The sequence below is a fragment of the Mesorhizobium sp. M0960 genome, assembly GCF_040319055.1.
Lineage (GTDB): Bacteria > Pseudomonadota > Alphaproteobacteria > Rhizobiales > Rhizobiaceae > Mesorhizobium.
Map to the genome: position 1 here is coordinate 446674 of NZ_JAMYNN010000001.1, position 112081 is coordinate 558754.

Below are 112081 nucleotides of genomic sequence, written 5' to 3' on the forward strand. Positions count from 1 at the left end.
GTCTCCAACATTCCGAACGAGACGCAGACGCTGCCGTCGGCGATCTACACTTTCACGCAGGTTCCCGGCGGCGACGCCGGCGCGCTCAGGCTGACGCTGATCTCGATCGTCATCTCGATGGCGGCACTGGTCGCCTCGGAAGTGCTGGCGCGACGCGTCGGCCGGCGGATGGACATCGAATGACGGTTCAGGTCGACATCAGCCACCGGCTTGGCGATTTCGCCGTCAATGCCCGCTTCGAAAGCGCCGGGCGGCTGACTGCGCTGTTCGGGCCTTCCGGCTCCGGAAAGACGACGCTGATCAACCTGATTGCCGGGCTGATCCGCCCCGACAAAGGCCGTATCGCGGCCGACGGCCGTGTGCTGGTCGATAGCGATGCCGGCTTGTTCATGCCGAAGCACAAGCGGCGGATCGGCATGGTGTTCCAGGACGCGCGGCTGTTTCCGCATATGAGCGTGGCGAGCAATCTGCGCTATGGCCGCTGGTTCACACCGGCTGCTGAGCGCTACGCGGATATCAATGGCGTGGTCGAACTGCTCGGCATCGGTCATCTGCTCGACCGGCGGCCGGCAAAACTCTCCGGTGGCGAGAAGCAGCGCGTGGCAATCGGCCGGGCGCTGCTTGCCAGTCCGAAATTGCTGCTGATGGACGAGCCGCTGGCGTCGCTCGACGAGGCGCGCAAGGCCGAGATCTTGCCTTATATCGAGCGGCTGCGCGACGAGACGAAAATCCCGATCGTCTATGTCAGCCACTCGATCGCCGAAGTGGCGCGGTTGGCGAGCGACGTCGTGGTACTGATGCAGGGCAAGGTCGCTGCTTCCGGTCCAACCGGAGTGATCATGCAGCGTCTGGATCTATTGCCGGCCGAAGAGCGCGGCGAGGGCGGTGCCGTGCTGGATACCGCGGTTCTGCGCCACGACGAGGCGTTTGGCATGACCGTGCTTGGCTCGGCGGCGGGCGAGATCCGTGTGCCGCTTCTGGCAACGCCGGTCGGTGCGCCGGTGCGCGTCCGCATCCGCGCCCGCGACGTGATGATCGCCACCGAGCAGCCGGTTGGCCTCAGCGCGCTCAACATATTCCCGGGCGCGATCATGGCGATAAAGCCGGGCGAAGGGCCTACGGTCGAGATCGGCATCGACTGCAATGGCGCAACCGTGCTTGCCCGCATCACTGAACAGTCGCGGCAGACGCTAGGGCTCCAGCTTGGTCGAAAGGTCTTCGCGGTGGTCAAGACGGTGAGCTTCGACCGGGCAAATACCGGCGCCGGCCTCCCCGCCGAGGCGGATGGGTGAACGGCCGATGATTCGCTATATCGTTTTGGAATAGCGGTATCGCTGGAGAACTTGTAGAATGGCGTGACCGCGGAGGAGCAAATGCCGTCGCTGAGCTTGCGGATAAATCTCGATCCAGATGGCCGCATCGGGCCGGGCAAGATCGAGCTTCTGGAACAGATCGCTGCCTTCGGCTCGATTTCGGCCGCGGCGCGCGGCATGGAGATGTCCTACAAGCACGCTTGGGATCTGGTCGAGGACATGAACCGCGTGTTCGGCAAGCCGCTGGTTGCGGCACAGACGGGCGGCAAGAAAGGCGGTGGCGCCCAATTGACGTCGGTCGGGCTTGCGGTGGTCAGCCGCTTCCGCGCGATCGAGCGGGCTGCGTCTTCAGCAGCGGCGGCGCATATGGAGGCGCTGCAGGCCGAGATCGATGCTGCGTGAACTCGGCGGAATTCATGCCGCGCTCAATCCCTGTCACTCCTCAGGCTCGCCCGGCTTGCGCAGCAGATAGGTGTCCATGATCCAGCCCTTTTTCCGGCGGGCCTCCTCACGAGTGCCGACGATCTCGTCGCTGACGTCGCCAATCCGGCCCGAGATGATGATCTCGTCGGGTGTGCCGAGATAGGCGCCCCAGTGGACGCTAACGTCCTTGTCGGCCAGCGTGTTGAAGACGCATTTGCCGTCCAGCATGACGATGGTGCTGCCGGCGTTTTCGGGCAGACCTTCCTCGGCGAGCCGGCGGCCGGTGGTGATCAAAATGGCGTCGCCGATGCGGTTCAATGCCATTTTGTGACTGGCTGCGAGTGCCTGGATGGCGGTGATGCCAGGGATGACCTCCAGTTCGAACGCGACATTGCCTCTGAGGCGCACGCGCTCCAGGATACGCAGCGCGCTGTCATAGAGCGAAGGATCGCCCCAGATCAGGAAGGCGCCGCAGCCATCTTCGGGGAGTTCGCCGCGAATCAGGCCTTCATAGATCGCGGCGATCGCCTCGTGCCAGTCGTCGACGGTCGAGCGGTAAGAAGGCGCCGGCTCGGCGCGCACCGGCACATCGAATTCGACGCGGCGCGAGTTCGGATTGGTGACGAAGCGGTCGCAGATCTGGCGGCGCAATTCGGCGAGATCGTTCTTCTTGGCGCCCTTGTCGGGAATGAACAGCACGTCGGCCCGATTGAGGCCGTTGATGGCCTGGACCGTCATGTGCTCCGGATTGCCGGCGCCGATGCCGATGACAAGAAGCTTGCGCATGAGGGAACTCCTGCCCGATCGAGACCGGCGTGTCTAGACCGACACGACATGCCGGCAGGCGCCGGCGCATTTGCCGAAAGGCTTTGAAACGCCACATTGAACGGCTAGAGTCATGTTGGCATTCTCGCCGGGGGAGTTTTCATGTTCCGTTACGTCCTGACCGCGTTGGCGCTCTCGGCTACGCCTGCGCTCGCCAATGATTCGGTCGCCGAACTCGGCACCGGTGGGCTGATCCTGTCGCGCAGCGATGCGGTGGCGATGGAAAGCGAGGATCTCTACATCTCGCCGGAAAGGGTGACGGTCGATTACGTCTTCCGCAACAACACCGACAAGGATGTCGATGCGATCGTCGCCTTTCCGATGCCCGACATCGAAGGCGACCCCGAAGAAATACCGGCGATTCCCGAGGCGCAGAGCGACAATTTCCTCGGCTTCGAAGTGACGATCGACGGGGTGCCGGCAAAGCCGCAGCTCGAGCAGAAGGTGTTCGCGCTCGCCATCGACATCGGCGCCGACCTGGAGGCGCAGGGCGTGCCTTTCTATCCATTCGGCGATGCGGCCAAGGCAGCGCTGGCAAAGCTGCCGCAAGCGGTCACCGACGACTGGGTCAACCGCGGCATCATCATCGAAGACACTGCCGATGACGGTTCGGGCATGAAGACCGTCTATACGCCGTTCTGGCAATTGCGCTCGACCTATTGGTGGCGCTCGACCTTTCCGGCCAACAAGGCGGTGCATGTCTCGCATCGCTACAAGCCGAGCGTCGGCGGCACCTCCTCGGTCAGTTTCTTCTATGACGGCCAGTTCCAGGGCCAGTATGCCCCCTACAAGACCCGCTACTGCATGGATGACACGTTCGAGAACGCCGTGCGCAAGGCAGCCAAGGACGATCCCGACGGCTACCCCAAATATTTCGAGAACCGCATCGCCTATATCCTGACCACGGGCGGCAACTGGGCGTCGGGAAACATCGGCACGTTCAAGCTGACCGTCGACAAGGGCGATCCGAAGAACCTGGTCTCGTTTTGCGGCGAAAACGTCAGGAAGATCGGACCGACGACGTTCGAGATGAAGGCGCAGAACTTCTACCCCGAGCGCGACGTTGACATATTGCTGCTGGAGCCATCCGATGGCGGGAACGGCGGCTGATGGACCTCGCGATCTACGTCGCCATCGCCGAGAACGGCGTGATCGGGCGCGAGGGTGGGTTGCCGTGGCGGCTTTCCACCGATCTCAAGCGGTTCAAGGCCGATACGATGGGCAAGCCTATCATCATGGGCCGCAAGACCTATGAAGGCATCGGCCGGCCGTTGCCGGGCAGGCTCAACATCGTGGTGACGCGGGACAGGGCATGGCGCGCCGAGGGCGTAGAAGTCGCGCACTCGATCGAGGACGCAATCGCGCTGGCGACGGTGCGCGGGCGCTGCATGGCAGGCGCCGACGAGATCTGCGTCATCGGCGGCGGCGAGATCTATGCTCAGGCGCTGCCGCTGGCCGATCGGCTGCACGTCACCCATGTGCTGGCCGCGGTCGACGGCGACGCTCATTTCCCGCCGATCGACCCGGCACTGTGGCGGATAGTCTACTCACAGGAGGTTGAGGCCGGTGAGAAGGACAGCCATGCGACACGCTATTCGGTTTACGAGCGGCGCCGCGATGTGAATTGAAGACGACAAAGCGTCGCGACAGGTCTAAATGGACCCAAAGGCGGACTGTGACGGCAGCCGATCGCGTTGAAAGCGTGCCGTTGCATCCCTATAGAAGAATAATATTGGATTTTGCGCCGGTGAGCCGGCGCTTGAGGGAATTCCAAGCGAAAGGACATTCATGCCCTGGAACGACAAGAGCGGCGGCGGCGGCCCGTGGGGCGGCGGCAACAATCAGGGACCTTGGGGACAGGGACCCAAGGGACCCAGCGGCCCGCAGGGCTCGCCTCCTGATCTCGAGGATATCATCCGGCGTGGGCAGGATAGGTTGCGGCGCGCACTGCCGGGCGGCGGTGGCGCGAGCCCGGCGGTGTTCGGGCTGATTGCTGCGGCGCTGGTGGTGCTGTGGGCGTTCAAGGCGGTCTACACCGTGCAGCCCGACGAAGTTGCGGTGGAGCTCAGGTTCGGCAAGCCGAAGGCGGAACTCTCGCAGCCTGGCCTGCATTTCCATTGGTGGCCCATTGAAACGGTCGAGACCGCCAACATCGCCGAGCAGCTTGTCAGCATCGGTGGCGGCAGCACCAGCGGCAATGGTCTGATGCTTTCCGGCGATCAGAACATCGTCAACGTGCAATTCTCTGTGGCCTATCAGGTTTCCGACCCGAAGGCCTATCTGTTCGACGTGTCCGACCCAGGCGGCATGCTGCAGCAGGTCGCCGAAAGCGCGATGCGTGAAGCGGTCGGCCGGCGCCCGGCGCAGGACATTTTCCGCGACGACCGGCAAGGAATTGCGGCGTCGGTGCGTGAGATCATCCAGACGACGCTGGACGGCTACAAGGCCGGCCTCAACGTCAACGCCATTTCGATCGAGGATGCCGCGCCGCCGCGCGAGGTGGCGGACGCGTTCGACGAGGTGCAGCGGGCCGAACAGGACGAGGACAAGTTCGTCGAGCAGGCCAATCAGTATTCCAACCAGAAGCTCGGCCAGGCGCGCGGCGCTGCCGCGCAGATCCGCGAAGACGCGGCCGCCTACAAGAACCGGGTCGTGCAGGAGGCCGAAGGCGAGGCGCAGCGCTTCATCTCGGTCTATGACGAATATGCAAAGGCGCCGGAGGTGACGCGCAAGCGGCTTTACCTGGAAACAATGGAGAGGGTGCTGAAGGATTCGAGCAAGGTCATCGTCGAGCAAGGCAATGGGCAAGGGGTCGTTCCCTACCTGCCGCTGCCCGCATTGCAGCAGAAGGCGCCGGCACCGGCCGCCGGAGGAAACCAGTGATGGCCAACCGTCTTCCCGTCATTGCGGTCATCGCCGCGGTCATCCTGTTCCTGCTCTATTCGTCTGTCTTCGTCGTCAATGCGCGCCAGCAGGCGCTGGTGCTCAGGTTCGGCGAAATCGTCGACGTCAAGAACCAGCCAGGCATCTATTTCAAGGCGCCGTTCTCCTTCTTCGATGCCGACACCGTGCAGCTGATCGAAAACAGGGTCCTGCGCTTCGACCTCGACAACATCCGCGTCCAGGTTTCGGGCGGCAAGTTCTATGAGGTCGATGCCTTTATCGCCTATCGTATCTCGGATCCGCGCGTGTTTCGCGCCGCGGTCTCCGGCCAGATCGAACTGGCCGAGGCCCGGCTGAGGACGCGTCTCGACGCCGCCTTGCGCCGCGTCTACGGCCTGCGCGACTTCGAGGCGGCACTCTCGGAAGAGCGCGCCGTGATGATGCGCGAGGTACGCGATCAACTGAGGCCCGACGCCACCTCGCTTGGCCTGCAGATCGAGGATGTCCGCATCCGCCGCACCGATCTCACGGCTGAGGTCTCGCAGCAGACCTTCGACCGCATGAAGGCCGAACGTCTCGCCGAAGCCGAGCGGCTGAGGGCGCGAGGCAATGAGGCAGCGCAGCGGATCAGGGCCCGCGCCGACCGCGAAGTGGTGGAAATCGTCGCCGAAGCGCAAAAAGAGTCTGAAATCCTGCGTGGTGAAGGTGAAGCCCAGCGCAGCGCGACGTTTGCCGGGGCCTATCAGCGCGATCCGGCCTTCTTCGATTTCTATCGATCGATGAATGCCTATGGCACGGCGCTGAACAGCACCGGAACGACGATGGTGCTGTCGCCGAATTCCGAGTTCTTCCGCTTTTTCCGCGACCCGAACAGCAAGGAAACGCTCGCGGCACCGGCGGCACCACCGCCAGCGCCGCCCGCTCCCGCCGCGCCAGCGGCACAGCCAGGCACCGGCCAGTAGGGCCGGTGCAGGGGAAGCCGGCGTAACGGAGGATTTATCCTCTGGCGGTAGCCGTAGCCGCAAACGTGCCTTATTTCTTGCCAACATGACGCGACGCGGCGTTTTTGCCGAAGCGCTTTTTTAGAACACCCGGAGGCCTTTCGATGACATCCACCACCCTTCTGCGTGCAGCGAGGCGGACGTTCATCGCCGGGGCCGCTGCGCTTCTGGTCGGCGCAGTTGCCGTTCCGTCGTTCGTGACGCCGACAGTGGCAGCCGACGGGCCACCCTCGGTTGCCGATCTCGCCGCCGGCCTGCTCGGCGCGGTGGTCAACATCTCGACTTCGCAGACGGTGAAGGGCACGGAGGGTCCGGGCGCCGTGCCGATGCCGCAGCTCCCGGAAGGCTCACCCTTCCAGGACTTCTTCGACGATTTCTTCAAGAACCGTGGCGGCGACAAGGGCGGCGGCGGGCAAAAGGTGCAGTCGCTGGGCTCCGGCTTTGTGGTCGACGCCGAGCAGGGCATCGTGGTGACCAACAACCACGTCATTGCCGATGCCGACGACATCGAGGTGAATTTCTCCGACGGGGTGACGCTCAAGGCGACGCTGGTCGGCACCGACACCAAGACCGACGTCGCGGTGCTGAAGGTCGATCCGAAAGGGCACAAGCTGACAGCGGTGAAGTTCGGCGATTCCAACACGATGCGTGTCGGCGACTGGGTGATGGCGATCGGCAATCCGTTCGGTCTCGGCGGCACGGTGACGGTCGGCATCGTCTCGGCGCGCAATCGCGACATCAATTCCGGCCCGTATGACGACTTCATCCAGACCGATGCCGCGATCAACCGCGGCAATTCCGGTGGACCGCTGTTCAACAGCAGCGGCGAGGTCATCGGCATCAACACGGCAATCATCTCGCCGTCGGGAGGCTCGATCGGCATCGGCTTCTCCATTCCGTCGCAGCTCGCCTCGGGCGTCGTCGACCAGCTTCGCCAGTTCGGCGAGACGCGGCGCGGCTGGCTCGGTGTGCGCATCCAGCCGGTGACCGACGACATTGCCGAAAGCCTGGGCATGGCGACCGCCAAGGGCGCGCTGGTTGCCGGCGTCATCAAGGGCGGACCGGTCGACAACGGCACCATCCAGGCCGGCGACGTCATCATCAAGTTCGACGGCAAGGACATCCATGAAATGCGCGACCTGCCGCGCGTCGTGGCGGAAAGCCCGGTCGGCAAGGCGGTCGACGTGATCATCGTGCGCAAGGGGGTCGAGCAGACCGTGAAGGTGACGCTCGGCCGACTCGAGGACGGCGAAAAGCTTGCCAGCGGCGGTGAAAACGGCAACACCGACCAGGACGATGCCGACAAGGCGCCTGCCGTTTCGACGGCTGCCGTGCTTGGCATGACGATCGGCGAGCTCAACGACGAGACGCGCACGAAATTCGGCATCGCCGCCGACGTCTCCGGCGTCGTCGTGACCGACGTCACCAAGGATTCAGCCGCTGCCGAACGCGGCATCCAGCCGGGCGAGGTGATCACCGAGATCGCGCAGGAATCGGTCGCCACGCCCAAGGACGTCATGGACCGGATCGGCGCGCTGAAGGAGCAAGGGCGCAAGAACGCGCTTTTGATGCTGGCGTCGAAGACCGGCGAGCTGAGGTTTGTGACAATCCGGATGGATTGAGTCCGGAAGAGCCTGTAACACTCTGATCTTGAAAAGAAAAAGGGCGGCTAGCGGGCCGCCCTTTTTCTTGCTTGCCAGTCTGTGCGTGACAGCCTGTAGAAGACATGTCGCCTGAGTGCGGTGTGGCTGTCCGGAACACCGGGATGGTCGAAGTCGGAGGCCGGGTTGGCGATCATGTTCAGGCGCTCCATGACGGCAGTGGACCGGCTGTTATCCTTGCCGGCGAAGGACACGATTTCGTCGAGGCCAAGTCTTTCAAAGCCATAGGTGAGCCAGGCTTCGGCTGCTTCGGTGACATAGCCGCGGCCCCAGAATTCGGGTGCCAGCCGCCAGCCGATCTCGATCGTGCCGGGCGGCAGGAAGGGCAAATGATCGGTTCGGGTTATGCCGACGAAGCCGATGCATTCACCTGTGGCTGTGATCTCAGCGGCCGCGAAGCCGAAGCCGTTGCGATCGATAGCGGCGCGCAACTCCTCCATCTTGGCGTCAGCCTGGGCGCGGTCGCGGCGAAACGGAAAGAATTCCATGACGCGCTCGTCGGAATTGATGCGATGGAAGAGCTCGCGGTCACGATCTTCCCAGTTGCGCAGGATCAGGCGCTCGGTGCGGATCGGCGTCATTCGATAAATTCTTTCCGGCGATAACCCTGCAGATAAAGCAAGGCGGTGAGGTCGCCGTGGTCGATGCGGATCTTTGCCTCGGCTGCCACGGCCGGCTTGGCGTGCAAGGCGACGCCGATGCCGGCAAGACGGATCATGTCGAGATCGTTGGCGCCATCACCCACGGCAATGGCATCGGCAGGCGTCAGGCCGAGGCGGGCGGAAATCTCGATAAGGGCTTCGGCCTTGGCGGCGCGGCCGAGGATCGGCTCGGCGACCAAGCCGGTGAAGCGGCGATCCTGCTCGATCAGCCGGTTGGCGCGATTTTCGTGAAAACCGAGCAATGCTGCGATGCGGGTGGTGAAGATGTCGAAACCACCGGAGATCAGCGCCGTCCAGGCGCCGTTGGCCGCCATTGTCTGGACGAGCGTGCGACCGCCGGAGGCAAGCGTCAGGCGATTGTCGACGATGCGGTCGATGATTGCGGCATCGAGACCCTTGAGCAGCGCCACGCGCTCGCGCAAGGCCGGCTCGAACGCGATCTCACCGTTCATCGATCGCGCCGTGATGGCGGCGACGCGATCCTTGACGCCGATCTCGTCGGCAAGCTCGTCGATGCATTCCTGCTCGATCATCGTCGAATCCATGTCGGCGATCAGGACCTTCTTGCGCCTGTTCTCAGCCGGCTGGACGGCCACGTCGATGGGTTCGGAAGCAAGCGCGGCATGCAGGCGCGCCGCCATTTCGGAAGCTTCGGCGGTCTCCGGCAAATCGAGCTCGCAGGCGATGCCTTCGGCCAGCCAGCGAACAGCGCTTGCGCCGACCGACCGCGAGGCCATATTCGCTAGCGTCGGCGTCAATGCGCGGCCGGCGGGATGGGATAGAAGCGTGGCGATCAGCGGCATCGAAAATTCCAGCAGACAGGCGGGCGAAGGTCGCGCGAAGAACGCGATCCTGATAGCCGGGCCGACCGCCAGCGGCAAGTCGGCACTCGCACTCGACCTCGCCGAGCGCAATGGCGGTGTCATCGTCAACACCGATTCCATGCAAGGCTATTCGGTGCTGGACGTGCTGACGGCGCGGCCTGGTCCTGCCGAACTCGCCCGCGTCCCCCACTTTCTTTATGGACACGTCGATCCGTCCACCGCCTATTCCACCGGCGCCTGGTTGCGTGATGTCATGAAGCTGATCGACGACGGCACGCTTTCGGCGCGGCAAGTGATTTTCGTCGGCGGTACCGGGCTTTATTTCCGGGCGCTCACGGAAGGTATTTCGGAGATGCCCGACATTCCGCAGTCGATCCGCGAGCGCTGGCGCTACGAGCTGCAAGAACAGGGCGCTGTGAGATTGCACCGCATCCTGTTGCGCGAGGATTCTGCGGCCGGCATGATGCTGAGGCCGACGGATGGCCAGCGCATCGTGCGGGCACTGGAGGTGCTCGACGCGTCGGGCCGCTCCATCCTGGACTGGCAGGCCGCGCGTGGCCAGCCGTTGATCGACAGGAGCAGCGCGCGCTTTTTCGTCATCGAGCCGGAGCGGGCGGCGCTGGTGGAGCGGATCGATGCCCGCTTCGACCGCATGCTGGACAAAGGGGCATTGGACGAGGTGAAGCAGCTTTCGGCGCTCGGCCTCGATCCCGACCTGCCGGCGATGAAGGCGATCGGTGTTCGCGAGCTTCAGGCCGCGCTGGCCGGCGCCATCAGTTTTCCCGAGGCTATCGAGCGTGCGAAGATCGCGACGCGGCAATATGCAAAGCGGCAGGCGACCTGGTTCAGGCACCAATTGGGTCCGGAATGGCACAGGTTGCGTCCCGGTGAGGGGATCAACTGGGTGATCTCACCCCCTCCTTCGAGCGCAACCTGAAAAGTCGACATCGAAGGGACATTTCGCGTTGAAGTTGTCCAGGTTAACTGTCCGTAAGCTCCCGCATGCCATAAGATCGATAGGAACTTTTCAACGGGGAGCAGATGCATTTCCACAAGGCGGAATCAGCGTTTTTCGTCTTTATTTTTGTGATCCTGGCCGCCGGCCTGGTGACGCTTTACGCCTATGGACTCCTGCAAACCCTGGCGGCCGACATTAGCAATACGCCTTCGGAACTCGATGAAATCGTCTATCTCAACAAGCTGCTGTTTGCGATCGGCGTGCTGCTGGCGACTGCGCTGTTCTTCGGCATTTTCTTCATCTATCCGCTGATCCGAAAGCAGGCGACGGAAGAAGGCAAGCTGCGCGCGATGACAGTTTCACTCAGTGCGCGCTCGGAGACGCTGGAGCATGCGGCGCTGACCGACAGCCTCACCGGCATGCAGAATCGGCGCTATTTCGACGATGCGCTGAAAGAATATCTCGAGGAGTTTCGCCGCATCGAAAAACCAGTCGGGCTGATGATCCTCGATCTCGACCACTTCAAGCAGGTCAACGACAGCCACGGCCACGATGTCGGCGACGAGGTGTTGCGGGCCGTCGCCAACTGTCTCAAGGACATGACACGCTATCACGACGTGGTGGCGCGCCTGGGCGGCGAGGAGTTCGCGGTGGTCACGCCCAATATGGACGCCGAGCTGCTATCCAAATTCGCCGAGCGCATCCGCAAGGCGATCGCCAGCATGTCGGTGCTGACAGGCAATGTCCGACTGAAAATCACCACCAGCGTCGGGCTTGCCGTCTGGGACCGCAAGGAAACCGCCGAGGAGTTCTATCGCCGCGCCGACCGCCAGCTCTATGAGGCAAAGAGGCAAGGCCGCAACCGCGTCTGCGCCTGAATCCCGTCATTAAATTCGTGATGCTGGAAATTCGGGATGCTGGCCGTCTGGTGCCGTTTTCTGCGCTTCCGGCGCTCGCAGACCGACGTCGCCAAGTAGGCTGAGACGGCGCCTTGCAAGGCTTGTGGGAGATAGAGGTGTTGCCGTGATCAAATCCGACCTCTCCGATCTTTACCGAGGCTATATTGCATGTCTGAACAAGCAGGATTGGCCAATTCTGGGGCAGTTTGTTCATGATGAAGCGATCCACAACGGTCGGCCGCTCGGATTATCCGGGTACCTCGAAATGTTGGAGAGAGACTTCGATGAAATTCCGGACCTTTATTTCGACATTCGGCTATTGGTTGCCGATCCGCCTTATATAGCGAGCCGGCTAAGCTTCGACTGCGCGCCAAGGGGAACGTTCCTTGGGCTCGATGTAAGCGGGAAGAGAATTTCGTTTGCCGAGAACGTATTCTATGAGTTTCAGAGAGGGAAAATTCGCCAGGTGTGGTCAGTTATAGACAGGGCAGCCATCGAAGCTCAGCTTTGATGGTTGCCGACGCACCGATGAGGTCTGCCTAAAAGTCGCTCGGCTCAATCGTTCTGGGGACGCAGGCCGAAGGTCGCCGGCTTGAGGCCGTAGCGCAAGTCGAAATCGTCGCTCCGCTGGGTGCGTGCGGCCGGCGGTTTTCGATAGTCCGAGTCGCCGGCCTGCCGGCCCGGATCGACGACTTCCGCGAAAGGCATTGCCTGTTGTGATTTCGGCACGTTGCGCAGCCGTTCGACGATCGCCACGAGGTCGACCTCGTCGCCGGTTTCGGAGGGCAAGGCGTCCTCGCGCTTAGCCGTGCCGGGGATCAAATCCTCGGAGAGTTTTTCGAATTTCATCCGCATCGTCGTCGCCACGCCTTCTCCGAAGGCAATGGCCTCGCGCTGCCCCATGGAAGACAGGAACGCCAGCGTCGAAGCCGAGGAATCGGCGATCGCCGAGCGGATGATCGCCTGGTCCTGCTCATTGGCGAGCCGCATGGCGAAGAACGTCGAGCACTGCGACAGGATGGTCGGATCAAGCTCGCCCGGGCGCTGGGTGACGACGCCGAGATAACAGCCATATTTGCGGCCTTCCTTGGCGATGCGCGACAGCGCGTGCCGGGTCGGCGCGAAACCGAGGCGCGGATCGGCCGGCATATAGCGATGCGCTTCCTCGCACAGGAAGAGCAGCCGCAAGCGGCCTTCGCTCCACAACGCCAGGTCGAACGCCAGCCGCGCCAGCACCGAGCATACGGAATTGACCACCTCGGACGGCATACCGGCCATTTCGAAGCAGGTCACCGGGCGGCCGTGATGCGGCACGCGGAAAATGTTGCCGATCGTCTCGTGAATGGTGTCCTCGATCAGGCGCGAGTTGAACATGAAACGGTAGCGCGGATCGGATGCCGCCGATTCGATACGTGTCTTCAGTGACCTGAGGGTTGGACGATCGTTCTTGCTTTCCAGCAATCCCATGCGTTCGTCGACCAGCTTGATGAGGTCGGCAATGCGATAGGGTACCGGCGCGTCGGCGGTCAGCGCGTCGGTGCTGCGCCGCAGGTAGTTGCCGGTGTTCGGATTGCGATAGAGGTTCTTGGCCGCGGGAATGAGATCGCGCAAGGCGTCGACCTCTTCCGGCACCGTCTCGCGGCCGCGAAACAGCACCTCGGCGAATTCCTCGAGTTTGAACATCCAGAAAGGCAGGTCGAGCGTCGTCGAATCGACCCTAAAGCAATATTCGGGCAAGGACGCGGCGAACTCGTTGTGTGGATCCAGGATGAGCACGCGCAGGTCGGGCCGGGCGGCGATCGACTTGCGCAAGAGCAGCGAGACGGCGGTCGATTTGCCGACCCCGGTCGTGCCGACAATGGCGAAATGGCGCGCCAGCGTATCGTCGATGGCAATATTGGCGTCGATGGCCTCGTCCTGCGACAGCGTGCCGATGGTAATCGAATGACGCCCGGCGAGATCGTAGACGGCCTGCAGGTCGCGGCTGCGGATACGATGGGCAATGGCGCCGATATGCGGATAGGTCGTGATGCCGCGGTCGAATACCGGCTTGGCGCCGGGTTCGGCGCCGTCGCGCACCTCGCCAATCAATTCGATGCTGACCTCGATCGGATTCTGGCCCTCGCTGCTCCAGGCACGATCCGACTTGCCGATTTCGTAGACCAGTCCGACGGTTCGTGATGTACCGAGATTGATCGAGATCATCTTGCCGACGCTCCATAGGCCGGTGACCGTGCCTTCGATATCGTCGGCATAGGCGCTGATGGTGGCGCGCGCGCCATCGCATTGCACGACATTGCCCAGAATCCGCTTGTCGTTCTGCTCCGCCCTGCGGCGCTCCAGCAAAGTCGGTTCTCCAATGGAGGTTTCGCGTTCGACGAGCATGGACAGGCCGATCCCCTTTTCCCAAACAATGAGCCTAGGCGGACGGGGTTAAGGTGGGGTGAGGCCGGATGGTTTAGCGGACGTTAAGGGGTTTGCGAAAACTGGACGAAACGGCCGTTGCCCGAGCGCGGGATTTCGCTATAGTGGATGAATGGATAATATAGCGAACGATATCTCATCGACTATCGGCAGAAGGATACACGCCGAAAGGGTGGCTCGCAGCTGGTCCCTGGCGGATTTGGCGGAGCAGTCCGATGTCTCGAAAGCCATGCTGAGCACGATCGAGCGCGGCATGACGAGCCCGACGGCGGCACTCCTCGTGCGCATTGCGGCCGCGTTCGGCATGACGCTTTCCACTTTGATCGCAAGGGCGGAGTTGCAAGGCGGTGGCCTGCTTCGCGAACGTGACCAGCCGGTCTGGCGCGATCCGGCTACGGGTTATGTGCGGCGGCACCTTTCGCCGGTTTCGGACATGCCGCTCGAACTGATCCGGGTCCAACTGCCGGCGGGCGCCAAGGTGAGCTTCCCGGCGGCCTCCTATGCCTTCATCAGACAACAGATCTGGCTGATCTCCGGGCAGCTGGAATTCGTCGAGGGCGACGTCATTCACAGGCTCGAGCCCGGCGACTGCCTGGCGCTCGGCGCGCCATCCGATTGCGTCTTCCACGCTCCGGGGCCGGACGCCGCCGACTATCTGGTTGCATTGGCCAGGAGCTGAGACGATGGCGCGCCGTCCGAAACGTTCCGACAATGGCGGTCCGCCGCTCGACGACCACGACCGTCCGCCTTGGGGCAAGGGAGACCCCTATATCTTTCTTGCCTGGCGGACCGACCATGCCCAGGCATGGAAAGTGCCGAGCCGCGAGATCATGCTGATGCGGCTGGACAAGGCCGAGCGGCTGGGCCTGACTTATGAGGAGTACACGCTCGAACTGCTGGAACGCGGGCGGCATCTGCAAGAGGAAGACGCCGAGCGCATCGGGGAAATCCGCCGAGCCGGGAAGCGGAAGCGGACCAGTCATTTCGGCTGACGGTGCAGGCCAAGCTGCCGCTCGATGCACTGCCGTTCCCGTTGCACACAGAGGAGACCACATGGATTCAATAGAAATCAACCTGCTCAGCAATACTGCCGGAACGAAAAAAATGCTGGTCGATTTGCTGATCGGAACGGTTGCCGCGGGCGGCTCGGTCAGCTTCATGCATCCCTTGGCGCCGGAGATGGCTGCAGCCTTCTGGAACAAGTCGCTTCAGGCGGTCGCCAGAGGCGAAAGGGCGGTGCTCGGGGCCTGGAACGGCGAGGCTCTGATCGGCACCGTCACCGTGCTGCTCGACTGCCCTCCCAACCAGCCGCACCGGGCCGAGATCGCCAAGCTGATGACCCGCCTCAATTATCGCGGCAAGGGCGTCGCAACCCGCCTGATGGAGGCGGCGGAAGCCGTTGCCATGGAGAAAGGCCGCACGCTGTTGGTGCTGGACACGGCAAAAGAGGAGGGGGCTTCCGGCCTCTATGAAAAGCTCGGCTTCACGCTGGGCGGCGAAATACCGGATTATGCGCTGAAGCCGCATGGCGGGCTGACAGGCACCCTCATCTACTGGAAGCGCATTGGTACAGTCCCGGCCCGCGCACATTCGCCGTTGACAGCACCATCAAACCAATTCTATTGTCCGCGACCATGAAAACGGCACTCATTCTCGTAGGAAAGCGCGTGGGCAGGGCGGTGTAACCGCCAAGCGGTGACCTCCCATGCGCAAGACACAGGCTCCCTCGGGGGCCTTTTTTATTGCCCGAAACAGGACTAAACGACCAGCAATCGCCCGATGGCGAACAGTACGGGACCAGACCGATGAGCAGTGGACAGAATGAGCGGCGCGAAACGCCAAGAACCGAGATGACTGGCGCCGAAATGGTGGTGCAGGCGCTGAAGGACAATGGCGTCAAGCATGTTTTCGGCTATCCGGGCGGCGCGGTTCTGCCAATCTACGATGAAATCTTCCAGCAGGACGAGGTCGAGCACATCCTCGTTCGCCACGAGCAGGGCGCTGGCCACGCGGCGGAAGGCTATGCGCGCTCGACCGGCAAGGCCGGCGTCATGCTGGTGACCTCCGGGCCGGGCGCGACAAATGCGGTGACGCCATTGCAGGATGCGCTGATGGATTCGATCCCGCTGGTCTGCCTGACCGGCCAGGTGCCGACCTCTCTGATCGGCTCGGATGCGTTCCAGGAGTGCGACACGGTCGGCATCACGCGGCCCTGCACCAAGCACAACTGGCTGGTGAAGGACGTCAACCAGCTCGCGGCAACGATCCACGAGGCCTTCCATGTGGCAACGACAGGGCGCCCCGGTCCGGTCGTCGTCGACATCCCTAAGGACGTTCAGTTCGCCAAGGGCATCTATGTCCCGCCGCAGACGGCGCCGCGCACCAGCTACCAGCCGAAGGTCCAGGGCGACCTGGAGAGGATCAAGGCGGCGGTCGAGCTGATGGCCGGCGCCAGGAGGCCGATCATCTATTCGGGCGGCGGCGTCATCAATTCCGGCCCGGAGGCGAGCCACCTGCTGCGCGAGCTGGTCGACCTGACCGGCTTCCCGATCACCTCGACGCTGATGGGCCTTGGCGCCTATCCGGCGTCGGGCAAGAACTGGATGGGCATGCTCGGCATGCACGGCACCTACGAAGCGAACATGGCGATGCACGATTGCGACGTCATGCTCTGCATCGGCGCGCGCTTCGACGACCGCATCACCGGGCGGCTGACAGCGTTTTCGCCGAATTCGAAGAAGATCCACATCGACATCGACCCGTCTTCGATCAACAAGAACGTCCATACCGACGTGCCGATCATCGGCGATGTCGGCCGTGTGCTGGAGGATCTTGTGCGACTGTGGCGGGCAACCGCCAAGGCCGACAAGAAGGCGCTTCACCCGTGGTGGGAGCAGATCGCCAAATGGCGCGCGCGCGATTCACTCGCCTACAAGATGAACCATGAGGTGATCATGCCGCAATATGCCGTCCAGCGGCTTTATGCGCTGACCAAAGACCTCGACACCTACATCACCACCGAGGTCGGCCAGCACCAGATGTGGGCGGCGCAGCACTATCATTTCGAGAAGCCGAACCGCTGGATGACCTCCGGCGGGCTGGGCACGATGGGCTACGGCCTGCCGGCCGCGCTCGGCGTGCAGATCGCGCACCCGGATGCGCTGGTCATCGATATCGCCGGCGACGCCTCGGTGCAGATGACGATGCAGGAGATGAGCGCGGCGGTGCAGCACGAGGCGCCGATCAAGATCTTCATCCTCAACAACCAGTATATGGGCATGGTGCGGCAATGGCAGCAGCTGCTGCACGGCAACCGGCTGTCGCATTCCTATACCGAGGCGATGCCGGATTTCGTCAAGCTCGCCGAAGCCTATGGCGGCCACGGTATTCGCTGCGACAAGCCGGACGAGCTCGATGACGCCATCAAGGAGATGATCGCGGTCAAGAAGCCCGTCCTGTTCGATTGCCGCGTGGCGACGCTCGCCAACTGCTTCCCGATGATCCCGTCCGGCAAGGCGCATAACGAGATGCTGTTGCCTGACGAGGCGACCGACGAAGCTGTCGCCAACGCGATCGACGCCAAGGGCAGGGAACTGGTGTAGCCTGGTTCAAGGAAGCTGTGCGGAAACAGCAGATTAGCACAAAAGTTTGAAATCGAGATTCATGTCATGAACGCACAGTTGCAACCGACCGGCTCCGCCTATTTCATCGCCAAGGAGACGGAAAAACCAGAGAACCACACGCTTTCGGTCCTCGTCGACAACGAGCCGGGCGTGCTTGCCCGGGTCATCGGCCTGTTCTCCGGACGTGGCTACAACATCGAGAGCCTGACGGTCTCGGAAACCGAGCACGAAAAGCACCTGTCGCGCATCACCATCGTGACGCGCGGCACGCCGCACGTGCTGGAGCAGATCAAGCACCAGCTCGAGCGCATCGTGCCGGTGCATCGTGTCGTCGATCTCACTGTGCGATCGCAGGAATTCGGACAGGAGCGGCCACTGGAGCGGGAGCTCGCGCTGGTCAAGGTCGCCGGCACCGGCGAATCCCGCGTCGAGGCGCTCAGGCTCGCCGATGCATTCCGCGCCAGCGTCATCGACGCCAACACCGAGCATTTCATCTTCGAGATCACCGGTAAGGGTTCGAAGCTCGATCAGTTTATCGCCATCATGAAGCCGCTCGGGTTGGTCGAAATCTGCCGTACCGGAGTGGCGGCGATGAACCGCGGCCCGCAGGGGATGTAATCGTCCTGCTCGCATTGATTAGGGGAACGGCATGACCTTCGACGCATTCTTCGCCCTGCTGGTTTATGCCTTCGTGACCTCGATCACGCCGGGTCCGAACAATTTCATGCTTTTGGCCTCGGGTGTGAACTTCGGCTTGGTCAAGACCGTGCCACACATGCTCGGCATCGGCTTCGGCTTCCTCGTGCTGTTGCTTGCCGTAGGCTTCGGGCTTGGGGCCGTGTTGACGGCCTTTCCGGTGCTGCATACCGGGTTGAAGATCGCCGGCGGCCTCTACCTGCTTTATCTGGCCTGGAAGATCGCCATGTCGCGCTCGCTCGGCGGCGAAGGCGAGGCGAAGGGCCAGCCGATGCGCTTCATCGAGGCTGCGGCTTTCCAGTGGGTCAATCCTAAGGCCTGGGTGATGGCGATTACGGCCATGGCCGTCTATACCAATCCGGAACGCCCGTTTGTGTCCGTGGTGCTGATCGCGGCCGCTTTCGCCGTCGTCATGCTGCCGAGCATTTCGACTTGGGCCGGTTTCGGCATGGCGCTGCGCGGTTTTCTGGCTGATGCGGTGCGGCTCAAATGGTTCAACATCGCCATGGGCGTGATGCTTGCGGCGACGCTGTGGCCGATGCTGCGTTAGCTGCCGTTTTATTGTGCACTGCACATTAAATCTTCGTAATGACGGCTTTTGGCCCTTTTTCGCCTTCGGCATTCTCTATTATCTGGCAAAAGCGCGGCAAGAGGCTGCGAGTTGAGCTAGACTGCGGCCACCGGATAGCGGCGTGTCGGATCGAGAGGCCTTTTGTCGATGCGCGGAAAGATCGTATTTGCGGTGATTGCTGCAGCCTGCGTTGCCGCGGCGGCGTGGCTTTATCATTCGCCCACCGCAATGAGCGGTCTTCAGCAGATGCTGTCGGCGAAGCAGACGACGGCGGCGGCGGACAAGCCCGCTGCAGCGGCAAATGCCGCGCGTTCGACTTCGGTGGTTGCCGCCACCGCCTCGACGGCCGATTTCCCGGTCCGGCGCTATGCCATCGGCTTTGTGTCCTCTCCCGCCGTGGTCAGCATCAACGCACGGGTCTCAAGCCAGATCGTCGCAATCGCGGTCAAGGACGGACAGATGGTGAAGGCCGGCGACCTTCTGTTCTCGCTGGACGATCGCTCATTGAAGGCCCAATTGGCACGCGATCAGGCGACGCTCGCAAAAGACCAGGCGCTGCTTGCCAGCGCCACGGCCGATCTTCAGCGCGCCAAAAATCTCGTCGCCAGGCAGGCCGGAACACAGCAGACCTATGATCAGGCCGTCGCGGCGCAGAAATCCGCCGCGGCCACTGTCGACGCCGATAAGGCGACGATCGATGCGGACGAGGTCCAGCTTGGCTTTGCCACGATCAAAGCGCCGATTTCCGGCAGGCTTGGCGCGGTCAGCGTCGCGGTCGGCGACCTCGTCACCACCAGCAACGGCAGCAGCACGTCGACGCCGCTGGTGACGATCACGCAGGTCGACCCGCTGCAGGTGAACTTCAATCTTCCGGAAAGCGATCTTGCCTTACTGCACAAGGCGCTGGCGGCGCCGCAGCAAGGCGCGGTGACGCTGACCAAGGACGGCGACCCGAAGCCGATCGGCAAGGGAACGCTGGATTTCGTCGATTCCAGCGTGGACACGGCATCCGGCACCATCGCAACGCGGGCCAGCGTGCCCAACGCCGATCTTTCGCTGTGGCCGGGCCAATATGTAAATGTTGTGCTCGATGCCGGCATCATGCCGCAAATGACGTCCGTTCCGACGGTCGCCGTCCAGCCCAGCCAGAAGGGGCCGTTCGTCTATGTGATCAAGCCGGACAACACCGTTGAAATGCGGCCCGTGCAGGTCGCGCTGACAGAAGGCGCCAACACCGCGATCAGCCAAGGATTGGAAAGCGGCGAGCGTGTCGTCGTCGAAGGCCAGACCAAGCTGAAAAACGGCGCGGCGGTCCGCGAAGGCAAGGCCTCGACCGGTACCGACGACCAGGCGACTCCGAAGGTCGCGGAGGCCGACAGGACGGGCGGAACACAGCCATGATTTCCGAATTCTGCATCCGCAGGCCCGTCGCCACGCTGCTCATGTCGTTCGCCTTGGTTCTGGGCGGGCTATTTGCTTACAAATTCCTGCCGGTCGCGGCGCTGCCAAGCGCGGAATTTCCGGTTGTCAACGTCTCGGCCTCGCTGCCTGGGGCCTCGCCGGAAACCATGGCGACCTCGGTGGCAACGCCGCTGATCAAGCAGTTTGCCACTATCGCCGGCATCGATTCGATCTCGACGACCAATTCGCTCGGCACGACCTCGATCGCCATTCAGTTCGTGCTCAACCGCGACATCGATGCAGCCGCCGCCGATGTGCAGGCGGCGATCGCACGCACGCAACGACAATTGCCGCCGGAGATGACCAGCCCGCCGAGCTATCGCAAGGTCAATCCAGCCGACGCGCCGATCCTGCTGATGTCGCTGGTCAGCGACACCATTCCGCTGACCGATCTCGATGCCTTTGCCGAGAATGTGATTTCGCCGTCGCTGTCGACGATCGACGGCGTTGCGCAGGTTTCGATCTACGGCCAACAGAAATATGCCGTCCGCGTCCAGATCGATCCGACGGCGCTCGCCGCACGCGGCATCTCGATCGACCAGCTGCAGACGGCCATTGCCTCGGCCAACAGCAACACGCCGCTCGGTGTGCTCAAGAACAACAAACAGCAGCTGACCATCACGGCGAACACGCAGCTGACCAACGCGGCGGGATTCTCCAACATCATCATCGCCACCAAGAACGGCCATCCGGTGCGGCTCGGCGAGGTGACCCGCGTCATCGATTCGGTCGAGACCACGACGACGGCAAGCTGGTATGACGGCACCCGCGCCATCATCATGGCGGTGCAGCGTCAGCCGGATGCCAATACCGTCGATGTCGTCGACCGCGTCAAGGCGATGCTGCCTTCCTTCGAGGGTCAGATGCCGGCAGCTGCGAGCATCCAGTTGCTCAACGATCGCTCGACATCGATCCGCGAGGCGGTCGACGACGTGCAGTTCACGCTCCTGCTCACTATCGCGCTGGTGGTGATGGTGATCTTCCTGTTCCTGCGCCGGGTGACGGCGACGGTGATCCCGGCCGTGGCGGTGCCGATTTCGCTCATCGCCACTCTGGGCGTGATGTACCTGTTCGGCTTTTCCATCGACAACATCTCGCTGATGGGACTGACGCTGGCGGTCGGCCTTGTCGTCGACGACGCCATTGTCATGCTGGAAAATATCTTCCGGCATATGGAGGAGGATGGGCTCTCGGCAATGGAGGCGTCGCTCAAGGGCGCCCGCGAAATCGGCTTCACCATCATCTCGATCTCGATCTCGCTGGTCGCCGTGTTCATTCCCGTGCTTTTGATGGGCGGCGTGATCGGGCGCATCTTCAACGAGTTCGCGGTGGTGGTGACGGTCGCCATCCTGGCATCGATGTTCGTCTCGCTGACGCTGACGCCGATGCTGTGCTCGCGGCTATTGTCGTTATCGAAAGCCGAGCAGAAAGCAGCGCACGGTGAAGGCCATAGACAAAACGTCTTCATGCGGGGCTATGACCGGCTGCTGACATTCTGCCTGCGCCACAATTTCCTGGTTTTCCTTGTCTTCCTGGTAACCGCCGGGCTGTCGGTGTGGCTGATCCAGATATCGCCGAAGGGCTTCTTCCCGCAGGAGGATATCGGCCAGGTCTCGGTGACGACCATCGCGCGCCAGGACATTTCGTTCGACGCCATGGTGAAGCTGCAGGGGCAAGTGGCTGATGTCTTCACCCATTCGCCCTATGTCGCGCATGTCGGCTGGTCGGCGGGCAGCGGAAACAATGCGCTCAACCAGGGCCAGCTCTTTGTGCAGCTGAAGGACAAGGACCAGCGCCCCAACATCGACAAGGTGCTTTCGGATCTGCGGCGCCAGCTTGCCAATGTGCCCGGCATCGAAACCTACATGCAGCCGGTGCAGAACCTGCGGCTCGGCGCGCGTTCTTCGGCGAGTGCCTACCAGCTTGCCGTGCAGGGCCTCGATACCGGCCTGACGAACGTCTGGGCGCAAAGGCTGACGGACGCAATGGCCGCCGATCATGCCGCCTTCACCGACGTGACCAATGACCTGCAGAACAACGCGCTACAGGCGACGCTGGTGATCGACCGCGACAAGGCGGCGAACCTCGGCGTCGATACCGACACGCTGCGCTCCAGTCTCTATGGCGGTTTCGGCACCCAGCAGGTGTCGACCATCTTCGGCTCGGCCGACAGCTACGACGTGATCATGGAGCTCGACCCGAAGATCGAGTGGTCGCCCGAGCGGATGCTGGCCATCAAGGTGAGAACGGCGAGCGGCAGCCTGGTGCCGCTCGGTGCGTTCGCTCGCGTCGATCGGACCGCCGGTGCTTTGACCGTCAACCAGCTCGGCCAGCTTCCGGCTGTGACCATCTCCTACAATCTGCCGCAGGGCGTGGCCCTCGGCGACAGCGTGAGCCACATCAACGCGCTGAAGGACAAGATCGGCATGCCGCCGACGATCTCGACCGCCTTCTCGGGCACGGCGAAGACGTTCCAGGATTCGCTTTCCAACCAGGGGCTGCTGATCGGCGGCGCGATCCTGACCATCTATATCGTGCTCGGCATGCTCTATGAGAGCTTCATCCATCCGCTCACCATCCTGACCGGGCTTCCATCGGCGGTGCTCGGCGCGCTGGTGGCGTTGCGGCTGGCGGGGATGGATCTGTCGGTGATCGCGGTGATCGGCATCCTGATGCTGATCGGCATCGTCAAGAAGAACGGCATCATGATGATCGACGTGGCGCTGGAACTCAGGCGCGAGGGGATGTCGCCTGTCGAATCCATCCACAAGGCCTGCCTGATGCGCTTCCGGCCGATCATGATGACTACGCTTGCCGCGCTGATGGGTACCATCCCGATCGCGCTCGGCACCGGCGCCAGCGCGGAATTGCGCCAGCCTCTCGGCGTGGCGGTGGTCGGCGGCCTTGTCGCCTCGCAGGCACTGACGCTGTTCGTCACGCCCGTCATCTACGTCTACATGGAGCATTTTTCCGGCTGGCTCGTCAGCGTATGGGCGGGGCACCGGGGCGAGCCGAGCCCGGTCGAGGCGGTCGACCAGCCGTCACTGTTCGACGACGAGGAAGAACCGGTGCCGCAGAAGGCGGCAGCCGAATAGCACTGGCCCAAGCCGTGGTGCTTGCGGCCGGAGGTCCGCGATCGTAATTTGATGCCATGCTGCACAATCACGACCACGACAACGAGCTTGATGCTTTTGCGGCGCGTGTGCGCGCACTGGAGACGATTCTCACCCGCAAGGGGCTGATCGATCCAGCGGCGATCGACGTCATCGTCGATACCTACGAAACCAAGGTCGGGCCGCGCAACGGCGCAAAGGTGGTGGCGAAGGCCTGGGTTGATCCCGGGTTTGCCGCATGGCTGAAGCGTGATGCGACGGCGGCCATCGAATCGCTCGGCCACACCGGCCGGCAAGGCGAACACATGCAGGCGGTGTTCAACACGGCCGACACGCACAACCTCGTCGTCTGCACGCTATGCTCCTGCTATCCATGGTCGGTGCTCGGCCTGCCGCCGGTCTGGTACAAGGCGCCGCCCTACCGTTCGCGCGCGGTGATCGATCCGCGCGGCGTGCTCGACGAATTCGGGCTGACCTTGCCGGCGACGACGGCAATCCGGGTGTGGGATTCGACCGCCGAGCTGCGCTATCTGGTGGTGCCGATGCGGCCCAGGGACACAGAGGGCTGGGATGAGGCGCGGCTCGCCGATCTGGTGACGCGCGATGCCATGATCGGCACGGCGCTGGCGCGGGAACCGGCATGAACGGGCCGCAGGATCTCGGCGGCCAGATGGGTTTCGGGCCGGTCGCGCCTGAACAGGACGAACCCTATTTCCATGCCGATTGGGAGAGGCGGGCGCTGGGCGTGACGTTGTGCGCCGGCGCCATGGGCGCCTGGAACATCGACGAGAGCCGGCACGCGCGGGAATCGCTGCACCCGGCCGACTACTATGCGTCGAGTTATTACGAAATCTGGATCAAGGCGCTGGAGGTGTTACTCAAACGCCATGGTTTCGTCAGCGACCGCGATCTGGCCAGGGGCGATGCGGTCGACCCGGTAGCGACACCCAAGCGGGTCCTGAAGGCGCAAGACGTTTCGGCGGTGCTGGCCAAGGGCGGGCCTTGCGACCGGCCGGTCGCCGTCCCGCCGCGATTCAAGGCAGGCGACCTCGTGCGAACCAAGAACTTTCATCCGACCGGCCACACCAGGCTGCCGCGTTACGCGCGTGGCAAGCGAGGCGTCATCGAGGCCATGCGTGACGGCTTCGTTTTTCCCGACACCAATGCGCACGGCCAGGGCGAAAACCCGCAATGGGTCTATACGGTGGCCTTCACCGGCAGCGAAATCTGGGGCGAGGGCGCCGACCCGACACTTGTCGTGTCGATCGATGCCTGGGAGAGCTATCTTGAAGCGGCGTGAGACGGGCTCAGTCGCCATCGCGCTGCCCGCCGGTGTCGAGGCGCCAGTCTTCGCCCAGCCGTGGCAAGCAGAGGCCTTCGCCATGACGGTGGCGCTACACGACAACGGGCTGTTTTCGTGGAGCGAATGGGCGGACGCCTTGTCGGCCGAGGTGAAGCGGCCGGGCGCCGCGCGCGACGGTCATGACTATTACAAGCACTGGCTGGCCGCGCTAGAAAAGCTGCTTTCGGCCAAAGGCGTTGCCGGTAGGAGCGACGTCGACAGCCTTGCTGCTGCCTGGGAACGGGCCGCGCATGCTACGCCGCATGGCAAGCCGATCCTGCTGGAGAACGATCCACAGCGGGCTGGGTAAGCTGTCGTCGCCCGGCGTTGTTCTCTTTACGTTCCTCTTCGTCGCTGATAGCCTGGCCCTGTCGCAGCAGCGTAATTGCAGGCGATGAAGTTGATGGTGACGGCAGTCACCTTGTCTTTCCCTCGCGAATCCGGTCTGTCGCGCTGATGGAATTCTCCCCTCAACAAGACGAGGCGCTGAAGGCGGTGGCCGGCTGGTTGAAAGCCGGCAAGCCGCAGCTGTTCCGGCTGTTCGGCTATGCCGGCACCGGCAAGACGACGCTGGCGCGCTATTTCGCCGAGCATGTCGACGGCCAGGTGCAGTTCGCCGCCTTTACCGGCAAGGCGGCGCAGGTGCTGCGTTCCAAGGGCGCGGTCAATGCCCGCACAATCCATTCGCTGATCTACCGGCCGAAAGGCGAGGAATCGGTAGCGGACGAGGTGACCGGCAAAACCTCGATGTCGCCGACCTTTTCGCTCAACCGGCAGAGCCCGATCTCGCGGGCCAAGCTCGTCGTCATCGACGAATGCTCGATGGTCGACGAGCAGCTTGGCCGTGACCTGATGAGCTTCGGCACGCCGATCCTGGTGCTTGGCGATCCCGGCCAGTTGCCGCCGATCTCCGGCGGCGGCTTCTTCACCGACCATGAGCCGGACATTCTGCTCACCGAAATCCATCGCCAGGCGCGCGACAACCCGATCATCCGGCTTGCGCTCGATGTGCGCGAGGGCCGCGAGTTCATGCGCGGCGACTATGGCGCGGCGCAAGTGATCGGCAAGGAAGACGTCACCCAGGAATTGGTGCTGAAGGCGGACCAGGTGCTGGTCGGCACCAACCGCACGCGCCGTCGCTATAATCAGCGGCTGCGCGAGCTGAAGGGGTTCAACGCCGATTATCCGCAAGCCGGCGACAAGCTGGTCTGCCTGCGCAACGATCCAGCCAAGGGGTTGCTCAACGGCTCGCTGTGGAAGGTGATGACCTCGTCGCGCGAGACGGTCAAGCCCGGCATCAATCTGCTGGTCTCGCCGGAGGAAGACGATCCGGATCGCGGCGTCGCCAAGATCAAACTGCTCAAGGCGGCGTTCGAAGATCCGGACGCCGACATTCCCTGGCAGCAGAAGAAGCGCTTCGACGATTTCGATTATGGCTACGCGCTGACCGTGCACAAGGCGCAGGGGTCGCAGTGGAACGAGATCGTGCTTTTCGACGAAAGCTGGGCATTCAAGGAAACCCGGCAGCGTTGGCTCTACACCGCCATCACGCGCGCGGCCGAACGGCTGACGATCGTCCGATAGGGCGGCCGTATCAGCGCTGGGCGATCGGTCTGGCGCCAAGCCATTCCCAGGCGGCGGTTTCGTCCTTAGCCTCGAAATGCCGGAGTTCGATAGGCAAAGAGGCTGGCAAGAAGGCTCTTGCCTCCGCTATCCAGTTCGGCTCACCGACCGCCGCGCAGCGGCCGATATGCTCCACCGCGTGAGCTATGCCCTGTTCGATCGTCTCGTCCGATACGTCGGTCCAGTCGACACCCTCATGATCGATCAGGCGCACCAGCACGTCGATTTTCGTGTGCAGCGCGTAGGCTGCCTCCAGCAATCCGAACAGGTTTTCGGCATCAGCCGCTGCGACATGGCCGACGACATCGATGGCGAAGAGGTCTTCGCGATCGGTATCGATGCGGCGGATCGCCGGCACGGCATCGAGAAAATTCAACAGGAAACTCCTTGCGCTCGATTTTCTTCGTTCCCCTGGAACACCTGAAACCCTCTGTCTGTTCCCCTTAAAGGCGCTATAGATGCGCGCCGAGATCAGCCTGGAACCGTGCAAATGCCTGCAAAGCTTTCCGTCAACCTCAATGCCATCGCCATGCTGCGCAACCGGCGCGACCTGCCGTGGCCAAGCGTGACGGGGCTCGGACGCATCGCCCTTGCCGCCGGTGCGCATGGGCTGACGGTGCACCCGCGACCCGACGAGCGGCACACCAGGCATTCCGATCTGCCTGAGATCAGGGCGCTGATCGACGACGAGTTCCCGAGTGCGGAATTCAACATCGAGGGCTATCCGACCGAGGAGTTCCTGGCGCTTGTGGAAAAGCATCAGCCGGAACAGGTGACGCTGGTGCCCGACGACCCGGTGCAGGCGACTTCCGACCATGGCTGGAACTTCGCCGCCGGGGCTGCGTTCCTGACACCGGTCGTCAAGCGCCTTAAGAAGGGAGGCTTTCGCGTATCGCTCTTTTCCGATCCGGATCCCGATGGCGTGAAAGCCGCTCGCGACACCGGCGCCGACCGGATCGAACTCTACACGGGTCCATATGGCAGCTATCATTCCGATTCGGCAAAAGCGGCGAAGGAATTGGAGAAATTGGGAAAGACGGCGGATGCCGCACTTGCTGCAGGGCTCCAGGTCAATGCCGGGCACGACCTTGTGGTGAGCAATTTGCCGGCACTGGCCAGGCGCATCCCGGCATTGGCCGAAGTGTCGATCGGACATGGGTTGACAGCCGATGCGTTGGAGTATGGCATGGCCGCAACGGTCAGGCGGTTTCTGAAGGCTTGTGGCTGGTAGAGAGAGGCGAGCCGATAGGCCGTGCGTTCCCGGCATGGCAGCGCGTCCTTTCCACCCCGCAGCATAGAGCACCGCACGTCTATGGGAGTGTCGTCCATGGCCCTTGCTCACGCCGGTAGCGAGGCAGAACCCATCGAGCAATCCAGCCACTCCACCGTCGAGCAGCACAGCACCAAGGTGCTGATGCTGGGCGCGCTGGGCGTGGTTTACGGCGATATCGGCACCAGCCCAATCTATGCATTTCGGGAAGCGCTGCACGCATCGTCGGGACCGGTAGCCCGCAACGACGTCCTTGGCGTGCTGTCGCTTATCGTCTGGGCGCTGACGATCATCGTCACGATAAAGTACGTCGCTTTCGTTCTCAGAGCCGACAACAAGGGCGAGGGCGGCACGCTGTCGCTGATGTCGCTTGCGCGCAGCGCTTATCCCAATGGAGCCAAGCTCATCCTGGGGATCGGGCTGTGCGGCGCGGCGCTGTTTTTCGGCGACGCCATTATAACGCCGGCCATCTCCGTGCTTTCGGCGGTCGAAGGCCTGGAAGTGGTGACCCCGACGCTGGAAACCTATGTGGTTCCGATCACGCTGGTCATCCTGGCAATGCTTTTTGCCGTGCAACGCTTTGGCACCGGCAGGGTGGCGGCCGTGTTCGGACCGGTGACGGCAGTGTGGTTCCTGGCGATCGGCGCCGCCGGGGTGTACCATCTGCTGGACGACCCGTCGGTCCTGCTGGCGATCAATCCCTATTACGCGGTCGCTTATCTGGCCAATACGCCCACCGGTGCCTTCGTCACGGTCGGGGCGGTGTTCCTGGCGGTCACCGGGGCCGAAGCCCTCTATGTCGACCTCGGTCATTTCGGGCGCAGGCCGATCGTGCTGGCATGGTTTTCCGTGGTGTTCCCTTGTCTGCTCCTCAACTATTTCGGACAAGGCGCGTTCGTTCTGGCCAACGGCGGCAAACCCACCAATCCATTCTTCCAGATGCTGCCTGATTGGGCGCTGATGCCCATGGTTGGGCTGGCCACGGCAGCGACCGTGATCGCCAGTCAGGCGGTGATCTCCGGCGCTTTCTCGCTGACCCGCCAGGCGGTGCAGCTCAATCTGCTTCCGCGCATCGAGGTGCAGCATACGTCCGAAATGCAATCCGGCCAGATCTACATGCCGCGCGTCAATCTGGTGGTTGCGCTGGGCGTGATGTTGCTGGTGGTCGGCTTTGGCGGTTCGAGTTCGCTGGCTTCCGCCTATGGCATTTCGGTGACTGGCGAAATGCTGATGACAACCATCCTGCTGTTTGTCGTGATGCGGTTCCGGTGGAAATGGCAGCTTGCACTGGCGGCGGCGCTCACACTGCTGTTTGGCACGATCGATACCGGATTTTTCCTCGCAAACATCGTCAAGATCCTCGAAGGCGGGTGGGTCTCGATAACAGTCGCTTGCGCCATGGGGCTGATCATGTCCACGTGGATCCGCGGCACCCGCTATTTGTTCGAAAAGACCCGCCGGAACGAGATTCCGCTCGATTTCCTTGCCGGCAATCTGCTGAAGAAGAAGCCGCATCTGGTGTCGGGCACCGCAGTGTTCCTGACCAGCGATCCGCTGAGCGCGCCGACCGCGCTGATGCACAGCCTCAAGCACTACAAGGTGCTGCACGAGCAGAATGTCATCCTTTCGGTGGTGACGGCACCGCAGCCGGTTGTGCCCGACAGCGAGCGCGTCAAGATGGAGACGGTCAACGAACTGTTCATGCGGGTGACGCTGACCTTCGGCTATATGGAGCAGCCCAACATCCCGCGTGCGCTGGCGATCTGCCGCAAGCAGGGCTGGAAGTTCGACATCATGACGACATCCTTCTTCCTGTCGCGGCGCTCGCTCAAGGCCTCGCCCAATTCCGGCATGCCGGTCTGGCAGGACAAGCTGTTCATCGGGCTGGCGCGCACGGCGGCCGATGCGACGGAATATTTCCAGATCCCGACCGGACGCGTCGTCGAGATCGGGACGCAGGTGGCTATTTAAAAACGTGTCCGTTGCGACATTCCAGGTAGTCTGCCGATGGGACTGAGTCTGCCAAGTCGTGGACGACTCGCAATATCGGGACGGAGCCATTACGTGACGGCACTTGATATTGCAGCGCAGCAAGCGTAGAGCACCGCCCGCTTATCGGAGTGTCGTCCATGGCCCTTGCCAATGCTGGTAACGAGGCAGAACCTGTCGAACAATCAAGCCATTCTGAGGTCGAGCAGCACAGCACCAAGGTGCTGATGCTGGGCGCACTCGGTGTGGTTTACGGCGATATAGGCACCAGCCCGATCTATGCATTCCGAGAGGCGTTGCATGCATCAGCCGGCGGCAACGTCGCCAACCGTGGCGACATCCTGGGCGTACTCTCGCTGATCATCTGGTCGCTGACGATCACCGTCACCATCAAATACATCATGTTCGTGCTTCGTGCCGACAATCGCGGCGAGGGCGGGGTGCTGTCGCTGATGGCGCTGGCGCGCAACAGTTTCCCGACGCGCTCGGCGGTGATCCTCGGCATCGGCATTGTCGGCGCGGCGCTTTTTTTCGGCGACGCAGTCATTACGCCGGCGATCTCGGTACTATCGGCGGTCGAAGGCATGAATGTCGTCACGCCGACATTCCAGCCCTATGTGGTGCCGCTGACGCTGGCCATCCTGGCGATCGTGTTTGCGGTACAGCGGTTCGGCACCGGCGGCGTAGGATTGGTGTTCGGGCCAGTCACGGCGCTGTGGTTCCTGGCCATCGGCCTTTCCGGCATTAACCACATCATCGCCGATCCGGAAATCCTGCTGGCGATCAGCCCGCATTACATCGTGTCGTTCCTGGTCAACTCGCCCGACGTCGCCTTCGTCACTGTTGGTGCGGTCTTCCTCGCCGTCACCGGCGCTGAGGCGCTCTATGCCGATCTCGGCCATTTCGGCCGCAAGCCGATCGTGCTCGCCTGGCTGGCAATTGTGTTCCCTTGTCTGTTGCTCAACTATGTCGGGCAAGGTGCCTTCGTGCTCGCAAATGGCGGTGTTGTCGGCCATCCCTTCTTTGAGATGAACCAGGGCTGGACGCTTATTCCGATGGTCGTGCTGGCGACGGCGGCGACCGTCATCGCCAGCCAGGCGGTGATCTCCGGCGCTTTCTCGCTGACCAGGCAGGCGGTGCAGCTCAACATGCTGCCGCGTTTCGTCATCCAGCACACGTCGGAAAAACAGTCGGGCCAGATCTATCTGCCGCGCATCAACCTGATGCTGGCGCTGGTGGTGATGTTGCTGGTGGTCGGCTTCGGCGAATCCAGCCGCCTGGCCTCGGCCTACGGTATTTCGGTGACCGGCAACATGCTGGTGACGAACATACTGCTTTTTGTTGTAATGACGCGCATCTGGAAATGGCCGCTCGGCGTCGCGGTCGCCTTGATGGCGGTGTTCGCCTTCGTCGATACCGGCTTCTTTGCAGCCAACATAGTCAAGGTGTTTGAAGGGGGCTGGTCCTCGCTTGCCATTGCCGCAGTTATTGTGCTGACCATGTGGACCTGGATCCGCGGCACCCGCTATTTGTTCGAAAAGACCCGCCGGAACGAGATCCCGCTGGATTTCCTCGCCGGCAATCTGCTGAAGAAGAAGCCGCATCTGGTGTCGGGCACCGCAGTGTTCCTGACCAGCGATCCGCTGAGTGCGCCGACGGCGCTGATGCACAGCCTCAAGCACTACAAGGTGCTGCACGAACAGAACGTCATCCTTTCGGTGGTGACGGCGCCGCAGCCTGTCGTGCCCGACAGCGAGCGCGTCAAGATGGAGACGGTCAACGAGCTGTTCATGCGGGTGACGCTGACCTTCGGCTACATGGAGCAGCCCAATATCCCGCGCGCGCTGGCGATCTGCCGCAAGCAGGGCTGGAAGTTCGACATCATGACGACATCCTTCTTCCTGTCGCGGCGCTCGCTCAAGGCATCGCCCAATTCCGGCATGCCGGTCTGGCAGGACAAGCTGTTCATCGGGCTGGCGCGCTCGGCGGCCGATGCGACGGAATATTTCCAGATCCCGACCGGACGCGTCGTCGAGATCGGGACGCAGGTGGCTATCTAAACAAACGGCCGTGCCCCTTGAGGGCACGGCCATTGTGAGGCTCAGCTCACCAGAGCCGCCTTGTTTGCTTCAAGAAATTGCTTCAGCGGCTGCGGCTTCCTGCCGGACAGCGTCTCGACCGCGTCGGTCACCATGCTGATGCGACCGGAGCGGGTGTTGGTATCGAAGGAAACGATAACGGGGGCGAAAGCCTCGGGAACGCCGGCTGCCTTCAATCCCTCGGTCAGCGCTTCATCCGAAAGCTGGACAACTTCGATCGGCTTGCCGGTGATCTCGGTGACGAGGGCTGCAATTTCGGCCATCGTGTGGGCCTTGGGGCCGGTCAGCGTGTATGTCGTGCTTTCGGTTGCGCTCGAAGCGAGGCCGGCGGCAATCGCGGCAGCCATATCGTCGCGCGCGCCGTGGGCAATGCGGCCGTCTCCAGCGGACGTGTACCACTGCCCAGAGGCGATGGCGTGCGGCAGCGCCAGGAACAGGTTCTCCTGATACCAGCCGTTGCGGAAGATGGTGGAGGGGATACCGCTCGCCTTGATCGCCTGCTCGGTGCCGTGGTGATCGGGCGCAAACAGCACCGGCGATCCTGGCTCCGGATTGGGCATCGATGTGTAGAGCAGATGCGAAACACCCGCGCTTTTTGCGGCGGCGACCGCGGTCTCATGTTGCTTCAGGCGCTTGCCCGGAATGGCGAGCTCGTTTGTCGAAATGATCAGAACCCTGTCGGCGCCGGTAAATGCACTGGCCAACGATGCGGTGTCGTCGAAGTCGACCGTCCTGATGGTGACGCCTCGGGCTGCCAGATCGGCCAGATTTTCCGGATTGCGGGTAGCGGCGATGATGCGCTGAGGGGAGACCTTGAGCGTGTCAAGCAGATGATTGATGACGCCGCGGCCAAGCTGGCCGGAGGCGCCGGTGACGAGAAGGGTGTCGGTCATGAAAGGTCCTGACGTTGCGCCGGAGCGGCGGGTGCATATGTTAGTCTCAAAAAGAGACCAGCACTAAAATAGGAATTGACCCATCCTCGTAAAGAAGGCAGTTTTGCGGGAGGTAGGCACAGCCAGGGAACCAGCCATGGACGGCAAGATCGTCAATCTGAGATCGAAGCTCGAGATCTACAAAGCAGGCAGCGGTGGCGGAAACCTTGCGGATTGCCCGGTTCGCGACGTGATCCAGGGCATAAGCAACAAATGGAGTTCGCTGCTGATGGAGGCCTTGGCCGAGAAGCCGTACCGCTTTGGCGAGTTGCGGCGCCTCGTGCCCGATATTTCACAGCGCATGCTCACCCAGACGCTGCACGATCTGCAGCGCGACGGCTATGTGCATCGCGAGGTTTTTCCGACCAAACCGCCGAGCGTTGAATACAGCCTCACCGATCTCGGGCGCTCGATGTTTGGACCCTTGCACCAGCTGATCCAATGGGCCGAGCTCAATCACGGCGCTGTACGCGAGGCGCGGAAGGTTTTCGATGCTGCCGAAGGCTGAGTCTCAAGGCCGAGACAGCGGCTTGATTTAGCGACAACGCTGAAGGATTGTCCGGCCTGGGTCGGGTCGGGCAAATGGGCAATTCTCTGGACATCGCGATTGCCGGCGCGGCGATCAGTTACGCGCTCATCGGAACGGACGTATCGATACTGCGCTGGAGGCTTGCGTCCGCGACAGGCTGGTGGCCAGTGGCAAGCATTCCGCCGGAAACGAATATCCTTGCCTCGATGATTACCGGCACTGTGATCAATCCATTCAAGCCGATCGGGCTTGCGGAAGCCCGGTGGCCGGATCGTTTCGGCGGATGATTTCCGAAAGGTGCGAGCCCTTCGCCTGTAGGAATGTATGGAGGCGTTGCGGATAATCGGGAGCGACCGCGTCCTTCACGGATGGGCGTTTGCGCAACGCCTCGCGCCACACCTGGACATGCGGCTTTCCGTCCAGGATGCCGAAATCGCCGATCCGGTCGAAGACGTCGAAATAGCGGAAAATCGGCCCGTAGACCGCGTCGACCAGTGAAAAGCGCTCACCGGCGAACCACGGCCCAACCGCGCCATTCGCCAGTTCCACTTCCAGGCGATCGAACACCGCCGATAGCGCCTCGCTTTCGGCGAGCAACGCGGCTTCCGTAGGCGCTGAATAGAAGCGGCCGATGGCATTGAGGATTGCCGAGCCAAACTCGATCCAGGCGCGATGTCGGGCACGGGCATAGGGATCGGTGGGATGCAGCGGATTGGGCTGGGTTTCCTCGAGGAATTCGAGGATGACGAGCGATTCGAAGATCACCGTTTCCTGGCCGTCATGCTCAACGCGAAGCAGCGGCACCTTGCCGAGCGGCGATATCGCCTTGAACCAGGCAGGCTTGTTGGCGAGATCGACGGCGATGCGCTCGAACGGCACGCCCTTTTCGCGAAGCGAAATCGCCGCGCGCTGCACATAGGGACAAACATGGTGGCTGACGAGGATGAGCTTGTCGGTCATCTCACTCTCCCCAGACATAGTTCAAGGCGCCGTTCTCGACGCGGGTGGAGAGGAACATCAGGCGGGAGCCCTTCGGCGCTGGGCCTTCGAGGCGATCACCGTTCGCCATGTCGAACGAGGCGCCGTGCCATTGGCAGACGAGCTTGCCGTCCTTGCAGTCGAGCGGGCCACCGAAGTGCAGGCAGACGTTGGCGGCGGCGCGGATACGCTCGCCGCTGCCGTAGACATGGACCTCGCGGCCGAAAAACGGAGCGATCAGGCTGCCTGTTTCCGGAATGTCGGCGATCCTGCAGATTTCATGCTTCATCGGAATTGCCTCTCATGATTGATGCGATTGCATCTATATAGATGCATTTGCATCGATCGTCAAGCTTGATGCAGTTGCATCTATCGCCTACGATGTAATCATGACCGGGATTCCTTCACCTCCAGCAATCAAAGCCTGGGCCCGCCTGATGCGGGTTTCGCGCCAGTTGTTGGAACGAGCCGAGGACGCGCTGAAGGACAGTGGCCTGCCGCCGCTTGCCTGGTACGACGTGCTGCATGAGCTTGCCGAGGCGGGCGAGGGCGGATTGCGGCCGTTCCAACTCACCGAGCGCACCCTGTTTGCGCAATACAACATCTCGCGGCTGCTGGCGCGGCTCGAAGCCGACGGGCAGGTCGAGAAGCTTCCAGTTGCCGATGACGGCCGCGGGCAAACCATCCGCATCACCGGCAAGGGGCGCGAGACGCGCCGCCGCATGTGGGTCGTCTACGGCCGCTCGATATCGGAGTTGGTCGGCTCCCAGCTTTCCAACGATGATCTGGACACGCTGTCGGCTCTGCTTGGGCGCCTGCGAGATCCGCCCGCCCTGGCGTGACACGCCTTCGTGCCGAAGATGGCGCGGATCTGCGAGGTCAGGCACTGCCCCAAAGGAATGCCAATGTCGCCAGAACCCCAAGCCCGACGCGGACCAGATGCAGATTGCCCCATTTGACGATCATTGTCCGAGCCTCAGGATTGACGGTGTTAGCGTCCATCACCTCCAGCAGCCGATTTGCCGGCATCATCACCAGCAGCGTCCATGGCCAAGGCAGGATGATCAGCACGGCGCCGGCCAGATAAGCGAGATTGCCGGTCTGCCACCACGCGACGAGGCCCAGAATACAGGCGATGACGGCGATCGAGGCCTGCATGGCGGCGCCGCGCTTGTAGGAAGGCTGCCATTCCTGCAGCAATGCTTTGTCATCGAGGCGAAGCCGCGCCGGCTGTTCGGCGACGCTGACGTAGATAGCCGCGCCTGCAAACACAGCGGCAACGGTCAAGGCAAGCAATCCGGCGAGCATGATCCGTGTCTCCCGTAATGCCCCGCATGGAGCAAGCTACAGAAATAAGGCTTGCGCCGGGTCGGGCAATACGCCATAAAGCCGAACCGTAACGTACGGTACGCGGTCGAGTTCGTATCTGAACTGCGGGTGAGTTCGCCTCCTGAGGAAAGACTGTGTTGCACGCTGTGACCGACATCGACACCAGCGAGACGCTGACGGAGCGGCAGAAGGCCGTGCTCGACGCCGCCCTTCGCCTGCTGGTCGAAGAGGGCGATCAGTTGACCATGACCGCCGTGGCGCGGCGGGCGAGCTGCTCGAAGGAGACGCTCTACAAATGGTTCGGCGATCGCGACGGGCTGTTGACGGCAACGGTGCAATGGCAGGCGTCCAAGGTGCGGGTAGTGCCGGTCGACCGCAAGGGACTCGATCTTGCCTCGCTGACGGCGAGCCTCGAACGCTTCGCTTCGGACTGGCTCAGGGTAATTTCGAGCGACACCTCGATCGCGCTGAACCGGGTGGCGGTCGGCCATGCTAGTTCGGGGAAGGACGATCTCGGCGCCATCGTGCTGGAGAACGGCCGCTTCGCGCTGGCCAGGCGGCTGAAGCCGGTGCTGGAGGCAGGCAAGGAAGCTGGTTTCCTCGAGTTTTCCGACGCTGAGATGGCTTTCCGCACCTTTTTCGGGCTGGTCGCCCGCGACGTGCAGATCCGCCTGCTGCTCGGCGACCGGCTGGAATTGACTGATGCGGCGATCGGCGGCGATGCCGTCCGGGCGACGCAGCAGTTTCTCGCTCTTTACGGGGCAAAAACCGGGCCGCAGGGCCTCTGAATTCAAAACGGGAAGGAAGAAAAATGCGTGTCTATTACGATCGCGACGCCGATCTCAACCTGATCAAAGGCAAGAAGGTTGCCATCATCGGCTATGGCAGCCAGGGCAGGGCGCATGCGCTCAACCTCAAGGATTCCGGCGTCAAGGATATCGCCATTGGCCTCAAGGCCGGCTCGGCGACCGCGAAGAAGGTCGAGGCCGACGGGCTCAAGGTGATGAGTGTGGCCGATGCCGCCAAATGGGCCGACCTGATGATGATGGCGACGCCCGACGAGCTGCAGGCCGACATCTACAGATCAGAGATCGCGCCGAACATCCGCGACGGCGCGGCGATCGCCTTCGCCCACGGCCTCAACGTGCATTTTGGCCTGATCGAGCCAAAAGCCTCGGTCGACGTCGTCATGATCGCGCCAAAGGGCCCGGGCCACACGGTGCGCGGCGAATACCAGAAGGGCGGCGGCGTGCCGTGCCTGGTCGCGGTCAACCAGGACGCTTCGGGCAATGCGCTCGATTTGGCGCTCTCCTACGCCTGCGGCGTCGGCGGTGGCCGTTCGGGCATCATCGAGACCAATTTCCGCGAGGAGTGCGAGACCGACCTGTTCGGCGAGCAGGTGGTGTTGTGCGGCGGTCTGGTCGAGTTGATCCGCGCCGGTTTCGAGACACTGGTGGAAGCGGGCTATGCGCCGGAAATGGCCTATTTCGAGTGCCTGCACGAGGTCAAGCTAATCGTCGACCTGATCTATGAAGGCGGCATCGCCAACATGAACTATTCGATCTCGAACACCGCCGAATGGGGCGAATACGTCTCGGGTCCGCGCATCATCACCGCCGAGACCAAGGCCGAGATGAAGCGCGTGCTCAAGGACATCCAGACTGGCAAGTTCACCTCGGAATGGATGCAGGAATACCGCGCCGGCATGTCGCGCTTCAAGGGCATCCGCCGCAACAACGACAGCCACCAGATCGAGGAAGTCGGCGCCAAGCTGCGCGCGATGATGCCGTGGATTTCCAAGAACAAGCTGGTCGACAAGGCCAAGAACTGAAGGAAATCCACGTTCGTTTCGTTACGCGTCCTCGGGCTTCGCCCTGCGGGCGCGTGGGAATTTCCAAGAACAAGCTGGTCGACAAGGCCAAGAACTGATCGCAATTTCATTGTCGATCAAGAAAGCCGGCGGAGCGATCCGCCGGCCTTTTTGCGTTGATTTCTCAGCAGGCGCGCTATTCCCGCTGTCGTGGTATGCGTGTGCAGGGCATGGCACAAAATGGCCAAGGGGGTGAGCGTTGGAACTCAAATTTCTGTTGGTCGGGTTTGCCGGCGCGGTTGCCGGCATGCTGTCCCTCGTCACCTTGCTGAAGTGGTGGGAGGTGAGGGCGGTCAGCCGCTGGTCTCCGACGCAGGGAAAGATCATCTCGTCGCGGGTCGAGGCTCGCGAGGTGACCAGTTCGGGATCCGGTTCGGACAGCAGAGGGTCGACCGAGATGCGCAACTTCCCGGCGATCACCTTCGAATACAAGGTGAACGGCAAGAAGTTTCGCAGTTCGCACTACAGCGTGCAGGAGAACCTTGGAAACTTTGCGGTGGCGGAAACCCTTGCGAAATTTCCAAACGGGGCCGGCGTAACCGTCTTCTACAATCCGGCCGATCCAGCCAAGGCCGTGATCGAACGCACCATGCCCGACGGTTCCTTCAAATTCATGGTCCAGCTTTCGGCCGGGTTGGTGGTCGGCGCGCTGGTATTGGTCTTCTCCGTTGGCGGCGTCCTGGAAGCGATCCGGCCGTTTTTGCCCAAGCCGCAGAACCTCGGCGCCGCGGCCCTGCTGCTTTTCATGGGATTGTTTGTCCTGCGCATGGGCTTTGCCCAGAAGTCACTTGCGGAACAGGCGGCCAAGTGGCCCATCACGGCAGGACGCATCGACGCCTCGGGCCTGCAGAAAGTCGAGACCCGCGACAGGTCCGGAGGCGGCTATCGGCCTTGGCACACAGTTTTCAAATCCCGCATCGTCTACAGCTATAGCGTTGCCGGCCAGCGCTACGCCGCCGATCGCATCGCTTTCGGCGCAAACGTGACGGCGTCGCTGCCGAGCCTCGTCAGCGGTCAATCGCAGCGCTACCTCGAGGGCGACAAGGTCGAGGTCTACTACGATCCCGCCAATCCGGCTGCAGCCGTTCTCGAATGCAGGGTGCGTGGGCTTTGGCTACTGTGGATCTGCGCCGCTGGCTTCCTTGGTGGAGCCGCGCTTCTGGTAGGCGTAATCTGAAGCTGCTGTTCTAGATGCTGCATATCCAGCGGAAGAAGGCACCTGTCGTCAGCATCTGACAAGAACTCCGCTGTCGAAGCCAGGCCAGGTCAATCTCACCGTCGTGCCATTGCCAACGATATGGACGAGACGCGAGAACGGCTCTTCGATCGTGGGATCAGAACCGTAGCATTGGCTGGCCCGCGCCACCCAGCCCGTGGATATCTTGCGAAACGTTGCGTGTTCGCAGCCGAAAGCAGGAACCGACAGTGCCTCAGGGTACAATGTGTAAACAGTCTGGCGTTGAACATCCGCGACGGCGGTACAGTTCGATCTGTCCCGGGACCATGTGCCCACATAGGGTTCCGTGGCAAAGGCGCTGCCGCACGAAAATGTTAAGATCGAAATGAGCATCAAGAGATTTCGCATCATCGATTTCTTTCTTTCGACCGGGCCTCGGGCCATGCTAAAGCATCGATGCTTAAACTTCACAATGCTGCTGCTCCAGGGACTCAAATGATCATCCGCAAAGCAGCAGCTATTTTTCTGAGCATGCTGAGCCTGTTGCAAGCAGCGAACGCGACAGAATGTTCGCTCAGCCACGCGACCTATCGCGAGCCGCGTTCGGGAGCGACGATACAGTTCCGGCCCATCGACCGCGAACCGGCCGCGCTGACGACAGAGGTCTTTTCGCTGATCGTGCCCAATACCCCCATTCGCCTGCCATCGGACATCACCTGGACCAATGGCAAGTACTCGTTTCCTGTGGGGACGATTCGGCACACCTGCAACGACGACGATCGTGAGGCGGGTCTCGAGGACGGCACCGGGCTGTGCAGAGTGTGGGATGGGCAGGTCTATGCGTTCAACGCAGGCGGTGCCGAGCAGTTGAGCTCCCTCGAAGCCTCGCCGGCACCAACAGGGTTGCTGCCGCCTGACTTTGGCGCGATTTTTACCGAATGGCCCGATTTCGCCAAAGCCAACCCCGATGGTTCAGCCTGGGATGCCTTTACCTTGCCGGGTTGCAGCGATGAATAGCAAGAGACTGCCGGCCTGCATCTGCGCCCTGCCGGTCCTTCTGGCCATGGCCATCGGGGCGCGTGCCGACCAAAGCAAGCCGTCGCGTCCGCCTGTCGACAAATGCACCTGGGAACGGCTGGCGGACAGAGATGTCGGGCTGGCTGCCTGGGTACAGCGCTGCGATTTCGGATTCCGCCAGATCCATTTCGAGCTTGGCGGCAATGCTCTTGCCATCAAATACAGCGATGGCGGGCCGGCCGATCCCGTCGTCGAAGTCTTCGATATGCTGCCGGGCGAGGCCGCTGGCGCCGCGTTGCAGCGAATATACTCGCAGAAGACCGAGAAGGCTGTCAGCACACGTTGCGTGCTCATGCCTTACACCGAAGGGGTCACGCCCACGGGCACCCTGCGGTATGTCTTCAGTCCCGATGCCGTTTATCTCAGTGAATTGAAAGCCGTTGCAGACCCTGACGAGGTCGGCGAACCGCCATGCGGCGAATGGGGCGAAGCCCCGGACGGCATTCAGTATTTCGAGGTACAATCACCCGAGCTGCGAAAGCTTCTGTTCATTCGCGTTGGCCAGGAGGAGCCGCTGTTTGACCAGCAGACACTGCAAGTCCTGCCACCCGGATAGGGCGGGGAACCTCAACCGTAGTGCCAGCTGGGCTTTGGTTCGGTGCCGGTGAACATCACCCCAATTCGGTCCTCGCGGCGCCAGCGGACCTCCGCCTTGTAGGCAATGCCGTCGGTTGGAACGTAGAGCAGGAACTCATCGGGCACGCGCGCGTCGATCGAGACCTTCAATTCGGCACCGCCGGCATGCATGTTGCGCAGCGTGCATGTGACCTCGGAGTTGGTCATGCCGGTCAGGATCGCCGCGCCCTTCAAGACGCGCTGCCGGCGTTTGTCCCTCTGTTCGTCCTCGGCCATCGTACGCAATCCAGCGATCTTTCGCGTCTCGGGCGTTCTGATCGGGAGGATTATTAGACCTGGCTGATAAAAATAGCGTTATCGCTGGTGGAGGCTGGACGATTTTCGCGATTCCTGGCTGAAAGAAAAAGGCGCCGCGAAGCACGGCGCCGAATGATGCTTGTTGTCGGCCTGCTCAGCTATAGGGCGAATAGCATTGCTGGCGCGGGCCGTTGTAGGGCTGGAACGTGTTGTCCCAGGCGCGGTACGACCGGTAGCGATTGTAACACCATTGGACATGCGCGCTGGACAGCCGCTGTGTCCGGTAATAGCGCCGCGGTGGCGGCGCGTCGTAGTAGTTGTAGTTGTTGTACAGGCTGCCAAGGCCGAGCCCCAGGCCCAAGCCAAGAATCGCGGCGCCCGCACCACCATCATCATAGTAGCCGCCACGGTAATGGCGGCGATGATGGCGCCTACGCCAGCTGTCGTCCCAGCCGCCATTGTCCCAGTGTCTCGAAAAATGACGGCCGCGGAAATTGTTGGACCGCCATCTCCAATCATTGTCGCCGTGCCATTGCCGAAAGCCGCGATGGCGCCAACGCCAGATCTGCCTGTCGTTGCCGCCTGCCCAATCTTCACGAATTTGCACGATGTCGGCGGCATTGCCCGCCACCGGCAGCAGGGGTTTGGGCATCGGCCCGGCAAGCGAGGGGGCCGAGAGGCCGGCTATCAGACCGAGGGCCATCAGCCCGGATCTGACGGAAGATAAAAAGAGCGGTTTCATCGCACTCTCCTAAGATTCAGGCCCCACGCCCAGAATACCCAGGGAAGAGCCCATTCATGGAACTTTCCATCTGAACGGAGGATGAACAAAAAAGGTTCCATCAACCATGACGAGCGCGCGATCAATCGGGGCCGCCTGGGTTCTACGCCCTTGTTTTCGAGCGCGCTTGCGGGCAAAGGTCAAAGCCATGTCGCTGCGCCTTGCCACATTCAACGTCGAAAACCTGATGAACAGGTTTGATTATTCCGGATACCGCAATCAGCTCAACGAAGATCGCACGCTGGCGCTTTTCGACATCCAGAGCGAGGCCGAATACAAGATGCTCGAGCAGGCGCGGGCGATCGCGCAGTCTGACGACACGCGGCAGTTGACGGCACTGGCGATCGCGGCCACCCGCGCCGACATCATCTGCATGCAGGAGGTCGACAATATCGAGGCGCTGAGGGCCTTCGAATATGGCTATCTGTTCAAGATGGTGGGGCAAGGCTACCGGCAGAAATACACCACCGCCGGCAATGATTCGCGCGGCATTGACGTCGCCGTGATGATGCGCAACGAGACCGCGCAGGGCCAGCCGATCGAATTCGTGCGTATGACCAGCTACGCCTATGTCACGTTCGAGCAATTCGGGCTGCACACGGCGGAATTGGCAGCGCTTGGACATCAGGCCAATGAACGCATCTTCCGGCGCGACTGCCTGGAAATCGATCTGACGGTGGCTGGCGCGCCGTTGACACTCTATCTCGTGCATTTCAAGTCGATGGGCTCTCCCCGCAACGGCCTCGACGGCCGTGAAGCAACAATGCCGCTGCGCATCGCCGAGGCGCAAGCGGTGCGGCGGATCATTGAGGAGCGCTTCGGCAAGGACCATGCCGCCGACAAACGCTGGGCAATCTGCGGCGACATGAACGACTACCGGCAGCGCGTGAAGATTACCGGCGATGCCGTCGACGGCTATCGCTTCGAGGTCATCGACGAGACCCGGTCCTGCATCGACGTGCTCACTGCCGGCGGTTTTTGCGAAAACGCGGTCGAGCGGCGGCCGGAAATGGATCGCTGGACTTTCTATCACACGCGCGGACCGGAAGAGCGGCATCTCTGCCAGCTCGACTACATCCTTTTGTCGAGGGCGCTAGCCAGGCAGAACGCCACCGCCGTTCCCGATATCATCCGCAACGGCCAGCCCTGGCGGACCATATTTCCGGCGGGCCAGGAGGTCGAGCGCTTTCCACGCGCCGGGTGGGACCGGCCTAAGGCATCCGACCATTGCCCGGTAGCAATTGCCCTCGACATGGCGTGAGACACGCGTGAGTTTCGACCTGCCGCGCAACGTCATCCTGCCGGTCGATGCCATCGACGTCAGGCTCGATCCCGGCCCACATCCGTTCGAGCGCGATAATGCCGAGGCGATCGCCGCAAACTGGCGGCGTGAGACCGCAGCCAAGCCGGCGCTTTTTGACGGCACCGTGGTGCTGCTTTCCGCTCTCAGCTATCGCGACAATCGCCTCGTCGGCCGCTGCCATGCGGTGCGTTATTCGACCTTCATGCTTTGGCGCAGCAATAGGCAGGTGCCTGGCGCCGAACATGCCTACGCGCACGCCATGCTGGTCGCCGGCGACAACGCGTTGGTGGCGATCCGCATGGCGCCGCATACGGTCAATGCCGGGCGCGTCTACTTCGCCGCCGGTTCGTTCGAACCAACCGATTTCCACGACGGCCTTGTCGACGTCGACTTCAACATGATCCGCGAGGTGCGGGAAGAGACCGGCCTCGACCTATCAGGCGCGGCACGCGGCAGGCACCATTACGCCCTGTCGACGGCAAGCGGCACGGTGATCTTTCGCCGCTACCGCGAGACGGCCTCCGCCGACGACCTGGCACAGCGGATCAGCGCTTTCGTCGCCGCCGAGTCAGAGCCTGAAATCGAAGGCCCCGTCATCATCCGCAATGCCGCCGATCTGCCGGACGGGCTGATGCCGCATATGAGACCGCTGATCGAATGGCACTTTGCGAGCGAGCAAGGCTTCCGACTCTAACGTCGTAGCCTGCCTTCAATAGCCTTGCGGTCGTTGCGGGCGGCGACAAAATACAACAGCACGCCGAGACCCAGGAGCGCCCCCATCGCCGTTCCCATCGTCTGCCCAATTACCTGCTGGAAGTCAGCGGTGACGCGATCGGGATTCTCCATCCCATAAAGGATCAAATTCCACCAAAGCCCTGCCAAGGCGGCTTCGACGATCACAATCGCCAGAGCCAGTCGCGCTTTCTTGCTCATCCATTGTTCCCCCTTAGTCCCCAACAGCATTGTTATCATTGCAGAATGTGCTGCGACAAGGGCAGGTTGCATAAAAAATCGGCAGCGTCTGGAGGCGACACTTGCTGCAACGCCTACTCATGTCTCAGCGCGTCGATCGGGTTAAGCCGCGCGCCGCGCAGCGCCGGGAAGAAGCCGAACACCATTCCGATCAGCGCGGAGAAGCCGACCGCAAGCAGGATGACCGCCGGGCTTGGCGCAAACGGGATCGTCAGCGTCAGCGAGGCAAGGCCGGCAAGCGCCAGGCCGATCAGGATGCCGATGATGCCGCCAAGCAGCGACAGCACGGTTGCCTCGACCAGGAACTGGATGAGGATATGCTTTTCGTGGGCGCCGATGGCGAGCCTGATGCCGATCTCGCGCGTGCGCTCGGTTACCGACACCAGCATGATGTTCATGATGCCGATGCCGCCGACGAGCAGGCTGACGCCGGCGACGGCGCCGAGCATGCCAGTCATGGTGGTGGTCGCGCTGGCCATGGCATCGGCGATCTGGGTCATGTCGCGGATCGAGAAATCATCGTCACGGTCGGGCGTGATGCGGCGTGTGTCGCGCAAGATGTCCTCGACGCGCTGCTGCAGCACCGTGGTCAGCGTACGGTCGTCGGCGGCGACATAGATCGAGTCGATGTCGCGATTACCGGCAATGCGACGCTGATAGGCGGCAAGCGGCATCAGCACGACATTGTCCTGGTCCTGGCCGAAGCCGGTATAGCCCTTCGGTTCGAGCAGGCCGATGATCTTGCAGGAGGTGCGGTTGACGCGGATGATCTCGCCTTCGGGATCGCCGGCGCCGAAGAACTGCTGGCGCACCGTCTCGCCGACGAGGCAGACGCCGGTGCCGGAGCGGGTTTCCGAATCGCTGAAGGGGCGGCCCGAGACCAGCTTCCAGTCGCGGGCATCGAGATAGGCGCTGTCGGTGCCGGTGACGCCCGAGGTCAGGCTTTCGGTGCCGAAAATGACGCGCACCTGCTTTTGCGACGCCGGCGAGATGGCACGCGCGCCGTCCAGATGCGCGACAAGCGATGCAAGGTCCTTGTAGGCAAGAGGCCGGACCACCTGGTCGAGCCCTCCCGGGCCGCCGGGTCCGGCCGGCCGGCCGGAACGAATGACGAGCAGGTTGCTGCCGAGCTTGGAAATGTCGGACTTGACCTTCTCGGTGGTGCCCGAGCCGATGGTCAGCATGGCGATAACGGCGGCGACGCCGATGACGATGCCGAGCAACGTCAGGAACGAGCGCAGCACGTTGCGGCGGATGGAGCGGAGCGAGAGGCGAACGGTTTCCCAGATCATGGCTAGGCCATCTCGAGATTGGCTGTATCCGAGGCGACGTGGCCGTCGAGGAAGCGGATCGTGCGCTGGGCGTAGCCGGCAACATCGGCTTCGTGCGTGACCATGGCGATGGTCAGGCCGAGCTCGGTGTTCAGCTGCGTCAGGAGCTCCATGATCTCGTGTGTGCGGGCGGTGTCGAGATTGCCCGTCGGCTCGTCGGCGACGAGCAGCGTCGGCCTGGTGACGATGGCGCGGGCGATCGCCACGCGCTGCTGCTGGCCGCCGGAGAGTTCGGTCGGCGTATGATGCTCGCGGTCGACAAGGCCGACCTCGGCAAGTGCCTGCATTGCAAGATCGCGGCGCTCGCGGGCACCAACGCCGCGATAGATCAGCGGCAGTTCGACATTCTCGGCGGCCGTGGTGCGCGGCAAGAGGTTGTAGCCTTGGAAGACGAAGCCGACATAGAGGTTGCGCAGCACGGCGCGGCGGTTGCGGTCGAGACGGCCGGCGTCGATGCCTTCGAAGCTGTAAGTCCCGGCCGTCGGCGTGTCGAGGCAGCCTATGATGTTCATCGCCGTCGATTTGCCTGAGCCAGACGGCCCCATGATGGCGACGAATTCGCCGCTTCTGATGGCGAGGTCGACGCCGGCCAGCGCGTTCACCCGGGCCTCGCCCTGGCCATAGCTTTTCCAGACCTTGTCGAAGCCGATGAGGGCCGCGCCCGACGCCACAGTCTCAGCTCCGCTGCTGCGAGGCGGTAATGACTTGTGCGCCTTCCTCAAGGCCGGAGACGATCTCGGTCAGTTCGCCGTCGGTCGAGCCGACCCTGACGTTGACCGGATGCGGCAGGCCGTTCTCCAGCACGTAGAGCGTGCGCGAGCCGTCGGTGGGCTTCGTCGCCACCTGGCGCTGGCGGTTGCCGCCGGGGCGTCCCATGCGGCCGGTAAACAGGTCGGTGAGGCTCCAGCCGCGCTCCGCCGTCTGCGCCGGCCGGTAGCGGAAGGCGATGGATGGCACGGTGAGCACGTTCTTGGCCTGCTTGGTGACGACCGAGACGGTGGCGGTCATGCCGGGCCGCAACAGAAGCTCGCTGTTATCGACATCCAGCCTTGCATCGTAGGTGACGACCCCGTCGGTGGTGACCGAAGCATAGGAAATGTCGCGGATTTCGGCGTCGAACGGCCGTTCAGGGAAGGCATCGACGGTGAAGCGCGCATGCTGGCCGGGCCTGACGGCGCCGATATCGGCCTCGTCGACTGCGGCTTTCAGTTCCATGTTCTTCAAATCCGCGGCGATGACGAACAGCACCGGCGCCTGCAGCGAGGAGGCGACCGTCTGGCCGGGATCGACCGAGCGCGTCAATATGATGCCGTCGATCGGAGCGTAGATGGTGCTCTTGGCAAGATCCGTCTGCTGCGCCTTGAGATCGGCATTGGCCATGGCGAGGTTGGCTCTGGCGATGTCGAGCGCCGCCTTCGAGCGGTCGCGCGTGGCGGTCGCCGCTTCAAGCGACTGGTCCGTCGCCATGCCGCGCTTGGTCAGTTGTACCGCGCGCACCAGACCCATTTCGTTTTCGGCGAGGGTTACGGTGGCGTCCTCGACGCTCGCCGCTGCTGCCTTTGCGGAAGCCTGGGCGCGCTCGATCTGTACCTCCAGCTTGGCAGTGTCGAGAGCGGCCAGCACATCGCCTTTCTTCACCAGCTGGTTCTCGTTGACCGAGACCGAGCGGACGACGCCGGAGAGTTCGCTGGAAATATCGACCTGGGTGAGGGGCTGCAGCGTGCCGGTAGCCGAAACCGCGACGGTGAGATCGGCCATGGCGGCCAGTGTCGTGGTATATTCGATCTTGGCGGGCGAGCCGGAATACCACTGGTAGCCGACAACCGCCGCGGCGACGGCGAGCAGCGCAAGCAGCGCGTAAAGCCAACCGCGACGGCGTTTTGTCTTCAGGCCCTGGTGGTCAAGCCCGAGCGCCGTCTCGATGGCGGAAGCGGATTCCGTCTTTGGCAGATTGACAATCTGGTCCACGCCGGACCCCTATGTTCAGTGATATCCCATCAGTGCACAAATCAGGCTTTATGGTTCAAAATTCAAATTAAATTTCGCTCATGTTGGGAATGAGGCAGAGGACTTACTGAAATGCAGCCGCGGAATTACTTGCTTTACGACGTATTCACCACTACCCGGCTGGCCGGCAATCCGCTGGCCGTCGTGCTGGACTGTGACGGGCTGGACCTTGCGGCGATGCAGGCCATGGCGCGCGAATTCAACCTGTCCGAAACCGTCTTCGTGCTGCCGCCTGATAATCCTAAACACCGGGCTCGTATCCGTATCTTCACGCCCGACTATGAAATGCCGTTTGCCGGCCATCCAACCGTCGGCTCGGCGATAGCGCTCGCCGAAATGGCAGGGGCCGAAAGGGCCGAGAATGGCGCTGGCATCTTTGTGCTCGAGGAGAATATCGGCCCGGTGCGCTGCGCTGTCAGCAAGCACGATAGTTCGACCTTTGCCGAGTTCGACTTGGCGAAACTGCCGGCGCAGCTGGAATTGTCGGCCGATCCCGAGGCGATCGGTGCGGCCCTTGGCCTTGGGCCGCACGAGATCGGCTTCGAGAACCACCGCGTTTCATTTTGGTCGGCTGGAGTGCCTTACGTGACCATCCCCGTCGCCAATCTAGAGGCGGCTGCCCGGATCAGGCTGGACAACCAGGCGTGGACGGAACTGGCGCCGCGCAAGAGCGAATGGGCCTTCGCCAGCCCCTATGTGTATTGCCGCGAGACGGTGCACCACGACAGCGCCTTCCATGTCCGCATGGTCGTACCCGGCAACCCTTCCTACGAAGACCCGGCGACCGGCTCGGCGGCCGCCGCCTTCGCCGGCGCGATCATGCATTTCGACCGGCCGACGGATGGTGCGTCGCAGCTGTGGATCGAGCAAGGGCTGGAGATGGGCCGGCCGTCGCGCATTCGCCTCGAACTGAATGTCGAAGGCGGCAAACTGGCAGCCGCCCGCATCGGCGGCCATGCGGTCAAGGTGGCGGAAGGCAAGCTGTTTGTCTGATCCTACCTTACGCTTCGTCTTCCTAGGGCGGAGCAGGAGCGAAGCGACTCGCGAAGACTCTGGGATCCATGCCGTGACCGGACGGCAACGCGCCGACGGTGCAAGCTGGACTTCAACTAGCCGCCGTCTTTCTGCTCATTTGCGGACGGATGCTAATCCGCGTCGCTGCGTTCTTCGACGACTGTCACGGCACGGGTCCCAGGGTCTGCGCTCCGCTTCGCGTTCGCTCCGCCCAGGGATGACGAGACCCCCGGTGCGATTTGTCGGGAAATGAATCCGGCAGGGCTGGACATGGCGGATGTCGGCGGCTATATGCCCGCCAACGCCGGTTTTGCCGGCCGAGTGGGTGCGTAGCTCAGTTGGTAGAGCAGCTGACTCTTAATCAGCGGGTCCACAGTTCAATCCTGTGCGCACCCACCAAATTTTTCAGAAAATTGGTGGAAAGACCTAGAAAGCGGGATGTTTCGCCGCTGTCGGGTGGCCGCATTTATGCAACCGCTATTGGATAGTTGGCCGCAGACAGCTGAGGATCGCCCGCACTATGGCCAAGACGCCGTCGACGGCATCGAAGTTTGTCCTGCTTTTACCGACGGTCCATTTAAGGTCGGGTGCTTCGGGCAAACGGAGGTCCTGACAGACAAACCAGCCTGAAAGCATAAAGAGGTCTAGATGTCTCGGATCGCCTTCCGAATAGTAAGGAAATTGGAAGAACAATCTTACGGGGCCACCGTATGCTAGCTTGAAAGTCATCGAGAATCTAATATCATGACCAAATTTGTCTTCGAAGATTCCGCTAAAACTAAGGTCTCGGGCATCGTATTGATGCCATTGCGTCGATAGCCCCAAAGAACTCCAAGCCTTAAGGGTATGGGCTTTCAGCTCCTTGCGATTAGGGAATTTTGCCTCTTCAGGGTTATAGGGAGTAGGCGGATCGACATAGTCCGTCTCGGTTCTCCACTCCTCCGCAGCGCTGCGAAGATCTTCGAAAATCTGAACGATTTTCGGATTTGTCTGCTCGCCGGAAAAAATTGAAATTCGCCATTGAGAAATCATCTCGCACAGTTCTTCGACCGTATGGCCGGATCGCTCTGCCCAATCCTCCGTGGCCAGTATCCACGGCGAATTGTATTTCAACCCAGCAAAAGCTCCGCTCTTGCTGTCGAAATCTTCGATAATCCGAGCAAGAATATCGCGAAGCCCCTGTTTGGGGTTTCCGAAATGTTGCGAGGGTTCGTTCATCGACGCAGCCCAAACTTTGCGAGCGTTTACTTCTCCGAAACACCAGCCTCAGCAAAGCTTGCCATGCGGGCGTGGCATTCGAGCGCTGAACGAACAATGTTGACGGCGAGGCAGGCGCCGGAGCCTTCGCCGAGCCGCATGCCGAGATCAAGCAGCGGCGGCAGGCCGAGCGCTTCGAGCAGGCGGCGATGGCCGGATTCGGCGGAGACGTGGGCAGCGAGTGTGTGGGCGAGGCCTGCCGGGTGCAGTTTCGCCAGGGGTGCGGCGGCGGCGGTGCAGACGAAGCCGTCGAGCAGCACCGGCACACCAAGACGGCGAGCGGCGAGCGTTGCGCCGAAGATGGCGGCGAGTTCGCGCCCGCCAAGCGTGGCTGCGATCTGCAGGGGATCAGTGAGAGCCTCGGCGTGGCGCTTGAGGCCGGCCTCGATGGCGACGATCTTGCGCACAAGGCCGGCATCATCGACGCCGGTGCCACGCCCGGTCCATCTTTCCGCTCCGCCGCCGAACAGAGCGGTCGAGATGGCCGCCGCCGGCGTGGTGTTGCCGATACCCATTTCGCCGAAGCAGACAAGGTCGAGTTCCCTGCTGATCGCGTCGTAGCCTGCCGAGACGGCGGCGAGGAAGGCCTCGTCGTCCATCGCCGCGTCTTGCGTGAAATCGCCGGTCGGACGGTCGAGGTCGAGCGGGATAACATCGAGATCGGCGCCGGCGATGCGGGCAAGCTGGTTGATGGCGGCGCCGCCGCCGGCGAAATTCGCCACCATCTGCACGGTGACTTCCGACGGGAAGGCCGACACGCCTTGCGTGGTGACGCCGTGGTTGCCGGCGAAGACGAAGACCTTGACGCGGTCGAGCTTTGGCATGTCGCGGCCCTGCCAGCGCGCCAGCCAGGCGGCTATCGTCTCCAGTCGGCCGAGGCTGCCTTGCGGCTTGGTCAGCGTGTCCTGACGGCGGGCGACGGCATTGGCCGCGGTGTCGCTGCCGTTGGGCAGGTCAAGGCAGGCGGCGCGCAGTTCATCGAGCGATTTGAAAGGCATGGGGACAAAATCTCCGAAACAGAGTCAGGAAAGGGAAACGGAAGCGACGATCAGGATTGCGATCTCGCCGAGCTGCTGGAGGGCACCGACAGTGTCGCCGGTCTGGCCGCCGATCTGGCTGATGCACAGCGCGCGGAAGGCGGCAAACAAAAGCGCAAGCAGGATGAGCGCGAAGATAGCAGCGCCGAACCCAAGCGCCAGCAGCGCGACCGCACCGAGTACGGCACCGATGCCAGCGGTCTCAGTCGTAACCAAGCCTGCTTCGGCCGAGAGGCCGTCGCTGCGAGCCGGCGGCAAAAGGTGCATGAAGGCGCCGAGCAGGCCGCGCGAGGCGGCATGCGCGGCAATGAGAGCCCAGAAGACAGGGGCCGGGCCGGCGAATCCAGAGAGCACGCTCCAGCGGATCAGCAGCGAGATGCTGAGTGCGCAGGCGCCGTAGGCACCGATGCGGCTGTCGCGCATGATCTCCAGTTTCCTGTCGCGCGTCTTGCCGCCGCCAAAGCCGTCGGCGACATCCGAAAGCCCGTCTTCATGCAGGCAGCCGGTGGCGAGCAGGATCGCGGCAAGGGTCAACGCTGCAGCAGGGCTCTCGGCTAGGCCTAGCCTCGTGCCGACGGCGTAGACCAGGGCACCGGCCAGAGCGACGGCGAGACCGGCAACGGGTGCAGCCCAGATCGCAGCGGCAAGGCTGCGGCCACGGAAGTCGGCTCTCGGCAGCGGCAGCCGGGTAAAGAAGACGAGGCAAAGCGCGATGTCGTCGAGCAGCTGCCGTTGCGAGGGGATCTGGAGTTTGAGCATGATCTATTCCGAAAACCGGCTACCACTTTTCGGGATCATGCTCTCGCCCCTCGCAATGGCGTGGAAGAAGGTGCCGCTGACATTGCCGCGCTGGTAGCCCGACGCACCAAGCGGATTGCCTTGTCCGTCGGCAAGGTCGGCCAACGGTTCGTCATTGCCGGTCGCAACCATCTGCGCGTAGTGGAATTCATGGCCGCGGATCAGCGTGCCGTGGCTGCCGAGCGGGCACCCGGAACGCAGCCGCGCCTCGCGGTAGCCGAGATTCATCTTGCGCTTGGCGAAGCTGGTCGAATGACCGAGCAGGCCAAGCATTCGATGCGTCTCGCCCGACGCGTCCTCGAGCGCCTCGCCGAGCACCATGAAGCCGCCGCACTCACCATGCACCGGCCGCGTAGCGGCGAACCGCGCCATGCCGGCTCTGAAATTCGCCGCGGCGGCGAGGCGACCGGCGTGAAGCTCGGGATAGCCGCCGGGCAGCCAACAGACATCGCAATTGTCGCCTGGTGCTTCGTCGGCGAGTGGCGAGAAGGGAATAATCTCGGCGCCGGCCTTGCGCCAATGCATGGCGACATGCGGATAGAGGAAGCTGAAGGCGGCGTCCTCGGCAAGTGCAATGCGCTGGCCGGGGGGCGGCAGCGCGTCGCCGAAATTGCCCGGCGCGGGCGTGAATGGCGCCGCCAGCGCCATGATGGCGTCGAGGTCGAGCGAGCGCTCGACCATGTCGGCCAGCCGGTCGAGGTGCGCCATCAGATTCTCATATTCGCCGGCCTGGACGAGGCCGAGATGGCGTTCGGGCAGGTTGAGCGAGGGATCGCGCAAGATAGCGCCGACGACAGGCAGCCCGAGTGCCTCGATGGCATCGCCGCATAGCCGGCCGTGGCGCTCGCTGCCGAGCCGGTTGAGCACGACCCCCGCCATGCGCACATCCGGATCGTAGGTGGCAAAACCCTTGGCGACGGCCGCTGCCGTGGTCGACTGGCCGGAAACGTCGAGCACCAGCAGCACCGGCAGGCCGTAGAGCCGGGCAAGGTCGGCAGCCGAGCCGGACCGTCCTGGAGCAGCCGGAATCCCGTCGAACAGGCCCATGGCGCTTTCGAGAAAGATAAATTCGGCATCCTCGTTCGCTTCACCAGCCAGCGCGTTGAGCAGGGCAGGCGGCATTGCCCAACTGTCGAGATTGACGCCGGACAGGCCGGTGGCTGCGGCGTGGAAGCCGGGATCGATATAGTCCGGGCCGGATTTGGCGCCGCGCACCTTCAGGCCGCGCCGGGCGAGCGCGCGCAGAATGCCGATGGTGACGCTGGTTTTGCCCGAGCCCGAGCGCGGCGCGCCGATGATGATCGCGCGGGTCATGACTCACCCGCCAATGCCGCGCGCATCGCGACGATGCCGCCAACGACGATCAGCGCCGGCGAGGTCAGACCGGCGGCCGCTGCCTCTTCCGCAATGGTGGCGAGCGTGGCGACGACGATCCGTTCCTGCGGTGTCGTCGCAGCGACAATTACCGCGGCGGGCGTCGAAGGCGCCAGCGCGCCCTCAAGCAGCGAGGCGGCGATCAGCGGCAGATTGGCCATGCCCATATAGATGACCACCGGCTGGCCGGTACGGGCGATGGCCGCCCAGTCGAGATCGTCATCGGTGCCGGCGGCGTGACCGGTCGCCAGGATCAGCGCCTTGTTGATGCCGCGCATGGTGCCGGGAATGCCGGTGGCGGCCAGCGCGCTGAGGCCGGACGTCAGGCCAGGCAGGATGTGGAACGGGATGGTTTCCCCGGCCAGCGCCAGCGCCTCTTCGCCGCCACGCCCGAAAATATAGGGGTCGCCGCCCTTCAGCCTGACGACGCGCCGGCCCTCGCGCGCCAGCCGGACCAGCAGAGCGGTGATGTCGTCCTGCTTCATCGATGGTTTGCCACCGCGCTTGCCGGCATAGAACAGTTCCGCGCCCTCGGCGACGGCGACGACTTCGGGCGAGACCAGCGCGTCATAAACCAGCGCGTCGCACTGTCCGAGGGCGGCCAGCACTTCCAGCGTCAGGCAGCCGGGATCGCCAGGGCCGGCGCCGGCCAGCCAGACATGTCCGGGCTCCAGCTGGCGCGGCTTGAAGTTCAGCCGGGTGAGCGCCTGCTCGACAGTAGTGTTTCTATTGCTGCCGCTCACGATCCGTCTCGTCCGCGAAAACGCCGCTGGTAGTGGGCGTCGTAAAGTGAACTTTCACTAAAATCTTCCGCCGCCAGCGAGCGGCCGACGAAGATGATCGCCGTGCGTTCCATAGGATCCGCGCCTAGCTGCGCCTCAATGGTCGCCAGCGTGCCGGTCAACACCCGCTCGTCCGGCCAGGAGGCGCGGAAGACGACCGCGACTGGGCAGTCGGCGCCGTAGTAGGGCGTCAGCTCGGCGACGACGCGGTCGACAGCGTGGATGGCGAGGTGGATGGCGAGCGTGGCGCCGGTGCGGCCGAAGCCGGCCAGTGTTTCTCCGGGCGGCATTTTCGAGGCGCGGCCGGAGATGCGGGTCAGCACCAGGCTTTGCGCGACTTCCGGAATGGTCAGCTCGCGGCGCAGCGCGGCGGCCGCGGCGGCAAAAGACGGCACGCCCGGCGTCAGCGTGTAAGGGATGCCGTGCTTTTCCAGCCGGCGGATCTGCTCGGCAACGGCGCTCCACACGGAAAGGTCGCCTGAATGGAGGCGGGTGACATCATGGCCGGCCGCGTGGGCTGCCAGATATTCGACCTCGATCTCGTCGAGTGACATCGGCGCGGTGTCGATCAACATCGTTCCGGGCGCGCAGTGCTGCAACAGCTCCGGCGCGACGATCGATCCGGCATAGAGGCAGACGGGACAACTGCCGAGCAGACGGCTCCCGCGCAAGGTGATCAGATCGGCGGCACCCGGGCCGGCGCCGATGAAATGGACGGTCATACCGCATCTCCGCTGATGGCGATGGCGCAGGTGACAGCACCGAGCACGGTGCGTGGTCCGAGCAGTTTTGCGCCTTTGCCGGCGGCGGCAAGCGCGGAGGCTTCGGAAACCGACGGCGTGCCGGCGTGCTCCTGTGATAGGTTGGAGTGGCTGGTTGTAGATGCAGCTTTGAGTTCGTCCTGCTCGACAACGATCACCGGAAGGCGGAGTTCGCGTCCGGCGGCGAAGATTGCCGCTTCATCCTGCTTGAGAGACGCGGTCGCGAGCGCCGAAAGCGCGGGCAGGGCAAGCCCGTGCGCCTCCAGCGCGGTTTCTACCGCAGCAAGCACGTCGCGTGCGCTGACGCCTTTGCGGCTGCCGATGCCCGCGACCATCATGGCTTCACCCAGCTCCATTGGGTGACCGGCATAGCCGGCCGCCAAGCCTGCATCGAACCGACCGGCGAAGCACGGGATATGGCGATGCGGGTGAGCTCGCCGCCGAGCGCAGCGTGACGGGAAAGCAGCAGTGCCTCCATCTCCAGCGTCACCGCGTTGGCGACGAGGCGGCCGCCGGCGGGTAAGGCATCGATGGCTCTTTCCAGCACGCCGGCATCGCTGCCGCCGCCGCCGATGAAGATCGCCGCCGGCGTTTCCAGTCCGGCAAGAGCTTGCGGTGCCGAACCTTCAACGACGGCGAGACCGGGAACGCCGCAGGCCGCGGCGTTGTGTCGGATGCGCGCGGCGCGGGCCGGATCGGCTTCGACGGCGATGGCGCGCATGGAGGGATGCGCGAGCATCCATTCGACGCCGATGGAGCCGGAGCCGGCGCCAATGTCCCACAGCAGTTCGCCGCGCCTTGGCGCGAGAGCGGACAGGGTGACGGCGCGCACTTCGCGCTTGGTGATCTGGCCGTCGTGCTCGAACAAATGATCGGCAAGGCCCGATGTCAGTGGCAGGACGCGTGCTTGCGGGGTCGAATCAACTTCGATTGCGAGCACGTTGAGTGGGTTGATCTTTTCGAGGTCGAAAGCGCCGGCGTTCGCCGAGCGCAGCCTTTCGTTCTGCCCACCCAGCGCCTCCAGAACCGTCAACCGCGAGGCGCCGAAGCCGAGTTCGGTCATGAGACGGGCAATCGCTTCCGGTGCATCGCTATCCGAGGTCAGCGCCAGAATGCGGGTGCAAGGATGCAGCAACGGCCGGATCAGGTCGAGCGGGCGGCCATGCAGCGAAATGGTCTCGACGTCCTGTAGCGCCCAGCCCAAGCGTGAGGCGGCCAGCGAGAAGGCCGAGGGCGCGGGGATCACCCGCATATCCTCCGCCGCGACCTTGCGGGCGAGGGTGACGCCGACACCGTGGTAGAAGGGATCGCCGGAGGCCAGCACGCAGACGCGTCTGCCGGAGAGCGCCAGCACGTCGCGCATTTCGGCATCGAAAGGCGTCGGCCAGGCGCGCGCTTCACCTTTGGCGAGCGATGCGACGAGGGCCAGGTGGCGCTTGCCGCCGAAAACGAATTCGGCACCCGCGATCAACTGCTTGGCCTCGTCGCCGAGACCCGCTACACCGTCCTCGCCGATGCCGATGATCGTGAGCCATTTTGGAGTGAGCACGGCGGCGCGCGGACCTTCAGCAGGCATGATGACCCACCGCATTCTGATCCTCGGCGGAACCACCGAAGCCCGGCAGGTGGCCGGAATACTCTCGGTGCGCTCGGATCTCGCGATTACGCTGTCGCTGGCCGGCCGCACTGAAAACCCGGCCGCGCAAGGCGTGCCGGTGCGGGTTGGCGGCTTTGGTGGCGTCGACGGGCTGGCGTTGTATCTCCACGAGACGGACGTCGACCTGCTGATCGACGCCACGCATCCCTATGCGGCGCAGATCTCCGCCAATGCGGCGGAAGCAGCGCGCCGATCCGGCGTGCCGATCGTTGCGCTCAAGCGCCCAGGCTGGGAGCCTGCCGAAGGTGACCAGTGGACGCTGGTCGACGGTGTTACCAGCTCGGTGACGGCGCTGGGATCGGCGCAGCGCCGCGTGTTCCTGGCGCTCGGACGGCAGGAGATCACTGCCTTCGAGGCTGCACCCCAGCACCACTATCTCATCCGTAGCGTCGATCCGGTCGAACCAAGACTTACTGTGCCCGACGCGACCTATCTCTTGGCGCGCGGGCCGTTCCAGGAGCCGGACGAACACTCGCTGCTTCAAGAGCACCGCATCGATGTCGTCGTTTCCAAAAACAGCGGCGGCGAAGCGACCTACGGCAAGATCGCCGCAGCGCGGGCGCTCGGCATCGAGGTGGTCATGATCCGCAGGCCGGCGTTGCCGGACGTCACGTCGGCTGAGACGGTCGAATCTCTTGCCGCGATGGTCGATCATTTTCTGGTCGGTCATGTTCTTGGGCCCGCTGCCGACCGTGGCGTATAGACCAGCGCTGGCTTTTCACCGCGCTTGATGATCCGGGTTTCCGGCGAGCCGATGATGATGCAGGTGGCCATATCGGCCTTTTGCGCGTCGGCTTCCGCCAGCAAGAAAACTTCGATGCGCTCGTCGGGACGGCCGGCGGCGCGACCGAAGATCACCGGCGTGGTGCCGGGCAGGATCGCGGCAAGGCACTCGAAGGCGCGGCCAAGCTGCCAGGGGCGTGGCTTGCTGATCGGATTGTAGAGTGCGATGACGAAGCCGGCGCCCGCTGCCGCCAGCAGGCGCAGCTCGATCAAATCCCACGGCTTCAGATTGTCTGACAGCGAGATGGCGCAGAAATCATGGCCGAGCGGCGCGCCGATGCGGGCGGCGACGGCGAGCATGGCGGTGATGCCAGGCACGATGGCGATGTCGACCGCGCGCCACTCGACCGGCCCCGCCTCGATCGCCTCGCAGACGGCCGCCGCCATGGCGAAGACGCCGGGATCGCCGCCCGATACGACCGCGACATCGTGGCCTTCCGCAGCCTTCAGCAGCGCGTCCCTGGAGCGCGCTAGCTCCTCGCGATTGTCGGAAGCGACGCGAATCTGGTCGGGACGCAGATCAAGCCGGTCAAGATAAGGCTTGTAGCCGTAGAAGAATTTCGCCTCGGCGACGGCCCGGCTCGCTTCCGGCGTCACCTGGTCGGCGTTGCCAGGCCCCAGGCCGATGACGGTTAGGCGGCCGCTCATGCTTCGGCTCCCAATGCGCTTGGCCGCCCCGACCAGCCGGCGACCAGCACGATGGCGAAATAAGGCGCCTGGTCGTCCTTTTTGTCGGCGAGCCGCATCGAGACGCCGCCCGGCATGGTGCCGCGCTCGACATAGATGGCCCGTGCCAGCTTGTCGGTCGCCTCCAGCGCACGCCTGATCTTGGGCAAGTTGCGGCCGACCTTCATGATTACGGCGGCATCGGTGTCGGCGAGGCGGCGCGTCAGCTCGAATTCGCTCATCGTGCCCGGCAACACAGTCAGCACGTCGTCGCCCTGGACGATCGGTAGGCCGGTCGCCGACCAGCAGCCGGACATGGCGGTGACGCCGGGAATGACTTCGGTCGGAAAGCGATGCGCCAGCCTGACATGCAGATGCATGTAGGAGCCGTAGAAAAGCGGGTCGCCTTCCGAGAGCACCGCAACCATCCTGCCGGCGCTGAGGTGCTCGGCAACCTTTTCGGCCGACTGCTCGTAGAAATCGGTGAACTGCGAGCGCTAGTCGCCGTCGTCCTTGTCGATCTCGGTGCTCACCGGATAGAGCAGCGGCAACTCTATCAAATCAGCGCGAAAATGGGCTCCGACGATGGCGCGCGCGTTGCTGTTGTTGCCGCGCTTGGCGAAATGCGCAACGACATCGGCCTCCGCCAGCGCGCGCACTGCCTTCAGCGTCAAAAGTTCTGGGTCGCCAGGACCGGTGCCAACGCCGACCAGCCGACCTCTTACGATCGCATTCATAGGCCCGGCCTCGCCAAAGCGTTGAGCGCGGCGGCGGTCATGGCGCTGCCGCCCAGCCGGCCGCGCACGATGGCGAAGGGCACGCCATAGGAATTTTCGGCCAGCGCATCCTTCGATTCGGCGGCACCGACAAACCCGACCGGCATACCGATGATCGCCGCCGGCTTCGGCGCACCATCGCGCAGCTTTTCCAGCAGATAAAACAGGGCGGTCGGCGCATTGCCGATCGCGACAACCGAACCCGCCATGCGCTCGCCCCACAGGTCGATCGCCGCGGCCGAGCGGGTGTTGCCGATTTTTCTCGCGATGTCGGCGGTCCGCGGATCGCGCAGCGTGCAGGTCACTTCGTTGCCGGCCGGCAGCCGCGCGCGCGTGACGCCATGCGAGACCATCTGTGCGTCGCAGAAAATCGGCGCGCCGGCGCTCAACGCTGTGCGCGCGGCGGCGACGAAATCGCTGGAGAAAACGAAATGCCGCGCAGCCTCGACCTGGCCGCAGGCATGGATCATGCGGATGGCGACATCGGCCTCGGCTTCGGAAAAGCGCGACAGGTCGGCCTCGGCGCGGATGATGGCGAAGGAGCGCTCATAGATCGCCGTGCCATCATGAATATAGTCGTAGGTGATGGGGTTCTGGGCGGGCATGCTCATTCCTGTCGGTAAGCTTTGACGACGCCGGCCGTGCCAAGCCTTGCCAGACAGGCGGCGGCAGTCTCGCCTCGAAGTCGTTTTCTGCGGATTGCCGCTGCAATGCCGCCGATGCCGTGCGCAGCGTCGTCCCCCGGCCTGTATCCGGCGGGCAATGCCTTAGCCGTCCCGTCCACGACAAGTCCGGCTCCGTTTTCGCCGCCGACCAATGTCAGCGCCGCCGGACCGGCATGGGCGCAGCCCTTGGCGCAGCCGGAGATGTGCAGCGTCAAGGAAGAATCGAAGATGTCGCGGTTTTCGAGGGCGATGATCTCGGCGATTTCGCGCGTCGCGATGCGGCCGGAGGCACAGGCGGGAGCACCCGGGCAAGCGGCGATTTTCGTGCGCGGGTCGGCGGCGTCGGTGACGAAGCCGAGGGTTGCGGCGGCTTGGTGGAGCGGCGGGCAGGCCGCTGGCGCGAGGCCGAGGAAAACCAGCGCGCGGCCCGGCGCTAGGCGGATTTCGGTGGCGCCAAGGGCCAGCGCGCTCTGCGCGAGAGCGATGATCTGGTTCGCCGGCATGCTGCCGAAGGGTAGGCCGATGCCGAGGGCGGTTCCGGCTGCAGCCAAGTCGAAAACTCCGATGGGCCGGCGATCCTTCGCGCCCCCCTCTGTCCTGCCGGACATCTCCCCCACTTGGGGGGAGATCGGCAGCTTCGCCGGTGGCTCACTCTTAGCATCCTTATCGATTGGCGAAAGCTGAGATGAGGGCGCAATCTCCCCCCAAGTGGGGGAGATGTCCGGCAGGACAGAGGGGGGCGCGAAGGATCGCCAATTTGCTAGAGATCTCAGCTGTCTTTCTGTCAAATCCCGCGCATGGGCATCGCGCCCCTTTTCGGCAACCATCCTTAGGATCGCAACGGCGATGTCGCAGGCCGCATCTTCCTCGGCCATAATGAGTAGGATCGCAGTCTGACCGTCGCCGGCGATAGCCACCTGCCATTGCGTCCCCGCATCGGTCCGCACCGCAGCCAGCCTGGCATCGGCCGTCACTGCATCCAAGGTCAGCTGTCCGCCACCGTCGACAATCACCGAGACCTTCGGGCCAAGACGCTGCGTGACGCCGGCGCCCTCGATTGCCGCCCGAATCCGCTCCGCTAGCGGGCGCGGATCGGCGATTTCCTCCGGGTCGAGCCCGGCCAGCGGACCAGTCTCGACCGGCACGCCGGTGCGAACGGCAACACCCAGCGCATCGACCTCCATCGCCAGCAGCCGGGCGCTTTCGGGCGTCAGGCCGCGTATCTGCAAGCTGCCGCGGGCGGTCACTTCCATAATGCCGTTGCCGTGGCGCAGGGCGGATTCGCAGAGTCCGATCAACGACTTCGGCAACAGTCCTCCAGCGACCGGATTGAGCCGCACCAGCAGCCCGTCGCCGGTTTGCATCGGTGCCGACAAAGCAGGGCAGGCGCTGCGTCGGGAGAAAGCGTTCATGCCGCCACCCCAAGCGCCTGGGCTTCGGCAATCAGTGCGGCGAGATCGTCATCGATCGAATTGCGCAGCGGATGCCACAGACCGCGCCGTCGTGCCGACATGAAACGTTCGGCCATGACCTTCGCCGCCGACGGGTTCTCGCGCAGGATGAAGGCGCGGACAACGGGGTCGCCGAGATAGGCGTCGTGCACGGCCTCGATCAGCGCGCCAGATATGGCATGAGTGGTCTCGGCAAAGCCGACAAGCCGGTCGACCGTCTCGGCGAATTCCGAGGCGCCGCGCGGCCCGTGGCGCATCTGGCCGGCAATGAAGCGCGGATTGACGGCGCGTGCCCGTACGACGCGGGATACGGCGTCCCCAACCGAGCGTGGCTTGGGCTTTTGCGGATCCGTGGTGTCGAGCACGATCACGTCAGCGTTTTTGCCGAGCGCGGCAAGCGCTGCCGAAAAGCCGCCGATAAAGGCGACGTCGGCCGAGCCTTCGAGGATGTCGCGGCCGGGATCGTCGCCGGTATGAACCAGAAGGTCGGCCTCAGCGATGCGGCCCTCAAAAGCGCCGGGCGCCGAAATGCCTTCGCCCTCGGCGCCGCCATAGGCATGCGAGGTGGCGGCGAGATAGGCGCGGCCGATCTCTTCGCGCGCGGCCCAGTCGCCGCTTGATAGCAAGTCCTCGATGCCGGCGCCGTAAGTGCCGGGCGAGGTGCCGAATATGCGCGGGCTGATCTTGCCGTCTGCACGGGTTCTCGCCGCCAGCGGGTTTTCCGAATCGTCCTCGTCGCGGGTCGCGACGGCGTTGGCGGCGGCATCGATCAGCGCGATCTGGGTTGGGAACATGTCGCGGAACAGGCCGGATATGCGCCAGGTGACGTCGACGCGCGGGCGGCCGAGCGTTGCCGGCGGCAGCACCTCGATGCCGGTGATGCGGCCGGTGGCGGAATCCCATTGCGGCCGGCAGCCCATCAGCGCCAGGCCTTGCGCGATCTCCTCACCGCCGGTGCGCAGCGAGGCCGAGCCCCAGAGGTCGATGACCAGCGAGCGCGGCCAGTCGCCATGCGATTGCATGTAGCTGCGGACGACTTCTTCCGCTGCCACCTTGCCCAGATCATAGGCGGTCGGCGTCGGCATGGTGCGTGGGTCGGCGGTAAACAAATTGCGGCCGGTGGGCAGCACATCGCGCCGGCCACGCGCCGGTGCACCGGCCGGACCGGCGGCGACATGGCGGCCGTCGAGGGCCGCGATGAGTGCTACTTTCTCGGCTGCCGCACTCTGCTCGCGCAAAGGATCGGTTTCGCCCTCAGGCGAGCGACCGTAGATATGCAGGCCGTCCTTGATGGCGAAATCCTTGAGATCGCAGAGCCAGGCGTCGATGCGGCGCAAGGCTTCGTCGGCTGCGTCGGTCCTGGCGACGCCGGCCTCTGAGGCGAGGCCGGTCTTTTCCGCAGTCTCGACGATCAGCTTCGCCAGGCGGTCGCGGCGGCGGCGGTCGAGCCCGTCGGCCTGGGCATATTCGTCAACCAGTCGCTCGAGTTTATGCTGCTCTTCGTCCAGCCCGGCGCCGGTCAGCGGCGGCGGCAGATGGCCAAGCGTGACGGCGGCAATGCGTCGCTTGGCTTGTGCTGCCTCGCCGGGGTTGGAGACGATGAAAGGATAAATGACGGGCAGGGGGCCGGTGACGATTTCGGGAAAGCAGTTTTCGCTGAGCGCCACGGTCTTGCCGGGCAGCCACTCCAGCGTGCCGTGGGCGCCGACATGGATAATTGCATGGATGCCGAGCGACTTACGCAGCCACAAGCCAAAGGCGATCAGTGCATGGCGCGGCGGCAGTGTCGGGTCGTGATAGTCGGCGCGGCGGTCGGCTGAGCGCCCGCGATCAGGGGCGAGGGCTACGGTGATATTGCCGAAGGTGGCGGCGCGGAAGGGGAATTTTGCGGTGGTGGGCGCTTGGACACCCCCCTCTGCCCTGCCGGACATCTCCCCTTCAAGGGGGGAGATTGGCAGTTCGGCTGCCGGCTCTCCCTTAACGCCCTTGGTAGTTGGCGAAAGCAGAGACAACAGCGCAATCTCCCCCCTTGAAGGGGAGATGTCCGGCAGCACAGAGGGGGGTGCCTCGCGCGAACCTGTCTCATCATCCGTATTCCCCCATGCGGCCTCCACCGCAGCGATGGCCGCCGGCGGCAATTCCTTCGAGAAGGTCAGATAATCCTGCAAAGCCAGTCCCTGGTCGGCTGGCTCCAGCACCTCCAGCAACTGACGCGGCGTTTGCGGAATCCCTTCAACGGCGTAGCCCTGTTCGCTCAGGTCGTGCAGCATCGCCAGCACGCTGGACGGCACGTCGAGACCGACGGCATAGCCGGTGCGGCCGGGCGCGCTCGGATAGTCGGGGATCAGGATGGCGAGCTTGCGCTCCGCACGCGGCGTCCGCTGCAGACGCACGAAGGCCTCGATACGGTTCGCGACCTGCGCCACGCGGTCAGGCTCTGGCCGGTTGGCGAAGGCGCGGAAGGCCAATGCCGGATCGATCTCGCTTTCGCTCTTGAAGGAAATGGCGCCGGCCAGGATGCGGCCGTCGAGCTCGGGCAGGACGACATGCATGGCAAGGTCGGCGGGCGCCAGGCCGCGCTGGTTGTTCTGCCAGATGTCGCGGCGGGTGGTCGCGACGACGACCTGGAACACCGGCACTCCGGCGCGGTCGAACAGCGTCTCGACGCCGGGTTCGGCGCCCGAGGCGAAAGCTGTGGCGGTGATGATGGCGGCAGGGTTCAGCGCGGCAAACGCGGTTTCGACAACGGCGAGCGATGCCGCGTCCTTGAGGCTGGAGACGAAGATGGGGACCGGCGCTATGCCACGCTGCCCGAGCGCCTCGACAAGCGCATCGATGGGCGCGACATCGGCGGCGAGCAGCATCGAGCGGTAGAACAGGATGGGGATGATGGGGGCGGGTTCGGCGGACGGTAGGTTTAGGCTGCGTTCCGTCGCGCCCCCCTCTGTCCTGCCGGACATCTCCCCCACAAGGGGGGAGATCGCCTGGTCATCGTCGCCTTCGTCAATGTTCGATGTTGCAGAAGTCGCGAGACGGTCAGTGACAGCCGATCTCCCCCCTTGTGGGGGAGATGTCCGGCAGGACAGAGGGGGGCGCGAAGGAATGCCGACGCTTGATAAGTCCATTCTTTCTATAACGCCGCGTCCCGGCTCGTAAAATCCCGCCTTTGGCACGCTGACAGGTTCAGCGACCGCCGCACCCGATCCGGCGAGACTTGCCAACCTCTGCACCAGCGCCGTCATATTCGCCGGGCCACCTTCGCGGAAATAGTCGAGCAGACCATCAAGTTCCTGGCGCGGCAGCGTCGAGCCTTCGATCAGCCGCAAATCCTCGTCGTGGCTCTCGCCCGGTAGGAGCGCCAGCTTAATACCGCGATTTCGCGCGACAACGGCAAGCTGGTCGCAGCCGTAGCGCCACCAGTCGTAACCGCCGAGGATGCGGACCAGGACGACCTTGGCGTGGCGGGCGACGCTGTCGATCCAGAGGTCGACGGACATCGGGTGGCGCAGGTCGCGCAAGGCGGCGAGCCGCATCGACGGCAGGCGGTCCGCATCTGCCTTCCACGCCGCCGCCAGCCCGGCGAGGTCGCTGTCGGTGAAGGACAGCGCCACGACATCCGCAGGCGTTTGCCTGAGATCGACAGGCTCGGCGAGATCGTCGAGCGAGGCGGATGTGGTGGTGAGGATGTGCATCGCGGCTCGTACCTGGGATCAGCCGGCGAGGATACGCTCGATCGCCGGGCGGTTCAGCCCTTTCAGGCCGATGACGACGAGGCGCGAGCGGCGATCGTCTTCAGCGGTCCAGGCGCGGTCGTAATAGTGGTTGACGCGCGGACCGACGGCCTGCAGCAAGAGCCGCATCGGCTTGCCGCCGACGTCGACGAAACCCTTGACGCGCAATACGTTTTCTTCCTCCGCCGCCGTGGCGACGCGTTGTGCCAGCTCGTCCGGATCGGACACCGACGCAATGTCGATGACGAACGAGTCAAAGTCGTCATGTTCGTGGTCGAGCTCGTCGTCGTGATGGGTCTTGCGGTTCTCGATGTCGTCCTCGACGGCGAGACCAAGGCCGAGCAGCACCGACGGATCGACCTTGCCTTGCGAGGTCGGCACGATCTTCACCGCCCGCGCAACATGCTTGCCGATGACGGCATTGGCGCGCGCCGCGCCGGCTGCGTCCAGCAGGTCGCTCTTCGACAGGATGATCAGGTCGGCACAAGCGAGCTGGTCTTCGAACACCTCCTCGACAGGATCGTCATGGTCGAGCGTCTCGTCCTGCGCGCGCTGCGCCTGCAGGGCGTCCATGTCGTTGGCAACGCGGCCATCAGCCAGCGCCGGCCCGTCGACGACGGCGATGACGCCATCGACCGTGACGCGGCTTTTCACCGACGGCCACTGGAAGGCCTGGACCAGCGGCTTGGGCAGGGCCAGCCCGGACGTCTCGATCAGGATGTGGTCGACCTTCGGCGTCAGCGACAGGATCTGGTCGAGCGCGGGGACAAAGTCGTCGGCGACAGTGCAGCAGATGCAGCCATTGGCCAGCTCGACGATGTTTTCCTCGGGGCAAGTGTCGATGCCGCAGCCCTTCAGGATCTCGCCGTCGATGCCGATATCGCCGAACTCGTTGACGATGATGGCCAGGCGCTTGCCTTTGGCGTTTTCGAGCAAATGGCGGATCAGCGTCGTCTTGCCGGCGCCGAGAAAGCCGGTGACGACGGTGCAGGGGACGCGCGAAACGTTGGCGGCCGAATCTGGGGAAGTCATATCAAGTCCTTCAAAAGGTCGAGGGGAGGGATGCGGGCAACCAAGCCGCGCTTCAGGCAATCGGGACGGCCGCGCCACGGAATGAGGCCGTCCGTCGAAGTAGCGAACAGCTTTGCCCCCGTCACCAGATCGGTGCCGCTGGTCGTGGTCAGGTCGCCGAAGACATAGCTCCAGCAGCCGTCGCGCAGCATCGCGGCGCTGAGCCGGCGCTTGCAATTGCCGAGGCATTCGACGGTGCGGATTTTAATGTTTTCGCTGGAAGCGGCGCGGCGCGTGTGCTCGGCGAGCAGTTCGCCGGCGCGGGGATAAGCGTCCGAACCGGTCTCGTCACGGCAGGACGAGCAGACGATGACGGTAACGCCGGCCGGGGAATCACCATGGCCGGACAATAAATCCGCTGTCTCAGCCGGAAAACTGCTGTCGCGTTCCAAATCAGGCTCCTTGCCCGGAAAACCCGCCAGGCGATCGGATTCTTATGTCCTAGACGGCAGGTCTCCTGGCTCGCGGGTCATCGCCTGGGTGCCGCCTTCCCGGGAATATCCCAGTGGTTTTCGGCCTTGGCTCGTCGCTTACAGTTGCGGGGACAGCCGCGGATTTGAAATCGAGATTTCGCACCGCATTCCCTCTTGGCCCTTGCCGTTGCGGGCAGGGGACCGTCTGGAACGGATTTAGGCTTGTGAAGGCAGTCGTGTCAACGCACGTCTATGACGCGGCGATATCTGCGAGCGGCTGGCCGAGGTCGCCGGCAGCCGTCACCTCGATGCGCTCGAGCCCGAGCCAACCCTGCATCTGCTTCAATTCCTCGAAAAGGGCGGCGGCAGTTTGCGGCGGGGCGCCGGGCTCCGAATAGGCGGCATGGACGCGCAATACGCCGGCCGGGCGGTCGGCCCTGAGGTCGACGCGCCCGACGATGCTGTCGCCGAGCAGGAACGGCAGCACATAATAACCATACTGGCGCTTTTCGGCCGGCGTGTAGATCTCGATGCGGTAGTGGAAGTCGAACAACCGCTCGGTGCGCGACCGCTCGAAGACGACGGGATCGAACGGCGCAAGCAAGGCGCGCGCCTCGATCCTGCGCGGCAAACGGGCGTCCTTGTGGAGATAGGCTGTTTTGCTCCAGCCTTCGACGCTCACCGGCAACAGGTCGCCAGCCTCGACCAGTTCCTCGATGCGGCCCTTGATGTCGGCGGGCGAGAGGCGGAAATAGTCGCGCAGATCGCCCGCCGTGGCGACGCCATGGGCGCGGGCGGAGATGCGCAGCAGTTCGCGGTGGGCGTCCGCGGGGGACGGAACTGGCAAAGCGAGTACCGTTGGCGGCAGCACGCGCTCCGGCAGATCGTAGAACCGCTCGAAACCACGCCGGTGCGCCGTGGTGATGCGGCCCGCCCAGAACAGCCATTCGAAGGCATGCTTGGCATGGCTCCAGCCCCACCAGCCGCCCGAGCCCTTCTGCCCTTCGAAAGCCGACGCCGCGATCGGGCCTCGTTCAGCGACCTCGCGATAGATGTCCTCAATGTAGGCGGCGTGCTCGCGGCCCCATTTTGCCAGTCCGCTGTACATTTCCTCGCCGCGCTCGGCCCGCCGCATGCGCCAGCGCATCAGCGGATAGGTCTCGACGGGCAGGAACGAGGCTTCATGCGCCCAATATTCGAAGACCATGCGCTTGCGTGTCACCGCGGCGTCGTCGAGCAGCGCCAGCTTGTAGGGGCCAAGCCGCGAATAGAGCGGCATATAATGGGCGCGAACCACGGCGCTGACGGAATCGATCTGCAGCAGGCCGGTACGTGCAAGCACCCGGGCCAGATGCCGGCGGTCAGGCGTGCCGCTGGGGCGCGGGTCATTGAATCCCTGTGCCGCAAGCGCAATGCGACGGGCCAGGGCAAGCGAGATTTTTTCTTTCATGAAGGCGGTATCCGGACGATGTTAGACAGAGAAAATGACCTGCGATTCCGCCCCATGCTAGCAAGGTTTTGGCGGCATCTATGTCAGGAGAGAAAAGTGGAGTGAAAAGTGAAGGAAATCAAACAGGAGCGGATCGGACCAGTTTTCCCGGATATGCCGTCCAGCACCGCGATTTGAACAAGGTTTGACTTGCTTCGCCGAAAGCGCTGCGCTAACCCTCGCCGCGTTGCAGCATAGAGCCCCCTTAAAACGGTTCAGTGGTTAATCTGTCACGCTTCCGCAAGTGGGTCCGGTGCTGTAATCAGAGTGGATTGGCCGCCAACGGAAAACTGCAGCATGAACGCACTTTTAGGTTCGTACCTGCCCATCGTCCTGTTCATCGGCGTGGCGCTGGTCGTCGGCCTGGCGCTGCTCGCCGCACCGTTCCTGGTGGCTTACCGCAACCCCGATCCGGAAAAGCTTTCCGCCTATGAGTGCGGCTTCAACTCGTTCGACGACGCCCGCATGAAGTTCGACATCCGCTTCTACCTGGTGTCGATCCTGTTCATCATCTTCGATCTGGAGGTGGCCTTCCTGTTTCCTTGGGCAGTGTCGTTCAGTCAGATCGGCATGCTCGGTTTCTGGTCGATGATGGTGTTTTTGGCGGTGCTGACCATCGGCTTTGCCTATGAATGGAAAAAAGGAGCGCTGGAATGGGATTGAACGACAGTTCCGGCACGCTCGTCGCGCCGAAGCCCAAGGGCCTCATCGACCCCAACACCGGCAGACCGGTGGGGGAGGATGATCCGTTCTTCCTGGAGATCAACAACGAACTCGCCGACAAGGGTTTTCTCGTCACTTCGACCGAGGCGCTGATCACCTGGGCGCGCAGCGGCTCGTTGATGTTCATGACCTTTGGCCTCGCCTGCTGCGCCGTCGAGATGATCCACACCTCGATGCCACGCTACGACAGCGAGCGTTTCGGTGTCGCGCCGCGCGCGTCTCCGCGCCAGTCCGACATCATGATCGTCGCCGGCACGCTGACCAACAAGATGGCGCCGGCGCTGCGCAAGGTCTACGACCAGATGCCGGAGCCGCGCTACGTCATCTCGATGGGCTCCTGTGCCAATGGCGGCGGCTATTATCATTATTCCTATTCGGTGGTGCGCGGCTGCGACCGCATCGTGCCGGTCGACATCTACGTGCCCGGCTGCCCACCGAGCGCTGAAGCGCTGCTCTACGGCATCCTTCTGTTGCAGAAGAAGATCCGCCGCACCGGCACGATCGAACGGTGAGCGGCATGACCCAGGCGTTGAATGACCTCTCGACCTATCTTGGCGAGAAGCTGACCGGCCGGATCGGCGAAGCGGTGCTCGCCTACGGCGAACTCACTATCTCGGTCGAGCCGCGCGACCTGATCGAGGTGGTGACCTTCCTGCGCGACGACCCGAAATGCCAGTTCATTTCGATCATCGACGTTTGCGGCGCAGATTATCCGTCGCGGGCAAAGCGCTTCGACGTGGTCTATCACCTGCTGTCGCCGAGGCAGAATATCCGCATCCGCATCAAGGTCCAGGCCGACGAAGAGACGCTGGTGCCGTCGATCACCGGCATATATCCCGGCGCGGACTGGTTCGAGCGCGAGACCTACGACCTCTATGGCGTGCTGTTTTCGGGCCATCCCGATCTGCGCCGGATCCTGACCGACTACGGCTTCGAGGGCCATCCGCTGCGCAAGGACTTTCCGCTGACCGGCTTCGTCGAGGTGCGCTACGACGACGAAGCCAAGCGCGTCATCTACGAGCCGGTCGAGCTCAAGCAGGAATTCCGCAATTTCGATTTTCTGTCTCCGTGGGAAGGTACGGATTACGTGCTTCCGGGAGATGAGAAGGCAAAGCAGTAAATGGCTGAAACCTCCGTTCGCAACTTCAATATCAATTTCGGCCCGCAACACCCTGCTGCGCATGGCGTTTTGCGCCTTGTGCTGGAGCTTGACGGAGAAGTCGTCGATCGCGTCGATCCGCATATCGGGCTTTTGCATCGCGGCACGGAAAAGCTGATCGAGCACAAGACTTATCTGCAGGCCGTGCCCTATCTCGACCGGCTCGACTATTGCGCGCCGATGAACCAGGAGCATGCCTTTGCGCTCGCCGCCGAGCGGCTGCTCGGTATCGAGGTGCCGAAGCGCGGGCAGCTTATTCGAGTTCTCTACTCCGAGATCGGCCGCATTATGTCGCACATCCTCAATGTGACGACGCAGGCGATGGATGTCGGCGCGCTGACGCCGCCGCTCTGGGGTTTTGTCGAGCGCGAAAAGCTGATGGTGTTCTATGAGCGCGCCTCGGGCTCGCGCATGCACGCGGCCTATTTCCGGCCGGGCGGCGTCCACCAGGACCTGCCGCAGAAGCTGATCGAGGACATCGGCAAGTGGATCGACCCGTTCCTGAAGTCGGTCGACGACCTCGACGCGCTTTTGACCGGCAACCGCATCTTCAAGCAGCGCAATGTCGACATCGCTACCGTCTCCCTGGCCGACGCTTGGGCCTGGGGCTTTTCCGGCGTCATGGTGCGCGGCTCGGGTGCGCCGTGGGATCTGCGCAAATCGCAGCCCTACGAATGCTATGCCGAGCTGGACTTCGACATTCCGATCGGCAAGAACGGCGACTGCTTCGACCGTTATCTGGTGCGTATGGAAGAGATGCGGCAGTCGGCGAAAATCATGCGCCAGTGCGTCGACCTGTTGCTCGGTAAGGAGGGCAGCGGGCCGGTGTCTAACCTCGACGGCAAGGTGGTGCCGCCGAAGCGCGCGGCGATGAAGCGCTCGATGGAAGCGCTGATCCATCACTTCAAGCTCTACACCGAAGGCTACCGCGTTCCGGCCGGCGAGGTCTATGCCGCGGTCGAGGCGCCGAAGGGCGAGTTCGGTGTCTATCTCGTCTCCGACGGCACCAACAAGCCCTACCGCTGCAAGCTGCGCGCCCCCGGCTTTGCGCATCTGCAAGCGATGGACTTTTTGTGCCGCGGCCACATGTTGGCCGACGTCACCGCCGTTCTCGGCTCCCTCGACATCGTGTTTGGTGAGGTCGATCGGTGAATCGCATTCTGAGCCTCATGTTAATCGTCATTGCTGTCGCAATGCACCCTGCATATGCAATCGAGTGCGGAGCGTCTATCGATGCTTCCGATCTTGTGAAGCAGCACTTCAAGCTGAGCTACGTCACGCTTGGCATGCAAGAAAGTGCGACAGCAGAATCCGCCGATGTCGATGCTTTCTATTTCAAGAGAGATACATGCGAGTGTAGCGTCGCAGCGCCGGACGGCGCGAGTTTCTCTAAGGCGGAGGTATCGGCAGCCGCTTCCGGCAAAACAGGGTTCGCGCGGCTTGTTGCTCGCTTGGCTGGTAAATCCGGCGTTTGCCCGCCTGTCATGACAAATTCGCCGACTTTCCAATGTTTCGACGGTACGGCGAAACTTTGTAAGGAGGCCGCAGCAAGATGACGAACCTATACGTCTTTGGTGAGGTCGATCGCTAAATGTCAGTCCGCCGTCTCGCAGAAGCCAGCCTCCAGCCAGCCTCCTTCGCCTTCAACCGGGCGAATGCGGCAGCGGCGAAGCAGTGGATCAAGCAATATCCGAAGGGGCGCGAGCAATCCGCGATCATCCCCTTGCTGATGCTGGCGCAGGAGCAGGAAGGCTGGGTGACCAAGGCGGCGATCGAGACGATCTCCGACATGCTCGGCATGCCCTATATTCGCGGGCTAGAAGTCGCCACCTTCTATACGCAATACCAGCTCAATCCGGTCGGCACCCGCGCGCATGTCCAGGTCTGCGGCACCACGCCCTGCATGCTGCGCGGCTCGGAATCGCTGATGGATGTGTGCCGCTCGAAGATCCATCACGACCAGTTCCACACCAACGACAAGGGCACGCTGTCGTGGGAGGAGGTCGAATGCCTCGGCGCCTGCGTCAACGCACCGATGGTTATGGTCTTCAAGGACACATACGAGGATTTGACGCCGGAGCGGCTTGCCGAGATCATCGACCTCTATGACGCCGGCAAGGGTGCTTCGGTGACGCCAGGACCGCAAAACGGCCGCGTCACCTCAGAGCCGGCCAGTGGCCTGACGACCCTCAAGAGTGAAAAGGCGATCCTGAAGGCGACCCGCGACCGGGAAACCAGGGCGGCGACCAAGGCCGCCAAGGAAGCGGCGCCGGCGGCTGCCGCCGCAGCACCCGCGGCGCCGGCCCCGCCAGCCGCTTCTGCCGCGCCGGCGCCGGTTGCGCCCTCGAATGCCAGCAAGCCGAAGACCGACGCTGTCGAGACCAGTCCGGCGCTGAAATCGCCATCGGCGACAAAAGTCGCGCCCGCGGCGGAAAAGGCGGCGAGCGTTGCAGCGCCGCTGCATTCGGCCGCCAATGCCAACAAGGCCGAGCCGCAGGTCGAGGACGTCTCGAAACAGCGCAAAGGCCCCAAGAACAAGGCCGAGCCGGCGTCTGCTTTCAAAGCGCCGGAGGCCAAGGTTAAACCGGCGAAGACTGCCGTCAAGGCGGCCACGCCGTCGCCCGGAAACAAAAGCCGGCCGACCGGCAAGAAGCCGGTCTGAGGAACGAGCAATGCTTCAGGACAGAGACCGCATCTTCAACAATATCTACGGCCGCTTCGACAAGTCGCTGGCCGGCGCCATGGCGCGCGGTGCCTGGGACAACACGCCCGGCATCATCGCCAAGGGGCGCGAGTGGATCGTCAATGAGATGAAGGCCAGCGGCCTGCGCGGACGTGGCGGCGCGGGCTTCCCGACCGGGCTGAAATGGTCGTTCATGCCCAAGCAAAGCGACGGCCGGCCGAGCTATCTCGTCGTCAATGCCGACGAGTCCGAGCCCGGCACCTGCAAGGACCGCGACATACTGCGCCACGACCCGCACACGCTGGTCGAAGGCTGCCTGCTTGCGGGCTTCGCCATGGGCGCGGTCGCCGCCTACATCTATGTGCGCGGCGAGTTCATCCGCGAGCGCGAGGCGCTGCAACGCGCCATCGACGAGGCCTATGCGGCCAAGCTGATCGGCAAGAACAACACCTCCGGCTATGATTTCGACATCTACATGCATCATGGCGCCGGCGCCTATATCTGCGGCGAGGAAACGGCGCTGCTCGAAAGCCTCGAGGGCAAGAAGGGCCAGCCACGGCTTAAGCCGCCATTTCCGGCCAATGTCGGCCTCTATGGCTGCCCGACGACGGTCAACAATGTCGAGTCCATCGCTGTCGCGCCGACCATCCTGCGCCGCGGTGCCGCCTGGTTCTCGTCCTTCGGCCGGCCCAACAATGTCGGCACCAAGCTGTTCTGCATCTCCGGCCACGTCAACAATCCGTGCACCGTCGAAGAGGCGATGTCGATCCCGTTCCGCGAGCTGATCGAGACGCATTGCGGCGGCATTCGTGGCGGCTGGGATAATCTGCTGGCGGTCATTCCGGGCGGAGCGTCGGTGCCGCTGGTGCCGGCCGAGCAGATCATCGACGCGCCGATGGATTTCGACGCGCTGCGCGACCTGAAATCGGGCCTCGGCACGGCAGCTGTCATCGTCATGGACAAATCGACCGATATCGTGAAAGCGATCGCGCGGCTTTCCTATTTCTACAAGCACGAAAGCTGCGGCCAGTGCACGCCCTGCCGTGAGGGCACCGGCTGGATGTGGCGGGTGATGGAACGGCTGGTGCGCGGCGAGGCGCAGAAGCGCGAGATCGACATGCTGCTCGATGTGACCAAGCAGGTCGAGGGCCACACGATCTGTGCGCTTGGCGACGCGGCGGCATGGCCGATCCAGGGCCTGATGCGACATTTCCGCGGCGAGGTGGAGCGGCGCATCGACGAGTTTTCGCGCAACGCACACCGCGCCGAACCGGTGCTGGCGGCGGCAGAATAGAAGAATTCAAAAATGCGGGCGAATGTCCGAGACGAGGAAACGAGCGCGGGGCAGACGGAAACGACCAGGAGACCACCTATGTCGCTGTTTTCGACACCCGACGATTTTACGCCCGATATGGACCCGTTGTTGAAGATGAACCAGGATCTGACCAGGATGATGCCGAAGGAGATGGCCAATGCCGTCAATCTCCTGGCGCATCCTGTCGCGAGTGCGGCGGCGATGGCGGCACTCGGCATCGGTCTTGCCAACCACGCCTTTGGCATCTGGATGGGCGTGCTTTCGGGCGCGGCCGAAACTTCGCAGCGGCTTTGGCAGCCGGTCGCCGAGGATTTCGAAGCCAGGACGGAACGCTTTTCCGCGACCGGCAAAAGCTCCTCGACAAAGGCGCGCGCAGCGACCAAAACCCTGATTGCCGAGGCGCAGTCCTTCGCCAATGACGTGACCGACATTGCGACGAGCACCGCGGCGCGGAGCTTGGCGAATGCGAGCACCGTTGCAGCGGATGCCTCGGCCGGGCTGATGCCGGAAGATTTCAAGCAGCCCAAAGCGATGGACCGGCCAGCTGAGCCGGCCGACCTCAAGGCGATATCGGGCATCGGGCCGAAACTGGAAAAGGTGCTGAACGGCCTTGGCATCTGGACATACGCCCAGATCGCCGCGTGGACGCCGCAAGAGATCGCCTGGGTCGAAGATTACCTGTCGTTGAAGGGCCGCATCGGCCGTGACGGCTGGATCGGTCAGGCGGCCGCGTTGGCCGGGGTCAAAAAGTGAATTCAATATCGTGCGCGGTCTCGGCTGCGTCCGGAAGGAAAGATTGCGGAACGTCCGCAGGGGTTTGAGGCGAAATGGCAAAGCTCAAGGTCGACGGGAAAGAGATCACTGTACCCGACCATTACACGCTGCTGCAGGCGGCCGAGGACGCCGGCGCGGAAGTTCCGCGCTTTTGCTTCCACGAGCGGCTGTCGATCGCCGGCAATTGCCGCATGTGCCTGATCGAGGTCAAGGGCGGGCCGCCCAAGCCGCAGGCGTCTTGCGCCATGGGCGTGCGCGACCTGCGCCCCGGCCCGAACGGCGAGCCGCCGGAAATCTTCACCAACACGCCGATGGTCAAGAAGGCGCGCGAAGGCGTGATGGAATTCCTGCTGATCAACCATCCGCTGGATTGCCCGATCTGCGATCAGGGCGGCGAGTGCGACCTGCAGGACCAGGCGATGGCGTTCGGCGTCGATTCCTCGCGCTACCACGAGAACAAGCGGGCGGTCGAAGACAAGTATATCGGGCCGCTGGTCAAGACGATCATGAACCGCTGCATCCATTGCACGCGCTGCGTCCGCTTCACCACCGAGATTGCCGGCATATCGGAACTCGGTCTGATCGGCCGCGGCGAGGATGCCGAGATCACCACCTATCTCGAAAGCGCGATGACTTCGGAACTGCAGGGCAATGTCATCGACCTTTGCCCGGTCGGTGCGCTGACTTCCAAACCCTACGCCTTCCAGGCACGGCCGTGGGAACTGACCAAGACCGAATCCATCGACGTCATGGACGCCGTCGGCTCGGCGATCCGCGTCGATAGCCGAGGCCGCGAAGTGATGCGCATCCTGCCGCGTACCAACGAGGCGGTGAACGAGGAATGGATTTCCGACAAGACCCGCTTCATTTGGGACGGCTTGCGCACGCAGCGCCTCGACCGGCCCTATGTGCGCAAGGACGGCAGACTGGCCCCCGCAAGCTGGGCCGAGGCTTTTGCCGCGATCAAGGAAGCGGTGTCGAATGCCGCACCCGAAAAGATCGGTGCCATTGCCGGCGATCTTGCCGCCGTCGAGGAGATCTACGCGCTGAAGCTTCTGATGGCTTCGCTTGGCTCGAAGAACACCGACTGCCGCCAGGACGGTGCCGCACTCGATCCGTCGCTCGGCCGGGCGAGCTATGTCTTCAACCCGACCATCGAAGGCATCGAACAGGCCGATGCGGTGCTGATCATCGGCGCCAATCCGCGCTTCGAGGCGTCCTTGCTCAACGCCCGCATCCGCAAGCGCTGGCGGGCCGGCAATCTGCCGGTCGGCGTCATCGGCGATGTCGGCGATACGCGCTATGATTACGAGCAACTCGGCGCCGGGCCGGAATCGCTGAAGGATCTTGCCGATGGCAACGGCAAATTCTTTCAACTGCTGAAGAAGGCGACGCATCCGCTGATCATCGTCGGCCAGGGTGCGCTGGCGCGTCCGGACGGCGCGGCCGTGCTCGGCCAGGCGGCGAAGCTCGCCGTCGCCGTCAACGCCGCAAGGGCCGACTGGAACGGCTTTGCCGTACTGCACACCGCGGCGGCGCGGGTCGGCGGCCTCGATGTCGGCTTTGTGCCGGGCGAGGGCGGCAGGAACGTCGCCGGCATGCTGGGCGAGACCGATGTGCTGTTCCTGCTCGGCGCCGACGAAATCGACATGGCCAAGACCGGCGGCGCTTTCGTCGTCTATATCGGCACGCATGGCGACAAGGGCGCGCATCGCGCCAACGTCATCCTGCCGGGTGCCGCCTATACCGAGAAGTCGGGCACCTTCGTCAACACCGAAGGCCGCGTGCAGCAGACCAACCGGGCCGGCTTCGCGCCCGGCGAGGCGCGCGAGGACTGGGCGATCCTTCGGGCACTGTCGGATGTGCTCGGCAAGAAGCTGCCGTTCGATTCGCTGCCGCAATTGCGCGCTAGGCTCTATGCGGAATACCCGCATCTTGCCCGCATCGACCATGTCGCGGCCGGCGACCCGGCCGACATCGCCAGGGTGGCCAAGCTCGGCGGGCGGCTGAACAAGGGCACCTTCACCTCGCCGGTCAAGGATTTCTACCTGACCAACCCGATCGCGCGGGCTTCCGCGGTGATGGCCGAGTGCTCGGCTTTGGCGAAGAACGGCTTCAGGCAGGCGGCGGAGTAGACATGGACACCTTCTTCTCCTTCTACGTGCTGCCGGCGCTGCTGATCCTTTTGAAGTCGGTCGTGCTGATCGTCGTTCTGTTGATCTTCGTCGCCTATGTGCTTTACGCCGACCGCAAGATCTGGGCGGCGGTGCAATTGCGCCGCGGACCGAACGTCGTCGGCCCATGGGGCACGCTGCAGGCCTTCGCTGACCTTTTGAAATTCGTCTTCAAGGAGCCGGTGATTCCGTCCGGCGCCAACAAGGGCGTTTTCCTGCTGGCGCCGCTGGTGTCGGCGGTGCTTGCGATCTCAGCCTGGGCGGTGATCCCGGTCAATGAGGGCTGGGCCATCGCCAACGTCAATGTCGGCATCCTCTACGTCTTCGCCATCTCCTCGCTCGAGGTCTATGGCGTGATCATGGGCGGCTGGGCGTCCAATTCGAAATACCCGTTCCTCGGTGCGCTGCGCTCGGCGGCGCAGATGGTGTCCTACGAAGTCTCCATCGGTTTCGTCATCGTCACCGTGCTGCTTTGCGTCGGCTCGCTCAACCTGACCGATATCGTTTTGTCGCAGCAGGATGGGCTGGGCACGAGGATCGGCCTGCCCAATACCTTCCTCGACTGGCATTGGCTGTCCCTGTTTCCGATGTTCATCGTCTTCTTCATCTCGGCGCTGGCGGAAACCAACCGTCCGCCCTTCGACCTCGTGGAAGCCGAATCGGAACTCGTCGCCGGCCATATGGTCGAATATTCCTCGACGCCGTTCCTGTTGTTCTTCCTGGGCGAATATGTCGCCGTCGTCCTGATGTGCGCACTGGCCACCATCCTGTTCCTTGGCGGCTGGCTGCCGCCCTTCAATTTCGCGCCGTTCACCTGGGTGCCGGGGCTGATCTGGTTCGTGCTCAAGGTCTGCCTGGTGTTCTTCATGTTCTCGATGGTGAAGGCGTTCGTGCCGCGCTATCGCTACGACCAGCTGATGCGGCTCGGCTGGAAGGTCTTCCTGCCGATCTCGCTGTTCATGGTGGTCGCCACCGCCGCCTTCCTCAAGATCACGGGGTTTGCCTGATGTCAGCATTGTCCCAGGCCGCCAAGTCACTGCTATTGCAGGATTTCGTCAGTGCTTTCTTCCTGTCGATGCGCCAGTTCTTCGCGCCGAAGGAGACGATCAATTATCCGCATGAGAAGGGGCCGGTCAGCCCGCGCTTCCGTGGCGAACATGCGCTGCGCCGCTATCCGAACGGCGAGGAACGTTGCATCGCCTGCAAATTGTGCGAGGCGATCTGCCCGGCGCAGGCCATTACCATCGAAGCCGGCCCGCGCCGCAATGACGGCACGCGGCGCACCGTGCGCTACGACATCGACATGGTGAAATGCATTTATTGCGGCTTCTGCCAGGAAGCCTGCCCGGTCGACGCTATCGTCGAGGGGCCGAATTTCGAATTCGCGACGGAGACGCGCGAGGAGCTTTATTACGACAAGGACAGGCTTCTGGCCAATGGCGACCGCTGGGAGCGTGAACTTGCGCGCAACATCTCGCTGGATGCGCCTTACCGCTGATATTTGACGCATGGACGGGGCGAGGGGCCTCGTTTAAGGAACACGCAACTTGCCGGCCGGAGGCGGTGGCAAAAAACAGGACGAATGTCCTGTTCGGACAGGAAACCCGGGGGAACCCATGCTGAGTGGACTAGAGGCGGCCTTTTTCTACCTCTTCGCCTTTGTCGCGGTAGCGTCGGCGTTCATGGTCATTTCGGCGCGCAATCCTGTGCATTCGGTGCTGTTCCTGATCCTGACCTTCTTCAACGCCGCCGGCCTGTTCATGCTGACCGGCGCCGAGTTCCTGGCGATGATCCTGCTCGTCGTCTATGTCGGCGCGGTTATGGTGCTGTTCCTGTTCGTCGTGATGATGCTCGACGTCGATTTCGCCGAGATGAAGGAAGGCGCCCTGCAATACGCGCCGATCGGCGCGCTGGTCGGCCTGATCCTGGCAGCGGAGCTGATCATCGTGCTCGGCGGCTACACATTTGCGCCGAAACTGGCGGCGACGGTTTCGAAGCCCATCCCGGACCTGGCCGCGCGCTCCAACACGGCGGCGCTCGGCGACATCCTCTATACGGATTACCTCTATTACTTCCAGGTGGCGGGGCTGGTGCTGCTGGTCGCCATGATCGGCGCCATCGTGCTGACGCTGCGCCACAAGCCGGGCGTCAAGCGGCAGTCGATCGCCGCCCAGGTCGGCCGCACGCCGGTAACCGGAGTGGAAATCCGCAAGGTCAAGACGGGCGAAGGAGTCTGAGATGGTCGTCGGCATCGCGCACTACCTGACCGTATCGGCGATCCTGTTCACGCTCGGCGTGTTCGGCATCTTCCTGAACCGTAGGAACGTCATCGTCATCCTGATGTCGATCGAGCTGATCCTGCTTGCGGTCAACATCAATTTCGTCGCCTTTTCGGCGGCGCTCGGCGATCTGGTCGGCCAGGTGTTCGCACTGTTCGTGCTGACCGTCGCGGCGGCCGAGGCGGCGATCGGCCTTGCCATTCTCGTCGTCTTCTTCCGCAACCGCGGCTCGATCGCGGTTGAAGACGTGAACATGATGAAGGGTTGACGGAACCACCATGTATCAGGCCATCGTCTTCCTTCCGCTGCTCGGCTTCCTGATCGTCGGCCTGTTCGGCACCTCGCTCGGCGCCAAGGCTTCCGAATACATCACCTCCGGCTTCCTGGTGATCGCGGCTGTGCTGTCGTGGGTCGCCTTCTTCTCGGTCGGCTTCGGCGGCGGCGAGGTGTTCACCGTGCCGGTGATGCGCTGGATCCAGTCGGGAGGCCTCGAAGCGTCGTGGGCGCTGCGGATCGACACGCTGACCGTAGTGATGCTGGTCGTCGTCAATACGGTGTCGGCGCTGGTCCATATCTACTCGATCGGCTACATGCATCACGACCCGGACCGGCCCCGCTTCTTCGCTTATCTGTCGCTGTTCACCTTCGCCATGCTGATGCTGGTGACGGCCGACAACCTCGTGCAGATGTTCTTCGGCTGGGAAGGTGTCGGTCTGGCCTCCTATCTGCTGATCGGCTTCTGGTACAAGAAGCCGTCGGCCAATGCGGCTGCGATCAAGGCCTTCGTCGTCAACCGCGTCGGCGATTTCGGCTTCGCGCTTGGCATATTCGGCGTGTTCGTGCTTTTCGGCTCGGTCAATCTCGGCACCATCTTCGCCAATGCGGCGACGTTCATTCCGGCCGAAGGCGCGCAGCAGGGTCCGGCCGTACTGACCTTCCTCGGCTATGCGCTTGATAAGCAAGCCGCGATGACAGTCGTCTGCCTGCTCCTGTTCATGGGCGCCATGGGCAAGTCGGCGCAGGTGCCGCTGCACACCTGGCTGCCGGATGCCATGGAAGGCCCGACGCCGGTCTCGGCGCTGATCCATGCCGCTACCATGGTGACGGCAGGCGTGTTCATGCTGGCGCGGCTGTCGCCGCTGTTCGAGCTGTCGCATTCGGCGCTGACCGTGGTCACCTTCATCGGCGCCTTCACCGCCTTCTTCGCGGCGACAGTTGGCCTCGTCCAGAACGACATCAAGCGTGTCATCGCCTATTCGACCTGTTCGCAGCTCGGCTACATGTTCGTGGCGCTCGGCGTCGGCGCCTATGGCGCGGCGATCTTCCATCTGTTCACGCACGCCTTCTTCAAGGCGCTACTGTTCCTCGGCTCGGGTTCGGTCATCCACGCCGTCTCCGACGAGCAGGACATGCGCAAGATGGGCGGCCTGAGGACGCTCATCCCGACGACCTACTGGATGATGGTGATCGGCACGTTGGCGCTGACCGGCGTCGGCATCCCGGTGACGATCATCGGCACGGCCGGTTTCTTCTCCAAGGACGCCATCATCGAAGCCGCTTTTGCCAGCCACAATGCGGTCGCCGGGTTTGCCTTCATATTGCTGGTCGTTGCCGCCTGCTTCACCTCCTTCTATTCCTGGCGGCTGATCTTCATGACCTTCCATGGCGAGCCGCGGGCCAGCCATGAGGTGATGCACCATGTCCATGAATCGCCGCCGGTCATGCTGGTGCCGCTGTTCATCCTGGCGGCAGGCGCCCTGTTCGCCGGCGTGATCTTCCACGGCGCCTTCATCGGCGAGGGCTATGCCGAATTCTGGAAGGTGTCGCTGTTCACGCTGCCTGACAACCACATCCTGCACGAGATCCACGAACTGCCGCTTTGGGTCGAGCTCGCGCCGTTCATCGCCATGCTGATCGGCTTTGCGATAGCCTGGCAATTCTACATTCGCGCGCCGGAAATGCCTCGGAGCGTCGCGGCCAACCATCGCCTGCTCTACGCCTTCCTGCTCAACAAATGGTATTTCGACGAGCTCTACGACTTCCTGTTCGTGCGGCCGGCAAAGCGCCTCGGCAGCTTCCTGTGGAAGACCGGCGACGGCACTATCATCGACGGGCTCGGGCCGGACGGCATCTCGGCGCGCGTCGTCGACGTCACCAACCGCGTCGTCAAGCTGCAGACCGGCTATCTCTATCACTATGCCTTCGCCATGCTGATCGGCGTTGCCGCACTCGTCACCTGGATGATGCTCTGATGACCGCCTGGCCGATCCTATCGCTGGTCACCTTCCTGCCGCTGGTTGGTGTGTTGCTCATCCTTTTCGTGCGTGACGACAGCGACAATGCGCGCCGCAACATCCGCGCCATTGCGCTGTTCACGACCGCCTTCACCTTCGTGGTTTCGCTGTTCATCTGGACCGGCTTCGACAATTCGCAGCCCGGCTTCCAGTTCGTCGAGAAGTTTGCCTGGCTGGATTCCGGCATCTCCTACCATATGGGCGTAGACGGCATCTCCATGCTGTTCGTCATCCTGACCACCTTCCTGATGCCGCTCTGCATCCTCGCTTCGTGGGAATCGATCGAGAAGCGCGTCAAGGCTTACATGATCGCCTTCCTGTTGCTCGAGACGCTGATGATCGGCGTGTTCTGCGCGCTCGACATCGTCTTGTTCTACGTCTTCTTCGAAGCCGGCCTGATCCCGATGTTCATCATCATCGGCGTGTGGGGCGGCAAGCGGCGCGTCTATGCCTCGTTCAAGTTCTTCCTCTATACGCTGGCCGGCTCGGTGCTGATGCTGCTCGCCATCATGGCGATGTTCTTCCAGTCCGGCACCACCGACATCCCGACGCTTCTGACCCACAACTTCCCGGCCAATATGCAGACCTGGCTATGGCTTGCCTTCTTCGCTTCCTTTGCGGTGAAGATGCCGATGTGGCCGGTGCATACCTGGCTGCCGGACGCCCATGTCGAAGCGCCGACGGCCGGCTCGGTGATCCTGGCCGCCATCCTGCTCAAGATGGGCGGCTACGGCTTCCTGCGTTTTTCGCTGCCGATGTTTCCGATCGCCTCCGAAATGTTCGCGCCGCTGATCTTCACGCTCTCCGTCGTCGCCATCATCTACACCTCGCTGGTGGCGCTGATGCAGGAGGACATGAAGAAGCTGATCGCCTATTCGTCGGTCGCTCACATGGGCTTCGTCACCATGGGCATCTTCGCGATGAACCAGGAAGGCGTGCAGGGCTCGATCTTCCAGATGCTGTCGCACGGCCTGGTCTCAGGCGCGCTGTTCCTCTGCGTCGGCGTCGTCTACGACCGCATGCACACGCGTGACATCGACGCCTATGGCGGGTTGGTCAACAACATGCCGAAATATGCAACCGTGTTCATGATCTTCACCATGGCCAATGTCGGTCTGCCCGGCACCAGCGGCTTCGTCGGCGAGTTCCTGACCATGCTCGGCGTGTTCCGGGTCAACACCTGGGTGGCGTTCTTCGCCGCCACCGGCGTCATCCTGTCGGCGGCCTATGCGCTCTGGCTCTACCGCAAGGTGATCTTCGGCGCACTGACCAAGGAAAGCCTGAAAGGACTGCTCGACCTGTCGACACGCGAGAAGGTGATCATCTATCCGCTGGTCGCGCTGGTCATTTTCTTCGGCGTCTATCCGGCGCCGATCTTCGACGCGACGGCCGAATCGGTCAAGGCGCTCGTTACCAATGTCACTGCATCCATCGGCGCCGCGCAGACCGCGGCGGCGAACTGACTGGGGGTTTTGCGAACCATGACGCCGGACCTTCTCTCCAGCCTGTCGCTCTCGACGCCAGAGCTGATCCTCGCCATCGGCGCCTTGGCGCTGTTGATGCTCGGCGCCTATTCGCGCGCCAACACCACCGTCACAGTGAGCGGCCTTGCCGTCGCCGTGCTGGTGATCGCTGGCGCCTGGCTGATCTTTTCCCCGGGGCAGGGCAACGCCTATGGCGAAGCCTTCATCCAGGATCCGTTCGCCCGCTTCATGAAGGTGTTGGCGCTAATCGGCTCGGCGGTGACGCTGGTCATGTCGGTCCGCTTTGCCCAGGCGGAGCATTTCGACAAGTTCGAATATCCGGTGCTGATCCTGCTCTGCACGCTCGGCATGATGCTGATGATCTCGGCCAACGGCATGATCGGGCTCTATCTCGGCCTCGAGCTGCAGTCGCTGGCGATCTACGTGCTGGCGGCGATCAACCGCGACAGTCTGCGTTCGACCGAGGCCGGCCTGAAGTATTTCGTCCTTGGCGCGCTGTCTTCGGGCATGCTGCTTTACGGCATCTCGCTGGTCTACGGCTACACCGGCAATACCGGCTTCCAGGAGATCGCCGCGGCGCTGAGCGGCGGCGAGCGCCAGCTCGGCCTCGTCTTCGGCCTGGTTTTCGTGCTGGCCGGCCTTGCCTTCAAGATCTCGGCGGTGCCGTTCCATATGTGGACGCCCGACGTCTATGAAGGTGCGCCGACGCCGGTGACGGCTTTTCTGGCGGCGGCACCCAAAATGGCGGCGATGGCGCTGATGGTGCGCGTCACCATGGGCGCCTTCAAGCCGATCGCCGCCGACTGGCAGCAGATCATCGTCTTCATCTCGATCGCGTCGATGGCGCTCGGCGCCTTTGCGGCGATCGGCCAGACCAACATCAAGCGGCTGATGGCCTATTCCTCCATCGGCCATATGGGCTATGCGCTGGTCGGCCTTGCCGCCAACAGCCAGGACGGCGTGCGCGGCGTCGCCATCTACATGCTGATCTACCTGGTGATGACGCTCGGCACCTTCGCCTTCATCCTCGCCATGCGGCGCAAGGAGGGCAATGTCGAGCAGATCAGCGATCTCGCCGGCCTGTCGGCGACCAACCCGATCATGGCGACGATCCTCACCATCCTGATGTTCTCGCTGGCCGGTATCCCGCCGCTCGCCGGCTTCTGGGGAAAATGGTACGTGTTCCTTGCCGCCATCAATGCCAATCTCTACGCGCTGGCGATCATCGGCGTGCTGGCCTCGGTGGTGGGCGCCTATTATTATCTGCGCATCATCAAGATCATGTGGTTCGACGAACCGGTCGGCGGCTTCGTTCCGATGGCGACCGAACTGCGCGTCGTGCTCGGCGTCTGCGGCGCCTTCGTGCTGTTCTATGTGCTGATCGGCGGCCCGATCGGAACCTATGCCGCTGCCGCAGCCAAGACCTTCTTCTGACGGAATGACATTCAGGCTGGCTCCAACCGCGGCTTCGGAAGGGTTCCGGCTCGAGGCGCACGACGCGGTCGGCTCCACCAATGCGCTGGCGCTGGAGCACGCGCGGGCCGGCGATCCGGGCAAGCTCTGGGTCGTCTCAAAAAAGCAGGAAGCCGGGCGTGGCCGCCGTGGCCGCGCCTGGGCGACGCCCGAAGGCAATCTGGCAGCGACGCTGCTGGTGATCACCAACACCGAGCTTCGGCTTGCCGCGACGCTCGGCTTCGTTGCCGGACTGGCGCTGGCCGACGCGCTCGACGCTGTCGTGCCGAAGGGCAGGATCGCGATCGGCCTCGATGGTGCGAGCCAAGGCAAGAACCGTTTCGAGCTGAAATGGCCGAACGATGTGCTTGCCTCGGGCGCCAAGCTCGCCGGCATCCTACTGGAATCGGCGATGCTGGAGGGGGGCCGTTCCGCAGTGGCTGTCGGCATCGGCGTCAATGTGGTGGCTTATCCCAGGGATTTGCCCTATCCAGCGACGTCGCTCAACGCGCTGGGGTCTGCTTGCGATGCCGAGACGCTGTTTCTGGCGCTGTCGGATGCATGGAGCGAGAATGCCCGGCTGTGGAACGAAGGGCGTGGGCTTGCCGCCGTCAGGCAGCGGTGGCTGGCGCGTGCGGCGGGGCTTGGCGGGCAGGTTGCTGTCAGAATTGACGGTAATGTGGTGCGCGGCACCTTCGAGACCATTGACGAGGACTGCCGTTTCGTGATCCGCGACGATGAAGGTTCGGTTCTGACGATCGCCGCCGGCGACGTGCATTTCGGCGCGGTTGCCTCGGCCGGCGGTTGACTGGCCAATACGTTTGACTGGCCTGTATTTGACCAGCTTGAATTTGACCGGCCCAAGAGTTTGACGGGCAAGGAAGGAAAGATCATGGCGAAAGCGGAAAACGCCGAACTTGTCTTCGTGCCGCTCGGCGGTGTCGGTGAGATCGGCATGAACTTCGCCCTCTACGGCTATGGCCCGGCCAATGCGCGCGAATGGATCGTCGTCGATGTCGGCGTCACCTTTCCCGATGCAACCCTGCCCGGCGTCGACCTGGTGCTGCCCGACACGCGCTTCATCGAGGAGAATGTCGCCAATCTGCGCGGGATCGTCATCACCCATGCGCATGAGGACCACTACGGTGCGCTGCACGACATCTGGCCGAAGCTCAAGGCGCCGGTGTGGATGACGCCGTTCAGCGCCGGCCTGCTGGAAGCCAAGCGGCAGGGCGAGCAAGGGGCGCCGAAAATTCCGGTGACGATCTACCGGGCCGGCGAGAAATTCACCGTCGGTCCGTTCGAGATCGAGGCCATCCCCGTCGCGCACTCCATTCCCGAGCCGATGTCGCTGGCGATCACCACTCCGGCCGGCGTCGTCATCCATACCGGCGACTGGAAGATCGATCCGGCGCCGACGGTGGGGCCGATGACCGACGAGTCACGCTTCCGCGCCTATGGCGACAAGGGCGTGCTGGCGCTGATCTGCGATTCCACCAATGCGTTGCGGGAAGGGGAATCGCCGTCCGAAGTGGCGGTGGGCGAGGGCATCAAGAGCGTCATCCAGAACGCCAAGGGCCGTGTCGCCGTCACCAGCTTCTCCTCCAATGTCGGGCGCATCGTCTCCATCGCCAAGGCAGCGCGGGATGCCGGCCGCCAGTGCCTGGTGCTTGGCCGCTCGATGAAGCGCGTCATCGATGTGGCTGATGAACTCGGCTATATGGACGGCTTGCCGGAATTCATCGCCGAGGAAGATTACGGCTTCATCCCGCGCGAAAACCTCGTCATCATCTGTACCGGCAGCCAGGGCGAGCCGCTTGCCGCACTCGCCAAGCTGTCGCGCGACGAGATGAAGTCGGTGGCGCTGACTGCCGGTGACACGGTGGTGTTTTCCTCGCGCACCATTCCCGGCAATGAGAAGGCGATCCTCGAGATCAAGAACCGCCTGATCGATCTCGGCATCAAGATCATTGAGGACGGCGATGCGCTGGTGCATGTCTCCGGTCATCCGCGCCGCAGCGAATTGCGCAAGATGTATGAATGGGTGCGGCCGCAGATCGGCGTTCCCGTGCATGGCGAGGCGGCGCATCTGGTGGCGCAGGGCTCGCTGATGTCGACGTCCGGCATCGGCCAGGTGGCGCAGGTGCGCGACGGCGACATGCTCAGGCTCTATCCGGGTGCGGCTGCGATCATCGACCAGGTGCCGTTCGGCCGCATCTACAAGGACGGAAGGCTGGTCGGCACCGACCAGGCGATGGGCATTCGCGACCGGCGCAAGCTGTCCTTCGCCGGCCACGTCGCCGTCAATGTCGTGCTCGACGACAAATACGAACTCGCCGGCGATCCCGATCTCGTCGCCATCGGCGTCGCCGAGGCCGATGGCAGCGGCGAGAGCCTGGAAGACCTGATGATCGATGCGGCAATCGGCGCCGTGGACTCCATCCCCCGCCAGCGCCGAAAAGACCTCGACCTGGTCCAGGAGGCGGTGCGGCGCGCGGTGCGCGGCGCGGCCAACGAAGCCTGGGGCAAGAAGCCGCTGGTGACGGTGTTCGTCACGCGGTAAGGGAATAGGGGAGTAGGGCAGTACGGCAGTAGGGGAGAAAGTAGTTTTCCCTACTCCCATACTGCCCTATTGCCTTACTGCCCTAAGGACGCAGTCAATGCTCGGACGCCTCAACCATGTCGCGCTTGCCGTGCCGGATCTGGCTGCGGCGGCGGCGGCCTATCGGGATACGCTTGGCGCCCGCGTGACCGCGCCGCAGGCGCTGCCGGAGCATGGCGTGACGGTGGTGTTCGTCGACGTCGGCAATACCAGGATCGAGTTGCTGGAGCCGCTCGGCGAAGGCTCGCCGATCGCGGCATTCCTCGAGAAGAATCCGTCCGGCGGAATGCACCATGTCTGCTACGAGGTTGACGACATTGTTGCGGCGCGCGACCGTCTCAAGGCCAGCGGCGCGCGCGTGCTGGGCGATGGCAATCCGAAGACCGGCGCGCATGGCAAACCCGTATTGTTTCTGCACCCCAAGGACTTTTTCGGCACGCTGGTCGAACTGGAGCAAGCATGAGCTGGGTCTCTTTCATCGCCCTGTTCTTCGCCACATGGTGGGTGGTGTTGTTCGCCGTCCTGCCGTTCAGCATGCGGACGCAGGACGAGGGCCAGGATGTGACGCTGGGTACGGTTCCGAGCGCGCCGCGCGGACCGCATATGGTGCGCGCCGCACTGCGCACGACGATCGCCACACTGGTCCTGATGGGCATCTTCTACGGCATCACGAGAGGGCTTGGTCTCGGCATCGACGACATCCCGCACATCGTGCCGGATTTCAACCAGAGCCCAGCGCATTAGCCGGCTACCCAATGTCCTGCTATCCAAGACCTATGCCGACGCCCTGAAATCAAGCTCAGCCAGCAAGGTCAACCCAAGTAAAGGCCGTGGGCCGGATTTGGGCTGACGCAACGTCATGTAGTTTGGCAATCTGTCTTGCTACCAAATGATTGCACAAAAAAAATGCAAGGCGCGAGGCCTTGCAATTTAAACGCGTCCGATCTGTTTCCGGTGTCCGGCGGCAGCGAGTTACCGCGCCTAGATCGCATCCTCCCAAGACTTTGACCGCGTAGGAGGGCAGATTTTTCTCCGCCCTCTCGGTTATCGGGGCACACTAGCCTAAGGCGGGTGAAAATGTCACGAAGAATTTTGCCCGGAAACAGGCAATCTCGTGCTGCAGTGCACAATAGTACGGCAGGCGTTGCTTGCGAAACGCCCAGCAAGCCGTGTGCGGCAATTGCGGCGTCTGTGCAGCGCCTGGGCCGGGTTTCCATTCCGCCATGAAATGGCTATGAAGCCGGGGCAAGCAAGCCTGCGCTGCGCCGATTCCGGCGCCGCCATCCTCTCTCACGGACCAGTTCATGCGTTTGTCGCGCTATTTCCTGCCCATCCTCAAAGAAAATCCGCGCGAGGCCGAGATCGTCTCGCATCGGCTGATGCTGCGCGCCGGCATGATCCGCCAGCAGGGGCAAGGCAGCTTCTCCTGGCTGCCGCTCGGCAAGCGGGTACTGGACAAGGTCTGCCGGATCATTCGCGAGGAGCAGAATCGCGCCGGCGCGCTCGAAATCCTGATGCCGACCATCCAATCGGCCGAGCTGTGGCGCGAAAGCGGCCGCTACGAAGACTACGGCAAGGAGATGCTGCGCATCAAGGACCGGCAAGATCGCGACATGCTCTACGGCCCGACCAACGAGGAGATGGTCACCGAGATCTTCCGCTCCTACGTCAAGTCCTACAAGGACCTGCCGCTCAACCTCTATCATATCCAGTGGAAGTTTCGCGACGAGGTGCGCCCGCGCTTTGGCGTCATGCGTTCGCGCGAATTCCTAATGAAGGACGCCTATTCCTTCGACCTCGATTATGAAGGCGCCAAGGCCGCTTATAACCGTATGTTCGTGTCCTATCTCAGGACGTTCACGCGCATGGGGCTGCAGGCGATCCCGATGCGCGCCGACACCGGGCCGATCGGCGGCGACCTCAGCCATGAGTTCATCATCCTGGCCGACACCGGCGAGAGCCAGGTGTTTTGCCATCGCGACTATCTCTCGCTTGATGTACCAGGGGCGAATACCGACTTTTCGAATGACGCCGAGATTGCCGAGATCGTCAAGACATGGACGACGCCCTATGCCGCCACCGACGAAATGCATGACGAGGCGGCATGGGAAAAGCTCTCCGAAGCCGACAAGGTCTCGGCGCGCGGCATCGAGGTTGGCCATATCTTCCATTTCGGCGACAAATATTCCAAGCCGATGGGCGCCAAGGTGACCGGGCCGGACGGCAAGGATCATTTCGTCTCTGGCGGTTCCTACGGCATCGGTCCGTCGCGGCTGGTCGCGGCGATTATCGAGGCCAGCCATGACGATAACGGCATCATCTGGCCGGAAGCGGTGGCGCCGTTCGACATCGGCCTGATCAACATGAAGGCTGGCGATGCCGAATGCGACCGCGTCTGCGGTGAGATGCATGCCGCCTTTGCCGCCGCCGGCAAGGAGGTGCTCTACGATGACACCGACCAGCGGCCGGGAGGCAAGTTCGCTACCGCCGACCTGATCGGACTTCCGTGGCAGGTGATCGTGGGGCCGCGCGGCGTCGCAGCCGGCGAGGTCGAGATCAAGAACCGCAGGACCGGCGAGCGCGAGACGCTGCCGATCGGCGACGTGAAAAAGCGTTTCGGTGCCGCCGCATGAACGAAGCGGCAGCAGCCAAACCTTCGGGGGCAGGACCCTTTTCCGGCTTTGAGCGTATGGTTGCGTGGCGCTATCTGCGCTCGCGCCGCAAGGAGACGGTGATCTCGGTCATCGCCTCGATCTCCTTCCTCGGCATCATGCTGGGCGTTGCCACGCTGATCGTCGTCATGGCGGTCATGAACGGCTTTCGCGCCGAACTGCTGACGCGCATCCTCGGCGTCAACGGGCACCTGATCGTGCAGCCGCTCGACATGCCGCTGGAGGACTATGCCCAGGTCGCCGGCCGCATCAACGGCGTGCCCGGCGTCAAATACGCCATTCCGCTGATCGACGGGCAGGTGCTGGCGCAAGGCAATGTCGGCGGCGGCACCGGCGCGCTGGTGCGCGGCATACGCGGCGAGGACCTCGGCAAGATCACCATCGTCGCCAACAACATCAAGGAGGGCTCGATCGTCGGCTTCGACACCGGCGAGGGCGTCGCCATCGGCAGCCGCATGGCCGAGAATCTCGGCCTTGTGCTTGGCGATACGATCACGCTGATCTCGCCCGAGGGCGACGTCACGCCGCTCGGCACGACGCCGCGCATGAAGGGCTATCCGGTCACCGCGATCTTCGAGGTCGGCATGTCGGAATATGACAGCTCCATCGTTTACATGCCGTTCTCGGAAGCGCAGCTTTATTTCAACATGGACGGCCGGGCGCAGACGATCGAGATCTACACCGACAATCCCGACAATATCGACGCGCTGAAGCCGAAGGTCGAAGAGGCGGCGCAGCGGCCGATCAGCCTTGTCGATTGGCGGCAACGCAACAAGACGTTCTTCGACGCGCTGCAGGTCGAGCGCAACGTCATGTTCATGATCCTGACGCTGATCGTGCTGGTGGCGGCGCTCAACATCATTTCGGGCCTGATCATGCTGGTGAAGGACAAGGGCCACGACATCGCCATCCTGCGCACCATGGGAGCGACGCGCGGCGCGATCCTGCGCATCTTCCTGATGACAGGCGCTGCGATCGGCGTTGTCGGCACCATCGCCGGCGTGCTGCTCGGTATCTTGATCTGCCTCAACGTCGAGCGCATCCGCCAGTTCTTCTCCTGGCTGGCCGACGAGCGGCTGTTCAATCCCGAGCTTTATTTCCTAAGCCAGCTGCCGGCCCGCATGGATGCCAGCGAGACGATCTCGGTCGTTCTCATGGCTTTGGCGCTGTCGTTCCTGGCGACACTGTTTCCGGCGTGGCGGGCGGCCAGGCTCGATCCGGTCGAAGCGCTGAGGTACGAATGATGGCCGAGGCCATTATCGAGCTGAAGAGCGTCGAACGGCACTATGTGCAGGGGCCGCGCAAGCTGACCATCCTGAACGGCGCCGATTTTTCGCTTAAGCGTGGCGAGATGGTGGCGCTGGTGGCGCCGTCGGGCACCGGCAAGTCGACGCTGCTCCACACCGCCGGGCTGCTGGAGCGGCCGGACGCCGGCGACGTGATCCTGGCGGGGCGCGCCTGCGGCCGGCTTTCCGACGACGAGCGCACGGCGATCCGCCGCAACGATGTCGGCTTCGTCTACCAGTTCCATCATTTGCTGCCTGAATTCTCGGCGCTGGAAAACATCATGATGCCGCAGCTGATAAAAGGGCTGGCGCGCAAGGAGGCGGCCGAGCGGGCGGCGCAATTGCTCGACTACATGCAGATCGGCAAGCGGGCGCAGCATCGCCCTTCCGAGCTCTCCGGCGGCGAGCAGCAGCGCGTCGCCATTGCGCGCGCCGTCGCCAACGCACCGCTGGTGCTTTTGGCCGACGAGCCGACCGGCAACCTCGACCCGGTGACTGCTTCCTATGTGTTCGAGGCGCTGGCAGCGCTGGTCCGGCAATCCGGCCTGGCGGCGCTGATCGCCACCCATAATCACGAGCTTGCCTCGCGCATGGATCGCCGCGTGACGCTTGCCGACTGCAAGGTCGTCCCGATTTAGGGTGTGCTAAGACCGAGGTGATGCCGGCCTGCGAACTGGCGTGCGCCGTCCGCTATTTTTCGTGCGCGCTCTCGGCCCGAAACCGTCGGCAATCTGCCTCTCAACCCTTTCTTAACCCTGCCGAAATTGACCGCACGCAATTCCGGCCATGCCGGGATTGCGATCGTTGACATTCGAACAAAATTAGAACAAAATACGAACATACTAACAACAGGAGAGAGTTATGACCGATCTTGTTCAGGATGTCGTTTCGCTGGTGTGCATGAGCACGTTCCTCATTTCCATGGCAATCTGGATCGGCGCGATGTGAGGATGCGCTGAAAGACATGGCTCGAACGCTGACGACCCGTTCTTCGCGGAGGCGAGGGGCGCAGCGTAGGACTACGGTCTTCAGTGAGGTTCTGTCAGCCGACTTTGCGGGCCGCCTCGACCTGCAAAGGCGCTGCCGGGCCGAAGACATCTTCGAAGGCTGATTTCAGCGCCAGGTCGAGATCGGCCATTGTTACGGGAAGGCCGAGATCGATGAGGCTGGTGACGCCGTGATCCTGGACGCCGCACGGCACGATGCCGCTGAAATGGCCGAGATCCGGCTCGACATTGATGGCAATGCCGTGAAAGCTCACCCAGCGCCTCAGCCTGATGCCGATGGCAGCGATCTTGTCCTCGGCGACCGAGCCGTCGGGCAAAGCGGGGCGATCCGGCCGCACCACCCAGACGCCGACGCGGTCCTCGCGGCGTTCGCCGCGTACGTTGAAGGCGGCCAGCGTGCCGATGATCCATTGTTCGAGTGCCGCGACGAAGGCGCGGACATCCTCGCGCCGCCGCTTGAGGTCGAGCATGACATAGGCGACGCGCTGGCCCGGCCCATGATAGGTGTATTCGCCGCCGCGCCCGGCGGCAAAGACCGGGAAGCGGTCCGGCTCGATCAGGTCCTCGAAACGGGCGCTGGTGCCGGCGGTATAGAGCGGCGGATGCTCGACCAGCCAGACCATCTCGCCAGCCGCGCCGCTGCGGATTGCTTCGGCGCGCGCCTCCATCACGGCGAGCGCATCGGGATAGGCGGTGAGCCCGGGCTCAATGCGCCATTCGACCGGCGCCGAGCCGGGCGAGGGCAGGAACGACGTGGCGATCTGGCTGCGTTCTGTCATGATATCTCGTCTCGCCCCTCATATGGCGGCAATCGGTACAAACGTCCAGTTCCGGGCACGTTCGGCGCTTTGCAGAGTTAAGCCGATATCCGGCCGATTATTGCTGGCCGCGCACTTGTTTCACCGGAAACGATTTGCTACACGCCGCGGGCCGGTTCGTTCTGGCTCCTACCACGTGCGGTCGTGGCGGAATTGGTAGACGCGCAGCGTTGAGGTCGCTGTGGGGCAACCCGTGGAAGTTCGAGTCTTCTCGACCGCACCATTAAATTCGAAAGCGCCCCGTTGAGTTCGAGCACGGCAAAGAGCGTCTTTGTCAGGCGCGAGGCTTTTTTGCCTGCGATCGCGAGTTTGGCCGATGCGAAAACGCCATCGGCGCGTAGCCATATATGCGGTTTGCGTGGATAATTATTCGCGCACCAGGCGTCCGGTTGCCCACCAGATCACAGATACAGCAGCGATCGATACGTAGCCGTCCAGGGCATAGTGCCATCCAGTGTACACCGATCCGTACAGGATCAGGGCTGCAAACGCCCAACCCAGAGCGCCCAGCCAGAGATTGATCGAGGACAGCAAATAGGCGTTCAGTGCGGCAAAGGCGACATGCATGCTTGGCATGGCCGAGATGCCGCCGCCAAGGCTTGGCCGGCCACTCCGGTAAGCCATCAGGAGATATGCTGCGGGTTCCCGCACCATGTAACTATGGTCCAGTCTGTCCAAGGCGGCATTCAATCCGTGGAAGCGATCCACGCCAACAAACTGGTGGTAGTAAACCGGCCCGACCGATGCCAGCGCCAAAGCCAAGACAGTTCCGAGGATGCACAACGTCAGCGCTGCCGCGCTGAGATAGCGGATGCGCGCAATCTCGTCCGACCAGAGCGCCACGAAAAGGATGGTGCCGAACCACTGGTAGAACCAAATGACTTCATAGCTGTTGAAGACGACGAGCGACCACCCGTTGCTGTCGAGCTTATGGGCGATCTCCCACGGCGGCATCCCGTGCAACCATTCATCAGCGTCGGCTAACCAGTGGTCGGCATAGTATGGGACGACGGACGGGATGGCGATCTTGTAGGTGGAGAACGCGGTCAAGCTGGCAAAGAAGAACAGCAGCACCAACAGACAGCCGCGCCAGCGCCCTTGAACCAAATCCAGGGCGTAGCGAACCGGTTGCCGTCGGCCATGGATGAGCGCGGCACAACAGACGCCACCGATAAACAAGACCGGCATGCCAATAAGAAACTTGTGAGAATAGATTAGGGCTGATGTACGGAATACTTCTGGATATAGTGCAGATGCACCTAACACGTACATTGCCATAAACAAGGAGAGGCGCAATTGCCATATGGCTGAGGGCCTGTGGCGAGAGGCTTCCGTAGTTAGGGCCAAGCCAATTTACCCGTTCTTAATGTTTCGCCGGAGAGACATATACACCGATAAGGTAAAAACCTTGCCGTCAGGTTTACTTTTCCCCGGTGGTCGACACCTGCCGGCTCGCATGCGGTGGATTGATTCCCTGAGCAATCTTGCATCCGCATTGCTGTCCATGCCCCGCGCGAAGGAATTGCCCGGAGCCTCGGGGTCGAACCGGCCGGTGCTTAAACACGGGCCCGCCACTCCCTCGGTTGACCTATCATAAGTTTTAGCTTATCATAAGTCATGGTTTTTGATTACGCAGGAATGGTGGCCTTGGCCGATCCGACACGCCGCAAGGTGTTCGAGCTCATCGCCGATCGGCCGCGCTCGGTCATCGATCTGACGCGGGTGCTTCCGGTCTCGCAGCCGGCGGTATCGCAGCACCTCAAAGTGCTGAAGGAAGCCCGACTGGTCCGTGCCGAGCCCAAGGGCGCCAGCAATATCTATCATCTCGACCCGCATGGGCTCGGCGAGATGCGCGCCTGGCTCGATCGCATGTGGGGCGATGCGCTCGACGCCTTCAAACGGGAAGTCGACAACAGCAAGGAGAAGAGGAAATGACGACTATGATCAAGCCCGCACCGGTCAGGAAGTCGGTGACCGTGGAGGTGCCGCTCGACAAGGCATTCGATGTGTTCACGACAGGGTTCGGACGGTGGTGGCCGGCTTCGCACTCAATCGGCAAATCCGCCCTGACGACCGCGGTGATCGAACCGAAAGCCGGCGGCCGCTGGTACGAGATCGGCGAGGATGGGTCACAATGCGATTGGGGCGAGGTTCTCGCCTGGGATCCGCCGTCGAGGCTGACGCTCGCCTGGCGTATCGGGGCCGGCTGGCGCTACGATCCGGCATTGCTGACCGAGGTCGACATCCGCTTTGTCGCGCTCGGCGAGAATTCGACGCGGGTGGAACTCGAGCACCGGCTTCTGGAGAACATGGGCGAGACCGCAGAAGCAGCGCGCCAGGCCTTCGAATCGGAGCGTGGCTGGAGTGGTGTCCTTGGCGCCTACGCGGCTGAGGCCAAACGCTACGCTGCCTGATCGGCAGGCCTCTAAGCCCGATATCCAGCGAGGCCGTCGCAGCGTCGGCCTCGCCTCATTCCCGGTGCAGCATATGCCGTTCTGCCCGACCACCGGGACTAATGTTGTTGGGCGACCGATTCCCCGACCGGGGCACACCACACCTGGCGTTGTCGCGGACTACCCGGCGGTTGGTCGGCGGCGATGGCAGAGCTGGATTACCGGTGCTTCTCGACGAAAGCCTTGCAGGCGGGTGACAACTGCTCGATCATGCTCTGAAGGTCGCATTTGCCGATCGGTGTCATTGGGCAAAGCCGTTTGTAGTCAGGCTTGCATTCCTTGCCCTGAAAAGATTTGAAGGCCTTTGCATCGGCGGTAATCGGGTTCAAAAGTATTCCCGAACAAACCAACGCAAGGCTGGTGAACAGATACTTCGCCATAAACACCCTCCCTTTATTACCGGTAATTATAGAGATGCTAAATTAGAATTCTCTAATTATCAATCTTTAATTATCAATCTTGGGCAACCGGCAGCTCGCAAGGTCGTCTGCTATCCGTCCGTTGCGCACGGAGAGGCCGATGCTCAAGCCAATCGTGCCGCCGCTCCATCTTTGTGTTTGACCATGATCTTTTCGGAAAACCGGTTTCCACTTTTCAGGATCATGGTCTAGACCTGACAGGCACCTTATCCGGAAATCCGATGGCGGGAGGCGCTGGTGGAAGGCCAGGACGAACACATGACCGGCGCCAGGGCCGCTGAGGAGCGCCGCGCCGACATCTATGACGAGGACGGCGTCATCCTGTCGTCGTTTCTCACCCAGATCGGTGCCGCGATCGCCGATCGCGATACGCTGACGCTGAAGCGCGAAGTCGACGATCTGCACCAGTCGGAACTCGGCCACCTGCTCGAGGCGCTGCACCCGGAACAGCGCCGCGCCCTGGTCGAATTGCTGGGCAAGGATTTCGATTTTTCCGCGCTGACCGAGGTCGACGAGGCGATCAGGCGCGACATCGTCGACAATCTGCCCAATGCGCAGATCGCCCAGGCCGTGCAGGAGCTCGATTCCGACGATGCCGTCTACATCCTCGAGGACCTCGACCAGGAGGACCAGGACGAGATCCTGTCGCAACTGCCGTTCACCGAGCGGATCAGGCTGCGGCGCTCGCTCGACTATCCCGAAGAGACCGCCGGCCGCCGCATGCAGACGGAGTTCGTCGCGGTGCCGCCATTCTGGACGATCGGCCAGACCATCGACTACATGCGCGAGGACAACAACCTTCCCGACCGTTTCAGCCAGATCTTCGTCATCGATCCGAGCTTCAAGCTGCTCGGCGCCATCGACCTCGACCAGATCCTGCGCACCAAGCGCTCGGTCAAGGTCGAAGAGGTCATGCATGAGACCAGGCATGCCATCCCGGCCACCATGGACCAGGAGGAGGCGGCACGCGAATTCGAACAATACGATCTTCTGTCCGCTGCCGTCGTCGACGAGAACGAGCGGCTGGTCGGCGTGCTGACCATCGACGACGTCGTCGACGTCATCCAGCAGGAGGCCGAGGAAGATCTGCTGCGCATGGGCGGCGTCGGCGACGAAGAACTCTCGGACAGCATCCTTTCGACTTCGCGCTCGCGTGTGCCGTGGCTGCTGGTCAACCTTTTGACGGCCTTCCTCGCGGCTTCGGTGATCGGCCTGTTCGACCGCACCATCGAGCATATCGTGGCGCTGGCGGTGCTGATGCCGATCGTCGCCGGCATGGGCGGCAATGCCGGCTCGCAGACCATGACCGTCACCGTGCGGGCGCTGGCGACGAGGGACCTCGATATCTACAATGCCGGCCGCATCATCCGCCGCGAAATCGGGGTGGGCTTCATCAACGGCATCATCTTCGCCATCCTGATCGGCATCGTCGCGGCTGCCTGGTTCCACGATCGCAATCTCGGCGGCATCATCGCGGCGGCGATGATCATCAACATGTTCGTGGCGGCTCTGGCGGGCATCCTGATCCCGCTGCTGCTCGACCGCTTCAAGATCGATCCGGCTGTGGCTTCGGCGGTTTTCGTCACTACGGTCACCGATGTCGTCGGTTTCTTTGCCTTTCTCGGGCTTGCCACATGGTGGTTCGGCGTAGGCTGAACGGCACCTCAATTGACTTTTACGTAAATGCCGTGCGAGGCTTTGGAAGGTGCCTTGTCCGCCGATTCTGGTACGCGCCTGGATGCCGGCGGCGCCGGCCAGTTGGAACTCGCGGCGTGGCCGGGGCATTGGAGTGGCGATGCGGGAATATTATTCGATCACGGAGCTGACCCGCGAATTCGACGTGTCGACGCGGACGTTGCGCTTCTACGAGGACGAAGGGCTGGTGCAGCCGGTAAGGCGCGGCCGCACCCGGCTGTTCCGTCCGTCGGACCGGCATCTCATCCGCCAGATCATGCGCGGCAAGAGGCTCGGCTTCTCGATCAACGAGATCCGCGAAATCATCCAGATGTACAGGGAGCCGCCCGGCGAGGTCGGCCAACTCAAGCTGATGATCAAGCGCATCGAGGAAAAGCGCGAGGATCTTCGCCAGAAACGCCGCGACCTCGAGGAGACCCTGGCCGAGCTCGACCAGGCCGAGGAATCCTGCGTCGAGCGGCTGGTTGAACTCGGCGTCACCACGTAAGCGCGGTGTCAGCCCCGGCTCAAATCCAGCGCCGCACCCTTTTGGCGTAGTCCCGGTACTTCTTGCCGAATTTGGCCGTCAGCACCTTCTCCTCGCTCTCGATCGTCAGCTTCTGCGTCAGGAACGCCGCGATGACCGCGAGCGGCAGGAACCAGGCGATCCCCGAGACAAAGGCGAGGCTGACCAGCAGCAATGTGTTGGCGAGGTAGATCGGGTTGCGGCTGACGGCGAAGGGTCCGGTGGTCACCAGATGGTCCGGCACGCCGTTGGGGTTGAGCGTCGTTTTGGCGCGGATCATGGTGCGGATCGCGGTGAACCAGAGCGCGGCGACCGCCACCAACCCCACAAGGCCGGCGGCGAACAGGATGTCGCCGAGAAGATCGCCGATCCACGGCAGTGGATAGAAAAACCCTAGCGCGACGCTGACGATGATGGCGGCGACATAGATCAGCGGCGGCCATGGGATGTGCCCCAGCTTCGGCTGCCCAGGATTTTGCTGCACGGGTTTCGGGTGACTGTCGGTCATTGTTGTCCTCCCTCGATTAGCGCGTTCTCGGTTCCGCCGTCTCGGTTTGGGCGGTGCAGGTGCCGGCGAGCTCGCCAATATGCGCCTTCCACTCCGGGGACTGGTCGTTGCTGTAGAGCCGGTCAAGCGAGGCTTCGCCCTGGAGAGTGTCCAGCATGCAGGCACAATAGCTGGAGCAGAACTCGGTGTCGCGCGCCTGCTCGCAGGATATTTGGCAGGATTTCAGAAAGTTCACCTCCCTGCTTTCGACCCGCGCCGGCATGAATTGCGAAAACAGCCAGACCGAGCCGATCAGCAGCGGCTGATGGATCAGATAAAAGGCAAGGCTGTGCCGGCCGATGAAGACCAGCGGGTTTGCCCAGCGGCCTGGCGTCATGGCCGACAGCCGGGTCAGCACGCCGGAGGTGGCGGCGAGTTTGGTAACCGCGATGCCGGCAAGCACGGCGCCGAACCAGGGCAGCAGCGGAACATAGTCGTTGGAGTGCGGATTGGTCGCCGATAGACCGACCCACCACAAAGCCGGATGATCGAAGGCCTCGGATCTGAGGTAGAAGGGCGCCGCGATGACAAACGCCGCGACAAGCAGTGTCAGCAGCGCCGGCAGCCGCAGGAACGCCAGGCCGAGCAGGCTGGCGAGCGCGATCTCGTGCAATATGCCGAAAAAAACGAAGCCGTCGGGCGTGGCGATTCGGGTGACCAGCGATATTGCGAGAGCCGCCCCGGCAACCATGGCGAAGCGCTTCCAGAAGCCTGTCCAGCGGATTTTCTTGCCATGGGCGAGATAGAGGCTGACGCCGACCAGGAACAGGAAGCTCGAGGCGATGCAGCGCGCGTAGATTTTCCACCAGCCGAAGGCGGTGAGGCCGGGATCGGTGTAGCCGAAAAATTCGAGATCCCAGGTGAAATGATAGCTCGCCATGGCAAGCAAAGCGATGCCGCGTGCGATGTCGATGGCGGCGATGCGCTTCGCCTTCGGTTGATCCTGAACGGCGGTGGTCGGCGTGGCGATGCTCATCGGTCTCGCTGTCTTGGTTCAGCCCCGGCAAGACGACTATCACGGTTGCCACCGTCAAAAGAAGCAGTCCTCGCGTCGCGTTGGCGCGGGTCAGCATTAGAACTCGCTTTAGGCCAGAGCCGGAAAGCCTTTGGCCGGCTTCGCTTTTTGCCGTGAAGGCGTCGGTTTCCTGTTACCCGGCCAGGAATCGCCGCGGCAGATTTGTGCTCCAAACCCTGCTTTGGGCGATTCTGCTTCGGGGAAAGCAATGGCTACCCATGTGCGCCATCCTATCTGGCTTGCGGCCTTGCGGCCGGCGGATGCACGCACCTTCGCCTCGCTTTATGCGGTCGAATCGTTCGCGCGCGCCACCGTCTCCAGCGTCATCCCGATCCAGGCCTATGAGATCCTGCACAACGAGCAGATCGTCTCGATCCTCTACACGGTCGTGGCAATGCTCGGCCTCTCGGCGACGCTGTTCATGCCGATGTTGATCCGGCGCTTTGCCCGGCGCTGGGTCTATACCGCCGGTGCCTGCCTGCTGGCCGTCGGCTCGCTGTTCTTCGTCACTCATACGCTTGCTGGCCAAACGGTCGGCATGCTCTGCCGCGTCATCGGCGCCAGCGCGCTGGCGATCACGCTCAACCTCTACATCATGGACCACATCCGCAAGACCGATTTCATGCAGGCCGAGTCGCTGCGCATGGCGTGGTCGATGCTTGCCTGGACCGCCGGGCCGACGCTCGGCATTTTCCTCTACACGCGTTTCGGCATCTATGCCGCGCATAGCGCGGTGGCCGTCTTCGCCATGGCCCTGCTGGCGCTGTTCTGGACCTACCGGCTTGGCGACAACCCGTCGATCCGCCCGGGCAAGACGCGGCCGGTCAATCCGCTGGCCAATATCGGCCGCTTCGTCGCGCAGCCAAGGCTGAGGCTGGCCTGGCTGATCGCCTTCGGCCGTTCCTGCTTCTGGACGACGTTCTTTGTCTATGGGCCGCTGTTCATGGTGATCACCGGCGAGGGCGAGCTCGCCGGTGGCCTCTTGGTTTCGGCCGGCAATGCGCTTTTGTTCATGGCCATCTTCTGGGGCAGGGCGGGAAAGCGTTTCGGCGGCCGGCGCACCATGACGTTTGCCTATTTCGCCATGTCGGCGACGCTGCTGGCGGCCGGCGCCGTCGGCGAGGCCGCGCCGCTCGTCACCGGCGCGTTGCTGCTTTGCGGTGCCTTCTTCACCATCGCGCTCGATGCGCTGGGCTCGACCGCGTTCATGCGCTCGGTGCGCTCGTATGAGCGGGCGCAGATGGCGGCGGTCTACCGCACCTATCTCGACTTTTCCGAGCTGACGCCGCCGCTGGTCTATTCAGTGGTGCTGGCGTTCTTCGGCCTGGGCGCGGTTTTCGCGACGCTCGGCCTGCTGGCGGCGGTCTGCGGCTTCGTCACTTGGCGCTATCTGCCCAAATCGCTTTGATGTTCAAGCGCCGCATGCCGCTCGCGCACCCAGTTGTGGAAGCGGTGCAAATCATATTCCTCGGGCATCAGCACGCCGGCCTTATGGCGCATCGAGCGCAGGCCCTTCTGGTTGACCTCGCAGATATCAGCGTCTTCCTCCAGCACCTGGGTACCGAAGGCGACGATGTTGTCGATATCCGCAGCCGGATCGACGAGCGCTTCGGGCGAAAAAAGCCATTCGGCGGTGAGTTCGGTCTGCTCCGGCCCAAGCGGCACCAGCCGCACGGTCCTGACATAGTCGACATGGCCGACGACGAACATCGACGGCAAGTTGGTGGCATAGGTCTGCCCGGCAGCACGCTCGGCCGGCGTCAGGCTCGAAAAGACCGAGCCGTGGACGCGCCCGTCGCGCGACCAGGTTTCGGCCCCGGCCCGCAAGCCGCCGGCAAATTCCGGCGCGTCATTGTCGGCGTGGCGCGCCCATTCGGGGTCGTCGTGCCGGCCCATCAGGCCGCGGCCATAGATCGGCACCAGCCGCGACAGGTCCTTGTGGACGCCAGGGCAGTGCAGGCACTCGTTGAAGTTCTCCCAAAATATCTTCCAGTTGCAGTTCATAACCTTGCGCAGCACATGGCCGCTCAGCAGCGTTTCCAGCGGCCAGTTGGCGAGGTTGCCGGATGCCGGATCGAAGGATGTTTCAGCCGAACCGGCAGCGTCTTCCGCGAGGTTGACGAAAACGAAACCGCTCCACACCGACAGTGCTACGCGGTAGAGCGGATGATCGGCCTTGTCGAAACCGTCCGGCAGCGATTTCGATGGCACGCGCACCAGATCGCCGCGCAGCGAATAGGACCAGGCGTGGTAGGGGCAGGTGATGAGCCGCGCCTTCAGCCGTCCTTCGCTCTGCTGGCAAAGCTGCGAGCCGCGATGCCGGCAGGTGTTGTGGAAGGCGCGCAATTCGCCGGTCTCGTCGCGCAGCACGACGATCTCCTGCGTGCCTATGCGAAACGTCCTGAATGCCAGCGGCTGGGCAAGGTCGGCCTCGCGGCAGACCAGCAGCCAGTTGCGATACCAGATGGCCTCGAGATCGCGCTGATAGCCTGCGATGTCCCAATAGGCCGATGACGGCAGCGTCGGCTCGGCCCGCGTCAGGCCGTTATAGGGACCGCGCTCATTCGGGCTGGGTTGCATGCCGGCTTCCTCCCCATCCGCCAGCCGACACCCGGCTGTGAGAATTGTCAATTGCGGCGCCGGCCGGCGAGCTTGGCGAGGCGGCGCATTCGCCACACGATCCGGCGGAATTTGGTTTGCCGGGCGCGGCGATTCTGCCTATAGTCGCTGATGTCGTCGGTTCCGTTTGGAACCAAGAGGGAATGCGGTGCGGGCGAAATTCTTGCCCAATGCCGTGGCTGCCCCCGCAACTGTGTGCGGTAGTCCTCTCCATATGCCACTGAAGATTTTCTTCGGGAAGGTGGGGAAGGGCGCTGATCCGCGAGCCAGGAGACCTGCCGGCGACAGGAAACTGACTTCTATGCCCTCGGGTGGAGGGCGAAAGGACAAGACATGAATACCGCTTCCGTCTCGCTCGGCGCTTCCGTCTCCTCGCAGTCGCGTTTCATGCAGCTGGCGCTTGCTGCATTCCTCGGCATTTTCGTCATGGGCTTTGTCGGCTTCTCGCACATCGATGCGGTCCACAATGCCGCCCACGACTATCGCCACTCGATGGGCTTTCCCTGCCACTGACAAGGGGCTGACATCATGACACTGTTTCGCAACGTCGTGTTCATCGCGGCGATCGCAGGGCTCGTGGCCGGCGTCGTTCTCGCCTGCATGCAGGCCTATGCCACGGTGCCGCTGATCCTGAAGGCGGAAGTCTACGAACAGGCCGGCGGCGGCCATGACCATGCCGCGGCACCTGCGGCACCGGTCGAAAACGCCGGGGGCACGATGGCTATAAGCAGCGCCGCGCCGGCACCGGCTGAAGCAATGGCTCCGGCGGAGGACGAAGGCTGGGCGCCGGCCGACGGTTTCGAACGCTTTGCCTTCAGCGTCGTTGCCAATATCGTCACCGGCATCGGCTTCGCGTTGGTCCTGGTTGCGGTTTCGGAGTTCGCCGGCGGCATCGGCAATTGGCGCCAGGGCCTGTTCTGGGGGCTTGCCGGCTTTGCCGTGTTCACGCTGGCGCCGGGCCTCGGCCTGCCGCCGGAATTGCCGGCAATGCCGGCGGCCGACCTTGTCCAACGCCAGATCTGGTGGTGGGCAACGGTGGTGGCGACCGCCGCCGGTCTCGGCCTGCTCGCCTTCCGCAGATCGCTGCCGCTGGCGGTCCTTGCCGTGGCGTTGATGGTGGCGCCGCATATTGTCGGCGCGCCGCAGCCCGACAGCTTCGAGACGACAATCCCGGAAGGCCTGCATCATCAGTTCGTGGTGGCGGTGACGCTGACCAATCTGGTGTTCTGGCTGGTGCTCGGCGCGGTCGTCGGCGTGGTGCGCGGCCGCTTCACCGGCACGGCGACCAGCCTGCGCGACAGCTTTGCCTGACCGCGCTGCCGGGGCGCTGACCCTGATCATCGGCGGTGCGCGCTCCGGCAAGAGCGTGCATGCCGAGAGGCTGGTGAGTGCCTGTCCGGCGCCATGGAGCTATATCGCGACGGCGCAAGCCTATGACGAGGAGATGCGCGAACGGATCGCGCTGCACCGCTCGCGCCGCAGCGCCGGCTGGACGACCATCGAGGCGCCGCTCGACCTTGCCGGCGCGATCGAGGCACTGCCTGACGGCCAGCCGGTGCTGATCGATTGCCTGACGCTGTGGCTGACCAACCATATGCTGGCCGAACATGATGTCGAGGCCGAATGCCGAAGGCTGGCAGATGTGCTGTCGCGGCCGCGTGGACCCTGGTTCGTGGTGTCCAACGAGGTCGGCCAGGGCATCGTGCCGGAGAATGCGCTGGCAAGACGGTTTCGCGACGCGGCCGGCCGGTTGAACCAGGACGTTGCCGCCGTCGCTGACACCGTGCTTTTGATGGTGGCGGGGCTGCCGCTCAGGGTGAAATGACATGGCTGATACCGACCACATCGATCCCAAGGACGAGGAACGCCACCGCGCGAAGATGGCCAAGCGCAAGGCGGTGCAGGACGCCGAGGTTGCAGCCAAGACGGTCGAGAAAGGGCTGTTGATCGTCAACACCGGTCCGGGCAAGGGCAAGACCACGGCCGCCTTCGGGCTGGCGCTCAGAATGCTCGGCTACGGCAAGCGCGTCGGCGTCGTCCAGTTCATCAAAGGCAAATGGCACACCGGCGAGAAGGATGCTTTTGCCTGCTTCGGCGACCGCGTCGTCTGGCACGCCATGGGCGAGGGCTTTACCTGGGAAACGCAGGACCTGAAGCGCGACATCGCGGCCGCTGAGGCCGCCTGGGCCAAGGCGCTCGAGCTGATGGCCGAGCCGTCGATCAGCCTCGTGGTGCTCGACGAACTCAACATCGCGTTGCGCTACGATTATCTCGACCTCGAAAAGGTGGTCGCAGCGCTGAAGGCGCGTCGCGAGGGCCTGCATGTCGTCGTCACCGGCCGCAATGCCAAGCCGGTATTGGTCGAGGCAGCCGATCTGGTCACCGAGATGGGAGTGACCAAGCACCACTTCTCCGCCGGCGTGAAGGCGCAGCAAGGGATAGAGTTCTGAGGGGTTTGGCGATCGGGGAAGGGCGTTTCGGAGCAGGCGGCGCCGGCGAAGCTGCCGATCTCCCCCCTTATAGGGGAGATGCCCGGCAGGGCAAAGGGGGGCACTGTCCCTCGGCCTGTCAGTCGGAGACAACTACGTCGTCAGACCGTCATTAGCAGGTGAACGGTCAAGAGGCTGGCGATCCTTCGCGCCCCCCCTCTGTCCTGCCGGACATCTCCCCCGCGAGGGGGGAGATTGGATGGCGCTTCGGATTTCGCCAACCTCGAACGTCAAAGGCAGGGAATGAGAAGCGCAAAGCTGGGGCGATTATTCTTTGGGCACAGCAATTTTGTTCTTGCTTTGTGCCGGCAGCTATGGTACTAATCTCGCTATGGTGCTAACTGGCTCCAACGACCCGCCGCTTGGCGGGTTTTTTGTTTCCGCTCGATCTCGGGCGCAGGTCACGCCAAGACAACAACCACTGCGACCACCCCGAACAGCGCGATCAGCAGTAAGTCGGCGACCCGGTAAAGTTTCAGCGCCCGTCGGATGTCGGTGCTCTCGATATCGTCGCGGCGGCCGCCTTCGCCCATCAACGCGTCTTCGACCATGACGCCGTCATAGGAACGGGGGCCGGCGAGCGCCAGGCCGAGCGCACCGGCCATCGCTGCTTCCGGCCAGCCGGCATTGGGCGAGCGGTGTTTTTTCGCATCGCGCCGCACAGCATGCCAGGCGGCTTTGGCATCGGCGCCCTTGACCAGGAAAGCGGCAAGCACGATCAGCAGCGCCGTCAGCCGTGATGCCGGCAGGTTGATCCAATCGTCGAAGCGCGCCGCCGCCCAGCCGAAGGCCTCGTGGCGCGGGGTGCGGTGGCCGATCATCGAATCGGCGGTGTTGGCGGCCTTGTAGGCGACGCCGCCGGCGAGCCCGCCAACGCCGATCCAGAACGCCGGCGCGACGACGCCGTCGGAGAAGTTCTCGGCCAGGCTTTCGATCGCGGCGCGGCAGACAGCGGCCCTGTCGAGCTTTTCCGGGTCGCGGCCGACGATCCGCGAGACGGCAATGCGGCCCATGTCCAGTCCGCCGCTGTCGAGGGCGTCGGCCACCGCTTCGACATGCTCGGCCAGGCTCTTCTGCGACAGCAGCGACGTCGCCAGGATTGCGATGACCAACAAGCCGAGGGGAATGCTCCAAAGCATGGCTTCGATCCAGAAGGCGAGGGCGGCCGGCACCAGCACGATGACCAGCAGCGCGAGCACGCCCCAGCGGCGACGGTGGGCGTCGGAATCAGTGGCGCGGTTGAGCCTGCCGTCGAGAAAGGATATCAGCCTGCCGAACCAGGTGACGGGATGGCCAATGGTATCGAAGAGCTGGGCCGGGTAGCCGAGTACAAGTTCGATGGCCAGCGACAGGAAAGTGATCAGGATCGACATGAAGTCTCTTGATGGAGTGACGGCGGCAGTGGACCACGGCGGAAGCCTTGGCCGGGCGAGGGCGCTTTTCCCTCACGCGCCGCTGCCTTTCGTCGACCTCTCGACCGGGATCAATCCGCACTCCTACCCGCTTTTCGATTTGCCCGCCACCGCCCTGTCGCGATTGCCGGAAGCAGCGCGTGCCCGCGAATTGGCCGAAGTCGCGGCAAGCGCCTATGGCGCTCCATCGGCGGCGAATGTCGCAGCGGCGCCCGGCACGCAGATCCTGTTGCCGCGCGTCGCTTCGCTGGTCAGCCCGGGCAGGGCGCTGGTGCTCGGGCCGACTTATGCCGAGCATCGGCGGGCAGCGGCGATCGCCGGCCATGCGGCGGCTGAAGTCGATGATTTCGAAGCCTTGGCGGCGGCCGACCTTGCCGTCGTCGTCAATCCCAACAACCCGGACGGGCGCGTCGTCGAGCGCGAAAGATTGCTTCGACTTGCCGCAAAATTGCGCGCCAGAGGCGGGCTGCTGGTCGTCGACGAGGCCTTCATGGATGTCGGCCCACGCAGCGAAAGTCTCGCTGGCGACGTCGACCAGGGCGGCATCGTCGTGCTGCGCTCGTTCGGCAAGTTCTTCGGCCTGGCCGGCCTGCGGCTTGGCTTTGCATTGACCGAGGCGCTGACGGTCGAGCGGCTGCAGGCGCAATTCGGGCCATGGGCGATTTCCGGGCCGGCGCTCGAATATGGCATAAGGGCGCTTGCCGATACCGGCTGGCAGGCCGGGATGCGGCGCCGATTGGCCGAGGATGCCGCACGGCTCGATGCGCTGTTCGGCCGGTTCGGCGTGCCTGTCGCCGCTGGCACCGCGCTGTTCCGCTATATCAGGCTGGCGAACGCCGCCCGCCTGTTTTCGGTGCTCGGCCAGCGCGGCATCCTGCTTCGGCATTTCGCCGACCGGCCGGATGTGTTGCGCGCCGGCCTGCCGGGAGCCGACGAAGAATGGCGGCGGCTCGAATCAGCGCTTGCCGGCTGGGCCTCGCGGCGCGACGATGATGCCAAGGGAGAAACGATCCAATGATCCATGTCTGCTCGCTGTCCAAAGTCGAGGAAACGGTGACGAAGACCGGGGCCGGGCGGCTGCTTTCGCTGCTCGCTGCCGGCACGGAGGTGATGCGGCCGGCCTCGATCACCAGGGAAAACCATCTGCACCTGGTCATGCACGACATTGCGGTAGCGCAGGAGGGCATGACCATGCCGGGCGAGGAGCATGTCTTGAACCTGCTCGATTTCGCCCGCCAATGGGATCGCTCGCGGCCGCTGGTGGTGCATTGCTATGCCGGCATCAGCCGGTCGACCGCCTCGGCCTACATTATCGCGGCAGCGCTGGCGCCGAAGCGCGACGAAGCCGAACTGGCCAAGACGCTGCGCGCGCTGTCGCCCACGGCGACACCCAATCCGCGGCTGATCGCAATTGCCGACGCACTGCTCGAGCGCGACGGCCGCATGAGCCGCGCCATCGAGGCGATCGGGCGCGGCGCCGAAGCGTTTGAGGGCACGCCGTTTGCGCTGAGGATCGAGGGCTAGTTACGCCAGCCAATCCGCCAGCTTTGCCTTGCGCACGTCCTTCAGCAAGCTGATGAAGCCGTCGGCTTGATGCTCGGCGGTGAGCCGGCCTTTTTCGGCGGTTGCAATGCTGGCGTCGCCGACCACGCCATTCGGGTTGAGGTCGCTGGCGATCCAGGCGAAGGCGTGCGTTCCGGTGTGGCGCAGCAGCGAAAATTCCTTTTCGGCGCGCGCAACCTTGGAGACGAAATTGTCGGCCTTGGCCATGTCGACGAGGTCGGGCCGGAAGTGCAGCATCAGCGAGGTCTCGACGTCGCCGCCATGAATGCCGTGGCGGTCTTCGAGGTCGGTGTACATGCCGGCCGGCCGGCCAAACCGTTGCCAGCTGGTCTTTACCGCCAGCATCTTTGCCCGCACGCGCAATTCGCGGGTGACGATGCCCATGATCTCCTCATTGCCGCCATGCGAGTTGACGACAATCAGTTTTCGCACGCCGGCGCGTGCGACCGACAGGCCAAGTTCGGTCCACGCCTCGACCAGGGTCGTCGCCGGCAGAGTGAGGGTGCCGGGCGCATGCAAATGCTCGTTCGACTTGCCCACCGCCTGAACCGGCAGGATGCGGATGTCGAGATCGCCGGGCAGGCGCGCGATCACCGTTTCCAGCATGCCGTTCATGATCGAGGTGTCGGTCGAAACCGGCAGATGGGGCCCGTGCTGCTCGATCGCCGCCAGCGGCAGAACGGCAATGGTCGCCTCAGGATCGACGGTCGCGTATTCGGTGGTCCGGTAGTCACCCCACCATACGCGTTTTTTTGTTCCGGCCATTTTTTACCTCGAAGAGACTGGATGCGCGCTTGATGAGGGGCGGCACCAACCTTTGTCGTGTAACTTGAGATCATCGGCCTGTCGATTCCAGCCGCTGGCCAGCGCTCCTCAACCCGACGCGATGACCTCGATCTCGACCTTAAACTCCGGCCGGGCAAAGCCGGACACGATCATCAGCGTCGAGGCCGGCGCCGGACTGGCGAACAGCCGGTCGCGAACCTCCATATAGGGCCGCAGGAAGGCGCGGTCGGTGACGTAGGCGTTGATGCGGACGATGTCGGACAGGCCGAGCCCGGCCTCGCCGAGAATCGCCGCTATGTTCTGGAAACAGAGCTCGGCCTGTGCGCCGGCCTCCTCGGGGATCTGGTCGTCCGCTGTGATCGCGACCTGGCCCGAACACAGCACCAGCCGCTTGCCGGGCGGCAGCTCGACGCCATGGCTGTAGCGGGCGAAGGGCGGCTTGATCGACTTCGGCGTGAGAAATTTGAACATGGCAATCTCCGTTCACGGCAGCGTAAAGCTGGATGTAGGCGGGCATCAAGATGGCGGTGCATGTCACGAGGGCGATTGTGGACAGGCGATCAAAAAATAGGCACGATGCCTTCCGTACAGCATGACCCGTCCGGCCTTCGCGCCGCCATTGCACAGGCGGGCATTGCACAAGCGGGCGGTCCCGACGCAACGCGCCGGTGGCATGTGTCTTGCTTCTTGAAACAATGGTGTCGAGCCCGGCGCGTGATGCGCCGGAGCGAACAAAGGGTGGTGTGGATGTACGGAAGACTCAAGATTTCGGCGGGCGTGATCGTGCTGCTTGGCGCAGGTACGCTTGCCGCGGCAGCGAACGAAAAAGTCACCTTCGGCACCAACTGGCTGGCCGAGCCGGAACATGGCGGTTACTACCAAGCCGTGGTGGATGGTACCTATGCCGCATGCGGCATCGACGTGACGATCATGCAGGGCGGCCCACAGGTCAGCGGCCGGCCGCTGCTGCTCGCAGGTAAGATCGATTTCTACATGGGCGGCAATCTGCTGTCGGCCTTCGATGCCGTGCAGCAAGGCATACCGATGCGCGTCGTGGCCGCCGACTTCCAGAAGGACCCGCAGGTCATCATGTCCCATCCCGGCCAGGGGCTGGACAAATGGGAAGACCTGAAGAACGCCGACCAGTACATCCTCGGCGACGAAGGTGCGCAGACCTTCTTCCAGTGGATGGTCACCGACCTCGGCTTCGATGCCGCAAAACGCGTGCCCTACACTTTCAACCCGGCTCCGTTCATCGCCAACAAGAAGTCGATCCAGCAGGGCTACGTCACCTCGGAGCCATTCGCCGTCCAGAAGCAGGGCGGTTTCACGCCGAACCAGTTCCTGCTGGCCGACTATGGCTGGGACACATATGCAACGACGGTCGAAACCATGCAGGAGACGGTCGACAAGCGGCCCGAGGTGGTCCAGTGCTTCGTCGATGGCTCGGCCAAGGGCTGGTACAATTATCTCTACGGCGACAACAAGGCCGCCAACGAGATGATCAAGAAGGAAAATCCGGACATGACGGATGAGCAGATCGCCTTCTCGATCGAGCAGCTGAAGAAGTTCGGCGTGGTCGATTCCGGCGACAGCGAAAAGCTCGGCATCGGCGCCATGACCGATGCGCGCATCCAGAGTTTTTACGACAAGATGGTCAAGGCCAAGGTAACACCGGCGGGCATCGACATCAAGAAGGCCTACACGCTGGCCTTCGTCAACAAGAGCGTCGGGCTCGACCTGAAGAAGTAGGCCGTGAAGCTGGAGAAAGTGGCGCAACAGCCAGGAAGCGTATCGGGGCCGACGCTGTTGGCGCTGCGTGGGGTCGGCAAGGTGTTTTCCAACGGCGTCACCGCGCTCAGCAATGTCGAGCTGACGATCCGGGAAGGCGATTTCCTCAGCCTGCTCGGACCGTCGGGCTGCGGCAAGTCGACGGCGCTGCGGCTGATTGCCGGCCTGTCGACGCCGACCTCGGGTGTGCTCGACTGGCGCGGCAGCGGCGCCCTCGATCGTTCAAATATCGGCGACCGCTCGAATATCGGCTTCGTCTTCCAGGAGCCGACGCTGCTGCCCTGGGCCGATGTCTTCGACAATGTCTGGCTGCCGCTGCGGCTGAAGGGTGTGTCGCGGGCCAAGGCGGCGCCGGCGGTGATGGAGATGCTGGCGCGGGTTCACCTGACCGGATTCGAGAATGCCGTGCCGCGCGAATTATCAGGCGGCATGAAGATGCGCGTCTCGATTGCCCGCGCCATGGTGACCAAGCCGCGCATTCTGTTGATGGACGAGCCATTCGCCGCACTCGACGAGATCACCCGCTTCAAGCTCAACAACGATCTTCTGGAGCTATGGCAGGATGAGCGTTTTACCGTCGTTTTCGTCACTCACAGCGTCTTCGAAAGCGTTTTCCTCTCCAACCGCGTCGTCGTGATGGCGGCGCGGCCGGGCCGAGTGTTCGCGGAGCTTGCCGTCGACGCGCCCTATCCGCGCGACGAGGCGTTTCGCACCTCGCCCGACTATGCCGCGCTCTGCCGCCAGGCATCCGACGTGCTGATCGGCGCCATCAACTCAACTGCCGGACCGCATCATGACGGCCATTGAAGAACCAGTCCTGGCGCTCGACCCGGAGGAGGCGCGCCGCGTCCGCCAGGAGCGCTTCGAGCGCATCGGCAGATGGCTGCTGCCGCTGGCCATCATGATCCTGGCGATCTGGCTGTGGGACCGTGTCTGCGTCTGGAACGACATCCCGAAATACATCCTGCCGCGTCCCGGCGTGGTGCTGCAGACGTTGCATGACGATGCCGGGCTGCTGTTCTCCTCGCTGCTGGTGACACTCAGGATCACCTTCTTGAGCCTGCTTCTCGCCGTCATCGGCGGCGTCGGGCTGGCGGTGCTGTTCGCTCAGTCGAAATGGGTGGAGATGTCGTTCTTTCCGTTCGCCATCGTGCTGCAGGTGACGCCGATCGTCGCGATCTTTCCGCTGATCAACATCTATGTCGACAACCAGACGACAAAGCTTTTGCTTTGCGCCTGGATCGTCGCCTTCTTCCCAATCCTCTCCAACACCACGCTCGGCCTCAATTCCGTCGACCGCAATCTGCGCGATTTGTTCAAGCTCAACGGCGCGACCCGCTGGCAGCAATTGCGCTATCTGCGGCTGCCGGCGGCGATGCCTTATTTCCTCGGCGGGCTGAAGATCGCCGGCGGCCTGTCGCTGATCGGCGCGGTGGTGGCCGAGTTCGTCGCCGGCGCCACCGGCCAGTCGTCCGGCCTAGCCTCGCGCATCATCGAGGCCGGCTACCGGCTCAACGCACCAAGGCTGTTCGCGGCGCTGATCCTGATCTCGCTGACCGGCATCCTGATCTTCCTGGTGCTGTCGCTCGTATCGCATCTCATTTTGCGGCGCTGGCACGAGAGCGCACTGAGGCAGGAGCGGTGATGGTGGGCAGCGCCGCCTTGATACCAGCTTCTGGTTCCTACCATCTTTCCAACGTCCGGCTTCACGCGTCGCTGACGCCGGGCCTTGCTGGAGGCTTCGACGCCGACGGCTTTGCGCTTGCCGATATCGCCGTCGCAGACGGCAGAATTTCCAATATTGTCGGACATAGCCGATCCAATGCACCGGCGGATGCCCCCGACCTCGGCGGCCGGATCGTGCTGCCGTGCTTCGTCGACTGCCACACGCATATCGACAAGGGCCATATCTGGCCTCGAAAGCCCAATCCCGACGGCACTTTCATGGGCGCGTTGAACGCGACCGGCGCCGACCGCGCGGCGCGCTGGAGCGCCGACGACGTTGCCCGCCGCATGGATTTTTCGCTGCGCTCTGCCTATGCGCATGGCACCAAGGCGCTGCGTACGCATCTCGACAGCGTTGCGCCGCAGGAAGAGATCTCCTGGCCGGTGTTCGAGACGATGCGGGAGAAATGGCGCGGCCGCATCGAGCTGCAGGCGGCCTGCCTGCTCGGCATCGAAGGCGTGCGCGACAGGAAATGGTTCGAGAGGCTGGCCAAGCGGGTGGCTGCCGCCAAGGGCGTGCTCGGCGTCGTCACCTATATGGTGCCGGACCTCGAGGAACTGCTTGACCAGGTGTTTGCGCAGGCGATCAAGCATGGCCTCGACCTCGATTTCCATGCCGACGAGACCGACGATGTCTCGGCGATCTCGCTCAAGAAGATTGCCGAAGCCGCCCTCTGGAACGGTTTTGACGGGAACATCCTGGTCGGCCATTGCTGCTCGCTGGCGCGCCAGCCCGATCTCGAGGTGCTCGACACGCTGGACAAGGTCGCCAAGGCCGGCCTGGCGGTGGTGTCGCTGCCGATGTGCAATCTCTATTTGCAGGACCGGCGCGGCGACAACACCACGCCGCGCTGGCGCGGGGTGACGCTGCTTCACGAGATGAAGGCGCGCGGCATTGCCGTCGCCATCGCCTCCGACAATACGCGCGACCCGTTCTACGCCTATGGCGATCTCGACATGCTGGAGGTCTATCGCATGGCGACGCGCATCCTGCATCTCGACCATCCCGTCGCTGACTGGCCGCAAGCGGTGACAGCGACGCCGGCCAAGGTGATGCGGCTCGATGGTTTCGGCACGCTTGCCGCCGGAGGGCCGGCCGATTTCGTCGTCTTCAAGGGGCGAAGCTGGACGGAATTGCTGTCACGGCCCGAATCGGATCGCATCGTGGTGCGCGACGGCCAGGCGATCGAACGCCAGCTGCCCGATTATGCCGAACTCGATGATCTGATGGTGGAATGATGGATATTGCGGCGCTCAAGCGCGACCTGGACGGCCTCAAGGTCGACGACCATCCGGCGATCGTCCAGCAGAAGAGCCGCGACTTCTACTGGTACAGCCCGGTGCTGAAGCAGCAGCTCGAGCATGTCACCGGCGACCTGATCGTGACGCCGAAAACGGAAGATGAGGTCGTCCGCGTGCTCGCCGCCTGCCACCGGCATGGCGTGCCGGTGACGCCGCGCGGCAGCGGCACCGGCAATTACGGGCAGGCGATGCCTCTGTCCGGCGGCGTCGTGCTCAATCTCGCCGAGATGAACGCGATCAAGGCGATCGCGCCCGGTCGTGTCGTCACCGGTCCCGGCGCCGTGCTCGCCGACATCGACAAGGCGACGCGGGCGCATTCCGGCCAGGAGCTCCGCATGTCGCCGTCGACCTACAACACGGCATCGATCGGCGGCTTCGTCGCCGGCGGCTCCGGCGGTATTGGCTCGATCCGCTGGGGCGGCTTGCGCGACCTCGGCAACGTCATCCGGCTGAGGACCGTGACGATGGAGGCACAGCCCCGCGTCATGGAGCTC

Annotated in this window: 115 protein-coding genes, 2 tRNA genes, 1 pseudogene and 2 riboswitches (2 of these 120 running past the window's edge); of the genes and pseudogenes, 78 read left to right on the plus strand and 40 right to left on the minus strand. The window is 63.3% G+C overall.

Annotated elements, in window-relative coordinates:
- From modB to NKH63_RS02290, 3 genes are all read left to right on the plus strand, one after another.
- Window positions 1–183: the final stretch of a molybdate ABC transporter permease subunit gene (gene modB, locus NKH63_RS02280; RefSeq protein WP_352482989.1), read on the plus strand. The gene continues 522 nt to the left of window position 1, outside the view; 183 of the gene's 705 nt are visible here — the last part of the coding sequence; the start codon falls outside the window, past its left edge; it ends in the stop codon at window positions 181–183.
- Entirely contained in the window at window positions 180–1292 is a 1113-nt protein-coding gene (gene modC, locus NKH63_RS02285; protein ID WP_023720813.1) for a molybdenum ABC transporter ATP-binding protein, read from the plus strand. Before modB ends, modC begins: the two co-directional genes overlap by 4 nt.
- A gap of 81 nt (window positions 1293–1373) precedes the next feature.
- Window positions 1374–1715, plus strand: a complete 342-nt coding sequence (locus NKH63_RS02290) for a winged helix-turn-helix domain-containing protein (RefSeq protein ID WP_023676697.1) — start codon at window positions 1374–1376, stop codon at window positions 1713–1715.
- A gap of 33 nt (window positions 1716–1748) precedes the next feature.
- On the opposite strand, the gene cobF is transcribed toward NKH63_RS02290, so the two are convergent.
- Window positions 1749–2522 (minus strand): precorrin-6A synthase (deacetylating), encoded by a 774-nt coding sequence (gene cobF / locus NKH63_RS02295; RefSeq protein ID WP_352482990.1) that lies wholly within the window; start codon window positions 2520–2522, stop codon window positions 1749–1751.
- Between the two features lie 141 nt (window positions 2523–2663).
- Between cobF and NKH63_RS02300 the strand changes: the two genes are divergently transcribed.
- From NKH63_RS02300 to NKH63_RS02320, 5 genes are all read left to right on the plus strand, one after another.
- A complete protein-coding gene (locus NKH63_RS02300) occupies window positions 2664–3671 on the plus strand; it encodes a DUF4424 domain-containing protein (protein WP_352482991.1) in 1008 nt (335 codons plus the stop codon).
- Entirely contained in the window at window positions 3671–4189 is a 519-nt protein-coding gene (locus NKH63_RS02305) for a dihydrofolate reductase (protein ID WP_023720810.1), read from the plus strand. The genes NKH63_RS02300 and NKH63_RS02305 overlap by 1 nt, the downstream gene beginning before the upstream one ends.
- Window positions 4190–4349: 160 nt before the next feature.
- The gene (gene hflK / locus NKH63_RS02310) at window positions 4350–5444 is read left to right on the plus strand and encodes an FtsH protease activity modulator HflK (protein ID WP_023720809.1); all 1095 of its coding nucleotides are present in this window, start codon (window positions 4350–4352) and stop codon (window positions 5442–5444) included.
- Entirely contained in the window at window positions 5444–6406 is a 963-nt protein-coding gene (gene hflC / locus NKH63_RS02315) for a protease modulator HflC (protein ID WP_023720808.1), read from the plus strand. The genes hflK and hflC overlap by 1 nt, the downstream gene beginning before the upstream one ends.
- Window positions 6407–6549: 143 nt before the next feature.
- Window positions 6550–8067, plus strand: coding sequence for a DegQ family serine endoprotease (locus NKH63_RS02320; RefSeq protein WP_023720807.1), 1518 nt, complete (start codon window positions 6550–6552; stop codon window positions 8065–8067).
- Between the two features lie 47 nt (window positions 8068–8114).
- On the opposite strand, the gene NKH63_RS02325 is transcribed toward NKH63_RS02320, so the two are convergent.
- Window positions 8115–8687: a GNAT family N-acetyltransferase gene (locus tag NKH63_RS02325; protein ID WP_352482994.1), complete on the minus strand. Its 573-nt coding sequence runs from the start codon at window positions 8685–8687 to the stop codon at window positions 8115–8117.
- Window positions 8684–9571, minus strand: a complete 888-nt coding sequence (gene serB, locus NKH63_RS02330; RefSeq protein ID WP_352482995.1) for a phosphoserine phosphatase SerB — start codon at window positions 9569–9571, stop codon at window positions 8684–8686. Before serB ends, NKH63_RS02325 begins: the two co-directional genes overlap by 4 nt.
- Here serB and miaA point away from each other — a divergent pair.
- From miaA to NKH63_RS02345, 3 genes are all read left to right on the plus strand, one after another.
- Window positions 9561–10529, plus strand: coding sequence for a tRNA (adenosine(37)-N6)-dimethylallyltransferase MiaA (miaA, locus tag NKH63_RS02335; protein ID WP_352483076.1), 969 nt, complete (start codon window positions 9561–9563; stop codon window positions 10527–10529). The genes serB and miaA overlap by 11 nt on opposite strands.
- A 104-nt stretch (window positions 10530–10633) precedes the next feature.
- A complete protein-coding gene (locus NKH63_RS02340; RefSeq protein WP_023720804.1) occupies window positions 10634–11428 on the plus strand; it encodes a GGDEF domain-containing protein in 795 nt (264 codons plus the stop codon).
- Between the two features lie 145 nt (window positions 11429–11573).
- Window positions 11574–11960, plus strand: coding sequence for an ester cyclase (locus NKH63_RS02345; protein ID WP_352917626.1), 387 nt, complete (start codon window positions 11574–11576; stop codon window positions 11958–11960).
- 44 nt (window positions 11961–12004) lie between these two features.
- On the opposite strand, the gene NKH63_RS02350 is transcribed toward NKH63_RS02345, so the two are convergent.
- Complete coding sequence (locus NKH63_RS02350) at window positions 12005–13834, minus strand: ATP-binding protein (protein ID WP_352482998.1); 1830 nt, start codon at window positions 13832–13834, stop codon at window positions 12005–12007.
- Between the two features lie 151 nt (window positions 13835–13985).
- Here NKH63_RS02350 and NKH63_RS02355 point away from each other — a divergent pair, with 151 nt between their 5' ends.
- From NKH63_RS02355 to NKH63_RS02410, 12 genes are all read left to right on the plus strand, one after another.
- Entirely contained in the window at window positions 13986–14552 is a 567-nt protein-coding gene (locus NKH63_RS02355; RefSeq protein WP_352482999.1) for a helix-turn-helix domain-containing protein, read from the plus strand.
- Between the two features lie 4 nt (window positions 14553–14556).
- Window positions 14557–14865, plus strand: coding sequence for a hypothetical protein (locus NKH63_RS02360; RefSeq protein WP_352483000.1), 309 nt, complete (start codon window positions 14557–14559; stop codon window positions 14863–14865).
- Between the two features lie 61 nt (window positions 14866–14926).
- Window positions 14927–15511, plus strand: a complete 585-nt coding sequence (locus NKH63_RS02365) for a GNAT family N-acetyltransferase (protein WP_352483001.1) — start codon at window positions 14927–14929, stop codon at window positions 15509–15511.
- 167 nt (window positions 15512–15678) lie between these two features.
- Window positions 15679–17475, plus strand: a complete 1797-nt coding sequence (locus NKH63_RS02370; RefSeq protein ID WP_352483002.1) for an acetolactate synthase 3 large subunit — start codon at window positions 15679–15681, stop codon at window positions 17473–17475.
- 66 nt (window positions 17476–17541) lie between these two features.
- Window positions 17542–18114, plus strand: a complete 573-nt coding sequence (ilvN, locus tag NKH63_RS02375; protein WP_023720797.1) for an acetolactate synthase small subunit — start codon at window positions 17542–17544, stop codon at window positions 18112–18114.
- Window positions 18115–18145: 31 nt separating this feature from the next.
- Window positions 18146–18742 carry a LysE family translocator gene (locus tag NKH63_RS02380; RefSeq protein WP_352483004.1) on the plus strand — a complete coding sequence of 199 codons (597 nt, stop codon included), beginning with the start codon at window positions 18146–18148 and terminating at the stop codon, window positions 18740–18742.
- Window positions 18743–18910: 168 nt separating this feature from the next.
- The gene (locus NKH63_RS02385) at window positions 18911–20164 is read left to right on the plus strand and encodes an efflux RND transporter periplasmic adaptor subunit (RefSeq protein ID WP_352483005.1); all 1254 of its coding nucleotides are present in this window, start codon (window positions 18911–18913) and stop codon (window positions 20162–20164) included.
- Window positions 20161–23319 (plus strand): efflux RND transporter permease subunit, encoded by a 3159-nt coding sequence (locus NKH63_RS02390; protein ID WP_352483007.1) that lies wholly within the window; start codon window positions 20161–20163, stop codon window positions 23317–23319. The genes NKH63_RS02385 and NKH63_RS02390 overlap by 4 nt, the downstream gene beginning before the upstream one ends.
- Window positions 23320–23375: 56 nt before the next feature.
- Window positions 23376–23981 (plus strand): nitrile hydratase subunit alpha, encoded by a 606-nt coding sequence (nthA, locus tag NKH63_RS02395; RefSeq protein ID WP_023720794.1) that lies wholly within the window; start codon window positions 23376–23378, stop codon window positions 23979–23981.
- Window positions 23978–24637, plus strand: coding sequence for a nitrile hydratase subunit beta (gene nthB / locus NKH63_RS02400; protein ID WP_352483009.1), 660 nt, complete (start codon window positions 23978–23980; stop codon window positions 24635–24637). The genes nthA and nthB overlap by 4 nt, the downstream gene beginning before the upstream one ends.
- Window positions 24624–24989: a nitrile hydratase accessory protein gene (locus NKH63_RS02405; protein WP_352483010.1), complete on the plus strand. Its 366-nt coding sequence runs from the start codon at window positions 24624–24626 to the stop codon at window positions 24987–24989. Before nthB ends, NKH63_RS02405 begins: the two co-directional genes overlap by 14 nt.
- A gap of 146 nt (window positions 24990–25135) precedes the next feature.
- On the plus strand, window positions 25136–26263 hold the full coding sequence (locus NKH63_RS02410) for an ATP-dependent DNA helicase (RefSeq protein WP_023720791.1): 1128 nt from the start codon (window positions 25136–25138) through the stop codon (window positions 26261–26263).
- 10 nt (window positions 26264–26273) lie between these two features.
- Here NKH63_RS02410 and NKH63_RS02415 read toward each other — a convergent pair whose 3' ends face one another.
- Window positions 26274–26678, minus strand: coding sequence for a SpoIIAA family protein (locus tag NKH63_RS02415; protein WP_023720790.1), 405 nt, complete (start codon window positions 26676–26678; stop codon window positions 26274–26276).
- A 114-nt stretch (window positions 26679–26792) separates the two neighbouring features.
- Here NKH63_RS02415 and NKH63_RS02420 point away from each other — a divergent pair, with 114 nt between their 5' ends.
- The 3 genes from NKH63_RS02420 to NKH63_RS02430 all read left to right on the plus strand — a co-directional run bounded on the left by NKH63_RS02420 (window position 26793) and on the right by NKH63_RS02430 (window position 31621).
- A complete protein-coding gene (locus NKH63_RS02420; RefSeq protein ID WP_023720789.1) occupies window positions 26793–27533 on the plus strand; it encodes a pyridoxine 5'-phosphate synthase in 741 nt (246 codons plus the stop codon).
- Between the two features lie 96 nt (window positions 27534–27629).
- Window positions 27630–29543: a potassium transporter Kup gene (locus NKH63_RS02425; protein WP_352483011.1), complete on the plus strand. Its 1914-nt coding sequence runs from the start codon at window positions 27630–27632 to the stop codon at window positions 29541–29543.
- Between the two features lie 158 nt (window positions 29544–29701).
- Window positions 29702–31621, plus strand: a complete 1920-nt coding sequence (locus tag NKH63_RS02430; protein WP_352483013.1) for a potassium transporter Kup — start codon at window positions 29702–29704, stop codon at window positions 31619–31621.
- Window positions 31622–31662: 41 nt separating this feature from the next.
- Here NKH63_RS02430 and NKH63_RS02435 read toward each other — a convergent pair whose 3' ends face one another.
- Window positions 31663–32553: an SDR family oxidoreductase gene (locus tag NKH63_RS02435; protein WP_023720787.1), complete on the minus strand. Its 891-nt coding sequence runs from the start codon at window positions 32551–32553 to the stop codon at window positions 31663–31665.
- A gap of 136 nt (window positions 32554–32689) precedes the next feature.
- Between NKH63_RS02435 and NKH63_RS02440 the strand changes: the two genes are divergently transcribed.
- Window positions 32690–33100, plus strand: coding sequence for a winged helix-turn-helix transcriptional regulator (locus NKH63_RS02440; RefSeq protein WP_023720786.1), 411 nt, complete (start codon window positions 32690–32692; stop codon window positions 33098–33100).
- A 255-nt stretch (window positions 33101–33355) separates the two neighbouring features.
- On the opposite strand, the gene NKH63_RS02445 is transcribed toward NKH63_RS02440, so the two are convergent.
- Window positions 33356–34081, minus strand: a complete 726-nt coding sequence (locus NKH63_RS02445) for a glutathione S-transferase family protein (protein WP_352483014.1) — start codon at window positions 34079–34081, stop codon at window positions 33356–33358.
- A 1-nt stretch (window position 34082) separates the two neighbouring features.
- Entirely contained in the window at window positions 34083–34388 is a 306-nt protein-coding gene (locus NKH63_RS02450) for a Rieske (2Fe-2S) protein (protein WP_023720784.1), read from the minus strand.
- A 100-nt stretch (window positions 34389–34488) separates the two neighbouring features.
- Here NKH63_RS02450 and NKH63_RS02455 point away from each other — a divergent pair, with 100 nt between their 5' ends.
- Complete coding sequence (locus NKH63_RS02455; protein WP_023720783.1) at window positions 34489–34941, plus strand: MarR family winged helix-turn-helix transcriptional regulator; 453 nt, start codon at window positions 34489–34491, stop codon at window positions 34939–34941.
- Between the two features lie 37 nt (window positions 34942–34978).
- Here the strand turns inward: NKH63_RS02455 and NKH63_RS02460 are convergent, their stop codons facing one another.
- Complete coding sequence (locus NKH63_RS02460) at window positions 34979–35407, minus strand: anthrone oxygenase family protein (protein ID WP_023720782.1); 429 nt, start codon at window positions 35405–35407, stop codon at window positions 34979–34981.
- A gap of 155 nt (window positions 35408–35562) precedes the next feature.
- Here NKH63_RS02460 and NKH63_RS02465 point away from each other — a divergent pair, with 155 nt between their 5' ends.
- From NKH63_RS02465 to NKH63_RS02485, 5 genes are all read left to right on the plus strand, one after another.
- Window positions 35563–36216 (plus strand): TetR/AcrR family transcriptional regulator, encoded by a 654-nt coding sequence (locus NKH63_RS02465; protein WP_023720781.1) that lies wholly within the window; start codon window positions 35563–35565, stop codon window positions 36214–36216.
- A gap of 23 nt (window positions 36217–36239) precedes the next feature.
- Window positions 36240–37259, plus strand: a complete 1020-nt coding sequence (ilvC, locus tag NKH63_RS02470) for a ketol-acid reductoisomerase (RefSeq protein WP_352483016.1) — start codon at window positions 36240–36242, stop codon at window positions 37257–37259.
- Window positions 37260–37497: 238 nt separating this feature from the next.
- Complete coding sequence (locus NKH63_RS02475; protein WP_352483017.1) at window positions 37498–38475, plus strand: DUF3592 domain-containing protein; 978 nt, start codon at window positions 37498–37500, stop codon at window positions 38473–38475.
- Between the two features lie 495 nt (window positions 38476–38970).
- Window positions 38971–39492 (plus strand): hypothetical protein, encoded by a 522-nt coding sequence (locus NKH63_RS02480; protein WP_352483018.1) that lies wholly within the window; start codon window positions 38971–38973, stop codon window positions 39490–39492.
- Window positions 39485–40108, plus strand: coding sequence for a hypothetical protein (locus NKH63_RS02485; RefSeq protein WP_352483020.1), 624 nt, complete (start codon window positions 39485–39487; stop codon window positions 40106–40108). Before NKH63_RS02480 ends, NKH63_RS02485 begins: the two co-directional genes overlap by 8 nt.
- 11 nt (window positions 40109–40119) lie before the next feature.
- Here the strand turns inward: NKH63_RS02485 and NKH63_RS02490 are convergent, their stop codons facing one another.
- On the minus strand, window positions 40120–40404 hold the full coding sequence (locus tag NKH63_RS02490; protein WP_352483022.1) for a PilZ domain-containing protein: 285 nt from the start codon (window positions 40402–40404) through the stop codon (window positions 40120–40122).
- 175 nt (window positions 40405–40579) lie between these two features.
- Complete coding sequence (locus tag NKH63_RS02495) at window positions 40580–41167, minus strand: BA14K family protein (protein ID WP_352483023.1); 588 nt, start codon at window positions 41165–41167, stop codon at window positions 40580–40582.
- 187 nt (window positions 41168–41354) lie between these two features.
- Between NKH63_RS02495 and NKH63_RS02500 the strand changes: the two genes are divergently transcribed.
- Window positions 41355–42467 (plus strand): endonuclease/exonuclease/phosphatase family protein, encoded by a 1113-nt coding sequence (locus NKH63_RS02500; protein ID WP_023720773.1) that lies wholly within the window; start codon window positions 41355–41357, stop codon window positions 42465–42467.
- Between the two features lie 7 nt (window positions 42468–42474).
- Window positions 42475–43203 carry a hypothetical protein gene (locus NKH63_RS02505; protein ID WP_023720772.1) on the plus strand — a complete coding sequence of 243 codons (729 nt, stop codon included), beginning with the start codon at window positions 42475–42477 and terminating at the stop codon, window positions 43201–43203.
- Here NKH63_RS02505 and NKH63_RS02510 read toward each other — a convergent pair.
- The 4 genes from NKH63_RS02510 to NKH63_RS02525 form a co-directional block, all read right to left on the minus strand.
- A complete protein-coding gene (locus tag NKH63_RS02510) occupies window positions 43200–43442 on the minus strand; it encodes a hypothetical protein (RefSeq protein WP_023720771.1) in 243 nt (80 codons plus the stop codon). The two genes, NKH63_RS02505 and NKH63_RS02510, sit on opposite strands and share 4 nt — an antisense overlap.
- Window positions 43443–43555: 113 nt before the next feature.
- A complete protein-coding gene (locus tag NKH63_RS02515) occupies window positions 43556–44773 on the minus strand; it encodes an ABC transporter permease (RefSeq protein ID WP_352483025.1) in 1218 nt (405 codons plus the stop codon).
- Between the two features lie 2 nt (window positions 44774–44775).
- Complete coding sequence (locus NKH63_RS02520) at window positions 44776–45483, minus strand: ABC transporter ATP-binding protein (protein ID WP_352483026.1); 708 nt, start codon at window positions 45481–45483, stop codon at window positions 44776–44778.
- 4 nt (window positions 45484–45487) lie between these two features.
- A complete protein-coding gene (locus tag NKH63_RS02525) occupies window positions 45488–46780 on the minus strand; it encodes an efflux RND transporter periplasmic adaptor subunit (protein WP_352483027.1) in 1293 nt (430 codons plus the stop codon).
- Between the two features lie 111 nt (window positions 46781–46891).
- On the opposite strand from NKH63_RS02525, the gene NKH63_RS02530 reads away from it, so the two are divergent.
- Window positions 46892–47812, plus strand: coding sequence for a PhzF family phenazine biosynthesis protein (locus NKH63_RS02530; RefSeq protein WP_352483029.1), 921 nt, complete (start codon window positions 46892–46894; stop codon window positions 47810–47812).
- Between the two features lie 344 nt (window positions 47813–48156).
- Window positions 48157–48232, plus strand: a tRNA-Lys gene (locus NKH63_RS02535).
- Window positions 48233–48310: 78 nt separating this feature from the next.
- Here NKH63_RS02535 and NKH63_RS02540 read toward each other — a convergent pair.
- From NKH63_RS02540 to cbiE, 8 genes are read right to left on the minus strand one after another with little or no spacing between them, the layout of a single operon-like run.
- Window positions 48311–49051: a hypothetical protein gene (locus NKH63_RS02540; protein WP_352483030.1), complete on the minus strand. Its 741-nt coding sequence runs from the start codon at window positions 49049–49051 to the stop codon at window positions 48311–48313.
- Between the two features lie 26 nt (window positions 49052–49077).
- Window positions 49078–50088: a nicotinate-nucleotide--dimethylbenzimidazole phosphoribosyltransferase gene (gene cobT, locus NKH63_RS02545; protein ID WP_352483031.1), complete on the minus strand. Its 1011-nt coding sequence runs from the start codon at window positions 50086–50088 to the stop codon at window positions 49078–49080.
- 24 nt (window positions 50089–50112) lie between these two features.
- Entirely contained in the window at window positions 50113–50886 is a 774-nt protein-coding gene (gene cobS / locus NKH63_RS02550; RefSeq protein ID WP_352483032.1) for an adenosylcobinamide-GDP ribazoletransferase, read from the minus strand.
- Between the two features lie 3 nt (window positions 50887–50889).
- Entirely contained in the window at window positions 50890–52239 is a 1350-nt protein-coding gene (locus NKH63_RS02555) for a cobyrinic acid a,c-diamide synthase CobB (RefSeq protein ID WP_352483033.1), read from the minus strand.
- Complete coding sequence (gene cobA / locus NKH63_RS02560) at window positions 52236–53042, minus strand: uroporphyrinogen-III C-methyltransferase (RefSeq protein ID WP_023720763.1); 807 nt, start codon at window positions 53040–53042, stop codon at window positions 52236–52238. The genes NKH63_RS02555 and cobA overlap by 4 nt, the downstream gene beginning before the upstream one ends.
- Window positions 53039–53803 (minus strand): precorrin-4 C(11)-methyltransferase, encoded by a 765-nt coding sequence (gene cobM / locus NKH63_RS02565; RefSeq protein WP_352483034.1) that lies wholly within the window; start codon window positions 53801–53803, stop codon window positions 53039–53041. The genes cobA and cobM overlap by 4 nt, the downstream gene beginning before the upstream one ends.
- A complete protein-coding gene (locus NKH63_RS02570; RefSeq protein WP_023720761.1) occupies window positions 53800–54180 on the minus strand; it encodes a cobalamin biosynthesis protein in 381 nt (126 codons plus the stop codon). The genes cobM and NKH63_RS02570 overlap by 4 nt, the downstream gene beginning before the upstream one ends.
- The gene (cbiE, locus tag NKH63_RS02575; RefSeq protein ID WP_352483035.1) at window positions 54177–55418 is read right to left on the minus strand and encodes a precorrin-6y C5,15-methyltransferase (decarboxylating) subunit CbiE; all 1242 of its coding nucleotides are present in this window, start codon (window positions 55416–55418) and stop codon (window positions 54177–54179) included. The genes NKH63_RS02570 and cbiE overlap by 4 nt, the downstream gene beginning before the upstream one ends.
- Before the next feature lies 1 nt (window position 55419).
- On the opposite strand from cbiE, the gene NKH63_RS02580 reads away from it, so the two are divergent.
- Window positions 55420–56202 carry a cobalt-precorrin-6A reductase gene (locus NKH63_RS02580; protein WP_023720759.1) on the plus strand — a complete coding sequence of 261 codons (783 nt, stop codon included), beginning with the start codon at window positions 55420–55422 and terminating at the stop codon, window positions 56200–56202.
- On the opposite strand, the gene NKH63_RS02585 is transcribed toward NKH63_RS02580, so the two are convergent.
- The 8 genes and pseudogenes from NKH63_RS02585 to NKH63_RS02620 all read right to left on the minus strand — a co-directional run bounded on the left by NKH63_RS02585 (window position 56166) and on the right by NKH63_RS02620 (window position 66505).
- On the minus strand, window positions 56166–56930 hold the full coding sequence (locus NKH63_RS02585) for a precorrin-3B C(17)-methyltransferase (protein ID WP_352483037.1): 765 nt from the start codon (window positions 56928–56930) through the stop codon (window positions 56166–56168). The two genes, NKH63_RS02580 and NKH63_RS02585, sit on opposite strands and share 37 nt — an antisense overlap.
- Window positions 56927–57685: pseudogene (locus NKH63_RS02590) on the minus strand (precorrin-2 C(20)-methyltransferase). The gene NKH63_RS02585 and the pseudogene NKH63_RS02590 overlap by 4 nt, the downstream one beginning before the upstream one ends.
- The gene (locus NKH63_RS02595) at window positions 57682–58335 is read right to left on the minus strand and encodes a precorrin-8X methylmutase (RefSeq protein ID WP_352483039.1); all 654 of its coding nucleotides are present in this window, start codon (window positions 58333–58335) and stop codon (window positions 57682–57684) included. The pseudogene NKH63_RS02590 and the gene NKH63_RS02595 overlap by 4 nt, the downstream one beginning before the upstream one ends.
- Window positions 58332–59801, minus strand: a complete 1470-nt coding sequence (cobG, locus tag NKH63_RS02600) for a precorrin-3B synthase (protein ID WP_352483040.1) — start codon at window positions 59799–59801, stop codon at window positions 58332–58334. The genes NKH63_RS02595 and cobG overlap by 4 nt, the downstream gene beginning before the upstream one ends.
- The gene (locus tag NKH63_RS02605) at window positions 59798–63532 is read right to left on the minus strand and encodes a cobaltochelatase subunit CobN (RefSeq protein WP_352483041.1); all 3735 of its coding nucleotides are present in this window, start codon (window positions 63530–63532) and stop codon (window positions 59798–59800) included. The genes cobG and NKH63_RS02605 overlap by 4 nt, the downstream gene beginning before the upstream one ends.
- Before the next feature lie 18 nt (window positions 63533–63550).
- Window positions 63551–64603, minus strand: a complete 1053-nt coding sequence (gene cobW / locus NKH63_RS02610; RefSeq protein WP_023720753.1) for a cobalamin biosynthesis protein CobW — start codon at window positions 64601–64603, stop codon at window positions 63551–63553.
- Complete coding sequence (locus NKH63_RS02615) at window positions 64600–65034, minus strand: DUF1636 family protein (RefSeq protein WP_023720752.1); 435 nt, start codon at window positions 65032–65034, stop codon at window positions 64600–64602. Before NKH63_RS02615 ends, cobW begins: the two co-directional genes overlap by 4 nt.
- Window positions 65035–65072: 38 nt before the next feature.
- Window positions 65073–65276: riboswitch (cobalamin riboswitch) on the minus strand.
- A 29-nt stretch (window positions 65277–65305) separates the two neighbouring features.
- Entirely contained in the window at window positions 65306–66505 is a 1200-nt protein-coding gene (locus NKH63_RS02620; RefSeq protein ID WP_023720751.1) for a winged helix-turn-helix domain-containing protein, read from the minus strand.
- A gap of 336 nt (window positions 66506–66841) precedes the next feature.
- Between NKH63_RS02620 and NKH63_RS02625 the strand changes: the two genes are divergently transcribed.
- The 23 genes from NKH63_RS02625 (at window position 66842) to NKH63_RS02735 (ending at window position 90079) form a co-directional block, all read left to right on the plus strand.
- Window positions 66842–67207, plus strand: coding sequence for an NADH-quinone oxidoreductase subunit A (locus tag NKH63_RS02625; RefSeq protein ID WP_023720750.1), 366 nt, complete (start codon window positions 66842–66844; stop codon window positions 67205–67207).
- Window positions 67198–67779 (plus strand): NuoB/complex I 20 kDa subunit family protein, encoded by a 582-nt coding sequence (locus NKH63_RS02630; protein ID WP_023720749.1) that lies wholly within the window; start codon window positions 67198–67200, stop codon window positions 67777–67779. Before NKH63_RS02625 ends, NKH63_RS02630 begins: the two co-directional genes overlap by 10 nt.
- A 5-nt stretch (window positions 67780–67784) precedes the next feature.
- Window positions 67785–68387 carry an NADH-quinone oxidoreductase subunit C gene (locus NKH63_RS02635; protein WP_023720748.1) on the plus strand — a complete coding sequence of 201 codons (603 nt, stop codon included), beginning with the start codon at window positions 67785–67787 and terminating at the stop codon, window positions 68385–68387.
- Window positions 68388–69578 carry an NADH-quinone oxidoreductase subunit D gene (locus NKH63_RS02640; protein ID WP_023720747.1) on the plus strand — a complete coding sequence of 397 codons (1191 nt, stop codon included), beginning with the start codon at window positions 68388–68390 and terminating at the stop codon, window positions 69576–69578. It abuts the gene before it with no gap.
- Window positions 69575–69982: a hypothetical protein gene (locus NKH63_RS02645; protein ID WP_352483044.1), complete on the plus strand. Its 408-nt coding sequence runs from the start codon at window positions 69575–69577 to the stop codon at window positions 69980–69982. Before NKH63_RS02640 ends, NKH63_RS02645 begins: the two co-directional genes overlap by 4 nt.
- 35 nt (window positions 69983–70017) lie before the next feature.
- Entirely contained in the window at window positions 70018–71088 is a 1071-nt protein-coding gene (nuoE, locus tag NKH63_RS02650) for an NADH-quinone oxidoreductase subunit NuoE (RefSeq protein ID WP_352483045.1), read from the plus strand.
- Window positions 71089–71098: 10 nt separating this feature from the next.
- Window positions 71099–72403 carry an NADH-quinone oxidoreductase subunit NuoF gene (nuoF, locus tag NKH63_RS02655; RefSeq protein ID WP_352483047.1) on the plus strand — a complete coding sequence of 435 codons (1305 nt, stop codon included), beginning with the start codon at window positions 71099–71101 and terminating at the stop codon, window positions 72401–72403.
- A 78-nt stretch (window positions 72404–72481) separates the two neighbouring features.
- Window positions 72482–73177, plus strand: coding sequence for a helix-hairpin-helix domain-containing protein (locus tag NKH63_RS02660; protein ID WP_352483048.1), 696 nt, complete (start codon window positions 72482–72484; stop codon window positions 73175–73177).
- A 74-nt stretch (window positions 73178–73251) separates the two neighbouring features.
- Window positions 73252–75333, plus strand: a complete 2082-nt coding sequence (gene nuoG, locus NKH63_RS02665) for an NADH-quinone oxidoreductase subunit NuoG (RefSeq protein ID WP_352483050.1) — start codon at window positions 73252–73254, stop codon at window positions 75331–75333.
- A 2-nt stretch (window positions 75334–75335) separates the two neighbouring features.
- Entirely contained in the window at window positions 75336–76379 is a 1044-nt protein-coding gene (nuoH, locus tag NKH63_RS02670) for an NADH-quinone oxidoreductase subunit NuoH (RefSeq protein WP_352483051.1), read from the plus strand.
- A complete protein-coding gene (gene nuoI / locus NKH63_RS02675; protein WP_023676622.1) occupies window positions 76379–76870 on the plus strand; it encodes an NADH-quinone oxidoreductase subunit NuoI in 492 nt (163 codons plus the stop codon). Before nuoH ends, nuoI begins: the two co-directional genes overlap by 1 nt.
- 118 nt (window positions 76871–76988) lie before the next feature.
- Window positions 76989–77609, plus strand: coding sequence for an NADH-quinone oxidoreductase subunit J (locus NKH63_RS02680; RefSeq protein WP_352483053.1), 621 nt, complete (start codon window positions 76989–76991; stop codon window positions 77607–77609).
- A gap of 1 nt (window position 77610) precedes the next feature.
- Complete coding sequence (nuoK, locus tag NKH63_RS02685; RefSeq protein WP_023676620.1) at window positions 77611–77919, plus strand: NADH-quinone oxidoreductase subunit NuoK; 309 nt, start codon at window positions 77611–77613, stop codon at window positions 77917–77919.
- A gap of 10 nt (window positions 77920–77929) precedes the next feature.
- Window positions 77930–79903 carry an NADH-quinone oxidoreductase subunit L gene (gene nuoL, locus NKH63_RS02690; protein WP_023720739.1) on the plus strand — a complete coding sequence of 658 codons (1974 nt, stop codon included), beginning with the start codon at window positions 77930–77932 and terminating at the stop codon, window positions 79901–79903.
- A complete protein-coding gene (locus tag NKH63_RS02695; RefSeq protein ID WP_023720738.1) occupies window positions 79903–81408 on the plus strand; it encodes an NADH-quinone oxidoreductase subunit M in 1506 nt (501 codons plus the stop codon). The genes nuoL and NKH63_RS02695 overlap by 1 nt, the downstream gene beginning before the upstream one ends.
- An 18-nt stretch (window positions 81409–81426) precedes the next feature.
- Window positions 81427–82863, plus strand: coding sequence for an NADH-quinone oxidoreductase subunit NuoN (gene nuoN / locus NKH63_RS02700; RefSeq protein WP_023720737.1), 1437 nt, complete (start codon window positions 81427–81429; stop codon window positions 82861–82863).
- Window positions 82864–82867: 4 nt separating this feature from the next.
- Window positions 82868–83689 carry a biotin--[acetyl-CoA-carboxylase] ligase gene (locus NKH63_RS02705; RefSeq protein ID WP_352483054.1) on the plus strand — a complete coding sequence of 274 codons (822 nt, stop codon included), beginning with the start codon at window positions 82868–82870 and terminating at the stop codon, window positions 83687–83689.
- An 84-nt stretch (window positions 83690–83773) separates the two neighbouring features.
- A complete protein-coding gene (locus tag NKH63_RS02710; protein ID WP_023720735.1) occupies window positions 83774–85444 on the plus strand; it encodes a ribonuclease J in 1671 nt (556 codons plus the stop codon).
- Between the two features lie 97 nt (window positions 85445–85541).
- The gene (mce, locus tag NKH63_RS02715; protein ID WP_352483057.1) at window positions 85542–85946 is read left to right on the plus strand and encodes a methylmalonyl-CoA epimerase; all 405 of its coding nucleotides are present in this window, start codon (window positions 85542–85544) and stop codon (window positions 85944–85946) included.
- Complete coding sequence (locus NKH63_RS02720) at window positions 85943–86227, plus strand: DUF1467 family protein (RefSeq protein WP_352917627.1); 285 nt, start codon at window positions 85943–85945, stop codon at window positions 86225–86227. The genes mce and NKH63_RS02720 overlap by 4 nt, the downstream gene beginning before the upstream one ends.
- 560 nt (window positions 86228–86787) lie before the next feature.
- Window positions 86788–88116: a proline--tRNA ligase gene (proS, locus tag NKH63_RS02725; RefSeq protein WP_352483058.1), complete on the plus strand. Its 1329-nt coding sequence runs from the start codon at window positions 86788–86790 to the stop codon at window positions 88114–88116.
- Window positions 88113–89399 carry a lipoprotein-releasing ABC transporter permease subunit gene (locus NKH63_RS02730; protein ID WP_352483059.1) on the plus strand — a complete coding sequence of 429 codons (1287 nt, stop codon included), beginning with the start codon at window positions 88113–88115 and terminating at the stop codon, window positions 89397–89399. Before proS ends, NKH63_RS02730 begins: the two co-directional genes overlap by 4 nt.
- Window positions 89396–90079 carry an ABC transporter ATP-binding protein gene (locus NKH63_RS02735; protein ID WP_352917628.1) on the plus strand — a complete coding sequence of 228 codons (684 nt, stop codon included), beginning with the start codon at window positions 89396–89398 and terminating at the stop codon, window positions 90077–90079. Before NKH63_RS02730 ends, NKH63_RS02735 begins: the two co-directional genes overlap by 4 nt.
- Before the next feature lie 404 nt (window positions 90080–90483).
- On the opposite strand, the gene lipB is transcribed toward NKH63_RS02735, so the two are convergent.
- Window positions 90484–91227, minus strand: coding sequence for a lipoyl(octanoyl) transferase LipB (lipB, locus tag NKH63_RS02740; RefSeq protein ID WP_352483062.1), 744 nt, complete (start codon window positions 91225–91227; stop codon window positions 90484–90486).
- Between the two features lie 177 nt (window positions 91228–91404).
- Here lipB and NKH63_RS02745 point away from each other — a divergent pair.
- Window positions 91405–91489: transfer RNA gene (locus NKH63_RS02745), tRNA-Leu, on the plus strand.
- Window positions 91490–91632: 143 nt separating this feature from the next.
- On the opposite strand, the gene NKH63_RS02750 is transcribed toward NKH63_RS02745, so the two are convergent.
- Window positions 91633–92454, minus strand: coding sequence for a phosphatase PAP2 family protein (locus NKH63_RS02750; RefSeq protein ID WP_352483063.1), 822 nt, complete (start codon window positions 92452–92454; stop codon window positions 91633–91635).
- A 429-nt stretch (window positions 92455–92883) separates the two neighbouring features.
- On the opposite strand from NKH63_RS02750, the gene NKH63_RS02755 reads away from it, so the two are divergent.
- On the plus strand, window positions 92884–93201 hold the full coding sequence (locus NKH63_RS02755) for an ArsR/SmtB family transcription factor (protein ID WP_352917629.1): 318 nt from the start codon (window positions 92884–92886) through the stop codon (window positions 93199–93201).
- On the plus strand, window positions 93198–93680 hold the full coding sequence (locus NKH63_RS02760) for an SRPBCC family protein (RefSeq protein ID WP_352483064.1): 483 nt from the start codon (window positions 93198–93200) through the stop codon (window positions 93678–93680). Before NKH63_RS02755 ends, NKH63_RS02760 begins: the two co-directional genes overlap by 4 nt.
- 197 nt (window positions 93681–93877) lie before the next feature.
- Here the strand turns inward: NKH63_RS02760 and NKH63_RS02765 are convergent, their stop codons facing one another.
- On the minus strand, window positions 93878–94099 hold the full coding sequence (locus tag NKH63_RS02765) for a hypothetical protein (RefSeq protein ID WP_352483065.1): 222 nt from the start codon (window positions 94097–94099) through the stop codon (window positions 93878–93880).
- A 276-nt stretch (window positions 94100–94375) separates the two neighbouring features.
- Between NKH63_RS02765 and mgtE the strand changes: the two genes are divergently transcribed.
- Both mgtE and NKH63_RS02775 read left to right on the plus strand, forming a co-directional pair.
- On the plus strand, window positions 94376–95794 hold the full coding sequence (mgtE, locus tag NKH63_RS02770) for a magnesium transporter (protein WP_023720724.1): 1419 nt from the start codon (window positions 94376–94378) through the stop codon (window positions 95792–95794).
- Window positions 95795–95933: 139 nt separating this feature from the next.
- On the plus strand, window positions 95934–96320 hold the full coding sequence (locus tag NKH63_RS02775) for a MerR family transcriptional regulator (protein WP_023676566.1): 387 nt from the start codon (window positions 95934–95936) through the stop codon (window positions 96318–96320).
- 19 nt (window positions 96321–96339) lie between these two features.
- Here NKH63_RS02775 and NKH63_RS02780 read toward each other — a convergent pair whose 3' ends face one another.
- Window positions 96340–96846 (minus strand): methyltransferase family protein, encoded by a 507-nt coding sequence (locus NKH63_RS02780; protein ID WP_352483066.1) that lies wholly within the window; start codon window positions 96844–96846, stop codon window positions 96340–96342.
- A gap of 16 nt (window positions 96847–96862) precedes the next feature.
- Entirely contained in the window at window positions 96863–97861 is a 999-nt protein-coding gene (locus tag NKH63_RS02785) for a heparan-alpha-glucosaminide N-acetyltransferase (protein ID WP_352483067.1), read from the minus strand.
- 247 nt (window positions 97862–98108) lie between these two features.
- On the opposite strand from NKH63_RS02785, the gene NKH63_RS02790 reads away from it, so the two are divergent.
- On the plus strand, window positions 98109–99308 hold the full coding sequence (locus NKH63_RS02790; protein ID WP_023720721.1) for an MFS transporter: 1200 nt from the start codon (window positions 98109–98111) through the stop codon (window positions 99306–99308).
- Here the strand turns inward: NKH63_RS02790 and NKH63_RS02795 are convergent.
- Window positions 99287–100480 (minus strand): aromatic ring-hydroxylating oxygenase subunit alpha, encoded by a 1194-nt coding sequence (locus NKH63_RS02795; protein WP_352483068.1) that lies wholly within the window; start codon window positions 100478–100480, stop codon window positions 99287–99289. The genes NKH63_RS02790 and NKH63_RS02795 overlap by 22 nt on opposite strands.
- 140 nt (window positions 100481–100620) lie before the next feature.
- Window positions 100621–100816: riboswitch (cobalamin riboswitch) on the plus strand.
- A 36-nt stretch (window positions 100817–100852) separates the two neighbouring features.
- Here NKH63_RS02795 and NKH63_RS02800 point away from each other — a divergent pair.
- The 4 genes from NKH63_RS02800 to cobO are packed head-to-tail and all read left to right on the plus strand — an operon-like array spanning window position 100853 to window position 102969.
- Window positions 100853–101032 carry a CbtB domain-containing protein gene (locus NKH63_RS02800; RefSeq protein WP_023720718.1) on the plus strand — a complete coding sequence of 60 codons (180 nt, stop codon included), beginning with the start codon at window positions 100853–100855 and terminating at the stop codon, window positions 101030–101032.
- Between the two features lie 15 nt (window positions 101033–101047).
- Window positions 101048–101830: a CbtA family protein gene (locus NKH63_RS02805; protein ID WP_023720717.1), complete on the plus strand. Its 783-nt coding sequence runs from the start codon at window positions 101048–101050 to the stop codon at window positions 101828–101830.
- The gene (cobU, locus tag NKH63_RS02810) at window positions 101823–102344 is read left to right on the plus strand and encodes a bifunctional adenosylcobinamide kinase/adenosylcobinamide-phosphate guanylyltransferase (RefSeq protein ID WP_352483069.1); all 522 of its coding nucleotides are present in this window, start codon (window positions 101823–101825) and stop codon (window positions 102342–102344) included. The genes NKH63_RS02805 and cobU overlap by 8 nt, the downstream gene beginning before the upstream one ends.
- A 1-nt stretch (window position 102345) precedes the next feature.
- Window positions 102346–102969 (plus strand): cob(I)yrinic acid a,c-diamide adenosyltransferase, encoded by a 624-nt coding sequence (cobO, locus tag NKH63_RS02815; RefSeq protein ID WP_352483070.1) that lies wholly within the window; start codon window positions 102346–102348, stop codon window positions 102967–102969.
- Between the two features lie 440 nt (window positions 102970–103409).
- Here cobO and cbiB read toward each other — a convergent pair whose 3' ends face one another.
- The gene (gene cbiB, locus NKH63_RS02820) at window positions 103410–104381 is read right to left on the minus strand and encodes an adenosylcobinamide-phosphate synthase CbiB (protein ID WP_352484503.1); all 972 of its coding nucleotides are present in this window, start codon (window positions 104379–104381) and stop codon (window positions 103410–103412) included.
- Between cbiB and cobD the strand changes: the two genes are divergently transcribed.
- Window positions 104380–105438 (plus strand): threonine-phosphate decarboxylase CobD, encoded by a 1059-nt coding sequence (gene cobD / locus NKH63_RS02825; RefSeq protein ID WP_352484504.1) that lies wholly within the window; start codon window positions 104380–104382, stop codon window positions 105436–105438. The two genes, cbiB and cobD, sit on opposite strands and share 2 nt — an antisense overlap.
- Window positions 105435–105944 carry a tyrosine phosphatase family protein gene (locus NKH63_RS02830; RefSeq protein WP_023719902.1) on the plus strand — a complete coding sequence of 170 codons (510 nt, stop codon included), beginning with the start codon at window positions 105435–105437 and terminating at the stop codon, window positions 105942–105944. The genes cobD and NKH63_RS02830 overlap by 4 nt, the downstream gene beginning before the upstream one ends.
- Here NKH63_RS02830 and NKH63_RS02835 read toward each other — a convergent pair whose 3' ends face one another.
- Both NKH63_RS02835 and NKH63_RS02840 read right to left on the minus strand, forming a co-directional pair.
- The gene (locus NKH63_RS02835; protein WP_023719903.1) at window positions 105945–106748 is read right to left on the minus strand and encodes a creatininase family protein; all 804 of its coding nucleotides are present in this window, start codon (window positions 106746–106748) and stop codon (window positions 105945–105947) included.
- Between the two features lie 108 nt (window positions 106749–106856).
- Complete coding sequence (locus NKH63_RS02840; RefSeq protein WP_352484505.1) at window positions 106857–107240, minus strand: RidA family protein; 384 nt, start codon at window positions 107238–107240, stop codon at window positions 106857–106859.
- Between the two features lie 276 nt (window positions 107241–107516).
- On the opposite strand from NKH63_RS02840, the gene NKH63_RS02845 reads away from it, so the two are divergent.
- The 5 genes in view from NKH63_RS02845 to NKH63_RS02865 are tightly spaced (at most 17 nt apart) and all read left to right on the plus strand, a layout consistent with a single transcriptional unit that may run on beyond the window.
- On the plus strand, window positions 107517–108521 hold the full coding sequence (locus NKH63_RS02845) for an ABC transporter substrate-binding protein (RefSeq protein ID WP_023719905.1): 1005 nt from the start codon (window positions 107517–107519) through the stop codon (window positions 108519–108521).
- A 3-nt stretch (window positions 108522–108524) separates the two neighbouring features.
- Window positions 108525–109367 (plus strand): ABC transporter ATP-binding protein, encoded by an 843-nt coding sequence (locus NKH63_RS02850; protein ID WP_352484506.1) that lies wholly within the window; start codon window positions 108525–108527, stop codon window positions 109365–109367.
- Window positions 109354–110205, plus strand: coding sequence for an ABC transporter permease (locus NKH63_RS02855; RefSeq protein ID WP_352484507.1), 852 nt, complete (start codon window positions 109354–109356; stop codon window positions 110203–110205). The genes NKH63_RS02850 and NKH63_RS02855 overlap by 14 nt, the downstream gene beginning before the upstream one ends.
- A 17-nt stretch (window positions 110206–110222) precedes the next feature.
- Entirely contained in the window at window positions 110223–111524 is a 1302-nt protein-coding gene (locus tag NKH63_RS02860; RefSeq protein ID WP_352484538.1) for a cytosine deaminase, read from the plus strand.
- Window positions 111524–112081, plus strand: partial view of an FAD-binding oxidoreductase gene (locus NKH63_RS02865; RefSeq protein WP_352484539.1) — the 5' portion only. The gene runs 840 nt beyond the window's last position; the window shows 558 of its 1398 coding nt (coding positions 1–558); the start codon lies at window positions 111524–111526; the stop codon falls past the right edge of the window. The genes NKH63_RS02860 and NKH63_RS02865 overlap by 1 nt, the downstream gene beginning before the upstream one ends.

Coding starts and splice junctions, on each gene's coding strand:
- cobD (WP_352484504.1), top strand. CDS start 104,380: ATGAAGTCTCTTGATGGAGTGACGGCGGCAGTGGACCACGGCGGAAGC.
- nuoE (WP_352483045.1), top strand. CDS start 70,018: ATGTCAGTCCGCCGTCTCGCAGAAGCCAGCCTCCAGCCAGCCTCCTTC.
- modC (WP_023720813.1), top strand. CDS start 180: ATGACGGTTCAGGTCGACATCAGCCACCGGCTTGGCGATTTCGCCGTC.
- NKH63_RS02775 (WP_023676566.1), top strand. CDS start 95,934: ATGCGGGAATATTATTCGATCACGGAGCTGACCCGCGAATTCGACGTG.
- hflK (WP_023720809.1), top strand. CDS start 4,350: ATGCCCTGGAACGACAAGAGCGGCGGCGGCGGCCCGTGGGGCGGCGGC.
- NKH63_RS02595 (WP_352483039.1), bottom strand. CDS start 58,335: ATGAGCATGCCCGCCCAGAACCCCATCACCTACGACTATATTCATGAT.
- nuoL (WP_023720739.1), top strand. CDS start 77,930: ATGTATCAGGCCATCGTCTTCCTTCCGCTGCTCGGCTTCCTGATCGTC.
- NKH63_RS02630 (WP_023720749.1), top strand. CDS start 67,198: ATGGGATTGAACGACAGTTCCGGCACGCTCGTCGCGCCGAAGCCCAAG.
- NKH63_RS02485 (WP_352483020.1), top strand. CDS start 39,485: ATGAATAGCAAGAGACTGCCGGCCTGCATCTGCGCCCTGCCGGTCCTT.
- NKH63_RS02795 (WP_352483068.1), bottom strand. CDS start 100,480: ATGCAACCCAGCCCGAATGAGCGCGGTCCCTATAACGGCCTGACGCGG.
- NKH63_RS02410 (WP_023720791.1), top strand. CDS start 25,136: ATGGAATTCTCCCCTCAACAAGACGAGGCGCTGAAGGCGGTGGCCGGC.
- NKH63_RS02450 (WP_023720784.1), bottom strand. CDS start 34,388: ATGAAGCATGAAATCTGCAGGATCGCCGACATTCCGGAAACAGGCAGC.
- cobW (WP_023720753.1), bottom strand. CDS start 64,603: ATGACTTCCCCAGATTCGGCCGCCAACGTTTCGCGCGTCCCCTGCACC.
- NKH63_RS02835 (WP_023719903.1), bottom strand. CDS start 106,748: ATGGCCGGAACAAAAAAACGCGTATGGTGGGGTGACTACCGGACCACC.
- NKH63_RS02420 (WP_023720789.1), top strand. CDS start 26,793: ATGCCTGCAAAGCTTTCCGTCAACCTCAATGCCATCGCCATGCTGCGC.
- NKH63_RS02750 (WP_352483063.1), bottom strand. CDS start 92,454: ATGCCGGTCTTGTTTATCGGTGGCGTCTGTTGTGCCGCGCTCATCCAT.
- NKH63_RS02480 (WP_352483018.1), top strand. CDS start 38,971: ATGATCATCCGCAAAGCAGCAGCTATTTTTCTGAGCATGCTGAGCCTG.
- nthB (WP_352483009.1), top strand. CDS start 23,978: ATGAACGGGCCGCAGGATCTCGGCGGCCAGATGGGTTTCGGGCCGGTC.
- NKH63_RS02325 (WP_352482994.1), bottom strand. CDS start 8,687: ATGACGCCGATCCGCACCGAGCGCCTGATCCTGCGCAACTGGGAAGAT.
- NKH63_RS02785 (WP_352483067.1), bottom strand. CDS start 97,861: ATGAGCATCGCCACGCCGACCACCGCCGTTCAGGATCAACCGAAGGCG.
- NKH63_RS02625 (WP_023720750.1), top strand. CDS start 66,842: ATGAACGCACTTTTAGGTTCGTACCTGCCCATCGTCCTGTTCATCGGC.
- serB (WP_352482995.1), bottom strand. CDS start 9,571: ATGCCGCTGATCGCCACGCTTCTATCCCATCCCGCCGGCCGCGCATTG.
- NKH63_RS02620 (WP_023720751.1), bottom strand. CDS start 66,505: ATGAAAGAAAAAATCTCGCTTGCCCTGGCCCGTCGCATTGCGCTTGCG.
- proS (WP_352483058.1), top strand. CDS start 86,788: ATGCGTTTGTCGCGCTATTTCCTGCCCATCCTCAAAGAAAATCCGCGC.
- NKH63_RS02845 (WP_023719905.1), top strand. CDS start 107,517: ATGTACGGAAGACTCAAGATTTCGGCGGGCGTGATCGTGCTGCTTGGC.
- nthA (WP_023720794.1), top strand. CDS start 23,376: ATGCTGCACAATCACGACCACGACAACGAGCTTGATGCTTTTGCGGCG.
- NKH63_RS02305 (WP_023720810.1), top strand. CDS start 3,671: ATGGACCTCGCGATCTACGTCGCCATCGCCGAGAACGGCGTGATCGGG.
- NKH63_RS02355 (WP_352482999.1), top strand. CDS start 13,986: ATGGATAATATAGCGAACGATATCTCATCGACTATCGGCAGAAGGATA.
- NKH63_RS02350 (WP_352482998.1), bottom strand. CDS start 13,834: ATGCTCGTCGAACGCGAAACCTCCATTGGAGAACCGACTTTGCTGGAG.
- NKH63_RS02580 (WP_023720759.1), top strand. CDS start 55,420: ATGACCCACCGCATTCTGATCCTCGGCGGAACCACCGAAGCCCGGCAG.
- NKH63_RS02390 (WP_352483007.1), top strand. CDS start 20,161: ATGATTTCCGAATTCTGCATCCGCAGGCCCGTCGCCACGCTGCTCATG.
- ilvN (WP_023720797.1), top strand. CDS start 17,542: ATGAACGCACAGTTGCAACCGACCGGCTCCGCCTATTTCATCGCCAAG.
- cbiB (WP_352484503.1), bottom strand. CDS start 104,381: ATGTCGATCCTGATCACTTTCCTGTCGCTGGCCATCGAACTTGTACTC.
- NKH63_RS02290 (WP_023676697.1), top strand. CDS start 1,374: ATGCCGTCGCTGAGCTTGCGGATAAATCTCGATCCAGATGGCCGCATC.
- lipB (WP_352483062.1), bottom strand. CDS start 91,227: ATGACAGAACGCAGCCAGATCGCCACGTCGTTCCTGCCCTCGCCCGGC.
- NKH63_RS02720 (WP_352917627.1), top strand. CDS start 85,943: ATGAGCTGGGTCTCTTTCATCGCCCTGTTCTTCGCCACATGGTGGGTG.
- NKH63_RS02585 (WP_352483037.1), bottom strand. CDS start 56,930: ATGAGCGGCCGCCTAACCGTCATCGGCCTGGGGCCTGGCAACGCCGAC.
- NKH63_RS02790 (WP_023720721.1), top strand. CDS start 98,109: ATGGCTACCCATGTGCGCCATCCTATCTGGCTTGCGGCCTTGCGGCCG.
- NKH63_RS02425 (WP_352483011.1), top strand. CDS start 27,630: ATGGCCCTTGCTCACGCCGGTAGCGAGGCAGAACCCATCGAGCAATCC.
- NKH63_RS02760 (WP_352483064.1), top strand. CDS start 93,198: ATGACGACTATGATCAAGCCCGCACCGGTCAGGAAGTCGGTGACCGTG.
- NKH63_RS02660 (WP_352483048.1), top strand. CDS start 72,482: ATGTCGCTGTTTTCGACACCCGACGATTTTACGCCCGATATGGACCCG.
- NKH63_RS02430 (WP_352483013.1), top strand. CDS start 29,702: ATGGCCCTTGCCAATGCTGGTAACGAGGCAGAACCTGTCGAACAATCA.
- NKH63_RS02380 (WP_352483004.1), top strand. CDS start 18,146: ATGACCTTCGACGCATTCTTCGCCCTGCTGGTTTATGCCTTCGTGACC.
- NKH63_RS02755 (WP_352917629.1), top strand. CDS start 92,884: ATGGTTTTTGATTACGCAGGAATGGTGGCCTTGGCCGATCCGACACGC.
- NKH63_RS02705 (WP_352483054.1), top strand. CDS start 82,868: ATGACATTCAGGCTGGCTCCAACCGCGGCTTCGGAAGGGTTCCGGCTC.
- nuoK (WP_023676620.1), top strand. CDS start 77,611: ATGGTCGTCGGCATCGCGCACTACCTGACCGTATCGGCGATCCTGTTC.
- NKH63_RS02840 (WP_352484505.1), bottom strand. CDS start 107,240: ATGTTCAAATTTCTCACGCCGAAGTCGATCAAGCCGCCCTTCGCCCGC.
- NKH63_RS02385 (WP_352483005.1), top strand. CDS start 18,911: ATGCGCGGAAAGATCGTATTTGCGGTGATTGCTGCAGCCTGCGTTGCC.
- NKH63_RS02605 (WP_352483041.1), bottom strand. CDS start 63,532: ATGCACATCCTCACCACCACATCCGCCTCGCTCGACGATCTCGCCGAG.
- NKH63_RS02780 (WP_352483066.1), bottom strand. CDS start 96,846: ATGACCGACAGTCACCCGAAACCCGTGCAGCAAAATCCTGGGCAGCCG.
- NKH63_RS02300 (WP_352482991.1), top strand. CDS start 2,664: ATGTTCCGTTACGTCCTGACCGCGTTGGCGCTCTCGGCTACGCCTGCG.
- mce (WP_352483057.1), top strand. CDS start 85,542: ATGCTCGGACGCCTCAACCATGTCGCGCTTGCCGTGCCGGATCTGGCT.
- NKH63_RS02735 (WP_352917628.1), top strand. CDS start 89,396: ATGATGGCCGAGGCCATTATCGAGCTGAAGAGCGTCGAACGGCACTAT.
- NKH63_RS02805 (WP_023720717.1), top strand. CDS start 101,048: ATGACACTGTTTCGCAACGTCGTGTTCATCGCGGCGATCGCAGGGCTC.
- NKH63_RS02445 (WP_352483014.1), bottom strand. CDS start 34,081: ATGACCGACAAGCTCATCCTCGTCAGCCACCATGTTTGTCCCTATGTG.
- ilvC (WP_352483016.1), top strand. CDS start 36,240: ATGCGTGTCTATTACGATCGCGACGCCGATCTCAACCTGATCAAAGGC.
- NKH63_RS02495 (WP_352483023.1), bottom strand. CDS start 41,167: ATGAAACCGCTCTTTTTATCTTCCGTCAGATCCGGGCTGATGGCCCTC.
- NKH63_RS02460 (WP_023720782.1), bottom strand. CDS start 35,407: ATGCTCGCCGGATTGCTTGCCTTGACCGTTGCCGCTGTGTTTGCAGGC.
- NKH63_RS02830 (WP_023719902.1), top strand. CDS start 105,435: ATGATCCATGTCTGCTCGCTGTCCAAAGTCGAGGAAACGGTGACGAAG.
- nuoG (WP_352483050.1), top strand. CDS start 73,252: ATGGCAAAGCTCAAGGTCGACGGGAAAGAGATCACTGTACCCGACCAT.
- NKH63_RS02710 (WP_023720735.1), top strand. CDS start 83,774: ATGGCGAAAGCGGAAAACGCCGAACTTGTCTTCGTGCCGCTCGGCGGT.
- nuoH (WP_352483051.1), top strand. CDS start 75,336: ATGGACACCTTCTTCTCCTTCTACGTGCTGCCGGCGCTGCTGATCCTT.
- NKH63_RS02515 (WP_352483025.1), bottom strand. CDS start 44,773: ATGATCTGGGAAACCGTTCGCCTCTCGCTCCGCTCCATCCGCCGCAAC.
- cobG (WP_352483040.1), bottom strand. CDS start 59,801: ATGAACGCTTTCTCCCGACGCAGCGCCTGCCCTGCTTTGTCGGCACCG.
- NKH63_RS02530 (WP_352483029.1), top strand. CDS start 46,892: ATGCAGCCGCGGAATTACTTGCTTTACGACGTATTCACCACTACCCGG.
- NKH63_RS02855 (WP_352484507.1), top strand. CDS start 109,354: ATGACGGCCATTGAAGAACCAGTCCTGGCGCTCGACCCGGAGGAGGCG.
- hflC (WP_023720808.1), top strand. CDS start 5,444: ATGGCCAACCGTCTTCCCGTCATTGCGGTCATCGCCGCGGTCATCCTG.
- NKH63_RS02510 (WP_023720771.1), bottom strand. CDS start 43,442: ATGAGCAAGAAAGCGCGACTGGCTCTGGCGATTGTGATCGTCGAAGCC.
- cobF (WP_352482990.1), bottom strand. CDS start 2,522: ATGCGCAAGCTTCTTGTCATCGGCATCGGCGCCGGCAATCCGGAGCAC.
- NKH63_RS02640 (WP_023720747.1), top strand. CDS start 68,388: ATGGCTGAAACCTCCGTTCGCAACTTCAATATCAATTTCGGCCCGCAA.
- NKH63_RS02340 (WP_023720804.1), top strand. CDS start 10,634: ATGCATTTCCACAAGGCGGAATCAGCGTTTTTCGTCTTTATTTTTGTG.
- NKH63_RS02570 (WP_023720761.1), bottom strand. CDS start 54,180: ATGATGGTCGCGGGCATCGGCAGCCGCAAAGGCGTCAGCGCACGCGAC.
- nuoF (WP_352483047.1), top strand. CDS start 71,099: ATGCTTCAGGACAGAGACCGCATCTTCAACAATATCTACGGCCGCTTC.
- NKH63_RS02440 (WP_023720786.1), top strand. CDS start 32,690: ATGGACGGCAAGATCGTCAATCTGAGATCGAAGCTCGAGATCTACAAA.
- nuoN (WP_023720737.1), top strand. CDS start 81,427: ATGACGCCGGACCTTCTCTCCAGCCTGTCGCTCTCGACGCCAGAGCTG.
- NKH63_RS02500 (WP_023720773.1), top strand. CDS start 41,355: ATGTCGCTGCGCCTTGCCACATTCAACGTCGAAAACCTGATGAACAGG.
- NKH63_RS02695 (WP_023720738.1), top strand. CDS start 79,903: ATGACCGCCTGGCCGATCCTATCGCTGGTCACCTTCCTGCCGCTGGTT.
- NKH63_RS02490 (WP_352483022.1), bottom strand. CDS start 40,404: ATGGCCGAGGACGAACAGAGGGACAAACGCCGGCAGCGCGTCTTGAAG.
- cobO (WP_352483070.1), top strand. CDS start 102,346: ATGGCTGATACCGACCACATCGATCCCAAGGACGAGGAACGCCACCGC.
- cobM (WP_352483034.1), bottom strand. CDS start 53,803: ATGACCGTCCATTTCATCGGCGCCGGCCCGGGTGCCGCCGATCTGATC.
- cbiE (WP_352483035.1), bottom strand. CDS start 55,418: ATGCCTGCTGAAGGTCCGCGCGCCGCCGTGCTCACTCCAAAATGGCTC.
- NKH63_RS02800 (WP_023720718.1), top strand. CDS start 100,853: ATGAATACCGCTTCCGTCTCGCTCGGCGCTTCCGTCTCCTCGCAGTCG.
- NKH63_RS02365 (WP_352483001.1), top strand. CDS start 14,927: ATGGATTCAATAGAAATCAACCTGCTCAGCAATACTGCCGGAACGAAA.
- NKH63_RS02455 (WP_023720783.1), top strand. CDS start 34,489: ATGACCGGGATTCCTTCACCTCCAGCAATCAAAGCCTGGGCCCGCCTG.
- NKH63_RS02680 (WP_352483053.1), top strand. CDS start 76,989: ATGCTGAGTGGACTAGAGGCGGCCTTTTTCTACCTCTTCGCCTTTGTC.
- cobS (WP_352483032.1), bottom strand. CDS start 50,886: ATGCTCAAACTCCAGATCCCCTCGCAACGGCAGCTGCTCGACGACATC.
- NKH63_RS02730 (WP_352483059.1), top strand. CDS start 88,113: ATGAACGAAGCGGCAGCAGCCAAACCTTCGGGGGCAGGACCCTTTTCC.
- nuoI (WP_023676622.1), top strand. CDS start 76,379: ATGTCAGCATTGTCCCAGGCCGCCAAGTCACTGCTATTGCAGGATTTC.
- NKH63_RS02320 (WP_023720807.1), top strand. CDS start 6,550: ATGACATCCACCACCCTTCTGCGTGCAGCGAGGCGGACGTTCATCGCC.
- NKH63_RS02370 (WP_352483002.1), top strand. CDS start 15,679: ATGAGCAGTGGACAGAATGAGCGGCGCGAAACGCCAAGAACCGAGATG.
- cobT (WP_352483031.1), bottom strand. CDS start 50,088: ATGCCTTTCAAATCGCTCGATGAACTGCGCGCCGCCTGCCTTGACCTG.
- NKH63_RS02435 (WP_023720787.1), bottom strand. CDS start 32,553: ATGACCGACACCCTTCTCGTCACCGGCGCCTCCGGCCAGCTTGGCCGC.
- NKH63_RS02555 (WP_352483033.1), bottom strand. CDS start 52,239: ATGACCCGCGCGATCATCATCGGCGCGCCGCGCTCGGGCTCGGGCAAA.
- NKH63_RS02540 (WP_352483030.1), bottom strand. CDS start 49,051: ATGAACGAACCCTCGCAACATTTCGGAAACCCCAAACAGGGGCTTCGC.
- NKH63_RS02360 (WP_352483000.1), top strand. CDS start 14,557: ATGGCGCGCCGTCCGAAACGTTCCGACAATGGCGGTCCGCCGCTCGAC.
- NKH63_RS02635 (WP_023720748.1), top strand. CDS start 67,785: ATGACCCAGGCGTTGAATGACCTCTCGACCTATCTTGGCGAGAAGCTG.
- NKH63_RS02765 (WP_352483065.1), bottom strand. CDS start 94,099: ATGGCGAAGTATCTGTTCACCAGCCTTGCGTTGGTTTGTTCGGGAATA.